This is a genomic window from Flavobacterium magnesitis, from assembly GCF_041729735.1.
Lineage (GTDB): Bacteria > Bacteroidota > Bacteroidia > Flavobacteriales > Flavobacteriaceae > Flavobacterium > Flavobacterium magnesitis.
The window spans coordinates 1-115343 of record NZ_JBCFQK010000002.1; the positions used below are offsets into that span (position 1 = coordinate 1).

Annotated in this window: 91 protein-coding genes (1 of these 91 running past the window's edge); 62 read left to right on the top strand and 29 right to left on the bottom strand. The window is 34.3% G+C overall.

Going from position 1 to position 115343, the window contains the following annotated elements:
• The first annotated feature begins 89 nt into the window (after positions 1-89).
• The 9 genes from AAGV33_RS01920 (at position 90) to AAGV33_RS01960 (ending at position 17904) form a co-directional block, all read left to right on the top strand.
• Complete coding sequence (locus tag AAGV33_RS01920; protein WP_373390222.1) at positions 90-2843, top strand: glycoside hydrolase family 78 protein; 2754 nt, start codon at positions 90-92, stop codon at positions 2841-2843.
• A 96-nt stretch (positions 2844-2939) separates the two neighbouring features.
• Positions 2940-4085 carry a sialidase family protein gene (locus AAGV33_RS01925; RefSeq protein WP_373390223.1) on the top strand — a complete coding sequence of 382 codons (1146 nt, stop codon included), beginning with the start codon at positions 2940-2942 and terminating at the stop codon, positions 4083-4085.
• A gap of 87 nt (positions 4086-4172) precedes the next feature.
• A complete protein-coding gene (locus AAGV33_RS01930) occupies positions 4173-5066 on the top strand; it encodes a sugar phosphate isomerase/epimerase family protein (RefSeq protein ID WP_373390224.1) in 894 nt (297 codons plus the stop codon).
• Positions 5067-5159: 93 nt separating this feature from the next.
• A complete protein-coding gene (locus AAGV33_RS01935; RefSeq protein WP_373390225.1) occupies positions 5160-7892 on the top strand; it encodes an alpha-d-galacturonidase in 2733 nt (910 codons plus the stop codon).
• Between the two features lie 65 nt (positions 7893-7957).
• The gene (locus AAGV33_RS01940; protein WP_373390226.1) at positions 7958-11476 is read left to right on the top strand and encodes a malectin domain-containing carbohydrate-binding protein; all 3519 of its coding nucleotides are present in this window, start codon (positions 7958-7960) and stop codon (positions 11474-11476) included.
• A gap of 39 nt (positions 11477-11515) precedes the next feature.
• Entirely contained in the window at positions 11516-13951 is a 2436-nt protein-coding gene (gene galB, locus AAGV33_RS01945) for a beta-galactosidase GalB (protein WP_373390227.1), read from the top strand.
• Between the two features lie 306 nt (positions 13952-14257).
• Complete coding sequence (locus AAGV33_RS01950; protein WP_373390229.1) at positions 14258-14722, top strand: DUF6932 family protein; 465 nt, start codon at positions 14258-14260, stop codon at positions 14720-14722.
• On the top strand, positions 14715-15647 hold the full coding sequence (locus AAGV33_RS01955) for a hypothetical protein (protein WP_373390230.1): 933 nt from the start codon (positions 14715-14717) through the stop codon (positions 15645-15647). The genes AAGV33_RS01950 and AAGV33_RS01955 overlap by 8 nt, the downstream gene beginning before the upstream one ends.
• Before the next feature lie 367 nt (positions 15648-16014).
• The gene (locus tag AAGV33_RS01960; RefSeq protein WP_373390231.1) at positions 16015-17904 is read left to right on the top strand and encodes a peptidase U32 family protein; all 1890 of its coding nucleotides are present in this window, start codon (positions 16015-16017) and stop codon (positions 17902-17904) included.
• Between the two features lie 54 nt (positions 17905-17958).
• Here the strand turns inward: AAGV33_RS01960 and AAGV33_RS01965 are convergent, their stop codons facing one another.
• The 4 genes from AAGV33_RS01965 to AAGV33_RS01980 form a co-directional block, all read right to left on the bottom strand.
• A complete protein-coding gene (locus tag AAGV33_RS01965; RefSeq protein ID WP_373390232.1) occupies positions 17959-18378 on the bottom strand; it encodes a hypothetical protein in 420 nt (139 codons plus the stop codon).
• A gap of 10 nt (positions 18379-18388) precedes the next feature.
• On the bottom strand, positions 18389-18688 hold the full coding sequence (locus tag AAGV33_RS01970; protein WP_373390233.1) for a hypothetical protein: 300 nt from the start codon (positions 18686-18688) through the stop codon (positions 18389-18391).
• Between the two features lie 222 nt (positions 18689-18910).
• Positions 18911-19243 (bottom strand): 2Fe-2S iron-sulfur cluster-binding protein, encoded by a 333-nt coding sequence (locus AAGV33_RS01975; RefSeq protein ID WP_373390234.1) that lies wholly within the window; start codon positions 19241-19243, stop codon positions 18911-18913.
• A gap of 283 nt (positions 19244-19526) precedes the next feature.
• Positions 19527-21488, bottom strand: a complete 1962-nt coding sequence (locus AAGV33_RS01980; protein ID WP_373390235.1) for a transglycosylase domain-containing protein — start codon at positions 21486-21488, stop codon at positions 19527-19529.
• A gap of 278 nt (positions 21489-21766) precedes the next feature.
• Between AAGV33_RS01980 and AAGV33_RS01985 the strand changes: the two genes are divergently transcribed.
• The 7 genes from AAGV33_RS01985 to feoB all read left to right on the top strand — a co-directional run bounded on the left by AAGV33_RS01985 (position 21767) and on the right by feoB (position 28076).
• The gene (locus AAGV33_RS01985) at positions 21767-22339 is read left to right on the top strand and encodes a porin family protein (RefSeq protein ID WP_373390236.1); all 573 of its coding nucleotides are present in this window, start codon (positions 21767-21769) and stop codon (positions 22337-22339) included.
• Positions 22340-22571: 232 nt separating this feature from the next.
• On the top strand, positions 22572-22940 hold the full coding sequence (locus AAGV33_RS01990; RefSeq protein ID WP_373390237.1) for a hypothetical protein: 369 nt from the start codon (positions 22572-22574) through the stop codon (positions 22938-22940).
• Between the two features lie 169 nt (positions 22941-23109).
• Complete coding sequence (locus tag AAGV33_RS01995) at positions 23110-23934, top strand: Rossmann-fold NAD(P)-binding domain-containing protein (RefSeq protein WP_373390238.1); 825 nt, start codon at positions 23110-23112, stop codon at positions 23932-23934.
• Positions 23934-24878 carry a DMT family transporter gene (locus AAGV33_RS02000; RefSeq protein WP_373390239.1) on the top strand — a complete coding sequence of 315 codons (945 nt, stop codon included), beginning with the start codon at positions 23934-23936 and terminating at the stop codon, positions 24876-24878. The genes AAGV33_RS01995 and AAGV33_RS02000 overlap by 1 nt, the downstream gene beginning before the upstream one ends.
• A gap of 48 nt (positions 24879-24926) precedes the next feature.
• Positions 24927-25595 (top strand): SCO family protein, encoded by a 669-nt coding sequence (locus AAGV33_RS02005; protein ID WP_373390240.1) that lies wholly within the window; start codon positions 24927-24929, stop codon positions 25593-25595.
• Positions 25596-25737: 142 nt separating this feature from the next.
• Positions 25738-25977: a FeoA family protein gene (locus AAGV33_RS02010; RefSeq protein WP_373390241.1), complete on the top strand. Its 240-nt coding sequence runs from the start codon at positions 25738-25740 to the stop codon at positions 25975-25977.
• Positions 25977-28076: a ferrous iron transport protein B gene (feoB, locus tag AAGV33_RS02015; RefSeq protein WP_373390242.1), complete on the top strand. Its 2100-nt coding sequence runs from the start codon at positions 25977-25979 to the stop codon at positions 28074-28076. The genes AAGV33_RS02010 and feoB overlap by 1 nt, the downstream gene beginning before the upstream one ends.
• Before the next feature lie 249 nt (positions 28077-28325).
• Here feoB and AAGV33_RS02020 read toward each other — a convergent pair whose 3' ends face one another.
• Together AAGV33_RS02020 and AAGV33_RS02025 are read right to left on the bottom strand one after the other, a co-directional pair.
• Positions 28326-28979, bottom strand: coding sequence for a metal-dependent transcriptional regulator (locus tag AAGV33_RS02020; RefSeq protein ID WP_373390243.1), 654 nt, complete (start codon positions 28977-28979; stop codon positions 28326-28328).
• A 93-nt stretch (positions 28980-29072) separates the two neighbouring features.
• Positions 29073-30944 (bottom strand): Nramp family divalent metal transporter, encoded by a 1872-nt coding sequence (locus tag AAGV33_RS02025; RefSeq protein ID WP_373390244.1) that lies wholly within the window; start codon positions 30942-30944, stop codon positions 29073-29075.
• A 213-nt stretch (positions 30945-31157) separates the two neighbouring features.
• On the opposite strand from AAGV33_RS02025, the gene AAGV33_RS02030 reads away from it, so the two are divergent.
• Positions 31158-32069: an NAD(P)/FAD-dependent oxidoreductase gene (locus AAGV33_RS02030; RefSeq protein WP_373390245.1), complete on the top strand. Its 912-nt coding sequence runs from the start codon at positions 31158-31160 to the stop codon at positions 32067-32069.
• Positions 32070-32073: 4 nt separating this feature from the next.
• Here AAGV33_RS02030 and AAGV33_RS02035 read toward each other — a convergent pair whose 3' ends face one another.
• Positions 32074-32457 carry a Fur family transcriptional regulator gene (locus AAGV33_RS02035; RefSeq protein WP_373390246.1) on the bottom strand — a complete coding sequence of 128 codons (384 nt, stop codon included), beginning with the start codon at positions 32455-32457 and terminating at the stop codon, positions 32074-32076.
• Between the two features lie 925 nt (positions 32458-33382).
• Between AAGV33_RS02035 and AAGV33_RS02040 the strand changes: the two genes are divergently transcribed.
• The 21 genes from AAGV33_RS02040 to AAGV33_RS02140 all read left to right on the top strand — a co-directional run bounded on the left by AAGV33_RS02040 (position 33383) and on the right by AAGV33_RS02140 (position 57553).
• A complete protein-coding gene (locus AAGV33_RS02040; RefSeq protein ID WP_373390247.1) occupies positions 33383-33856 on the top strand; it encodes a DUF4625 domain-containing protein in 474 nt (157 codons plus the stop codon).
• Between the two features lie 27 nt (positions 33857-33883).
• A complete protein-coding gene (locus AAGV33_RS02045; protein ID WP_373390248.1) occupies positions 33884-34882 on the top strand; it encodes a DUF4625 domain-containing protein in 999 nt (332 codons plus the stop codon).
• A 114-nt stretch (positions 34883-34996) separates the two neighbouring features.
• Positions 34997-37414 carry a TonB-dependent receptor gene (locus AAGV33_RS02050; RefSeq protein ID WP_373390249.1) on the top strand — a complete coding sequence of 806 codons (2418 nt, stop codon included), beginning with the start codon at positions 34997-34999 and terminating at the stop codon, positions 37412-37414.
• A gap of 15 nt (positions 37415-37429) precedes the next feature.
• Positions 37430-38386: a DUF4625 domain-containing protein gene (locus AAGV33_RS02055; RefSeq protein ID WP_373390250.1), complete on the top strand. Its 957-nt coding sequence runs from the start codon at positions 37430-37432 to the stop codon at positions 38384-38386.
• A gap of 149 nt (positions 38387-38535) precedes the next feature.
• On the top strand, positions 38536-39750 hold the full coding sequence (locus AAGV33_RS02060) for a hypothetical protein (protein WP_373390251.1): 1215 nt from the start codon (positions 38536-38538) through the stop codon (positions 39748-39750).
• Between the two features lie 169 nt (positions 39751-39919).
• Positions 39920-40873 carry a CobW family GTP-binding protein gene (locus AAGV33_RS02065; RefSeq protein ID WP_373390252.1) on the top strand — a complete coding sequence of 318 codons (954 nt, stop codon included), beginning with the start codon at positions 39920-39922 and terminating at the stop codon, positions 40871-40873.
• A gap of 2 nt (positions 40874-40875) precedes the next feature.
• On the top strand, positions 40876-41406 hold the full coding sequence (gene mog / locus AAGV33_RS02070; RefSeq protein WP_373390253.1) for a molybdopterin adenylyltransferase: 531 nt from the start codon (positions 40876-40878) through the stop codon (positions 41404-41406).
• Positions 41407-41408: 2 nt separating this feature from the next.
• The gene (thrS, locus tag AAGV33_RS02075) at positions 41409-43343 is read left to right on the top strand and encodes a threonine--tRNA ligase (protein ID WP_373390254.1); all 1935 of its coding nucleotides are present in this window, start codon (positions 41409-41411) and stop codon (positions 43341-43343) included.
• 171 nt (positions 43344-43514) lie between these two features.
• Complete coding sequence (gene dcd, locus AAGV33_RS02080; RefSeq protein ID WP_373390255.1) at positions 43515-44036, top strand: dCTP deaminase; 522 nt, start codon at positions 43515-43517, stop codon at positions 44034-44036.
• Positions 44033-44431: a phosphoribosyl-AMP cyclohydrolase gene (locus tag AAGV33_RS02085; protein WP_373390256.1), complete on the top strand. Its 399-nt coding sequence runs from the start codon at positions 44033-44035 to the stop codon at positions 44429-44431. Before dcd ends, AAGV33_RS02085 begins: the two co-directional genes overlap by 4 nt.
• Positions 44428-45084, top strand: a complete 657-nt coding sequence (gene folE / locus AAGV33_RS02090) for a GTP cyclohydrolase I FolE (protein ID WP_373390257.1) — start codon at positions 44428-44430, stop codon at positions 45082-45084. The genes AAGV33_RS02085 and folE overlap by 4 nt, the downstream gene beginning before the upstream one ends.
• On the top strand, positions 45085-45501 hold the full coding sequence (locus tag AAGV33_RS02095; RefSeq protein WP_373390258.1) for a Fur family transcriptional regulator: 417 nt from the start codon (positions 45085-45087) through the stop codon (positions 45499-45501).
• Positions 45498-45905 (top strand): 6-carboxytetrahydropterin synthase, encoded by a 408-nt coding sequence (locus AAGV33_RS02100; RefSeq protein ID WP_373390259.1) that lies wholly within the window; start codon positions 45498-45500, stop codon positions 45903-45905. The genes AAGV33_RS02095 and AAGV33_RS02100 overlap by 4 nt, the downstream gene beginning before the upstream one ends.
• Before the next feature lie 115 nt (positions 45906-46020).
• A complete protein-coding gene (locus AAGV33_RS02105; RefSeq protein WP_373390260.1) occupies positions 46021-46716 on the top strand; it encodes an ABC transporter ATP-binding protein in 696 nt (231 codons plus the stop codon).
• Between the two features lie 33 nt (positions 46717-46749).
• Complete coding sequence (locus AAGV33_RS02110; protein WP_373390261.1) at positions 46750-49203, top strand: TonB-dependent siderophore receptor; 2454 nt, start codon at positions 46750-46752, stop codon at positions 49201-49203.
• Between the two features lie 9 nt (positions 49204-49212).
• Complete coding sequence (locus tag AAGV33_RS02115) at positions 49213-50661, top strand: ABC transporter permease (RefSeq protein ID WP_373390263.1); 1449 nt, start codon at positions 49213-49215, stop codon at positions 50659-50661.
• A 1-nt stretch (position 50662) separates the two neighbouring features.
• Positions 50663-52018: a DUF3526 domain-containing protein gene (locus tag AAGV33_RS02120; RefSeq protein ID WP_373390264.1), complete on the top strand. Its 1356-nt coding sequence runs from the start codon at positions 50663-50665 to the stop codon at positions 52016-52018.
• 7 nt (positions 52019-52025) lie between these two features.
• Positions 52026-53264 carry a GTP-binding protein gene (locus AAGV33_RS02125; RefSeq protein WP_373390265.1) on the top strand — a complete coding sequence of 413 codons (1239 nt, stop codon included), beginning with the start codon at positions 52026-52028 and terminating at the stop codon, positions 53262-53264.
• 120 nt (positions 53265-53384) lie between these two features.
• Positions 53385-55688, top strand: coding sequence for a TonB-dependent receptor (locus AAGV33_RS02130; protein ID WP_373390266.1), 2304 nt, complete (start codon positions 53385-53387; stop codon positions 55686-55688).
• Between the two features lie 54 nt (positions 55689-55742).
• Positions 55743-56897 carry a lycopene cyclase family protein gene (locus tag AAGV33_RS02135; RefSeq protein WP_373390267.1) on the top strand — a complete coding sequence of 385 codons (1155 nt, stop codon included), beginning with the start codon at positions 55743-55745 and terminating at the stop codon, positions 56895-56897.
• Between the two features lie 245 nt (positions 56898-57142).
• Positions 57143-57553: a BrxA/BrxB family bacilliredoxin gene (locus AAGV33_RS02140; RefSeq protein WP_128193153.1), complete on the top strand. Its 411-nt coding sequence runs from the start codon at positions 57143-57145 to the stop codon at positions 57551-57553.
• A gap of 271 nt (positions 57554-57824) precedes the next feature.
• On the opposite strand, the gene AAGV33_RS02145 is transcribed toward AAGV33_RS02140, so the two are convergent.
• The 3 genes from AAGV33_RS02145 to AAGV33_RS02155 form a co-directional block, all read right to left on the bottom strand.
• Positions 57825-58862 carry an NADP(H)-dependent aldo-keto reductase gene (locus tag AAGV33_RS02145; RefSeq protein ID WP_373390268.1) on the bottom strand — a complete coding sequence of 346 codons (1038 nt, stop codon included), beginning with the start codon at positions 58860-58862 and terminating at the stop codon, positions 57825-57827.
• 115 nt (positions 58863-58977) lie between these two features.
• The gene (locus AAGV33_RS02150) at positions 58978-59919 is read right to left on the bottom strand and encodes an OmpA/MotB family protein (RefSeq protein WP_373390269.1); all 942 of its coding nucleotides are present in this window, start codon (positions 59917-59919) and stop codon (positions 58978-58980) included.
• A 62-nt stretch (positions 59920-59981) separates the two neighbouring features.
• On the bottom strand, positions 59982-60746 hold the full coding sequence (locus tag AAGV33_RS02155; protein WP_373390270.1) for an exodeoxyribonuclease III: 765 nt from the start codon (positions 60744-60746) through the stop codon (positions 59982-59984).
• 138 nt (positions 60747-60884) lie between these two features.
• Between AAGV33_RS02155 and AAGV33_RS02160 the strand changes: the two genes are divergently transcribed.
• A complete protein-coding gene (locus AAGV33_RS02160) occupies positions 60885-62696 on the top strand; it encodes a GNAT family N-acyltransferase (RefSeq protein ID WP_373390271.1) in 1812 nt (603 codons plus the stop codon).
• Positions 62697-62733: 37 nt separating this feature from the next.
• Here the strand turns inward: AAGV33_RS02160 and AAGV33_RS02165 are convergent, their stop codons facing one another.
• The gene (locus tag AAGV33_RS02165; protein ID WP_373390272.1) at positions 62734-63015 is read right to left on the bottom strand and encodes a TM2 domain-containing protein; all 282 of its coding nucleotides are present in this window, start codon (positions 63013-63015) and stop codon (positions 62734-62736) included.
• Between the two features lie 82 nt (positions 63016-63097).
• Positions 63098-64045 carry a 2-hydroxyacid dehydrogenase gene (locus AAGV33_RS02170; protein ID WP_373390273.1) on the bottom strand — a complete coding sequence of 316 codons (948 nt, stop codon included), beginning with the start codon at positions 64043-64045 and terminating at the stop codon, positions 63098-63100.
• A gap of 556 nt (positions 64046-64601) precedes the next feature.
• Here AAGV33_RS02170 and AAGV33_RS02175 point away from each other — a divergent pair.
• On the top strand, positions 64602-65639 hold the full coding sequence (locus AAGV33_RS02175; protein ID WP_373390274.1) for a glycoside hydrolase family 43 protein: 1038 nt from the start codon (positions 64602-64604) through the stop codon (positions 65637-65639).
• Between the two features lie 71 nt (positions 65640-65710).
• Here the strand turns inward: AAGV33_RS02175 and AAGV33_RS02180 are convergent, their stop codons facing one another.
• From AAGV33_RS02180 to AAGV33_RS02225, 10 genes are all read right to left on the bottom strand, one after another.
• Positions 65711-66307 (bottom strand): hypothetical protein, encoded by a 597-nt coding sequence (locus tag AAGV33_RS02180; RefSeq protein WP_373390275.1) that lies wholly within the window; start codon positions 66305-66307, stop codon positions 65711-65713.
• 183 nt (positions 66308-66490) lie between these two features.
• On the bottom strand, positions 66491-67270 hold the full coding sequence (proC, locus tag AAGV33_RS02185) for a pyrroline-5-carboxylate reductase (protein ID WP_373390276.1): 780 nt from the start codon (positions 67268-67270) through the stop codon (positions 66491-66493).
• Positions 67271-67297: 27 nt separating this feature from the next.
• The gene (gene mgtE, locus AAGV33_RS02190; protein ID WP_373390277.1) at positions 67298-68650 is read right to left on the bottom strand and encodes a magnesium transporter; all 1353 of its coding nucleotides are present in this window, start codon (positions 68648-68650) and stop codon (positions 67298-67300) included.
• A complete protein-coding gene (gene rsmA / locus AAGV33_RS02195; protein ID WP_373390278.1) occupies positions 68640-69419 on the bottom strand; it encodes a 16S rRNA (adenine(1518)-N(6)/adenine(1519)-N(6))-dimethyltransferase RsmA in 780 nt (259 codons plus the stop codon). Before rsmA ends, mgtE begins: the two co-directional genes overlap by 11 nt.
• 87 nt (positions 69420-69506) lie before the next feature.
• Positions 69507-69818: a DUF4286 family protein gene (locus AAGV33_RS02200; protein ID WP_373390279.1), complete on the bottom strand. Its 312-nt coding sequence runs from the start codon at positions 69816-69818 to the stop codon at positions 69507-69509.
• Between the two features lie 69 nt (positions 69819-69887).
• Positions 69888-71666, bottom strand: a complete 1779-nt coding sequence (locus AAGV33_RS02205; protein WP_373390280.1) for a tetratricopeptide repeat protein — start codon at positions 71664-71666, stop codon at positions 69888-69890.
• Between the two features lie 121 nt (positions 71667-71787).
• Positions 71788-73059, bottom strand: coding sequence for a serine--tRNA ligase (serS, locus tag AAGV33_RS02210; protein ID WP_373390281.1), 1272 nt, complete (start codon positions 73057-73059; stop codon positions 71788-71790).
• Between the two features lie 319 nt (positions 73060-73378).
• Positions 73379-73918 (bottom strand): DMP19 family protein, encoded by a 540-nt coding sequence (locus tag AAGV33_RS02215; protein WP_373390282.1) that lies wholly within the window; start codon positions 73916-73918, stop codon positions 73379-73381.
• A 62-nt stretch (positions 73919-73980) separates the two neighbouring features.
• Positions 73981-74151, bottom strand: a complete 171-nt coding sequence (locus AAGV33_RS02220) for a hypothetical protein (RefSeq protein ID WP_373390283.1) — start codon at positions 74149-74151, stop codon at positions 73981-73983.
• A 52-nt stretch (positions 74152-74203) separates the two neighbouring features.
• On the bottom strand, positions 74204-74710 hold the full coding sequence (locus AAGV33_RS02225) for a GNAT family N-acetyltransferase (RefSeq protein ID WP_373390284.1): 507 nt from the start codon (positions 74708-74710) through the stop codon (positions 74204-74206).
• 181 nt (positions 74711-74891) lie between these two features.
• Between AAGV33_RS02225 and metG the strand changes: the two genes are divergently transcribed.
• The 4 genes from metG to AAGV33_RS02245 all read left to right on the top strand — a co-directional run bounded on the left by metG (position 74892) and on the right by AAGV33_RS02245 (position 78614).
• Positions 74892-76952 carry a methionine--tRNA ligase gene (gene metG, locus AAGV33_RS02230; protein WP_373390286.1) on the top strand — a complete coding sequence of 687 codons (2061 nt, stop codon included), beginning with the start codon at positions 74892-74894 and terminating at the stop codon, positions 76950-76952.
• Positions 76953-77002: 50 nt separating this feature from the next.
• Positions 77003-77686, top strand: a complete 684-nt coding sequence (locus AAGV33_RS02235; RefSeq protein ID WP_373390287.1) for an HAD family hydrolase — start codon at positions 77003-77005, stop codon at positions 77684-77686.
• A gap of 143 nt (positions 77687-77829) precedes the next feature.
• On the top strand, positions 77830-78348 hold the full coding sequence (locus AAGV33_RS02240; RefSeq protein WP_373390288.1) for a ferritin: 519 nt from the start codon (positions 77830-77832) through the stop codon (positions 78346-78348).
• Positions 78349-78428: 80 nt separating this feature from the next.
• Complete coding sequence (locus AAGV33_RS02245; RefSeq protein ID WP_373390289.1) at positions 78429-78614, top strand: hypothetical protein; 186 nt, start codon at positions 78429-78431, stop codon at positions 78612-78614.
• Positions 78615-78683: 69 nt separating this feature from the next.
• On the opposite strand, the gene AAGV33_RS02250 is transcribed toward AAGV33_RS02245, so the two are convergent.
• On the bottom strand, positions 78684-79016 hold the full coding sequence (locus AAGV33_RS02250; protein WP_373390290.1) for a single-stranded DNA-binding protein: 333 nt from the start codon (positions 79014-79016) through the stop codon (positions 78684-78686).
• A gap of 204 nt (positions 79017-79220) precedes the next feature.
• Here AAGV33_RS02250 and AAGV33_RS02255 point away from each other — a divergent pair, with 204 nt between their 5' ends.
• The 3 genes from AAGV33_RS02255 to AAGV33_RS02265 all read left to right on the top strand — a co-directional run bounded on the left by AAGV33_RS02255 (position 79221) and on the right by AAGV33_RS02265 (position 83589).
• Positions 79221-80753: a carbon-nitrogen hydrolase family protein gene (locus AAGV33_RS02255; protein ID WP_373390291.1), complete on the top strand. Its 1533-nt coding sequence runs from the start codon at positions 79221-79223 to the stop codon at positions 80751-80753.
• 64 nt (positions 80754-80817) lie between these two features.
• Positions 80818-81165: a hypothetical protein gene (locus tag AAGV33_RS02260; RefSeq protein ID WP_373390292.1), complete on the top strand. Its 348-nt coding sequence runs from the start codon at positions 80818-80820 to the stop codon at positions 81163-81165.
• A 24-nt stretch (positions 81166-81189) separates the two neighbouring features.
• Positions 81190-83589, top strand: a complete 2400-nt coding sequence (locus AAGV33_RS02265) for a M20/M25/M40 family metallo-hydrolase (protein WP_373390293.1) — start codon at positions 81190-81192, stop codon at positions 83587-83589.
• Between the two features lie 70 nt (positions 83590-83659).
• Here AAGV33_RS02265 and radA read toward each other — a convergent pair whose 3' ends face one another.
• The 4 genes from radA to panC all read right to left on the bottom strand — a co-directional run bounded on the left by radA (position 83660) and on the right by panC (position 87543).
• Positions 83660-85021, bottom strand: a complete 1362-nt coding sequence (radA, locus tag AAGV33_RS02270; RefSeq protein WP_373390294.1) for a DNA repair protein RadA — start codon at positions 85019-85021, stop codon at positions 83660-83662.
• Between the two features lie 2 nt (positions 85022-85023).
• On the bottom strand, positions 85024-86163 hold the full coding sequence (locus AAGV33_RS02275; protein ID WP_373390295.1) for an alpha/beta hydrolase: 1140 nt from the start codon (positions 86161-86163) through the stop codon (positions 85024-85026).
• Between the two features lie 136 nt (positions 86164-86299).
• Entirely contained in the window at positions 86300-86650 is a 351-nt protein-coding gene (gene panD / locus AAGV33_RS02280) for an aspartate 1-decarboxylase (protein WP_073242882.1), read from the bottom strand.
• Between the two features lie 14 nt (positions 86651-86664).
• On the bottom strand, positions 86665-87543 hold the full coding sequence (panC, locus tag AAGV33_RS02285) for a pantoate--beta-alanine ligase (protein ID WP_373390296.1): 879 nt from the start codon (positions 87541-87543) through the stop codon (positions 86665-86667).
• Between the two features lie 79 nt (positions 87544-87622).
• On the opposite strand from panC, the gene AAGV33_RS02290 reads away from it, so the two are divergent.
• From AAGV33_RS02290 to AAGV33_RS02340, 11 genes are all read left to right on the top strand, one after another.
• Positions 87623-88426, top strand: coding sequence for a glycogen/starch synthase (locus AAGV33_RS02290; RefSeq protein ID WP_373390297.1), 804 nt, complete (start codon positions 87623-87625; stop codon positions 88424-88426).
• A gap of 18 nt (positions 88427-88444) precedes the next feature.
• Positions 88445-90097: a DUF4270 domain-containing protein gene (locus AAGV33_RS02295; RefSeq protein ID WP_373390298.1), complete on the top strand. Its 1653-nt coding sequence runs from the start codon at positions 88445-88447 to the stop codon at positions 90095-90097.
• Between the two features lie 11 nt (positions 90098-90108).
• Entirely contained in the window at positions 90109-91953 is a 1845-nt protein-coding gene (gene glmS, locus AAGV33_RS02300) for a glutamine--fructose-6-phosphate transaminase (isomerizing) (RefSeq protein ID WP_373390299.1), read from the top strand.
• 252 nt (positions 91954-92205) lie between these two features.
• Complete coding sequence (locus AAGV33_RS02305; protein WP_373390300.1) at positions 92206-95088, top strand: TonB-dependent receptor domain-containing protein; 2883 nt, start codon at positions 92206-92208, stop codon at positions 95086-95088.
• A 329-nt stretch (positions 95089-95417) separates the two neighbouring features.
• Complete coding sequence (gene atpD / locus AAGV33_RS02310; RefSeq protein WP_373390301.1) at positions 95418-96929, top strand: F0F1 ATP synthase subunit beta; 1512 nt, start codon at positions 95418-95420, stop codon at positions 96927-96929.
• Positions 96930-97021: 92 nt separating this feature from the next.
• Entirely contained in the window at positions 97022-97303 is a 282-nt protein-coding gene (locus AAGV33_RS02315) for a F0F1 ATP synthase subunit epsilon (protein ID WP_373390302.1), read from the top strand.
• 62 nt (positions 97304-97365) lie between these two features.
• Positions 97366-98535, top strand: a complete 1170-nt coding sequence (locus AAGV33_RS02320) for an aminotransferase class I/II-fold pyridoxal phosphate-dependent enzyme (protein WP_373390303.1) — start codon at positions 97366-97368, stop codon at positions 98533-98535.
• 5 nt (positions 98536-98540) lie between these two features.
• Positions 98541-98945 carry a putative signal transducing protein gene (locus AAGV33_RS02325; RefSeq protein ID WP_373390304.1) on the top strand — a complete coding sequence of 135 codons (405 nt, stop codon included), beginning with the start codon at positions 98541-98543 and terminating at the stop codon, positions 98943-98945.
• 66 nt (positions 98946-99011) lie between these two features.
• Complete coding sequence (gene bioD / locus AAGV33_RS02330; RefSeq protein ID WP_373390305.1) at positions 99012-99632, top strand: dethiobiotin synthase; 621 nt, start codon at positions 99012-99014, stop codon at positions 99630-99632.
• A 95-nt stretch (positions 99633-99727) separates the two neighbouring features.
• Positions 99728-100999: an adenosylmethionine--8-amino-7-oxononanoate transaminase gene (bioA, locus tag AAGV33_RS02335; protein ID WP_373390306.1), complete on the top strand. Its 1272-nt coding sequence runs from the start codon at positions 99728-99730 to the stop codon at positions 100997-100999.
• A gap of 126 nt (positions 101000-101125) precedes the next feature.
• Entirely contained in the window at positions 101126-102292 is a 1167-nt protein-coding gene (locus tag AAGV33_RS02340) for a beta-ketoacyl synthase N-terminal-like domain-containing protein (RefSeq protein ID WP_373390307.1), read from the top strand.
• Positions 102293-102464: 172 nt separating this feature from the next.
• On the opposite strand, the gene AAGV33_RS02345 is transcribed toward AAGV33_RS02340, so the two are convergent.
• Positions 102465-102956 carry a regulatory protein RecX gene (locus AAGV33_RS02345; protein WP_373390308.1) on the bottom strand — a complete coding sequence of 164 codons (492 nt, stop codon included), beginning with the start codon at positions 102954-102956 and terminating at the stop codon, positions 102465-102467.
• Positions 102957-103142: 186 nt separating this feature from the next.
• Between AAGV33_RS02345 and AAGV33_RS02350 the strand changes: the two genes are divergently transcribed.
• From AAGV33_RS02350 to AAGV33_RS02365, 4 genes are all read left to right on the top strand, one after another.
• Complete coding sequence (locus AAGV33_RS02350) at positions 103143-105719, top strand: hypothetical protein (RefSeq protein ID WP_373390309.1); 2577 nt, start codon at positions 103143-103145, stop codon at positions 105717-105719.
• A gap of 519 nt (positions 105720-106238) precedes the next feature.
• A complete protein-coding gene (locus tag AAGV33_RS02355; RefSeq protein ID WP_373390310.1) occupies positions 106239-109982 on the top strand; it encodes a hypothetical protein in 3744 nt (1247 codons plus the stop codon).
• A gap of 469 nt (positions 109983-110451) precedes the next feature.
• The gene (locus AAGV33_RS02360) at positions 110452-111942 is read left to right on the top strand and encodes a glycine-rich domain-containing protein (RefSeq protein ID WP_373390311.1); all 1491 of its coding nucleotides are present in this window, start codon (positions 110452-110454) and stop codon (positions 111940-111942) included.
• Positions 111896-114892 (top strand): hypothetical protein, encoded by a 2997-nt coding sequence (locus AAGV33_RS02365; RefSeq protein WP_373390312.1) that lies wholly within the window; start codon positions 111896-111898, stop codon positions 114890-114892. Before AAGV33_RS02360 ends, AAGV33_RS02365 begins: the two co-directional genes overlap by 47 nt.
• A 93-nt stretch (positions 114893-114985) precedes the next feature.
• Here AAGV33_RS02365 and bioB read toward each other — a convergent pair whose 3' ends face one another.
• Positions 114986-115343, bottom strand: partial view of a biotin synthase BioB gene (gene bioB / locus AAGV33_RS02370; protein ID WP_373390313.1) — the final stretch only. Its footprint extends 728 nt past the window's final position; 358 of the gene's 1086 nt are visible here — the last part of the coding sequence; its start codon lies off the right edge, out of view; its stop codon occupies positions 114986-114988.

Genomic DNA, 115343 nt, shown 5'->3' on the forward strand with positions numbered 1-115343 from the left:
AGAATGACAAAAATGAGAATAAAAAACTGCTCAATCTGCAACCCAAGCGGTAGCGAACAGGGGAAGCAAATCAGCTTAAAAAATATAAAATGAAAAAGTTTTTTTTACATACAACATTCATCATCATAACTTTGATTTCACTTTCGGCGCAAGCCCAAAACAAAATCAGCGTAACAAATCTGCAATGCGAAATGCTGAACAATCCGGAAGGGATTGATGTGGTTCAACCCCGTTTGAGCTGGCAAATAAAGTCGGATGTGAATGATGTAAAACAAACTGCGTATCAAATTATGGTTGCTTCGACTTTAGAAAATCTAAATGCGAACAAAGCCGATTTGTGGGATAGTGGAAAAGTAACCAGTGATGCTTCGGTTAATGTTTTTTACAATGGAAAAAAGTTGGGCGACCGACAAAATGCGTTTTGGAAAGTAATTGTGTTTACGAATAAAGGCGAAATAAAATCTACAGAGAAAGCTCATTTTAGTATTGGGATTTTAACTTATGCCGACTGGAAATCGACTCGCTGGATTGGCTATGAAAAATTATCGAAAGATGATAGCGTTTCTCAATATTCGAGATTGTCTGCGCGTTATTTGCGAAAAGAAATTGATGTAAAAAAACAAGTTAAATCTGCCAAGGTTTACATTATGGGGATGGGCTTGTATGAGCTGTACATCAACGGAAATAAAATTGGCGATCAGGTTTTGGCTCCCGTTCCTACGGACTATACCAAAAATGTAAAATACAATGTTTTTGATGTGACTTCACAATTGAAAGAAGGAAAAAATATGCTGGGAACAATTTTAGGAAACGGACGTTTTTTTGCGATGCGTCAGGATTACAAACCCTATAAAATTAAGTCATTTGGTTTCCCGAAAATTGCCTTGCAATTGTTTGTCGAATATACGGATGGAAGTAGTGAGGTAATCCGAACGGACGATAGCTGGAAACTAACTACTGACGGACCGATTTTGTCCAATAACGAATACGACGGCGAAGAATACGATGCCCGTAAGGAAATGAAAGGCTGGGCTACGACCAACTTTGATGATAAAAATTGGGTAAACGCCAGATACGTTCAGGAACCAGGCGGTTTTTATGAAGCGCAGATGACGCCGAATATGAAAATAATGGGCGAAGTAAAACCGATTTCGATAAAAGTTACTGCTAAAGGAACTTACATTTTGGATATGGGTCAGAATATGGTGGGCTGGTTACAGTTGAAAGTCAAAGGAAAAAGTGGCGACCAAATCACGATGAAATTTGCTGAATCTTTGCAGGCTGATGGTTCGCTGTACATTGCCAATTTGCGTGATGCCAAAACTACAGATGTTTATACACTCAAAGGCGAAGGCGAAGAAATCTGGGAACCACGTTTTATATTTCACGGTTTCCGATTTGTGGAGATTTCGGGTTTTCCGACCAAACCAACTTTGGATAATTTCGTTGGAAAAGTGGTGTATGACGACATTAAAACGACAGGAACTTTCGAATCTTCGGATGCGACGATGAATCAGATTTTCAAAAATGCCTGGTGGGGAATCAGCGGAAATTACAAAGGAATGCCAATCGACTGTCCACAACGAAACGAACGTCAGCCTTGGTTGGGAGACCGTACAACAGGAGCTTATGGCGAAAGTTTTTTATTCAACAACCAGACTTTGTATGCCAAATGGCTGGATGATATTAAATATTCCCAAACCCAAGACGGAGGATTACCAGATGTGGCACCGGCATTTTGGCGTTATTACGGCGATAACGTTACCTGGCCGGGGACGTATATCACGGTGGGCGATATGTTGTACCAACAATTTGGCGACAAAGAAGTGATCAAAAAACAATATCCGTCTATGAAAAAATGGATGGTGTATATGGAAGAAAATTATCTGAAAGGCGATTTAATGGATAAGGACAAATACGGTGATTGGTGCGTTCCGCCGGAATCATTAGAGTTGATTCGTTCCAAAGATCCTGCCCGTTTAACAGATGGACAATTATTATCGAGTGCGTTTTATTATCAGTTATTGAACATAATGAAAAAGTTTGCCAAAATCGCAAACGCCGATGCCGATATTGCCCATTATGATGATTTGACAACGAGAATCAAAAAAGCATTCAATGCAAAATACTTGAATACAACAACCAACAGCTACGCCAATAATACGGTAACGGCAAATGTCTTGCCTTTGGCTTTCGGGATGGTTCCTGAAAATCTAATAGACAAAGTTTTCCAAAATATGGTTCACGAAGTTGAGGTGACTAAAAACGGTCATATCAGCACAGGAGTTATTGGAACGCAATTTTTAATGCGAACGCTGACAAACTTTGGAAGAGGGGATTTGGCTTTCAAACTGGCTTCGAATAAAACCTACCCAAGCTGGGGCTATATGGTTGAAAACGGAGCGACAACCATTTGGGAATTATGGAATGGAAACACAGCCGACCCAACTATGAATTCGCAAAATCACGTAATGTTGTTGGGCGATTTATTGATTTGGTACTATGAAAATATGGCGGGAATTAAGAGCAATCCTGAAACTCCGGGTTTCAAACAAATCATTATGAAACCTGATTTTAAGGCGGGATTGACTTTTGTAAATGCTTCTTACGAATCGATTTATGGACTGATAAAAAGCGACTGGAAGAAAAGCAAAAATACTTTAGAATGGAAAATTATCATTCCAGCCAATTCATCGGCATTGGTGTATTTGCCAACAGCGAATGCTTCAGATGTGAAAGTCAATAAAGGAAAAGTATCGAAAAATTATAAAATAGAAAATAATAAATTGGTTCTTGAACTATCTTCAGGAACGTATCAACTGAATGTAAATAATATAAAATAATGATAATGAAATGAGCATACTCGATAATTGGTCACAAATGCCAATAATGATATGCGAATTACATATGACCTTAAAAAAAACAATAAATATTAACATATGAAAACCTTAAAGACAAGCCTTCTCGTTTTAACCGTATTACTTTTAGCAAGCTGTAAATCGGCTTTAGAGAAAAAAACATGGAAAGAAGGAATTTTAGTAGATGAATTTATATATGATAAAGCACCTTATCCTTCTTGTCATGCAGTAACCATTGTGGAAGCAACTAATGGTGATTTAGTATCGTCTTGGTTTGGAGGAACACATGAAAGACATCCTGATGTTTGTATTTATGTAAGTAGAAAACCAAAAGGAAGTGACAAATGGACTGAAGGAATTATGGTTGCTGATGGTGTAATGAAAGAAGGACCAAGATTGCCAACATGGAATCCGGTTTTGTACCAAATTCCGGGTGGCGATTTGATGTTATTTTACAAAATTGGACCAAAACCATCTGAATGGTGGGGAATGTTAAGAAGATCTTCTGATGGCGGAAAAACATGGTCTGAAGCAGAGAAAATGCCTGATGGATTTTTGGGACCAATCAAAAATAAACCAGTATTGTTAAGCAACGGAACTTTATTGCTTCCTTCAAGTATTGAAGGAGACGGATGGAGACTTAGAATGGAATCTACTCCAGATTTCGGAAAAACCTGGGTTATGGGAGATACTTTAGCAAGAGGAAAAAAACAAATTAATGCGATCCAACCAAGTATTTTATTTCACAAAGATGGAAGTATTCAGGCAATTGGAAGAACTAGAAACAGAGCTTTGTTTAGTACTTTTTCTAAAGATAACGGAAAAACTTGGTCGGATGTGGAATTGTTAGACATGCCAAATAACAACTCAGGAACAGATGCTGTAACGTTGAAAAACGGTAAACATTTATTGGTTTACAACCACGTTTTACCTCCAGGAACAGAAGCTAAAGGACCAAGAACACCTTTGAATGTTTCTATTTCTGATGATGGAATCAACTGGAAAGCAGCCTTGGTTTTAGAAGATTCAAAAATCAGTCAATATTCATATCCTTCGATGATTCAAAGTTCAGATGGAATGGTGCATATCGTTTACACCTGGAGAAGAGAAAAGTTGAAATACGTAAAAATTGATCCAAGCAAATTAGTGGCTCTTCCAATTAAAAACGGAGTTTGGCCAGGTGAAGAAGGAAAAGTAGTAACTGCAGTTAAGGCGGAAGAAGAATAAAAATCAAAAATTTAACCATTAAGATAATAAGTTTCATTGAGGAAAACCCTTAACTTTCTTATTGTCTTAATGGTAAAAGCTAATAATATGAAATTAACTTATTTAAAAAGAAATTCCCTTATTATAGTTCTTGCTGTTTTGAGTAGCTCATTTAATAGTGGTGCAGTCGCTCAGACCTCAAAAAAGCAACGCTACAAAGTAGCAGTTTGCGATTGGATGATTTTAAAAAGACAAAAGTTGGGGTCATTTGCTTTAGCGAGCGAAATTAAAGCAGATGGAATCGAATTGGACATGGGCGGTTTAGGAAATCGTGAAACGTTTGATAGTAAATTAGCTGATCCAGTTGAGGTGAAAAATTTTAAAGATAAGTCTCAGGAATTCAATGTTGGGATTTCATCTATTGCTATGTCTGGATTTTACGGACAATCTTTTGCAAAGCGAGAAACCGTAAAAAGAATGGTTCAGGATTGTATCGATGCAATGAAAACTATGAATGTAAAAGTGGCTTATTTACCATTAGGAACACAATGCGATTTGAAGAAATTCCCAGAATTGCGTCCGATTATTGTTGAACGTTTGCAATGGGCTGGCAAACAAGTAGCTAAAATAGGTGGAGTGATTGCTATCGAAACCTCACTAGATGCTACTGCCGAGAAAAAATTACTAAAAGATATTGGTTGTAAAAGCATCAAGAGTTCATTCAATTTTTCGAATGCTATCGAAAATAAAAAGGATATTTCGGCAGAACTTAAAATTTTAGGTAAAAAACATTTGGCTCAAATTCACGCTTCCAATACCGATGGTTTTTGGTTAGAAAATGACAAAGCGATTGATATGCCTAAAATCAAATCTACTTTAGATAAAATGAACTGGAAAGGTTGGTTAATCGTAGAACGTTCTCGTGATACTACGGATGTACACAATGTGAAAGCCAATTACGGAGCAAATGTTGCTTACCTGAAACGTATTTTTCAGAATTAAAAATAAATGCTACGAAGACACCAAGTCACAAAGAAACAATTAATCAAAACTTTGCGCCTTAGTGTCCTTGTGGCAAAACAAAAAACATTAGAAATGAAATATTTAAGTTTACTTTTTTTAGGATTATGGGTAACTTTTGCCTCAGCCCAGAATATTACAATCGTTCGGGATGCTAATGCAGCCCGTGCTAATTTTGGAGCCGAAAAAATTGCTGAAATTGCCACTCAAAAAGGTTATGCAGTTACTTTTTCGGAAAAAGTACCTAAAAATTCTAAAAACAGAGTTATCGTAATTGGTGAAAAAGGAAGCGATTTTTGGAAGCAAAATTCGAAAAAAGCGAACATTGATGATAGTCAATTAACCAAGAAAGAAGGTTTCCAGATCAGTACTCAAAAAGATATTATTTTTGTCGAAGGTTTTGATGCTTCGGGCGCTTTGTATGGTGCTTTAGAAATAGCGGATAAAATTAAGGAAAACGGAAAACTCCCAGCTCAAATTAATGAAAATGACAGCCCGGAAATGGTGTTGAGAGGAACTTGTATTGGAATGCAAAAAACCACCTATCTTGAAGGTCGTGGCGTTTATGAATATCCTTATACTCCGGAATCTTTTCCTTGGTTTTATGATAAAGATCTTTGGATAAAATACCTGGATATGATGGTCGAAAACCGTATGAATTCTTTGTATTTGTGGAACGGACATCCATTTGCTTCTTTAGTAAAACTAAAAGAGTATCCGTTTGCTGTTGAGGTTAGTGACGAAACTTTTAAGAAAAATGAAGAAGTTTTTAAATTCTTAACCGAAGAAGCTAATAAAAGAGGAATCTGGGTAATCCAGATGTTTTATAACATTATTCTTTCTAAACCTTTTGCAGATCATTATAATCTCAAAACTCAGGAAAGAGAACGTGTTATTACACCATTGATTGACGATTATACTCAGAAATCAATCACGGCATTTATCGAAAAATACCCAAATGTTGGTTTATTAGTGTGTTTAGGAGAAGCAATGAATACGGTTGAAGATGATGTGAATTGGTTCACCAATACGATTCTTCCAGGTGTTCAGGATGGTCTGAAAGCATTAGGAAAAACTGAAGAACCACCTATTATCCTGAGATCACACGATACAGATGCTCCAGCGGTAATGGCTAAAGCCTTGCCTTTATATAAAAATTTATACACCATGAGTAAGTATAATGGGGAATCCCTGACTACTTATACTCCAGGTGGACCTTGGGGAGAAACGCACAAACAGTTGAGTTCTTTAGGTTCAATTCATATTGAAAATGTGCATATTTTGGCAAACTTGGAACCTTTTAGATATGGATCTCCAGATTTTATCCAAAAAACGGTAAAGGCAATGCATAACATTCATGGAGCAAATGCACTGCATTTGTATCCTCAGGCATCGTATTGGGACTGGCCTTATACGGCTGATAAAACCAAAACAGGAGAACGATTAATGGAAATGGATCGTGACTGGATTTGGTACAAAGCCTGGGCAAGATACGCCTGGGACAGCAAGAGAGACCGTACTCAGGAAATTGGTTATTGGGATAATCAATTTGCTAAAAAATATGGAACAGACTCAGAATCAGGAAAAAATATCTTAGAAGCCTATGAACAAATAGGTGAAATTGCTCCTAAAACCTTAAGACGTTTTGGAATCACCGAAGGAAACCGTCAAACCTTATTGTTGGGAATGTTCGAAAGCCAATTAGTTAATCCAGCTAAATGGCGCGTGTATCCTGGATTTCATGAATCTTGTGGGCCTGTTGGCGAATTACTTCAGGAATATGCAAGAAAAGAATGGAATCATGAAGCGCATATTGGGGAAACACCTACGCAAATTATTAAAGAAATTGTACAACACGGAAAAATAGCTGTCGAAGCCATTGACAAAGCAACTCCTGCTGTTGCTAAAGAAAAAGAAGAATTCAATCGTTTAAAAAATGATGTGTATTGCTACAATGCTTTTGCAAATTGTTTTTCTGAAAAAGTAGAAGCGGCTTTATTGGTTTTAAGATATAGTTATTCAAATGATATTGCCGATTTAGACAAAGCGGTGCCACATCTTGAAAAAGCTTTGGAGTATTACGAAGAATTGGTAAAACTGACAAAAGACACCTATTTCTATGCTAATAGTATGCAAACGGCACAACGCCGAATTCCTATTGGTGGAGACGATGGATTCAATAAAACATGGACTGAATTGTTACCACATTATGAACGAGAATTAGTTAATTTCAAGAGAAATATTATTCTTTTAAAAGAAGCTAAAGATGGAAAAATCAAGCCAAAAGCAGTTACTCCATGGAAAACCGCTAACGTTACTATGTTAAGTCCAAAATCAAATTCTTATGCCGTTAAAGAAGGGACAAAAGTATATGGAACGCCAATTTCTGAACTGATAAAAGTAGCTCCGGAACTTAAAAATCTAAAAGGAATTTCATTCGTTGAAGATCAGCAAAATACCGAAGGAACAACTTTAAAATTCAAGAATGATGCTCCGGTAAAATTGGTAGTGGGTTATTTTAACTCTGATCAAAAAAGGTTTTTATTTCCTCCAAGTCTGGAAACAAATGCTGCCGGAAATGAAATGGGTGAAGCCGAAGTGATTTTAGCAAATGCTATGAATTTAAAAGAATTGCCAAGAATTAATATTCACACCTATAGTTTTAAAGTTGGTGAAAACCAACTGAATTTAGGAAAAGGAAGAGTCTTGATTTTAGGATTTATTGATGTGAATCAAAAAATCGAACCTCGCGATGTGGGTTATATTGATAAAGGAGAAAAAGAAGCAGTAGACTGGTTGTTTTACTAAGATTAGAATAGATTCCAACTCTGTCAGGGTTTAAAATCCTGACAGAGTTAAATTTAAAAGATAAAATGAAGAGATTAATTTATATACTATTTTTTATAACTACTTTTTCATGGGCGCAAACCCAAGAAAGAGCAACTTCATTTCGTAAAGAGATTTCATTGAATGCGGGTTGGAAAACCACTATGGTGGATTCTCATCCAGAAGCAAAACAGGATTTTGCGCAAAATTCAAATGCTGATGCCAACTGGAAAACAGTAAATGTACCTCACAATTGGGATCAATATGAAGGCTTTCGCCAAATGAAACATGGCAATTTGCACGGAACGGCTTGGTATTCGAAAAATTTGAAAATTGGCAAACCGCAAAAAGGGAAAAAACTGTTTCTGTTTTTTGAAGGAGTGAGCAGTTACGCAACGGTTTGGGTAAACGGAACTGAAGTAGGTGAACACAAAGGAGGTCGAACAACTTTTACATTGGATATTAGTGATGCTGTAAAATACAATTCGAATAATAAAATTGTGGTCAAAGCAGCTCATCCTGCTTTTATTGCCGATTTGCCTTGGGTTTGTGGTGGTTGTTCTGGCGAATGGGGATTTTCAGAAGGTTCACAACCGATGGGGGTTTTTAGACCAGTAACTTTAGTCATTACAAATGACGTTCGCATAGCGCCTTTTGGAATTCACATTTGGAATGACAAAACGGTTTCTAAAGAACAGGCTATTTTGCATACTACAACCGAAATACAAAATTACAGCAGTGCAAATCGAACGATTACTGTTGTGAATGTTCTTTTGGATAAAGATGGAAAAGAAGTAGCTTCGGCTAAGAGTTCTGTTTTGTTTTCGAAAGAGACTAAAGAAATTCAACAGACTTTACCTGAAATCAAAAATCCAAAATTATGGTCGCCAGAAAGTCCGTATTTGTACACGCTTTCGACTACTATTTTAGAAAAAAATAAAGTTTTAGATAAAATCACGACGCCTTATGGAATTCGTTGGGTTTCCTGGCCAGTGGATAGAGCGGGCGATGACAACCGATTTTTTATCAATGATGAACCCGTATTTATCAATGGAACTTGCGAATACGAACATCAATTAGGACAAAGTCATGCTTTTTCGGACACCCAAATAAAAGCCAGAATCGAACAGATAAAAGCGGCTGGATTCAACTCTTTTAGAGAAGCGCACCAACCACACAATTTGAAATATCAGGAATTGCTGGATGAAAGTGGTATTTTATTTTGGTCTCAGTTTTCGGCTCATATTTGGTATGATACGCCTGAATTTAAAGAAAATTTCAAAACTTTATTGCGCGAATGGATCAAAGAACGTCGTAATAATCCATCGGTAGTGTTGTGGGGATTACAAAATGAAAGTACTATTCCAAAAGAATTTGCTGAAGAATGTACTCAAATCATCCGCGAAATGGATCCAACGGCTTCTTCACAACGCAAAGTGACGACTTGTAATGGTGGTGAAGGAACTGACTGGAATGTGGTGCAAAACTGGTCAGGAACTTATGGCGGCGATCCGTATAATTATGATGTCGAAATGACTTCGCAATTATTGAATGGAGAATATGGTGCCTGGCGTTCACACGATTTGCATACGGAAGGGGAATTTGACCAAAAAGGAATTTTGAGCGAAAACCGTTTTTCGCAGTTAATGGAAATTAAAATCCGTGAAGCTGAATCGGTAAAAGATAAAATTGCAGGACAATACAACTGGTTATTTGCTTCGCATGAAAATCCGGGGCGTGAACAAAATGGCGAAGGATTCAGAGCTATCGATCAGGTTGGACCCGTTAATTACAAAGGATTGTTTAGTATTTGGGGCGAGCCTCTGGATGCGTATTATATGTACCGAGCCAATTATGCGTCGAATAAAACCAATCCGATGGTGTATATCGTTTCGCATACGTGGCCGAATCGTTGGGAAGCTCCTGGAGTTAAAAACGGAATTGATGTCTATTCCAATTGTGATGAAGTCGAATTGTTTAATGACGTCAACAATCAATCTTTAGGGAAATTGAAAAACCCGGGAAGAGGACAGCATTTTCAATGGAATAATGTCAATATTCAGTATAATGTCTTGTATGCTGTGGGTTATGTAAATGGAAAAAAAATAGCTCAGGATTATATTGTTTTGAACAATTTACCTAAAGCACCAAACTTAAAATCATTAAGTTCAAAAGAAGAAATTGTTTCGTCAAAAGCGAACTACAATTACATTTATCGTGTCAATTGTGGTGGACCTGATTTCAAAGATACAGATGGAAATCAATGGTTAGCTGACGTACATAAAACGGAAGTGAATACTTGGGGTTCTTTATCCTGGGCAGATGAATTTAAAAGTGTACCGGCTTATTTTGCGAGTCAGCGCGCTACTTTTGACCTTGTTGATGGAACTCAAAATGACGTCTTGTTTCAGAATTTCCGTTACGGAATGGACAAATTAAAATATGAATTTCCTGTTCCTGATGGCGAATATGTAGTCGATTTGTATTTTTCTGAACCTTGGTACGGAACTGGCGGCGGATTGGATTGTAAAGATTGGCGTGTCTTTGATGTGGCAATCAACGACCAAGTGGTTTTAAAAGATTTTGACATTTGGAGTGAAGTTGGTTTTTCAAAAGCAGTGAAAAAAACGTTCACGGTGAAAAGCAAAAACGGTCAGTTAGTAATTGATTTTCCAAAAGTAAGTTCGGGAGAAGGAATAATCTCTGCGATTGCCATTGCTACCAAAGACAAATCGGTGAAAGCAGCTGCATCTTCGCCAAAGAATATTTTGGATGTTGTAACTAATACACCATTTGAAATTGGTTCCTGGTTGCAACTGAATTCGAAACAATATTCAAATTCGGATGTGACATTTACGCAATTGCCAGCAAGTTTGTACGCTGCCGATTATATCCAATTTTCGAAAGAAAACACTAATTCAGGTTCTTTTGTTTCGAAAGAAGATGCTACGGCATATGTGTTGGTTGATTCGAATGTAAAAACGACTTTGCCTTGGCTTTCGACTTTCAAAAAATCTGAAGAAACGGCTAAAAACAGCAACGGAGTTATTTTTGCAGTTTTCGAAAAAGAAGTAAAAAAAGGAGAAAAAGTTACGTTCGAAAAAAACGCAAAAGAGGCAGCGATGTATTCGATTGTGGTTGTTCCAACATCAGACATGGGAAAAAACAAAGACGACCGACCTTCATTAAAACTAGAAGCCGAAGCCGCTAAAATTGCGGGTGACGGAATTATAAAAGGGAATTTCAAGAGTAGCGATTATGTTGAATTTACCAAAAGCACTAAAAACAGTATCGAATTTGAAGTCAATCCCGGCGTTGCCAATGTCTATTTGATGCGTTTTAGATACATGAATTTGAATATGGAACCGATAAAAGTCAAGTTGGTTATCGAAGATGCTTATGGTATTTTATTGCGAAATGATGAAATTGAATTCCCAGCACCAACAGAGAAATGGAAGATTTTAAATACCACTTCGGGAGGTTATATTAATGCCGGAAAATATAAAATCAGAATTGAATCGGATAATATGAAAGGATTGCGTTTGGAGTCTTTTGAGTTTCAGTAATAAGTAGAGAATAGAAAAAAGAATAAAGAAAATAGATTTATGAATTTACATAAAAGTGTTTTACGAAAAGGAGGAATAACAATTGCTTTGTTACTTTTGGTTGCTTGTGCATCAACAAAAAATGAAAGTAGAATTATAGCCGATTTTAATCCGGATTGGAATTTTAAATTAGGCGACTATCCTACGGCGATTCAAGTTGATTTTGAAGCGAATGATTGGCGAACATTAGATTTACCACATGATTGGAGTATTGAAGGAACTTTTAGTAAAGACCATCCAACAAAACCACGACAAGGCGCTTTGCCAGCAGGAATAGGTTGGTATCGCAAAAGTTTTACTTTGCCTGAATCGGCAAAAAATAAAAGCATTGCTATCGAATTTGATGGGGTATTTTGCAATAGCGAAGTCTGGATTAACGGTCATTATTTAGGAAAACGTCCGTTTGGATACATTTCATTTTCGTATGATTTGACCAAGTATTTGAACTTTGGAAACCAAAAAAATTACATTGCTGTAAAAGTGGATAACGACGCACAACCAAGTTCCAGATGGTACACCGGTTCTGGGATTTATAGAAATGTGCGTTTAGTAACTACTGATAAATTGCATGTAGCACATTGGGGAACTGTGGTGACTACGCCAGAAGTTTCAAAGGAAAAAGCTACGGTAGATTACAGTGTTAGCATTCAAAATGATTCTGATTTTTCAAAGGAATTTAAAGTGGTAACGAATATTTTGGATGCCAATAATCGTTCGGTAGCACGATTAGAATCTATTGAAAAAATTGATGCTAATGCTATTTTAGAAAAAGGACAAAAATTTGAAGTCAATAATCCTAAATTATGGGATACTGACAATCCGAATTTATATAAGGTAGTGACAAAAATCTACGAGAAATCGACTTTGATAGATGATTATGAAACGCCACTTGGATTCCGATATTTTGCTTTTGATGCTGAAAAAGGTTTTTCGCTAAATGGTGTTCCAACGAAAATTTATGGTGTTTGTTTGCATCACGATAATGGTGCTTTAGGTGCGGTTGCAAATTATCATGCCATCAAAAGAAAATTAACCATCATGAAAGAAATGGGTGTGAATGCTATTCGAATGGCTCATAATCCACCTTCATTAGAAATGTTGCAGTTGTGTGACGAAATGGGTTTTATCGTTCAGGATGAAGTTTTTGATGTTTGGAAAAAGAAAAAAGTAACTAATGATTACCATAAATATTGGGACGAATGGCACAAGCGTGACTTAGAAGATTTTATCAAACGCGACCGCAACCATCCATCGATTATGATGTGGAGTATTGGAAACGAAATCCGTGAACAATTTGATAGTACTGGAATTGCGATTACGAAAGAATTGGCTCAAATTGTAAAATCTTTAGACAAAACCAGACCCGTAACTTCGGCTTTGACGGAGAATGTACCGGAGAAGAATTTTATCTATCAGTCGGGTGCGTTAGATCTTCTAGGATTCAATTACAAACATGCTGATTATGCTACATTTCCAGAGCGTTTTAAAGGACAAAAAATCATTGCTTCCGAAAGTGTTTCGGCACTGGAAACTCGTGGTCATTATGATATGCCAACGGATTCTATTCGTTTTTGGCCCATAAAACACGATGCGCCTTTTGATGGAAACGCTGATTTAACGGTTACGGCTTATGATAATATTGCTTCTTACTGGGGAACTACGCATGAAGAAAACTGGAAAGCAGCAAAAAAGTATGATTTTATAGCTGGAACTTTTGTTTGGACGGGATTTGATTACATTGGCGAACCTGATCCGTATCCTTATCCGGCACGTAGTTCGTATTTCGGAATCGTAGATTTAGCAGGTTTCCCTAAAGATGTCTATTATATGTACCAAAGCGAATGGAGTAATAAGACAGTCTTGCATTTGCTGCCACATTGGAACTGGAAACAAGGACAATTAATTGATGTTTGGGCGTATTACAATAATGCGGATGAAGTAGAATTATTCCTAAACGGAAAATCATTAGGTTCGAAAGCGAAACAAGGAGACGAATTGCATATTGCCTGGAAAGTGCCTTTTGAAGCAGGAACATTGAAAGCGATTTCGAGAAAAGAGGGAAAAATGGTTAAGGAAACCGAAATTCATACCGCTGGCGAAGCGACTAAAATTGATTTGAAATCGGATAAAACGAGCATTAAAAACGACGGATATGATTTGGCTTACGTGACGGTTTCTTTGCAGGACAAAGACGGAAATTATGTTCCAACAGCCGATAATCTAATTAATTTTAAAGTTTCGGGAGGAGCTAAAATTGTTGGTGTTGACAATGGCTACCAAGCCAGTTTAGAGCCTTTTATAGCCGATTACCGCAAATTGTATAACGGAAAATGTGTAGTGATTTTACAATCGAATAAAAAAGCAGAAAACATCACGTTGGAAGCGACTACAGCAGGGAATATTAACTTAGGAACTCTAAGTATTAAAGTGGAATAAACATCTTAAAAAAATAATTGTATTTAAAACTCCATTAGAAATAATGGAGTTTTTTGTGAATAATTTTGTTTGCTATTAGGGCATAGCCAAAAGGGTCTGGCTGTCCATTATATCTTTTTTTTTCCTTATGCGGAAGCGATTTCAGCAGCTGATTTGGGGTAAATTCATACTCGTTTATAGTAAAAATATTATTTGTATCGATGGTGATAAAATACTTGTTCTAACTTATGCTATTTAAATTTGGGAGTACTTTGTGCTAAATTATAGTAAAAAAAGCTAAATTGCATAATAATTTATCAGTAAAAAATGTACAAAAGAGAATACGAACCTCTACTGGAAAATGGGTTTAAAGAAATTGCTTTGTGGCAGTTAGACACTGTTTTTTTAGAGCCTTTTGGAGAAAATGAGCAAAGAAAGCAATTGATTAATCGCTTAAATGCTTATTTAAGTGAGTTTTTATATTTGGGCTTGAATGCAGAGCTTTGGATAGATGGTTCATTTTCAACTCATAAACCAGAACCAGAAGACATAGATGTTGTGTTTTTATTAGACGTAAGTGAAATAAATAATTTAAAAGATAGAAAACTAAAGTTATTTGAAGAATTATTTCAAAATAGAGAAATTGTTAAGGCCAGATATTCAGTTGATGTTTATTATATAGATAGAAATGATGAAATTGAAAAACAAAAATGGATAACAACTTACGGTTTTGATTCAAGAAAAATAAATAGCAAAGGAATATATAAAATACAATTATCAAAAGATGTATAGTATAGAACGTATAGAGGAATTACTAGCAAATTCAGAAGATACTTTACTGAAATATGAGAATTTGCTTAAAGACAATCCAAATAGTTTGTTCAATAAGGGTATGGTAAAAAACACCTTAGAACAAATGGTAGAATTGCGTTCTAATCTTGCTTTCGAAAAACAGAAAAGAGAAAAAGAAATTATTGATATACGCTTAAAAGGCAAAGTTGCAAAAGTAGGAAAGTTGCCTTTAGATTTATTAGGAGAGTTTGCTAAAAGTTTGTCAGACTGTATTATAGAATCATCTAGAAAATATCAATATGGTAATAAAGGTGGCGCAAAAATATTAACCTCAATTAAAAACACTGTAGATTTACGCTTCGACAGATTAGTTCCTGGTTCAACACATATTTTAGTTACGGGTAACAATAGTCCTGATTTATTTGGTAATAGTATGATAGAAAATGCTCTAATCAATACTTTTGAGTTGTTAAATGTCCATAGCGATTCTGAATTAATGGATAAATCTGAAAAATATGGTGGAGCAGGAATTAAAAAATTAAATAAAATATTAAACCTGAGTATTAATAACCATTTAGAATTTGATTTAGAATGGTCTTCACCAAACTCAAAAGTTTTTAAATGGGAAGGGAACTTTGATAGAATAAAGCAACTTAATAATTCCATTTCAAAAATAGAAACTATTACTCCAGAAGAAATCGAAATTTCAGGCACATTGGTTATGCAAAGTCTAAAAGGACAGCTTGAAATCGAAGAAGATGGAGGTAAACTTTTTAAGGTTTCATTTCCAATGTCTTTTTTAGATAAAATAAAAAAATTTCAAATAGGAGAAAATTTTTCTGCGGTAATTATTAAAAATACTCTTAAAAATAGTATTACTAAAGAAGAGAAAGCATCATTCGAGTTGGCAAAAATTCTTGAATGAGGTTAAAGTTAGTTAGTGACTATCAGAAATGTTTATTAAAAAAGAACTTCTTTTAAAAAACGAGTTAAAAAGTGGAATAAAAACATAGAATATTTTTCAGATTTAAAAAGCACGGATTTTATTCGTGCTTTTTTACGTTTAAATAGTTTTGATGATTTTATAAACAACTGTTTTTCAATCTATTTAAATCTTAATCCCATTAAAACCCTGCTTTTTTGAGAAGTATTTTATACTTTTGCATTTTGATTCCAGAAAATTTGGAATTATAGCAATGATTATATGAAATGAGCATTGCGTTAATTGGTCGCTAAAGCGAAAATTAATATGCGAATTACATTTGACCTATAAAAAGAATAAAAATCTTCAAATGAAAAAGAAAGTAGAAATTCTTGCTCCAGCTAAAAATTTGGTTCAGGGAATTGCGGCTATCAATGCGGGTGCAGATGCTGTGTATATTGGTGCTCCGCTTTTTGGAGCGCGTACCAATGCAACCAATTCAGTTGAAGATATTGCCGAAATGGTAAAATATGCGCATTTGTTTAAGGCGCAGGTTTTTGTGGTGATTAATACCATTTTGTACGACAACGAATTAGATGCTTGTAAAAAATTAATCTATCAATTATACGATATTGGTGTCGATGCGCTAATTGTGCAAGACATGGCCATTATGGAAATGGATTTGCCGCCAATAGTGATTCACGCCAGTACTCAGGCTAATAATCGGGAACCCAAACACGTAAAATTCCTGAAAGATGTTGGGATGCAACGTGTGGTTCTAGCTAGAGAGTTAAATTTAGACCAGGTGAGAGACATTTCCGCAGCAACTGATGTGGAATTAGAATTCTTCGTTTCTGGTGCGCTTTGCGTGTCTTTTAGTGGAAACTGCTACATGAGTATCGCTGGTGGAGAACGTAGCGCTAATCGTGGTTCTTGTGCGCAAAACTGCCGTTTGCCATACAACTTGATTGATGGAAATGGAACGACTTTATTGACCGAAAGTCATTTGCTTTCGATTAAAGATTTGGATTTAAGTGACCAATTACCTAATTTGATTGAGGCGGGAATTACTTCCTTTAAAATTGAAGGTCGTTTAAAAGATATTGTTTACGTAAAAAATAACACTTCTTTTTTAAGAAAGAAACTCGATGCTTTTTTAGAAAATAATGAGAGTTTCCAAAAAGCTTCTTCGGGAAGAACTTTCTATAATTTCGAACCAGAAATGGACAGAAGTTTCAATAGAGGTTACACCGATTATTTTGTAAACCAACGTAAAGAAAAAATTGGAAACTGGGAAAGCCCAAAATCACAAGGACAGTACATTGGTAAAATAACCGAAATCAAAGCCAATGGTTATGTGATTGAAAATCATGATAAGCTGAATAACGGTGATGGTTTATTTTTTATCAATGAAGAAGGCATAGCCGATGGAGTCCAAATCAATATTATTGTGAATGATATTGTGGTGCCTAATACCTTTAAAAATATTGCTGTAGGAACTGTTATTTATCGAAATTCGGATGCAGAATTCAACCGAATTGTAGAAAAAGAAAACGCTGCGGTTCGAAAAATTGGCGTAAGTCTGCGTTTTTCTGAAACGGAGGAAGGTTTCCAATTAACAGCGGTGGATGAAGACGGACACCAAAGTGTATCAAATTTGGTTACTGAAAAAGAACTGGCAAAAAGCGAAGATTCGGTAATCCCGAATATCACAAAAAACTTAGCTAAAACAGGAAATACGCCTTTTGTAGTTGACGATATTGAAGTAGAATTTACTAAGAATTGGTTCTTGCCTATTTCGAAAGTGAATGAAGTTCGAAGAATTGCTTTGGAACAATTGATTGATATTCGAATCAACGAATACCACAGAGAAGAATTCCAAATTACAAAATCGGATATTCCTTATCCAACCGAAAAATTAGATTTTACTTTCAATGTTTCGAATAAATTAGCGAGAGCTTTTTATAAAAGACACGGTGTAACTGAGATTGAAAAAGCATTCGAATTGCAATGGGATCCGGGGAAAGCGCGTGTGATGACAACCAAATATTGCGTGAAATACGAGTTGGGTAAATGTGCCCGTTTCCAGCGTGATACTATGGGAGAAAAAGTAAAAGAACCGCTAACGTTAAAGCACGGTGAAACCGAATATAAGCTGAAATTCAACTGTAAACCTTGTGAGATGGAAATTTGGGAAAAAGATGCCGAATTTGAAATCATCGACCAGGACGAACAATTGGATTATGTGAAAAGAAGATAAGTTCAAATGGAACAAAATAGAGAAAGCTACAACTGATGTTGTGGCTTTTTTGGTTTATAGTAAATGTGTTTTTCGTTTAAACAGTTTCGATATTTCATTGGGGTTTTCTACAAAATAAAAAGCTAATGCACCTGTAAAATATAAAAGTACATCAATCCAGTCTGCAGTATATCTTGGATTTAGTTCAGGGAGATAATATTCAAAATAAAAAGAATAAAATGTAGCCATACAAAGGATTATCCTCATGGGAAGCATAAAGGAATTATCTTTTTTAAGACATCTAATCATAAAGGTAATTGCGCCCAAAACAAGAGGAAGGCACAACAAATCATTTACATAATTATTGATTAAAGGCGGCAGGGCTATATTTTGTTTTTGCATTACATATATAGACAACGCAATTACTGACATTACAAAATAAATAAGTCTTTTTAGACTTAAAAATGGATTGCGGTTTTGTTTTAAAGATTTCATTCCCGTTGATTTAGCCCGCTGCTGCAGCTATAATCGCAGCAATGATTCCGCCAAAAACCATAGCAAAGAACAACCAGATGGAATTAAATATCTGAAATAATATTCTTATAATACTGTTTGGGTGTGTTGTGCCTTTTCTTAAAAATTCAGAAATTTGGCTTGGTTTTTCCTCTTTCTGATGTTGCGCCTTTTTTTCTCTTTCCAGTTTTCGTTTAAGAACAACATCAAGTAGAGCACCGCAATTGCTACAATAATCATTGTCCAAATTGACAGTATTGCACTCTGAACATTTTATATAGGATTTACTCATAATTGCTTCAGTTTAATTTGACTCATTTCTATTAATTGAAAAAAGAAGAATGTCAAATGTTTTTGCTTGTCTTATTCTAAAATCAAGTAATAAAAAATCTCTCGGTTCAGAAAAATACAGCATCTTTTGTTCCAATTTACTAAATCTTAAATACAATTACAAATAATAGTCAGATGATTAGATGAAATTAAATTGATTAGAACTCTTAAATCTATAGAAAAATTAGATTTCCAAAATAGTAATTTCAGCATCATTCAAATCAGCGGTGATGTAGATTTGGCATGAAAGCCGTGTAGCTTGGTCAGTATAGCCTAATTGTTCTAAAGTGTTGGGCTCGTTTCGTTCTTTGATTAATGAAGCTCCTGTAACACTTTTTGTAGTTACAAGACAAGTAGCACATCGACCTGCACCGCCACATTCGCCAAAACTTTCCAACTGTAATTCTTCTTTAAGCAAATACATGAGATTGGGATAACTGCCATGACGTGTTACAACTGGAGTTTGAATTCCGTTTTCAATAACAGTGAAGCTGATGTTTTTGATTTCTTTTTCCAAGTGAAGTATTTTTAACCACAAAGGGTACTAAGTTTTTACACAAAGGTCGCAAGGTTTTTTTAATAAACAATTAAGGCATTAAGTTTAGTTAAGAGTTATTCTTATTTATCTTATTAGGTAAAACTTTGCGAACTTTTCGGTTAAATATTTAGATGCTAAATTTTCTTAATTGCTTAACGGTTTGAAATAATAAACCGCAAATTCACATTCAAAAATCTGTGAATCTGCGGCTTATTATTTTGTGTTCTTTGTGTAAAAACTTAGTACCCTTTGTGGTTCAATATTAAAATTCAAATTCTTCTTTTACTAACAAAGAATCAACTGCTGTGGTGTCTTTTACTTTTATACGAAGCAAGGATTTTGCTGGTCCAGTTAAAATTGTAGGCTGACTTTTGAAAATAGTATCGTCTGGAGTTAACAATCCTCTTCGAATCATCAAATTGGTTAAAAAAGAAACTTGTTGCGTTGCCGATTCTCTTAGATTTCCTTCATCGTTAAATTGATACATGAATTTTTTTGGACTAGGAATAATTCGAGCCAGATACAAACATTCGTTAAAAGTCAAATCGGCTGGAATTTTCTGGAAATAAAACTGACTGGCTTCTCCAATTCCGTAAACATTTGGTCCCCATTCAATCACATTAAAATACACTTCAAGCATGCGTTCTTTGCTTACAATTCGATTGTTTTCTAAAATGTAAACTAGTAGAATTTCTTCTAGTTTTCGAGATACCGTTTTTTCTCTAGTCAAAAAAACATTTTTGATTAGTTGCATACTAATGGTACTTGCGCCACGAGCAAATTTCTTGGTTTTGATGTTTTTTACAATAGATTGTTTAAAAGCTTCGTTGATAAAACCACGATGCGAAAAGAACGAAGGATCTTCGGTAGTCAAGACGCATTTTTGTAAATAAGGCGAAATTTGATCCAGCGGTGTATAATTTGGGTTAGTAGTTCCAACAAGAACTGGTCTTTGCAAAACATTATTTATAATGGCACGATAGACAAACTCGCCATTAAGTTTGTTCAAATTCGCCTCGCCATATTTGGTGATTTTTAAGTTTTCTTTCTTTAGATTGCTATCAAAAATCAAGTCTTTTGGTTTGTTTTTATTGTATTCAAAATTTAAATTATAATCGAAAGTTCCGTTGGCTTCCATGCCTTGAAAATTGGTAAACAAACCATCGGGAAGCGAGGAAATAAAATCCTGCGCTTTCATTTTTGGGATGTTGACTTTTAGTTTATAAATAGTGTCATCTTCGGTTTCGTAAGCCAAATAAGGATGGAATTTTACTCTGTTGAATTGCATGGTTGAACTGCTATCGACCGAAACAAAATCAGAACCTAAAAGCAAACGGTAATCGAAACGGGCATTTTTGATCAACACATCTTTTCGGGCAATTCTAGTATGATTAATTTTTAAATTGGCTATCGAAGTAAAGCCGTCAATATGTAATTCGTCACCACTTTTATCAATGTTTTCGATATTTAATCGAATGGAATCAAAGCTGGAAATAAGATTGTAACGTTCGTCAAAATAAGGCACTTTAATCGCACCTGTATCAATATTAAAGAATCGAATATCAGCTTTTTGATTTCGAGGATCGGCAAAACCTTTTATTTTCCAGCGTTGGGCAAACGTATTGGTTTTTACATGAATCGAAGTTTCGAGTTCTTTGTTTAATAATACTAGTTTTTTAATGTCGATAGTGGCTTGTTTTCCGTTGTCGTCAAGTTTGAATTTCAGGTTTTCGACATCCATATCCGTCGGAATTAAATTTAGTACTCGGGAAATAATTCGGTATGCAAAAGCGGCATAATCTCTTTTATTGGTTGTGTTTTCTTCGTCTTTATTTCTTTTTAAAAAAGCATCAAAATTCTTTATTTTTCCTTTTTTAGTTAGTTGCAGATAGCCATTTTTAATTTCCAAAGTTCCAAGTTGCACATCGCCCACTAACAACCGCCAGATATTAACACTCGTTCTTATTCTTTGAATATTGAAAAGGGTATCTGCATTTTTTGGAACCAGAGTAACATCAGTAAGATTAATGCCCGAAAGCCCTTCGAAACTGGCTTTTTTTACCACAAACCGAGAGTTATAGTCTTCTTCCATTTTGACCGTTGTTTTGGCTAAAATTTTTTGCAGAAGTGTTTCCCTAAAACCAAAAACACCAATGATAGCAATTGCTACAAAAGCAACAATTATTTTTAAAACTAAGCTTATTTTTTGTTTTACCGTTTTCATGGCTATTTTAAAATATTTAGGTAACGGGCTAAAATAATAACTTTTTTCTATGCTATTGATAATCTTAACTTAAAGTTTATTAAAATTATTTAAGTTAAAAAGCAACTTTAAGACACTAAAACTATTAGCTTACTCCATTATTTGGTTATTTATTTCTCATTAGCTGTAGTAAAACACTGCAAATCAGAAGGCTATACAAAAAGTTAAAAACCCTGTAATTACTGGGGTTTACGAATGTTTTGTATAATTTTGCGTAGTCAAAAAAAAAAAATCAAGTTATGAAAAAATTTATTTTATCGGCAGTGACCGTTTTTGTGTTTGGATTTACAAATGCTCAAGAAACTCAAACTGTAAAATTAGGAATTAAAGCAGGTGCTAATTACGATTGGTTATCAACTGGTGCTGCATCAGTATATGATTTACGTCCAGAAGTAGGTTACCACGCTGGTTTAATTGCAGAATTCAAAATGTGTGATGAATTTTCTTTCCAGGCTGAAGCTTTGTATTCATTCTCAAGTTTTAAATTTGATGGAAATGGAAATACAAGCGGTAGCGATTTAGAAATTAGTGAAATAGCTGTACCTGTTTTAGCTAAATTCTACTTAGTTAAAGGTTTGTCTATTGAAGTGGGACCTCAAGCAAGTGTAATTGTAGACTCTAAAGCAAATGGTTTATATGCTAACACTAATTTGAGAAAATATAATGTTGCCTCTGTTTCAGGATTGGCTTATGATTTTAACTCAGGAGCATTTATTCAAGCAAGATACATTTATAACTTCCTGGACTTAGCTTACGGGCCAGAAGGAAACAATCGTTTTGGAGTTCAAGCTTCTGTAGGATATAAATTCTAATATTTTTTCCGAAATGTTTATAGAGAACCACGCAAATTGCGTGGTTTTTTTATGTTTAAAATAGTGTTATTTCTTCTGAATTTTATTGTAAATTAAAGCGTCTCTTTAATTAATGAACATTCTTTCCATTGTTAAATTTATGTTTTTTGTAGTATATATAATTGATTTTTAAGTGTTTTTAATTCATATTTTTTGTAACTTGTACTTACTATAACCTTATAATTATAAAATTATGAAAAAATCTAAACTATTTATTTTTGGAGTTGTTTTAATGGCAGTATTAATGGTGTCCTGTAATAACAAGCGAAATAATTTGGTTAACTCATGGAAAATTACTGAAGTAGAAGCCAAAACACCTCATGTAGATTCTGTAAAAAATGACATCTTAACTAATGGAAAATTAACATTCACTAAAGATGGACATGTTACAGGACATATAGAAAACGATATAAATGATGGCACTTTTGCTTTGACAAAAAAAGGAAAAAGCCTTGTAATTAAAGATGATAATGGTACACCATTCCCTTTTGAAAGTACTATTACAGACGATCAAATAATATTGGACAGTGAGGAAATGAAACTCACACTAACAAAAAATTAAATATTACATCACTCATTACCATAACCACTCTAAAACTAAAGGAGTGGTTTTTTTTATGTTGCATACTGAATTCTCCTCTAACGCTGTATCTTAAAAAAAAGAACCTTCTGTTACCCTAAAATTCGAATAATTATGGGAAATTTGCACCTTGAAATAATTCATTACAAAAATGACACAAATTAGCATTCTAGGTTGCGGATGGTTAGGATTTCCTTTAGCAAAAGCACTATTAAAAGACCGTTTTTTGGTAAAAGGTTCTACCACATCAGTAGAAAAAATGACAATTTTAGAAAGCATTGGAATTCAAAGTTTTGTTTTGGCTTTAGAAACTAACGCTGCTCCAGATGCTATGAGTGATTTTTTGGATGGAAGTCAAACGCTTATTATTGCCATTCCGCCTAAACTGAGAGGAAAAAACAAGGATTACTCAGATGCTGCAAATAATTCGTTTGTCAAGAAAATAGAAAACATTTTGCCATTTATCCAAAAATCAACAGTAGAAAATGTACTGTTTATCAGTTCAACTGCCGTTTATGGTGAAGCCAATACTGTAGTGGACGAAAAAACAATTGCTGTTCCTGTAACAGAAAGTGGAAAGCAATTACTCGAAATCGAAAACTTATTATTAGCCAATACTGATTTTAAAACTACGATTTTACGTTTTGGTGGATTAATTGGAGAAGACCGAAATCCTGCCCGATTCTTAGCTGGAAAGGAAAATGTTCCCAATCCCGAAGCACCAATAAATTTAATCCATCTGGAAGATTGTATTGGAGTTATCCAAAAAATTATAGTTGCAAATTGTTGGAATACCACGTTGAATGCCGTGACACCTTTTCATCCGAATAGAAAAGAATATTATACCCAAAAAACAATTGTCGAAAATCTAGTTCCGCCGACATTCAACCACGAAATCCTTTCCATTGGAAAAACGATTTCGAGTGATTATTTGATCGAAAAATTAAACTATACTTTTACTAAAACCGATTTGTAGTGATTCAGAAATTCAAAACCGCTGCTTCGACTAGAATAAATGCTATTGGATTACCTGTTTTAGCACTTATTTGGGTTGGGTTTTTTTGGGGAACCACTTGGATCGCTTCCAAAGAGGGCGTGCGTTATATTCCGGGAATTCAAATGGCAGCTATTCGTCAATTTATTGCTGGATTGCTTTATATTATTTTTTTCCTGTTTACCAAAGCCGCTTGGCCTAAAGGGAAGCAATGGAATACGATTGTGATTCTTGCTATTCTCAATTTCACACTGAGTAACGGTTTGAGTACCGCTGGCGTAAAGTACATCAGCAGCGGACTTGGAGCTATTATTGCCGCTATTTTCCCTATTTGGATAGTTATTATTTCGTTTTTTAGAGGAGAACGAATTGCTCAACTAGCAGTAATTGGTGTTTTTGTTAGCTTCGGCGGAGTTTGTGTCATCTTTTACGAATACTTGTCTGATTTTCTGGTTCCCGATTTTAGACTCGGGATTTTTCTGTCGGTTTTAGCGACTATTACCTGGGCATTTGGTACTTTGTACACTAAGAAAAAAGCAGCATCTTACAACCCTTATTACAGCTTAGGATTCCAAATGTTTATTTCGAGTATTCTTTTATTTGCTTATAATGGTGCAACAGGAATTTCGGTTAGTTTGAGCGAAATCCCTTTAAATACTTGGCTTGCCATAGCCTATTTGGTTGTAGTGGGTTCACTGATTACTTTTACCATTTTCATCTATTCATTGCAACACCTTCCGCCCGAAGTCAGTAGTATTTATGCTTACATGAATCCTGTAGTTGCTGTGCTTTTAGGTTCAATTATTTTTGGCGAAGCCTTAAGTATTTCAATTGCAATAGGAGGAATTGTCACTTTATTTGGTTTGTATTTAGTCAATCGATCTTTGAGACAAAGCCGTAAAAAAACAAACATTTTAATTAAGTAAAGCTTCCTGATTTCCAATACAGTTTTTGTATTTTTGCAAAAAAAATTCATGAAATCTGTTTTATACAAATACCGAATCTTCATTGGTATCTTTCTTATTTTTTCGGCAATTACGCTTAGTCTTTTTTATAATGCTTTGAAACCTCAAAAAATGCTTCCTATTTATAATCCTGCCGATGTAAATCCGGAATTAGTAGATAGTACCATTCAATATGTGAGCAAATACCACACGATTGCTGATTTTTCGTTTACCAATCAAAACGGAAAAACCATCACTCAAAAAGACTACGAAGGGAAAATTTATGTAACTGATTTTTTCTTTACTACCTGCGGTACTATTTGCCCAAAAATGACAACGAATTTAGTTGAAGTTCAAAAAGCTATTATCAATAACCCTAAAGTAATGTTGCTTTCACATACTGTTTTTCCAGAAGTAGACAATGTAGAAGTATTGAAAGTTTATGCTGAAGAACATGGCGTTGTAGACAGTAAATGGAACTTAGTTACAGGAGATAAAAAAGAAATTTATGCTATGGCAAGAAAGTCCTATTTGGCTGTAAAAATGGGAAAACCAAGCGAATTATACGATATGGTTCACACTGAAAATTTTGTTTTAGTGGATGCAAAAAGAAGAGTTCGTGGTTTTTATGACGGAACTAAAAAAGAAGAAGTTCAAAAACTAATTGAAGATATTGAGTTTTTGAGCAACGAAAAATAAATTATTTAAAAAAATACATCAATCAAAAATAATCTGTTTTATACTTTAATTAACGCTGTTTAAAAGCATAAATCTGACAATTATAATTTAAATTAGCAATTTAATATGTATTTTTGCAATATTAATTCAATCTAAATAAGCCTTGCGTACCACTATAAATTCCTTAAAAAAAAACGAAAAAGCAATTATCAAAGATTTTGATATTGACATTATTCCGTTAAAGTTACTCGAAATGGGTTGCTTGCCTGGAAATATTGTTGAGTTACTTCAAATTGCTCCTTTTGGAGACCCATTGTACTTAGATGTGAATGGTTCTCATGTAGCCATTCGTGTAGAAACCGCTAAAGAAATTGAAGTAGAACTTATCAAAATTACGCTTTAATGATTCATCAAAATATTAACGTAGCTTTAATTGGAAATCCCAATGTAGGGAAAACATCGGTTTTTAACCAACTTACGGGTTTGAACCAGCAAGTGGGAAACTACCCTGGAATAACGGTGGAGAAAAAAATAGGTTTTTGCAAATTACCTCATAATATCAAAGCGAATATTCTGGATTTACCAGGAACGTATAGTTTAAATGCCAGTTCGATGGACGAAAGTGTAGTTATCGAATTGTTGCTAAACAAAAACGACAAATTATATCCAGACGTAGCTATTGTAGTTACGGATGTGGAGAATTTGAAACGAAATTTGCTGCTTTATACCCAAATAAAAGACCTTGAAATCCCAACAATTTTAGTCATCAATATGGCGGATCGTATGGAAACCAAAGGAATTACACTTGATATTCCGTTTCTTGAAGAGCAATTGAAAACTAAAATTGCTTTAGTAAGTTCCAGAAAAGGATTAGGAATTGAAGAATTAAAAGAATTAATTGTTTCTTATAAAACCATTCCGCACGAACCGTGTTTGAATGCTTCTGTAATTGACACGGAATATTTTCAAAGTTTGCAGGAAGCTTTTCCAAATCAGTTGTTGTACAAATTATGGTTGGTCATTACACAAGATGTCAATTTTTTGAATTTAGAGCGAAATGAAATCCGAAGTACGTTTACCAAATCACATTCGGAACTAAAACGTTTACAACAAAAAGAAACCATCAAAAGATATCAATTTATCAATGATGTTTTAAAAGCAGGTTTAAAAATTGACGCTTCAACCGCAACCGATTTTAGAGCCAAACTCGACAATGTTTTGACACACAAATTTTGGGGTTATTTTATTTTCTTAGCTATTCTATTTGTCATTTTCCAATCGATATTTAGTTGGTCGACCATTCCAATGGATTTTATTGACGGAACTTTTGCTGCTTTGAGCAGTTGGACTGCCGAGGAATTACCCAGCGGTATTTTAACCGATTTACTTTCTCAAGGAATTATTCCTGGGATTGGTGGAATCTTGATTTTTATTCCACAAATTGCCTTTTTATTTCTGTTTATTTCCATTTTGGAAGAAAGCGGTTATATGAGTCGCGTGGTATTTTTAATGGATAAAATTATGCGTCGTTTTGGACTTTCGGGAAAAAGTGTCGTGCCTTTAATTTCAGGAACTGCCTGTGCTATCCCGGCAATTATGGCTACCCGAAATATCGAAAACTGGAAAGAACGTCTCATTACAATTCTAGTAACACCTTTTACTACTTGTTCGGCGAGATTGCCTGTTTATGCTATTATAATTGCTTTGGTTATTCCTAACGAACGTGTTTTTGGGATTTTAAATATGCAGGGATTATCGTTAATGTTATTGTATCTTTTAGGATTTGGAACAGCCATTTTATCGGCTCATATTTTGAATAAAATATTAAAACTAGAGAGCAAAACCTATTTTGTGGTTGAAATGCCAAGTTATAAATTACCGCTTTTCAAAAACGTTGGAATCAATGTTGTCGAAAAAACAAAAGCGTTTGTTGTTGGCGCTGGTAAAATCATTTTGGCAATATCTATTATTTTATGGTTTTTAGCTTCTTACGGGCCTGGAAAAGATTTTAACGAAGCCGAAGCCATTATTACAGAAAGAACAATCGACAAACCTTTAAGTGAAACTGAATTTGAAAACGCTGTAGCTTCTCAAAAACTCGAGAATTCTTATATCGGGATTATGGGTAAAGCTATCGAACCAGCCATTTCACCCTTAGGATACGATTGGAAAATAGGAATTGCTATTATCAGTTCGTTTGCGGCAAGAGAAGTTTTTGTGGGTACTTTAGCCACGATTTACAGTGTAGGAAGCAGCGATAATGAAGATACCATAAAGAACAAAATGGCTGCCGAAGTGCATCCTGAAACGGGTGAAAAAGTATTCAATTTTGCTTCTGGAATTTCATTGATGCTTTTTTATGCTTTTGCCATGCAATGTGCCAGTACATTGGCGATCACTAAAAAAGAAACCAACAGCTGGAAATGGCCTACACTACAATTAGTTTTAATGAGTGCCTTTGCCTATATAACAGCATTAATAGCGTATCAAATTCTAAAATAAATAGAGATGTTTCAACAAATCATAGCCTTTCTGATTCTTGGTATTGCAGTTATTTATCTTTTTAAGAAATTCTTTTTAAAGAACAAGAAAAAAGATAAGAATTGCGGCGGCGGTGATTGCGGTTGTCATTAAAAAAGATTTTACTGGAATGTTCTATACATTTTTTAAACCATTAAGCGAATGAAGTTAATTAAGATTCTAGCTTTCTTAAATTTCTTCATTCGCTTAATGGTTCATTTTTTTTAAGTTCTAACTTAATTTTACAAAAAGATTGCTGGCTATTTTATTAGAAACATTCAAATGATTTTCATTTACTTTGATTCGAAGCGAAAGATCAAAACTTTCTTTTCCTAAAATTTCAATGGCAGAACCCAAAGCAATTCCTTGCTTGTCCAGGTATTTTAAAAACTCCGAAGAAGTATCTTTTACACCCACACATATTCCGTTTTGCCCTTCGGATAAGTCCGAAAGCAATTGTTTTTCAATTTTTGGAAGTTGGCCTTGCGCATTTGGAATAGGATCTCCGTGTGGATCTTCGGTAGGATTTCCTAAAAAATCATCAAGTTTATTAATGAGTTTTTCTGATTTTATATGTTCTAATTGTTCGGCAATATCATGTACCTCATCCCAGGAAAAATCCAATTTTTCGACCAAAAAAACTTCCCACAAACGATGTTTTCTCACAATCATTTTGGCAGCTAATTTTCCGTTTTCAGTCAAAGAAACGCCTTGGTATTTTTTATAATTGACTAAATCTTTTTCGGCTAATTTTTTAAGCATATCGGTTACCGAAGAGGCTTTCGTTTCCATCATTTCGGCAATAGCATTCGTACTTACTTCAGTATCTGATGAAGCTGTTAAATGATATATTGCTTTAAGATAATTTTCTTCTGAAAAAGTCATTTGATTTAGGATTGCAGATTAACGATTTTAGATTGCAGATTTTCACAGAATATTGTGAACTTTATGCCTTCTTTGTGAGCTTTGTGTTTAAACCTATTTTTTTACAATCAACAAAGGTATCGAAATTTTATGTCTTAATTTATCGACTGTGGTACCAAAAATCAAATCTTTAAAGCCCGTATGACCGTGAGTTCCCATTACTAGAACATCAAAATTACCCTTATTTACTACAGCAGGAATCACTTTATTAGGTTTACCAAAACCAAGTTCTATTTCTATTTTAAATCCTTTTTCCCAAAGCATTTGCTTGTACTCCTTCAATAATTTTTCGTCAATTAAGGTTTCATGATCATCAATATGCTCACCATACACCATGGCTCCAACCGTTTCTACCACGTGAATTAAAGTATATTTAGCGTCCATTCCTCCTAGTTCGAAAGCACTGTTGATTGCCACCTCATCGGCAGAAGAAAAATCTACTGAAATGGCAATATTCTTTTTATCATAGCTTCCTGATTTAGAAAATTGCAGTTTTAAGTTGTGTGGCGAATGGTTTTGAATGTCCTGTTTTGCTTTGGTAACAAAAGGTTTGAAAACAATATAAAGCAACAATCCCAGGAAAGCAAAGGCCAAAGGGACTACTGTTAACCACAAAACAATTGGGTTTTCTGAGGTTTCTAACCAACCATCAATTTCGTTGTAAACTAATTTTCCATTTAGCGAAACAATAATTGTAGCAATAATCCAGGCGGCTACCTGAGTCGTTTTCGAAACATGGAATCCTTTCATTTTCGATTTATCACTCACAAAATGAATCAGCGGAATAATAGCAAAACCAAGTTGTAAACTCAAAATTACCTGACTTAAAATCAATAATTTTCCAGTAACACTTTCGCCATAAATTAAAATTACTACAACTGCTGGCACAATGGCAATTAGTCGGGTAATGATTCTTCGCACCCAAGGCTGGATTCTTAAATTCAAATAGCCTTCCATTACAATTTGCCCTGCCAAAGTTCCCGTTATTGTGGAACTTTGTCCCGCAGCAATTAAGGCAACGGCAAATAAAATTGGCGCCCATCGGGTTCCTAAAAGCGGTTCTAAAAACCGGTACGCATCCTGAATTTCGGCAACTTCGTGCATTCCGTTTTTATAAAATGTGGCTGCTGCCAATATTAAAATAGCGGCATTTACCAGAAAAGCCAAATTCAGAGCAATAGTTGAATCAATGAAATTATATTTTAAAGCCTGTTTGATCCCACCTGCAGACCGATCGAATTTTCGAGTTTGGACCAATGAAGAATGAAGGTATAAATTGTGTGGCATGACCGTTGCACCAATAATTCCGATAGCAATGTACAAACCGGCTTCTGTAGGTATTGAAGGTATTAAACCATAAATTACTTTATCGAGTTCTGGTTCAGCAAAAATCATTTCGAAAACAAATGAAAAACCAATAATAGCTACTAGAACAATAATAAAAGCTTCCATTTTTCGGATTCCTTTATTGATTAAAAAGAGTAATAAAAAAGTATCTAAAACTGTGATTAAAACTCCTTCGATTAGCGGAATATCAAACAACAAATTAATCCCGATTGCCATTCCTAAAACCTCAGCAAGATCACAGGCAGCAATAGCAATTTCCGCTAAAAAGTAAAGTACGTAATTAATGGGTTTCGAATAGGTTTCTCTTGAAGCCTGAGCCAAATCGCGTTGGGTAACAATTCCGAGTCTTGCGCTTAAACTTTGCAACAGCAACGCCATTAAATTACTCATCAATAAAACCCAAAGTAAGGAATACCCAAACTGGCTTCCTCCCGCAATATCAGTCGCCCAGTTTCCAGGATCCATGTAACCCACACTTACCAAATAAGCAGGGCCAAAAAAAGCAAGTATCTTTCTAAAAACGGATTTTTTATTCTGTGTCGAAACCGACTGATGAACTTCTTCAAGTGATTTTCCCATTACAATTCTAATCTAATTGTCGCAAATATATATAAAAATTATATTAATCAAATCTTTTTTTTAGCCAAGTCTAAATTTAACATTAAGTCAAATAGCTGCTGAACACAAGTAACATAGGAATTTTTAATTAATCAAAAAACTAAATGCAACATTGTTGCGTTTGTGAATAAGATTTCTATATTTGTAACACAAATACATTAATGAGAAATAGTTATGATAGAACAAACCCATTTTGAAGTAATTATTATAGGCGGTAGTTACAGCGGACTTTCAGCAGCTATGAGTTTAGGGCGTTCTTTGCGACAGGTTTTGGTTATAGATAGTGGTTTGCCTTGTAATAAACAAACGCCGCATTCGCATAATTTCATCACTCAGGATGGTGAAACACCAGCTGCTATTTCGGCGAAAGCCAAAAAACAAGTGCAGGAGTATAAAACAATTCAATTTTATGATGGACTAGCCACAGAAATTGAGAAAACCAATAATGGATTTGAAATTACCACAGAATCAGCAAATATTTTTACTTCTAAAAAAGTATTATTTTCAACTGGAGTTAAAGATATACTTCCTGAAATTGATGGTTTTGCTAGTTGTTGGGGAATTTCTATCCTGCATTGCCCGTATTGTCATGGCTATGAAGTGAAGACTGAAAAAACAGCTGTTGTTGCAAATGGCGATATGGGTTTTGAATATGCAAAAATGATTAGCAACTGGACCAAAGATTTAAAATTGTGTACCAATGGAAAATCAGCTTTAACCCCAGAACAAACCAAAATTTTAAACAAACATAAGGTTGAAATTATTGAAAACGAAATTCAATCATTCGAACATGAAAATGGAAATATCCAACACATCGTTTTCAAAAATGGAGAAAAAACTGCTGTAAAAGCCATTTATCATAGACCCGCTTTTGAACAGCATTGTCCTTTACCAGAAAGTATAGGTTGCGAATTGAACGAACAAGGTTTATTAAAAACAGACGCCTTCCAGAGAACAACTGTTTCAGGAATTTATGCAAGTGGAGATAATCACAATCCAGTAAGATCAGTAGCCATGGCGGTATATACTGGTTCTTTTGCAGGTGCAATAATTAACCGGGAAATTATTGAAGAAGATTTTATTTAAAGAATTAAATACAATCCGGACACAAACCCGATAGCGTAAAATTGACTTCCTTAACCAAATAATTTTTAGGAATAGTATAAGAAGGTTCCACCGAATCCAAACAAGTTACCGAATGGCATTTTTCGCAACTAAAATGCACGTGATTGTGCGTGTGTTCATGATTATCGTGATTATGGTGACAGGCAGCGTATTTTATTGTTCCGTCGGGAGTGGCAATTTTATGAATCACATCTTCGGTAACCAAACGATCTAAAATTCTATAAATAGTTACTCTATCACACAATTCCTGATTCAGTTTTTGAATTTCAGCATGTGACAAAGCTACTTCCGAATTTTTTATTAATTCCAGAATAGCTGATTTGGCAGTAGTATTTCGAGTGTTTTTCATTTATTACAAAATAAAACGCAACGATGTTGCATTTAAAAATAAGATCTTTATATTTGCAACATAATTGCATTAAGCAAAGATACAAGAAAAGACAGTAATAAATGAATTGTCTTTTTTAAAGTCTACTAAAAAATTATCCGTTTTCAGGAATGAAAAAAAAATATATCATAATCAATGTTCTTCTGTCAATGGCAGTATTGTTTTCAATACTGTTCCAGTCAGTACATGCTTATGGTCATCATTCTGAACAAATTGCGGCAGAACATTCGCATCAGCATTCTAAAAATAAAGCTGATATTAGTAACGATCACAGCGTTTCTGAAAAATGTTTCACTTGTGATTTTAATTTTAGCTCGTTTACTACCATTGACTTTTATGTATTTCCTTTCTATAAAAATAACGTAGTAAGGACTTCCATTTCATTCTTTTCTCCACAATCTTCCTCTTTTTTTAAAGGCAGTCTTTTTGCTCTTAGAGCTCCCCCTATTTTTTTATCATAAGTGTGCAGTACTTGCTGAACTACTTTGACACGCATGTTAATTTAACATGTTGTAAATAAATTATTTGCCTGTAAGAAAATGCAATTGCATTCACAGTGCATAATTTAAATCAAAGTTACTCTCGTTCCATAGATATTATGATTTGCGATTATTCGTAAATCATAACATAAGAGAACATTTATGGCAACTTGCCGTAAAACTTTTTACTGCCCTCCCACAATGTTTTAATCAAAAAGAGATTAAAAATTTATGTTACAATCTAAGTATTGATTTGTCATTAAATTCAAATTAGAATTAGACTTTAAAGAAAGTTTAGTCGATTCTCTTTTTACTAAAAAATTCTGTAAAAATCAAAATTTCAACTTACTGATCAATCCCAATTTAGTGGAAGATCAAATTTTATATTCATCAAAATCAAATAAATCATGAGAAAAAAATTGTTGCTTTCAGCAGCTTTTGCCTTAACGCTATTCACTTTTTCCTGCAGTAGCGACAATGAAAACATCGATACCGAATATCCTGTAATTGATATTTCTGGAGCTGATGCTTTTCCTATTCAGTGCAGCGAAGTAACACGGGGCCAGAAACTCACTTTCAGAGCCCGCTTCACAGACAATGCTGCTTTAGGATCCTATAGTCTTGATATCCATCACAATTTTGATCATCACACGCATAGTACTGAAGTAAGCAACTGTAACACTGATGCTGATAAACAAGCGGTAAAACCTCTTTTGTATCTAAAATCTATTAGTATACCAGAGGGTGTAAAATCTTATGATGCGGTACAGGAAATTGATATCCCAGCTGATATTGATCCGGGAGATTATCACTTCATGATTAAATTAACGGACAAAGAAGGATGGCAAAGTCTTAAAGGTTTAAGCATTAAAATCAAATAAAAATTAATAATTAAATACCAATAACCTATGAATGCAAATTTTTTCAAAAAAGCACTTTTTATTCTTGGAGCTGCTTTATTTTTCACTGCCTGTTCAAATGATGATGATAACGCAATAAGCGGACCATCCATCCAGCTTTTAGAAGTGGGCTCAAACAATAGTTTACAAGCTTTTGCGGGTGCAGATTTACACTTAGAAGCTGATATTGAAGCTGCCGCTAATATTGATAAAATAGAAGTAGAAATTCACTCTGAAACTACCGGTGGATGGGAATTAAGTAAAGTTTTTACTGAAGGATACGCTGGAGCAAAAAACGCAACTTTTCACGAGCACATTGATATTCCTGCTAATGTAGCTCCAGGCGATTATCATTTGCATATTAAAGTAACCGATAAAAACGGAAACAGCAAAGAAGCCGAATCAAAATTAGCAATCGTGTTAAAAAATCCAGTGGCTGCTTTAGTTTTTACACCCGTAACCGGAACGGGAGTTGAAGGTCATGGCGACCACTTTCATGGTTTAGCAGCAGAAGTTCTTGGAACAGCTGTAACAGTTACGTTTGATGAAAATGGTAATGCTATTTCTGGTGGACATTTACATTTAAATCCTACTGCGATTTACAAAATTGCTCTAAAAACTTATGACAATAAAGGAGCTGAAACTCAGAACAAATTTATTGCTAATGCTACAGCTGCTACAAATTATAAAGCATTTTTAGTAGGTGGAAATTTTGTTTTAAATGCTGCTACAGCCAATGGAACTGGTGCTATTTTCCAACCTCGTGAAGCTACTTATGCTGACGGAACTACAGGGTCTACAACTGCAACTACTTCAACAGGAGTTATAACTTACCTTACGATAGGTACAGATAACAAAGGTGAAAAAGACGTAATTTTTGTAATGCGTAAAGTAAATGCAGGTGTTAAAGCAACTATTACCAGAGCCGATTGGAACCGTGCTGATTATGTAACTGCTTTTGCGGGTTCAAATGAATTAGAATTAAAATTTGAAATTCACGCAGAATAATTCAAAACTACAATTCATGCAAAAACAGATTCTTATACTAAAAATATAAGGATCTGTTTTTCCTATTTAAACTAATCGTTTAGCCTCAATTTTTGATTAAAACATAGTACAGGAATGCAACTTATTTATAAATTTCAACTTTCATTGTTCTTTTTATTTGGTTTTGTCACGTCAACTAATGCGCAAAACAGCACCATTTCAGGAAAAGTAACTACTTATGATGGCACTCCTTTAACAGCTGCGATAGTGACCATCACCAATTCAGGAAAAAGTGTACTAACCAATAGCAATGGTATGTATTTTTTTGATAATATCACTGAAATTAAAACTATCAAAGTGACTTTTAGTGGTTATGAATCAACAAAAATTACGGTTTCAAAAGTGCAAATCGGAACAGTTTTGCCTGACATCAAATTAGTTCCTGAAATAAAAGAATTAGAAGAAGTTGTAGTTTCTGGATCTTATAATGATAAACGAAAAAAAGAAGAATCACTAAATCTTGAAATTGTAAGCCAGAGTTATATTCAGCGTAATTTGGGCGGAAGTTTAATGCAATCGCTTCAAAGAATTCCAGGCGTAAAAACCATTTCTATAGGTTCCGGAAGTTCTAAACCTTTAATTCGAGGTTTGAGCTTTAACCAAGTAGTTGTAGTTGAAAATGGCTTGAAACACGAAGGCCAACAATGGGGTGCCGACCACGGACTCGAAATCGATCAATACAATGTGAGCCGGGTAGAAATTATAAAAGGACCTTCTTCCTTTATGTTTGGTTCTGATGCTATTGGCGGGGCTGTAAATATTCTGCCTGCACCCTTACCGAAACTGCATGCTTTTGGAGGAAATATCGATTTTACTGGAAAAAGCAATAATGCTCAAATTGGTGGTTCGTTTAATCTTTATGGTCGAAATCATAATTGGTTCTTCGATTCCCGCATCACTGCTATGGATTATGCCGATTATCGTGTACCGACCGATAAAGTTCAGGTGTACAATTTTACAGTGCCATTATATAAAAATCATTTGCGTAACACTGCCGGACAGGAATTAGATATTCATACCAGTACGGGCTATGTTTCGGCTAAATTCAAATCTATTTTTCACATCAGCAATGTCAATTCAAAAAGTGGTTTTTTTGCCAATGCCCATGGACTAGAACCTCGAAATGTTGATAACGAATTGCATGATAGCTCTAATCGGGATATTTTAATGCCTTACCAACAGGTGAATCATTTTAAAATAAGTAACACAACAAGTTTCAAAATTGAAACTCATGCTCTGCAAACTCAATTAGGTTTTCAGAAAAACTTTCGTCGTGAATGGAGCCAATATGTCAACCACGGATACATGCCTGCCGTTTATCCTAACGATATGTACGCGTCCGAAAATTTAGAAAGACAATATGATAAAAATACTTTTTTATTTAACCTTAAAGATGAATTTGAGTTAGGTCAACACAAAATTGCAATAGGAGCTAATGTTGAAACCCAAGAAAATCAAATTGGAGGTTGGGGATTTTTAATTCCGGCTTTTAATCAATTCAATACCGGTTTATTCGTTCATGACAAAGTGCAATTAAAAGACGATTGGATGGTAAATGGGGCTTTTCGTTTTGATTACGGGAAAATCAATGTCAAACAATATACTGATTGGTTTCCAAGTCAGGTAGAAATCGATGGTCAGATTACAGAACAATATTTGGATAGAGCCGAAAATTTCAGTCGTGCATTTTCAAGTTTCAACTGGTCTATAGGAACTAATTATAATCCTGGAAAATTAGCTTTGAAAGCCAATGTTGGAACAGGTTTCAGAATGCCAATTGCTAAAGAATTAGCTTCAAATGGTGTAAACTATCATTATTACCGTTATGAAAGAGGAAATCCTGATTTAGATCCCGAACGTTCTTATCAATTTGATTTTGGAATAGAGTGGAAAGAGCAAAAATGGTCAGTTGAATTGACTCCTTTTTATAATTATTTCCCAAATTATATTTACCTAAACCCAACAGCGGAACATGATGTATATTACGGTGCTGGAAATCAGGTTTTTAAATACGAACAAAGTGAAGTCAATCGTTATGGTACAGAATTGCAGTTGCGATATCAGTTTGCACATAATTTGACAGCCGAAGTTTTAGCTGAATATCTTTATACCGTTCAAATATCTGGAGCCAAAGAAGGTTATACTTTACCGTTTTCACCGCCTGCTTCCATACTTACGGGAATTACTTATAATCCAGAAATTAAAAAATTAAGAGATACTTATTTCACATTAGATTACCGTTACACAGCCGAGCAAAACCGTATTGTTCCTCCCGAAAAAATGACACCAGATAGTCATGTTTTTAACCTAGCCGCAGGCACAAAGCTTAAAGTAGGAAAACAAAATATTAACCTGAGTTTACAAGTGCAAAATCTTTTTAATACACGTTATTTAAACCACACCAGTTTTTATCGATTGATTGAATTACCAGAAGCAGGGCGAAATTTTATAGTGTCTGTAAAAATTCCATTTTTAATATCTAAATCTAATTAACAAATCCTATTTCTTATGAAAAACAATTATTTCAAACTTATTTGCTTATTTGCTTTATCCTCATTTGTGCTTTCCTGCAGCAATGATGACGAACAGCAAGCTCAAAAACTAACAATTGATAATATAGAACTTGGACTGGGTAATAATGCAATTGGCGTTATCGGTCAGGATTTTCATTTTAATGCTGAAATTACAGCTAGTGACAAAATAAAAAATGTAGAAATTAAAATAGACCAGATCAATACAGAAACATATTCTAAAGCATGGTCACATCAAATCATCTGGGAGCATTATGCCGGAGCAAAAAATACTGTTGTGCACAAGCATTTTGATATTCCAGCAGATGCTGCAGAAGGAAAATACAGCTTTTTAATTGTTGTAACCGACCAGAATGGGACTAAACTTGAAGACAGGAGAACCATCAATATATATGCTCCAGAAAATCTTCCGCTTGACCTTAAATTTGAATTTGGAATAGATGCTGTTGATTCAGATTTTAACCCAATCAGAGTAATGTATGCACAGCGTAATATTTATGCTAGTGAGTTTTATAAATCAGAAGAACCTATCAACGAAAATGAATTTCTTGCCCCAATTGTAAACATAGCTGCAATAAAGGGAGACGGCAGAATGTATTGTCTGATTATTAATAAAAAGCATAATCACAGACCTGAAACAATAGCATCCATAGATTTCTCGAAAGCTGTTGTAGCTGATTTTTGGGAGCATAAAAATATGACCAAGTCACAGTTTGGCACAAACATGTTTAATTTTGCTACAAATCCAATAACAATACTTTCTCCATCAATTAAAATTGGCGCTACATCTGACAAAAACTTCCCTTCGCCAAATCCCGTTTTAAATTTAAAAAAATGGGAATCAGGTCAATACTATGTCGGCTTAATTTACCACAACACCACCTACAACATGACGTTATTCCATTACGGAGAAATTACAGTGAAGATGAACTAGACTATCATTTAATAAATCACGCTTTATCATAATTCATTCTCCAGTGATTAACGTCGTAAAAACGGCAAACATAGTCTCTGCGACAGATGAAGATTCAACCCAAATACCTACTAGGTCTAATCATAACATTTAATTTTAAACCATTACTTATGAAAAACAAATTCAACAAACTATTATTTTTATTCGCTTTATCAGCTTTTGCTGTATCTTGTAGCAATGATGACGATCACGACCATGAGGATCATTCGGATGACACGGCACAAGAATACAAATACGTGAGAGTATTAGTATCCGATGAAAAAACAGCTGAACTTTCACTTGTTAACCCAGTAGATGCAACGGCAAGTTTTTTTGATGCTAAATTTCCAAAATCGGCACTTTATACTACTGAATCAGGAAGGTTTGCCGGAATCATCCACAGAGCCGATAATCTTGTGGAAACTTTTGACAGCGGATTTGAATTCCACGGCGATCATGTGGATACAAAAGGAACTGCAAAATTTGGTGCTTTAACGGGAGAATCACTTTCACCAACCCATTTCAAAAGTAAATTAGGAGAAATATTGACTTTTAATGATGGTGATGGTACCTTATCTGTAGCTAAGGAATCTGATGTACACACTCCAGGAGCTAAGTTTACCACTATTAATGCTGAGCTTAAAGCACATCACGGTGCTATGGCTAGTTTTACAAATGGTACTTATGCTATTACTGAAAAAGACAATTCTATTGCAGGAACGCTTCCTGAAAAAGTAAAAATTATTGACAATACCGGAAAAACACTTTTTGATGCAAAATTAGTAACTACAGGAATTCACGGAAATGCAACTGATGGAACGTATGCCGTTTTTGGTTCAGGAAGTGGTATTCTAGTAGTAGAAAGCAACGGAAATCAAAAATATATTGCACATCCTGAAGGTTTTGGAACAGCTTGGTTTGGTACAATTTTAGAAACGGCTTATGCAGGAAAATTTGTAGGTTACACCGCTGCAAAAGGGGCTTACTTAATTGATGTGGTTAACAATAGTGTAACTCCTATCATTGAAAACACAAAAATAATGCAATGTAAAGTAAGTTATAATCAAAAGAAACTGGGGGTGCTTTTGCATTCAGGGGAAATTAACATTTTTGATTTAAACAGTTTAAAATCTGATAAAAAAGCAAACATTATTGCTGCAACTGCTGAAAATTCAACCCAAAAACCGCAATTGGAATTAACTGAAAGATTTGCTTACATCACTTCGCCAACTACTGGAGAATTGCTTCAGGTTAATCTTTCGACTTTGGCTATCACGAAAATAAAAACATCTGCTACGCCTTACCGAATCACCATTTTTGGTCATGAAAATAGCGCTGGACACTAATTTTATAATCTAGGAATAATGAAAAGGCATGCAGTTTTGTGTGCCTTTTTTTGAACTAAATTTTAAAATAAATACCGTTAAAATGAAGAATCAACCGATATATTGGTAGTATATGAATAATAATAGGACATCTTTTGAACTATAAATCCCAATCGAAATAAACTTCCAAATGAAACTATCAAAAAAAATTAATGTTTATATCATTTCAGGATTTCTAGGTTCTGGAAAAACAACACTTTTAAACCATTTATTAAAACAATTTAATGAGGAAAAAAATGTAGTTATAGAAAATGAATTTGGTAAAATTAATATTGATGCCACATTAATAAACGGAGCTTTTGAAAATGTTTTTGAACTTACAAACGGTTGTATTTGTTGTTCCATAAACAACCAGTTACTGGAAACCTTAAGCCGAATAGTTTCTTTAGAAAATCAGCCCGATAATTTGTTTATAGAAACTACAGGTATTGCAGATGCAGGCGAAATAGCAGCCCATTTTACCTCTCTTTTTATTGCTAAAGCTTTTGATTTAAAGAAAATTATCACTGTTGTTGATGCTGAGAACTTACTTTTTTATAAAGATTCCAATGTTGAAGTAGAAAAGCAAATTGTTGCTGCTGATTGCGTTGTGATTAATAAATCAACATTAGTCAAAACAGAAATCATAGAAAATATAAAAGATTTTATACAATCCATAAATCCTTATACTACTATTGTTTTGTCTGAAAATGGTTTGCTGGATCGAATGGATTTAGCAACAGAAAATAGTCCCAAAACATTTATTTCTGATGCTATTTATAAATCTAAAAGTATTCATAAAATTAAGACTCTCATGTATGAAACAGAGGCTCTTTTTGATATTCAAAACTTAAAATACGAACTTTTTAGAAACCTCTATTTGTATTACCATCAGATTTATAGAATAAAAGGCTACGTTTTGAATTCAAAAAAGGAAGTTTTTCTAGTGCAGACTACAGGAAAAACAGTAGAAATTAATCCTGTCGAAAATCAAAAAATGACCAAAAGCCAATTGGTTTTTATTGGAAAAGAATTAGAATTAAAAAGCATAGAGCGCTTACTTAAAAGTTCAATTATTAAAAAGAAAAAGTTTCAATCAGTATAAAAATGGAGCAGCTAAAAATTGGAATTCTTACCGTTTCTGACCGGGCTAGTCAAGGAATTTATGAAGATTTATCAGGACAGGAAATTAGAAAAGTGGTAGACAATTACACGAATGACAGCTGTGATTTTGTCTATTGTGTAATCCCCGATGAAAAGGAATTAATATTTGAAAAATTAGTTTATTTATCAGATGTTGAAAAATGCAGTTTGATTTTTACCACTGGTGGAACTGGTCCAGCCTTGCGAGATGTAACCCCCGAAGCGACTGAAAAAGCCTGCCAGAAAATGCTTCCTGGTTTTGGAGAATTGATGCGAAAGGAAAGTCTTTCTTATGTTCCTACAGCCATATTATCAAGGCAAACAGCAGGGATTAGAAACCAAACATTAATAGTCAATCTTCCTGGGAAACCCAGTGCCATTGAACCATGCCTAAAAGTAATTTTTCCAGCAATACCTTATTGTATTGATTTACTAGAAGGCCCATTTATGGTTTGCAAACCAGAAACTATCCAGATTTTTAGACCCAAAAAATAAGTATGATTACAATATCCTTACCTTCAAATACAGAAAAAACATTCGATAAAGAATCAGTTACTTTAGTTGATGTAGCCGAATCTATAAGCCATTCTTTAGCCAAAGAAGTTCTTGTAGCAAATACAAACGGACAAATTATAGATGTAAATACTAGCATTGAAAATAATTCCAAAGTCAATTTGCTGACCTGGAAAGATGACGAAGGCAAAAATGCTTTTTGGCATACTTCGGCTCATTTACTTGGAGCGGCTTTACAAGAATTGTATCCAGGCATACAACTAGGAACAGGACCAGCGATAGAAAACGGATTTTATTATGATGTTGATTTTGGTGAATACAAATTTACCGATGCCGATTTTGGCAAAGTAGAAAATAAAATGCTGGAATTAGCTCAGAAAAAATCAGGCAACATTCGAATAAAAGTTTCAAAAACAGAAGCTGCTGCCTTCTTTACACAAAATTTCAATGCCTATAAATTAGAGCTAATCGAAGATTTGTCTGATGGAAATATTACATTTTATGAGACAGGAAATTTTACCGATTTATGTGTAGGACCTCATATCCCAAACACCTCTTTCATCAAATCAGTAAAACTTACCGCTATTTCTGGAGCTTATTGGCGTGCCAATGAAAAAAACAAAATGCTGACTCGTGTTTATGGTATTTCGTTTCCAAAAAAAATAGAATTGGATCAGTATCTTGATGCTTTAGAAAAAGCAAAACTACGAGATCACCGAAAATTAGGCAGGGAATTAGAACTTTTTTATTTTGACGAGCAAGTCGGAATGGGGTTACCATTATGGGCTCCAAAAGGAGAAGCGTTGCGACAAAACTTAATTGGTTTTCTCAAAAAAATTCAAATGCGAGCCGGTTATCAGCACGTGGCTAGTCCACATATTGGTAAAAAAGAATTGTATGTAACTTCTGGGCATTATGCTAAATACGGTCAGGATGCTTTTCAGCCTATAAAAACACCAGCCGAAAATGAGGAATTCTTTTTGAAACCAATGAACTGTCCGCATCATTGCAAAATATATGCGACTAAGCCCCGAAGCTATAAAGAAATGCCCATAAAGTATGCCGAGTTTGGAACAGTTTATCGTTATGAACAAAGTGGCGAACTGCACGGATTGACCCGCGTTCGAGGTTTTACGCAAGACGATGCTCATATTTATTGCCGACCAGACCAACTTAAAGACGAATTTTTGAAGGTAGTCGATTTAGTGAATCTAGTCTATGGAAAACTAGGTTTTACTGATTTTCAAACACAAATTTCGTTGCGGGATTCTGTAAATAAAGAAAAGTATTTGGGCACTGACGAAATGTGGGATTTAGCCGAAAGTGCTATTATAGAAGCCACACAGGAGCGGGGAATGAAAACAACAACCAAGGAAGGCGAAGCTGCATTTTATGGTCCAAAACTAGATTTTATGGTGCGTGATGCCATTGGCAGAAAATGGCAAATTGGCACCATTCAGGTAGATTATATGATGCCCGAAAATTTTGATTTGACTTACACGGGAACTGATAATACTTTGCACAGACCTGTAATGATCCATCGGGCATTATTTGGTTCTATGGAACGATTTATTGCTCTTCTAATCGAGCATACGGGCGGAAATTTTCCTGTTTGGCTCGCACCGATTAAAGTTATTGTGTTGCCAATTGCATCCAAATACATTTCATATTGTCAGGAAATTGCCAATCAAATTAATGAAGAATTCGATTTGCAGATTGAAGTTGATGAACGTGACGAAAAAATTGGACGCAAAATCAGGGACGCCGAAACCCAAAAAATTCCTTATATGCTCATCGTGGGTGAAAAAGAAAGTGAGGAAAACAAAGTTTCGATTCGAGTTCACGGCGAAGGCGATAAAGGAGCAGTTTTGATTTCAGAATTTATGGAAAACTTTAGAAAAGAACTTAAAATAATTTAAAATGATGAATTGACTCCAGCTTTAGCTGGAGGGATAAAATAAAAATTGTATGTAATGGCTTTAGCCAAAATTTAATCTTTTTGGCTAAAGCCAATTAAAAAACTATTCATTAACCTCCAGCTAAAGCTGGAGGCAATTCAAAAGATACAAATAATAAAAATTGCATTCTAAATGATTTTAAGCGGAAAAGAAATAGCAAAAAAGCTCGGAACAGATATTTCGATTGAGCCATTTGATGAAAGACAACTGAATCCTAATAGTTATAATTTGAGATTGCATGAAGATTTGCTGGTGTATAACAACAGCATTTTAGATATGAAAACGGAGAATAAAACAACTCCGCTTACGATTCCTGAATCTGGATTATTGTTAGAACCTAATAAACTGTATCTGGGCAGAACGGTAGAGTATACTAAAACGCATAATTATGTGCCAATGCTGGAAGGAAGAAGCAGTATTGGACGCTTGGGAATGTTTATCCACGTAACAGCAGGTTTTGGCGATGTGGGATTTGAGGGCTATTGGACACTGGAAATATTTGTCATTCAACCGTTAATTATTTATCCCAACGTTGAAATTTGCCAAATTTATTACCACGCAATCGATGGTGATTTTGAAAGGTACACTAGCGGAAAATATCAAAAAAATGATGGAATTCAGCCGAGTTATTTATTTAAAGATTTTGAAAAATGAGTACAATTAATTTGGAAGAAACGGAGATTTTAAACTTACAGTTTGATAAACGAGGCGGATTACTTCCAGTTGCAGTTCAGGAAACCCAAACAGGGCAATTGCTAATGTTAGCTTCAGTAAATCAGGAAGCATTTGAAGTGACTTTAAAAACCAAGAAAGCAACTTTCTGGAGTACCTCTAAAAACGAAATTTGGACTAAAGGGTTGACTTCGGGAAATACCTTATTGATAGACGAAATCCTTGTTGATTGTGACCAAGACGCTATTGTTTATAAAGTAACACTCGAAAAAGGTGGCGTTTGCCACACTTATAATACGCAAGGCAAAAACAGAAAAGCCTGTTTTTACCGAAAATTAGATTTAGAAAAGAATCAATTATATTTTTTAGAAAAATGAAAAATGAAAATCACCAAAAAGCCGATGCACTTGGCGACAACCATATTGGCACATCAGTAAAAACGCCTTTGCGTAGCGATGCTTTTGTTAAAACGGATGATCAAAAAATAGAAGCCATATCCTTTCATTATCAAAAAATAATGGAAGAATTAGGTTTGGATTTGACCGATGACAGCTTAAGTGGTACACCGTATCGAGTAGCAAAAATGTATGTAAAAGAGCTTTTCTCAGGATTAGACCCCAAAAACAAACCCAAAATTTCAGTTTTTGACAATAAATACGAATACAACAAAATGCTTGTTGAAAGCAATATTACTTTTAACTCTTCCTGTGAACATCATTTTTTACCCATTGTTGGCAAAGCCCACATTGGTTACATTTCATCAGGTAAAGTAATTGGACTGTCAAAAATGAATCGAATTGTACAATATTTTGGGAGAAGGCCTCAAGTGCAGGAACGAATGACAATGCAAATTTTTAACGAATTGAAAACGGCATTGCAAACTGATGATGTGATTGTGGTGGTTGAAGCGGAGCATTTGTGCGTTTCTACCCGTGGTGTAAACGACAAATCTAGTAAGACAACTACGCTGGAATATGGCGGACAATTTAGCGATACGCAAATTAGAAATGACTTTTTTAAAATGATCTAAATGACACAGAAAGCCACTACAATTCTAAAAGAAAACGGACTCAAAATCACCCAAAATAGATTGGATGTTTTGTCTGTTTTTCTAGGTTCTGAAAAGGCTTTTACGTTATTGGATTTAGAAAAAATATTTCATTGTCAGCACGACCGATCCAGCATTTTTAGAAACTTACAAACCTATTTCGAGAAAGGAATTATTCAAAAATTTTGCAATGCATCTGGCACTGCCGTGTATACCCTTAATTTGCATAAACCCAATTGCAATGGCAAATCTTATTTTAAATGTAACGATTGTGAAACGGTGGTTTCGTTACCTAATTTACCATCAGAATATCTAGAATTATTAGGCAAAAACAAAATAGAAACAATGAATCTCTTGATTGAAGGAACTTGCGAAAAATGTCAAAAAAGTAAACAATGAAAACTACTATTTGCAGGGAAGCCCATTTTAATGCTTGCCATAGAATGCATAATCCAAATTGGACAGATGAAAAAAACCGGAGCGTTTTTGGAATTTGCAACAACAAAAATTATCACGGACACAATTATAGATTGATTGTTAAAATTACTGGTGAGATTGATCCTGAAACTGGTTTTATTATGAATCTTTTAGAATTAGGAAAAATCATAAAAGAGGAAATTGAAGACCGTTTTGACCATAAAAATCTAAATCTTGATTGTCCAGAGTTTAAGAATAAAATGGCTTCTACTGAAAATTTTGCCTGGGTAATATTTGGAATTTTAAAACCATTGCTTCCGCAAGGAAATCAATTGGCAATTACACTTTATGAAACGGATAAAAATTTTGTTGAAATTGGGGAATAAAAAAACTATTAAAAATATTTTTTAAATTAAATTTAATGCAACTATGTTGCATTAAATAAAAATAAAAGTACATTTGTAAAACAATCCAAAAACACATCCATTTAATACCTAAAATATGTTACTAGCAGAAAATTTAACTAAAAAATACGGCGACCAAGTTGCGCTAAATTCCTTAAATATTAACATCAAAAAAGGAGAAATTTTTGCTCTTTTAGGTCAAAATGGAGCAGGAAAAACAACCACTATCAATTTGTTTTTAGGTTTTATTGAACCTACTGAAGGCGAATTGAAAATCAACGGAATTTCGGTTGCTAAAAATGCACAGGAAACTAAAAAATATGTTGCTTACATTCCAGAAACGGTAATGCTTTACCCAAATCTGAGTGGCATAGAAAATTTAAATTATTTTTCCTCATTAGCCGGATTTAAATATTCTAATAATGAATTAGCTTATTTTTTGAATAAAGCAGGATTACAAACTCAATCACATCATTTAGATTTAGGCGGTTACTCTAAAGGAATGCGACAAAAAGTGGGTATCGCCATTGCTATTGCAAAACATGCAACAGTATTACTCTTAGATGAACCTACAAGCGGTTTAGACCCAAAAGCTTCCAATGAATTTTCTAAAATTCTCAAAGAATTATCAGCAGAAGGGACAGCTATTTTAATGGCAACACACGATATTTTTAGAGCTAAAGAAGTTGCCACACATATTGGAATTATGAAACAAGGAAATTTAGTATCGGTTATTGATGCCAAAGACATTTCGGCTAATGAACTTGAAGAACTGTATTTACAAACGGTATAAAAGGAAAGAAACCATTTCCATAAGACAAAACAAATGAAACAATTTTTTATTTTTTTATTTCTATTTACCGCTACATATACTGTACAATCCCAACAAATTACAGGAAAAATAACTGATAGTAATTCTAACAAAGCTATTGTAGGAGCTACAGTCAAATTACTCAAAACAGATCAAGAAACCACTACAGATCAAGAGGGAAATTTTACACTTGAAGGCAAAGGGATGCTGGAAATTTCGTTTACGTCTTATAAAACTTTGCGAGTAAAATCTACTTCTGAATTTCTTACTATTGCAATGGAATCCAATTCGAATGAATTGCAAACCGTAGAGATTATTGGTCTTTCTACCAGAAAATACAACAGTGATTATTCTTTTTCTGCAACAAAAACCGCTGCACTTAATAAAGATATTCCCCAATCTATTGCAACAATAACTAAAGAATTGATTGTAGACAAAGGGGCATTTTATCTTGCTGATGCTGTAAAAATGGCTAGTGGCGTAATTCCGGCAAGTTATTACAATCAATATACCATTCGAGGAATAAGCCAAAATGAAGAAGGTCAAATTATTAACGGCATGCGAACCCGCCAAAATTACTTTTTACAACCATTAACCAATAATATAGAACGAGTTGAAGTGATAAAAGGACCTTCAAGCGCGACTTTTTCATCAGTTGATCCAGGAGGAAGTATCAATATGGTTACCAAAAAACCATTGGCAATTGACCGAAAAGAAGTGAGTTTAAGTGCGGGTAGTTTTAGCACTTTTAGAGGAAGTATTGATTTTACAGGACCATTAAACGAGTCCAAAACATTCTTATACAGATTAAATGGAGCGTATCAGGAGGGAAAATCTTTTCGAGATTTAGTGGGTAATAAATCGTTTTTAATTTCTCCATCTTTCAGTTATATCCCAAATGAAAAAACTGCAATCAATACCGAATTGATTTTAAGTAATATGAATGGTAATTTAGATCGAGGACAACCTATATTTGGTGCTATTGCTGGTGTTACTCGTTTAGACAGTAGTCCTATAAGTCTTAATTTGGTAGCACCCAATGATTTTTTCAAATCGAAAGATTTGGTGTTTATGACGAGTCTGGCACATAAATTTACTTCTAAAATAGGTTTCAATGCTTCGTATATGAAACAATCATGGACAGAAGATCTTCAGGAACATAGAACCACAAATGCCTTTGCGGTTGATATGAATAATATGCCTGTAAGCAGTTTAGCAATGATGCAATTTGTACAACGTCAGCAATACTGGAATATTGATAATTTAAGCAGCTATTTTAATTTTGATCTAAAAACAGGGCCATTCAGCCATAAATTACTTTTGGGATATGATTTAAGCAGTTGGAACAAAACCAAAGGCGGTGGACAAAATGCTGCAAGAGGTTATTTATTAAAAGATGGAACGGTGGCCAGCTCCTATGTGGTAGCAAATGCAGAAAATTATCAAACCATAACTGTAGACGGAGTGGTTATGCCAAAACCCAATGTGAACTATTTTAGTCTAAATAATCCATCTTATACTATTAGAAATGCAGAAGATTATACGTTGAATGTTAGAACTGCACTACCATCAGCACTAACCACTACCAATGCTATTTACATTCAGGATCAAATTCAGTGGGAAAAATTTACTTTTTTATTGGGACTAAGAAAAGAATGGTTTGAAGACATTACCAATTATGAATCCAACAATGAACTTACTGTTAAAAAGGAAGCTTTATTGCCTCGAATAGGAATTACTTATGCCATTAACGATGCTGTAAATATTTACACCACTTATCTTGAAGGCTATCAGCCACAATCCAACACCGTAAGTTTGATGCCGCAAACGGGTTCATTACCAGCTGGAAGTTTGTTTGCTCCATTAGAAAGTAACTTAAAGGAATTAGGACTAAAAACTACTTTTTTGAATCATACAATGAGTTTTAACGCTGCGGTTTATGAAATCAACCAGCTTAACATTCTAATGAACGCCAATGATCCTATCCAGCCCGATTTATTAGTAACCCGAGGTTCAGAACGCAGTCGTGGTTTTGAGTGTGATTTAGCAGGCTACATCACTTCAAACTGGCAAATTAATGCTTCTTACAGCTATATTGATGCTAAAATTACTAATGATAATAATGTTGCTTTAATAGGAGCAAGAAAACAAAATACTCCAAAAAACAGTGCTAACCTTTGGACTCGTTACAATTTTGATAGCGCAACGGCTTTAAAAGATTTAGGAGTTGGTTTTGGAATCCAATATCAAAGCAGCAAAATCCCTTGGTTTACCAGAGATTTTGTACTTCCTGATTTTACGGTTTTTGATGCAGCGATTTATTACAAACCCAATAAAAGCAATATGCAAGTTGCTATTAATGCAGGAAACTTGTTCAATAGAACCTACTGGTTGGGAGCTCAAAATTATTTGCGTCTATTTCCAGGAATGCCTCGAAACGTAAATCTTACCATAACTTATAAATTTTAATCTGTAACTATGCCACTACAACAAGTATTTTTAGTAGCTAAATATTTTAGAAAAACAGTTTTCAAAAACACCGCAATTGTTATACTTGCTGGATTTATTGCCATTTTGCTTGCCTATGCTATTTTTTTAGGTTGGAACAATTATGTCAATCAAAACGAAACCAGCCAAAAATACCAGCAACAATCTTATCAAGACTGGCTCAGCAATCCGGATAAAAATCCACATCGTATGGCGCATTATGGTAATTTTGCTTTTCGCGAAAGCAGCCCTTTAAGTGTGTTTGAATTCGGAATGGAATCTTTTTTTGGAAATGCTATATTTTTAGAAGCGCACAAGCAAAATACAGCTAATTTTTCTGAAGCAAGTTTCTCGAATAGTATGCTGCGTTTTGGAGAAATAAGTACTGCAATGGTTTTTCAAATTTTACTTCCGCTGCTTATTTTCTTTCTTGGTTTTAACACAATTGCCGCCGAAAGAGAAAACGGAACTTTAAAACTACATCTGAGTCAGGGAATCAACTGGAAACAGCTTTTATTAGGGAAAATGCTTGGTATTGCCAGTATTTTGATGATGCTTTTTGTGCCTGCTCTATTGCTAATTATTTTGATTTGGTTTCTTTTACAAAATTTCACTATCACATTAGATGAAACTTTGAAGATGATCCTATTTATGGGATTTCATTTTATTTATTTGTTGTTTTTTTGTGTTATTGCTGTTCTGGTTTCTGCTGCAAGCAAGACTTCTAAAAAAGCTCTGATTTCATTAATAGGGATATGGTTGTTGTTTACCATTATTTTGCCAAGAGGTACTCAGGCTCTTGGTGCTTATTTTTATGAAGCTCCTTCAAAAGTACAGTTCAACAGTCAGATAGAAAACGATATTATTAAAGCAGGAGACAGTCATAATCCAGATGATTTACACTTTAAAACTATTAAAGATTCGTTGTTGAGATTGTATAAAGTAGACTCAGTTAAAAAATTACCGTTTAACTACAGTGGTTTTATTATGACCGAAGGCGAAAAAATTAGCTCTAAAATTTACAACAAACATTTAGATACTTTATTACAGGTTTATGCCAAACAAAATCGTTTTTCAAAAGCTGTTTCTTTTTTGAATCCATACATCGCCATCAAAAATTTATCGATGGGATTGTCTAATACTGATTATGATTCTTATATCAATTTCCAAAAACAAGCCGAAGCCTATCGTTATGGAATGGCGCAAAAAATGAATGGGCTACAAATGAAATACATCAGTAATGAAAAACAAAAACCTACTGATAAACCCTATATCATTGATAAAGATCATTGGGCTGAGGTATCTGAGTTTCACTACAAACCCACTGGTATTTTACAGGTATTGAAAAATGAGATTATTTCGATTATTTCCATCTTTTTTTGGATCATTCTGCTGTATATAATACTCAAAACAGCTTCTAAAAACCTAAAAGCAATCTAATATGTTCGCATTACTATTTAAAAATTTCTTTCGCTCAAAAGGCACTAAAATAGGATTACTATTTTTATTTCTCTTAGGTATTATCAGCCTTTTAATTGGACAACAATACCAAGAAAAACAGCAAAAAAACAGTACTGATGTTATTCATTATCAAAAAGAGCATATTGCCAGAAACGCAAAATTTCATCAGGACGAAATGGGGCTTTTGCTTTATTATCTTAAATTTTCATTAGTCAATACCAATATTCCCATCAATAGTTTAGCCATTGGGCAGCGTGATGTAAATCCTTCTATACAGTCTGTTACAATTCGTGGTTTAGAAGCTCAGAAATACGATTCCGAACTGAATAATCCTAACAACCTTTTGTTAGGAAATATTGATTTTAGTTTTGTCTTAATCTATCTTTTCCCACTGATGATTATCGCTTTTACGTACAACATCATCTCAGAAGAGAAAGAAAGCGGTACCTGGAAAATTGTGGTTGTCCAAAGCAAAAACACATTTCTACATATTGTCAAATTATTTTACATCAGAATTCTGACCATTCTTGCTCTTCTTTCTGTTGTGCTTCTCATTGCTGTTTTTTATTTAAATATTCCTTTAGATAGCGCCTTTTTTGCTTTTTATGGATTAAGTGTTTTGTACATTCTTTTTTGGTTTGCAAGTTGTTTTTACATTGTGTCTTTACAAAAAAGTTCCAATTTCAATGCGGTTATTCTCCTTACCATTTGGCTCATTTTAATTGTGGTTTTACCCGCCAGCATCAACACTTATTTAGTGAATAAATATCCTGTTCCAGAAGCTTTAGAGCTGACCTTAAAACAGCGTAATGCTTATCATGAAAAATGGGATATGGATAAAAAACCCACTGTAGACAAGTTTATGAGTCATTACCCACAATTTAAAAATTATTCATTACCAAATACTGAATTCAATTGGCTTTGGTATTATGCTATGCAGCAAATGAGTGATGATGAATCTCGTGTCCAATCCAGTGAATTAGTCGCAAAACTAATACAAAGAAATAGCGCCAGTCAAACCATTGCACAATACATTCCTACTTTGCATGCTCAAATTCAACTAAACGAAATTGCCAAAGCCGATTTAGGAAACCAACTTTTATTTTTGAAAGCAACGGAAGATTTCCACGAAAAATTACGCTTGTATTTTTATCCTAAAATCTTTGACAATGCAGCTGTAAACAAAGAGAATTGGGATAAATTTAAAGTAGAACGTTTTAATGACACTTCTATAATTAATTTTACAAAAACACTCTTGCCTTTATTGATTTTTAATGTGGTTTTAATCCTTTTAGGTTGGTTTAATTTTAAACAAAAAAAAGAACAATCCTTTTAATTATCTTATGAAAAAATTACCCGTAACTGTATTGTCTGGATTTTTGGGTGCAGGAAAAACAACCTTGCTCAATCATATTTTGCACAACAAAGAAGGCTTAAAAGTAGCCGTGATTGTTAACGATATGAGTGAAGTTAACGTTGATGCCCGTTTGGTTAAAGACGAAATGACATTGTCCCGCACCGAAGAGAAATTAGTCGAAATGAGCAATGGCTGTATTTGTTGCACGCTTCGAGAAGATTTGATGGTCGAAGTTGAAAAATTAGCCAAAGAAAACCGTTTTGATTATTTACTCATTGAAAGTACAGGTATTAGCGAACCCATTTCAGTAGCGCAAACCTTTACTTTTGTAAATGAAGATGAAAACATCGATTTGTCTCGTTTTAGTTATATTGATACAATGGTAACAGTGGTGGACGCTTTTAATTTTTTTAAAGATTTTGGCTCGGCTAAAACGCTAGAAGATATCAAAGCGACCAATATTGAAAATGACAATCGAACCATTGTAAATTTATTAGTGGATCAGGTAGAATTTGCTAATGTAATTGTCCTTAATAAGACCGATTTAGTTACCCCAAAAGAATTAGAAATTCTAAAAGCTTCAGTTCATAAATTAAATCCTTCGGCAAAAATAATTGATGCTGTTATGGGGAAAGTTGCGCCAAAAGAGATTTTAAATACTGGTTTATTCAATTTTGAAGAAGCAGAAACTTCCGCTGGCTGGATACAAGAACTAGAAGGAATTCATACACCCGAAACTGAAGAATACGGCATAAACTCTTTTGTTTTTAGAAATGAAAAACCTTTTCATCCTTATCGTTTTTGGAATTTTATCACACAAGATTTTCCGCAAACCATCATCCGTAGCAAAGGATTATTTTGGATTGCTTCCAGACCTGATCAAGCCATCAATTGGAGCCAGGCGGGTGGTTCTATGAAAGCCGAAAGCGCTGGCGTTTGGTGGGCAAGCATGCCATTAAGCGAACGTATGAACTTCAATAATTTTGTTGAAAATCAAGAAATCATCGAAGAACGCTGGACTTTAGATTATGGTGATCGTCTTAACGAACTGGTTTTTATTGGCATTGCATTAAGCGAAAAAGAAGTGCGAAAACAACTCGAAAAATGCCTTTGTACTGCCGATGAAATTATGGATTTACAAGATGGATTTTTTTCGAACAAAGATCCTTTCCCTATCCCGAGAGCTACTGCCCAAAAAGGTGAAACAGCTTTTCTAAACGATTAATTTTTTATTTGGTTTTACTCGCTAAAAACGATTCATTAAAAAAAATGAATCGTTTTTTTATAAAAATACATTGTTAATCAAATATTATTTTTAGATTTGTCTAAATTTAATTTAATAGTTGTGAAAAAATATATTTTCTTAGTTCTAATTCTGCTTTCTTTTACTGCTTTCAGCCAAAACAAAGGCACAATTTCAGGTGTTATTTCCATTGATTCTGATAAGATTGCCGCATTAAAAATAACCTTAAATAACGATCAGTTGACAACTTATAGTGATGCCAACGGATTTTATGAATTTAAGGATGTGCCTTTTGGAACACATAAAATCACGGTTTCGGGTATGGCAATTCAAACCACAAAAAAATCAGTTACTGTTAAAAATGAAGAATCCTATTCCGTCGATTTTGATTTGACTAATTTTCAAAATAATTTGAATGAAGTAGTGGTAACGGGTACAAAAACTTTTAAACGAAAAACTGAAAGTCCTGTAATTGTAAATATACTCAACAGTAAAATGCTGGATAATCTGCAAGTTTGTAATTTATCCGAAGGATTGAAATTCCAACCTGGTTTACGTGTAGAAACCGATTGCCAAACCTGTAATTACACCCAGTTACGAATGAATGGATTAGCGGGTGGATATTCGCAAATTTTGATTAATGGAAGACCTATTTTCAGTCCATTAATGGGGTTGTACGGTATGGAACAACTGCCTGTAAATATGATTGAACGGATTGAAGTGGTGCGAGGCGGAGGTTCTTCTCTATACGGTTCTAGCGCTATTGGCGGAACGGTAAATGTGATTACAAAGATTCCTAAAAGAGATGCTTTCGAAATCAATTCTACCTATTACAACATCAACGGAAAAAGCAATGATTACAACCTGAATGGGAATGCCACATTAGTAAATGAAAATAAAAATGCTGGTGTTTCCTTGTTTATGAGTCATCGTGAACGAGAGCATTATGATGCCAATGGCGATAATTTTTCTGAAATTCCTTTAATCGAAAACAACTCTGTGGGAGCGAATTTCTTTTTCTTACCAACAGAAAATCAGAAAATAGAAATGAGTATTAGCAACCTCAACGAATACCGTTTTGGAGGGGAAATCACCGACAAACCGGCTTATTTAACACAACAATCTGAGGAACGAAAACACAAAATCTGGTTAGGAAGTTTGGATTACCAAATCAATTTTAACGATGACAAAAGTTCGTTGATTGCTTATGGTGCCTGGCAAAATACCGATAGAAAACATTACACTGGTATTTTTCCTGATGAACCTGCTGAAATTGAAAATCATTTAATAAATCCTCCTTATGGTATTTCTACCACTCAAACATTACAAGGTGGATTACAATTCAATCATAAATTAAATGATTTTTTAAAAGGAACTAACGTACTTACTTTTGGAACCGAATATATTTCGGATAAGGTTTTTGACGAAATTACGGCTTACAATTATTTGGTAGACCAACATACCAAAGATTTTGGAACATTCATACAAAGTGATTGGGCTATTTTACCTAGTTTGGATTTGCTTTCGGGCGCACGCTTAGACAAACATAATTTAGTGGATAAAGTTATTGTCAGTCCAAGATTAGCTTTGCTTTACAAATACAAATCGGAAACGCAATTTCGTTTGAGCTACGGAACTGGTTTTAGAGCGCCACAAGCTTTTGATACTGATTTGCACATTGCCTTTTCTGGTGGCGGAATTTCAAGAGTGATTTATGATCCTAATTTAAAAGAAGAGCGTTCTAAAAGTTTTAGCGGTTCGATAAATTATGACAAAGCAACCGAAAACTTCATTGCTGGTTTTACGCTCGAAGGTTTTTACACACGTTTAAAAGATGCTTTTGTTCTGGAAAATATTGGCGAAGATGAATTTGGTGAAGTTTTCGAAAAGCAAAATGGATCGGATGCTATAGTAAAAGGAATTACGTTGGAATTACGTGCTAATTTCAATCGAAAATTACAACTGGAAGCAGGTTATACCGTACAAACCAGCCAATATGCCGAAGCCGTAACTTACATTGATGGCGTTGCTCCTACAAAGGATTTTTTAAGAACACCCAATCAATACGGTTTTGCAATGGCAACTTTTACGCCAACCAAGCAATGGAATATGAACCTGAATTATGTGTACACAGGAAAGATGAAAATTGCTCATTTTGCTGGTGCTCCTAATCAAACTGTAGACGAAATGGTGACTACAAGAGCTTTTTCGGAACTGAATTCTAAAGTGGGGTATACCATTAAAAGTAAAAAACTAGGTTTTGATTGCGAAATTTATGGTGGTCTGAAAAATATTTTTAATGCTTATCAATCTGATTTTGATTTGGGAAAAAATCGTGATAGTAACTATGTTTACGGTCCTGCGCAACCCAGAACAGCTTTTATTGGATTAAAATTATTCAATTAAACCCTAAAACAACTCTAGAATTTATATTTTTGAGAAGAATTCGCTTCCAATCCTATGAAACACTTCCATTATATTTTTACTGGTTCTGGTTTAGCCGCTTTAATGACGGTCTATAAAATGGTACAATCCGAAAAATATAAGGATAAAAGCATTTTATTATTGGATGACAATTCAAAAAAAACAAATGACAGAACCTGGTGTTTTTGGGAAAAAGAAGATTCAATTTGGGAATCTATCGTTTCAAAAAAATGGAATTATGCCTTGTTTGCCAATGAAAATTTTAATCGAAATTTAGACTTACAACCGTATCAATACTATAAAATTCAAGGATTGGATTTTTATAATTTTGTTTTCGAATTGCTTTCGAAACAAGAAAATATCACTTTTTTAAACGAAAAAGTAACGGATATTAACGAACTGGAAAACCACGTTTTTGTTGCTAGCGAAAACAATTCGTTTACCTGCGATCAGGTTTTTAATAGTATTTACAATAAAGCAGCCGTTGTCCAACAAACGAAATTTCCAGTATTGCAACAGCATTTTATTGGTTGGAGTATAAAATCAACCGAAGCCGTTTTCAATCCGGAACAAGCCACTTTTATGGATTTTTCGGTTCCCCAAAAAGGTAATACGCGATTTATGTATGTTTTACCAGTTTCTAAAAACGAAGCGCTGATAGAATACACGCTTTTCTCTGCTGAACTTTTAAAACAAGAAGAATACGAATCGGAAATTGAAAATTACATTCAGAAACTAGGCATTCAAAATTTCGAAATAACCGAAAAAGAACAAGGCAGCATCCCAATGACCTGCTATCCTTTTTGGGAAAAAAACAGCAAACGCGTACTCAACATTGGTACAGCAGGCGGATGGACCAAAGCCAGTACGGGTTATACTTTTAAAAATTCGGATAAAAAATCGTCGCAATTAATTGCCTTCCTTCAACAAGAAACGGATCTTAGAAAATTCCACCGTAAAAATAAATTTTGGTTTTACGACTTACTTTTGTTGGATATTCTGGACCGACAAAACGAATTGGGTTCTCGTATTTTTTCTTCGATGTTTAAAAACGGAAATCCCGCTTTGATTTTCAAATTTCTGGACGAAGAAACATCATTCATCGAAGACATCAAAGTCATTTTAAAATGTCCTAAAATGCTTTTTATAAAAGCATTATTCAAATCGGGACGCTATTTTAGATCTGTTTAAAATTCATCAAAATTAATTTCCCCAAACTCTACAGGGTGTAATTTTGATGAATTTTTAAGAAATTTTTCACCCTTTAGGGAAGGGGAAAAAGAAAATTTCTTTTTTAAAATAAATTTAAACAAGCTTTTATAGTTTTCGAAAATGACTATTAAACTATAACAAAACTTTATAATCCGAGCCATTTAGTTCGGTAGATTCTTCGTAACTTTGCCTATTCAAAAATTACAAATTAAAATACAAAAGATATGTATCCACAAGAAATGGTAACTCCAATGCAAGCTGAATTAACTACAGCTGGTTTTCAAGATTTACATAGTGCTCAAGATGTTGAAAACGCTATCAAAGCCGAAGGAACAACATTAGTTGTTGTAAACTCTGTTTGTGGTTGTGCTGCAAGAAACGCACGTCCGGGAGCAAAATTGAGTTTAGAAGGTGCTAAAAAACCAGATCATTTAATCACTGTTTTTGCAGGAGTTGATAAAGAAGCAGTAGATGCTGCAAGACAACATATGTTTCCTTTTCCTCCATCATCACCATCTATGGCTTTGTTCAAAAACGGAGAATTGGTTCACATGTTAGAGCGTCACCACATTGAAGGTCGTCCAGCTGAAATGATTGCTGAGAACTTGCAAGATGCTTACAACGAATATTGCTAATATTTAACCACAAAAAGCACTAAATTTTACGCAAAGTTCGCAAAGATTTTAACCGCAGATTCACAGATTTTTTAATGTGAATTTGCGGTTTGTTTTTTTAACCATTTAGAATTTGACATTTAACCGCTAAGCTCGCAAAGTTTTACGCAAAGGATACAAAGATAAAAAAACATACAATAACACTAAACTTAATTGCCTTAATGGTTTATTTTAAAAAAAAACCTTGCGACCTTTGCGTAAAACTTTGAGAATTTTGTGGTTAGAAAAAAAATTAAGGAGCAGGATTAGGAATTGCTGCATGAACCGCATTAATTTCCTTGACAATTTCTTCTGAAAGCACAATATCAATTGAAGCAATATTTTCTTTTAATTGTTCCAAAGTTGTTGCTCCTATAATATTACTGGTTACAAAAGCTTGTTGGTTTACAAAAGCCAAAGCCATTTGGGCTGGTGACAAATTCTGTTTTTTAGCAATTGCAACGTATTGCGTTGTTGCTTCTGTACTTTGTTCGCTGCTGTATCTGGAAAATTGTGGAAACAACTTAATTCTGGCATTTGGATGACTTTCGCCTGTTAGAAATTTACCCGAAAGCACACCAAAAGCCATTGGTGAATAAGCAAATAATCCGACATTTTCTCGTGTACAAATTTCGGCAGAACCCACTTCAAATTGACGATTTAGTAAAGAATATGGATTTTGAACCGTTTTTATTTTTGGTAAATTATTGTACTTGCTTTCTTCCAGAAAACGCATAATTCCCCAGGGTGTTTCATTTGAAAGTCCGATGTGTTTTATTTTTCCTTCTTTGATAAAACCCTCTAAGGTTTCTAAAACCAATTGGATATTATCTTCCCAGATATCTTCTTGAACCACAAATCCCCTTTGTCCAAAGAAATTGGTTTTTCGCTCTGGCCAATGCAATTGGTACAAATCAATATAATCCGTTTGTAAACGCTGCAAACTTTTATCCAAAGCATATTTTAAACTCGCAGGCGAAAAATCAATTTTGTCGCGCATGTAGCCAAAATTAGGATTGGGTCCAGCAATTTTGGAAGCCAAAACAATTTCTTCTCTTTTGCCTGATTTTTTAAACCAGGTTCCTAGAATTTTTTCGGTACTTCCATAAGTTTCTTCACGTGCTGGTATTGAATACATTTCGGCAGTATCAAAAAAATTAATACCATTAGCTACAGCATAATCCATTTGAGCATGTCCATCCGCTTCGGTGTTTTGTTGCCCAAAAGTCATTGTCCCAAGGCATATTTTACTCACTTTTATATCCGTATCGGGCAAAGTAGTGTATTTCATTTTATCTATTCAAAAGGTTAAAAAAGTAAAGTTACAAAGGTTTGTAAGAATTATTTAAATCAGAAAGGTCCGAAGCAGTACTTCGAACCTTTTTTAACTTTTATTTAATGTCTGTTTAGTTAATTTCGTTTAACATATCAGCAATTTCGTCTAATCTTGGTGTTAATATAATTTCGATTCTACGGTTTTTTGCTTTTCCTTCGGCAGTTTCATTAGTAGCTAAAGGCGAAAATTCTCCTCTTCCCGCAGCAGTCAAACTCTTTTTGTTAATCGCTTTGTTTTCACTCAAAATGGCAACAATGGCTGTTGCTCTTTTAGTTGATAAATCCCAGTTATCAGCAATTGGACCTGAACCTCCATAAGGATCATTATCGGTATGCCCTTCAATAAGTACTGAAATATCTGGATTATCGCCTAAAACTTTTCCTAATTCCACCACAGCCTTTTTACCTTCAGAACCTACTGACCAGCTTCCAGAATTGAAAAGCAATTTGTTTTCCATAGAAACGTAAACTTTTCCGTTTTTTTGTTCTACAGTCAGTCCTTTTCCTTCAAATCCATTTAAGGCTTTTGATAAAGTTTCTTTCAGTTTTAGCATTGTCGCTTCTTTAGCAGCAATCATATCTTCCAGTTCTTTCAAACGTTGTGAGTTTTTGTTTAAACGTTCTTGTTCGATTGACAATGCTTTTTGTTTTGCTTCTAGTTCAGCTAATAAATCGCGATTTTTTTTCAGGTTGGCTTGTAAAGATTCGTTGCTGTTTTTTTCCAGCGCTTTGTATGAATCTTCCAAAAGAGCCATTTTTTCATTCAACGCTTTTTGGTCAGCCGTCAATTTATCACGTTCTGATTTTAGTTTGCTTAAATCTTTTTCTAAAGCATCCTGTTTTAATTCTAATTTGTTTTTATCTTTTAAAAGATCAGCATTTTCATCAGATAAGCGTCTATTTTCTTTTTTTAAATCAGTGTATTTGTTTTCTATATCAGTGTATATTTTTTTCGAAACACAAGAAGTAGAAAGTGCTATGACTAACAAACCTAAGGAGATTTTCTTTATCATTTTTATTTAATTTTATTTGAATCTAATTGTTTTTTGACATTGACATTGCCATTGACATTAATCTATTCTATATCTACAAGAACGGGACAATGGTCAGAATGTTTTGCTTCGGGCAAAATAAGTGCTCTTTTGATTCTGTCTTTCATAGGTTCGCTCACTAAACAATAATCAATTCGCCAACCTTTGTTGTCTGCTCTTGCTGTTTTAACGCGAACCGTCCACCAGGTATAATGATGAGGTTCTTTGTTTAAATGACGAAAACTATCAATAAATCCATTTTTCAAAAAGAGGTCTAACCAAGAACGCTCTTCGGGAAGAAAACCTGAAACTTTAGCGTTTCTAATAGGATCATGAATGTCGATAGCTTCGTGACAAATATTGTAATCTCCACAAATAACAAGATTCGGAATTTCCTGTTTCAAATTAGTAATATAGCTTTGGAAATCATCCATAAACATAAATTTATGACTCAATCTTTCAATATTAGTTCCAGAAGGCAAATAAAGACTCATTACTGAAAAATCATCAAAATCTACACGTAGCGTTCGTCCTTCAAAGTCCATGTGCTCAATTCCTGTGCCATAAACTACATTATTTGGTTTAATTTTGGATAAAATAGCAACGCCACTATAACCTTTTTTTGTAGCTGGAAACCAGTAATGATATGGGTAACCTGCTAACTCAAAGTCCATCAACGGAAGTTGTTCTGGCGTAGCTTTAATTTCCTGAAGACAAACCACATCGGGTTTTGCTTGTTCTAACCAATTAATAAATCCTTTTGAAATTGCAGCTCGAATTCCATTAACATTATAGGATACAATTCTCATTTGTTTCTTTTTTTTGATTTTCAAAAATACTAAAAAATAAAACGGATAAGCTATAAAAAGCGAAAATCAAATAAGGCTCATAGCGGGATAATCGAGTTTTTTTCTATCTTTGTTTTTCGCTCAAAAAATAAAAAATAGATGGGTTTAGTTACCGCCAAAGAAGTTGCAAAAGCAATTAATGTTGAGAAGTACGGGGTCTTAGGGACTTTTTCCGGTTGGTTATTAATGAAGGTACTCAAGATCTCTACCCTAAATAAAGTTTACAATCGCAATAAAAATTTAAAAGAAATTGATTTTTTAAACGGAATAGTCAATGACTTACAAATAAAATTTGAAATTCCAGAAGAAGATTACAAACGCTTGCCTAAAGATGGAGCTTATATTACTATTTCAAATCATCCGCTTGGAGGAATTGATGGTATTTTGTTGTTGAAATTAATGTTGGAAAGAGAGCCTAATTTCAAGATTATTGCTAACTTTCTTTTGCATCGAATAGCCCCGTTAAAGCAATATATTATGCCAGTGAATCCTTTTGAAAATCATAAGGATAAAAAATCGAGTGTTTTAGGAATAAAAGAAACTTTACGCCATTTAAGTGATGGAAAACCACTTGGGATGTTTCCAGCAGGAGAAGTGTCGAGTTATAAAGACGGTCAACTTATTGTAGATAAACCATGGGAAGAAGGAGCAATCAAAGTTATTAGAAAAGCTCAGGTACCTGTTGTTCCTATTTATTTTCATGCTAAAAACAGTCGTTTGTTTTATATGCTTTCTAAAATCAGTGGAACTTTACGCACGGCAAAATTGCCATCGGAACTTTTTAGTCAAAAAAACCGTGTGATTAGAGTGAGAATTGGAAAACCAATCTCGGTAGCTGAGCAAAATGAGTATGAAACGATAGAAGCTTATTCTGAATTCTTGAGAAAGAAAACATATATGCTGGCTAATCCTTTTGAAAAAGAAAGTAAATTACTAACACCATCAAATCTAAAAATTACAAGAAATCCTAAGGAAATTGCAACTCCAGCTAATGTAGAAAAAATTATTTCGGAAGTCAATGCCTTAAGGAATACCGATTGCCGACTTTTGCAAAGCAAGAATTACGAAGTTTTTTTTGCTGAAGCAGATAAAATTCCGAGTGTCTTACATGAAATAGGTCGTTTGCGTGAAATTACCTTTAGAGAAGTAGGTGAGGGAACTAATGAGTCTATCGATTTAGACAAATTTGACAAATATTACCACCATCTTTTTTTATGGGATGATGAAGCCAAAAAAATTGCAGGCGCCTATCGAATGGGATTGGGTTCAGAAATTTATCCAAAACACGGTATTGAAGGTTTTTATCTTAATGAACTATTTCGTTTTGAGCCAGAATTGTATGAAATGATGCATCAATCCATTGAAATGGGACGTGCATTTATCATCAAAGAATACCAACAAAAACCAATGCCGTTGTTCCTTCTTTGGAAAGGAATTATCCATACCACATTGCGTTTTCCAGAGCATAAGTATCTTTTAGGTGGGGTAAGTATTAGTAATCAGTTCTCTGATTTTTCAAAATCTTTAATGATTGAATTCATGAAATCCAATTATTACGATCCTTATATTGCACAATACATTCATCCAAAAAAAGCCTATAAAGTAAAGCTAAAAGATGCCGACAAAGATTTTATATTCAATGAAACGGAAGCCGATTTGAATAAGTTTGATAAGATTATTGACGAATTAGAACCAGGTATTTTACGTTTGCCAGTATTGATAAAAAAATACATCAAACAAAACGCAAAAGTGGTCGCTTTTAACGTGGATCCTTTGTTCAACAATGCTGTAGATGGTTTAATGTACATTAGAATTGCTGATATTCCAGAAAGCACCATGAAACCAGTAATGGAAGAATTTCAGGCTGAACTGGAACGGAAATTTAACGAAAAAGGAGAATACCCTATATAACAACAAAAAAGTCTCTAATTACAGAGACTTTTTTTATTTAAAACCAAGGTTTTCGACCTAGTTGATAGGTTCTATAAAATTCTTCATCGGACTTAGTCAAATAAATAATTCCTTCTATAAGTCCTAATAATCCAGTAAGAGTTCCAAATGTAATCAGACTTAGAAAAAGCCAAATAATACCTTGTTTGGTATAGCCTAACAGAAATTTATGAATTCCAAAAGGACCTAAAATTATGGCTAATAATCCAGCCGCTAATTTTTTATTGTCTTCTGGGTACGGTTGCGGATTGTTCCAATGTTCGTATTTTGAATTTTCCATAATCACATATTTAACGTATTGTCAGACACTAAATTTATAAAAATAAATCCAAATATTGAAACACAACAAAGCATCTTTTATTCTAATTAAAATAAAGAGCTTTAATCTTATCCACAATTACCTGGGCTAATCGTTCGTGACTTTCAAATGTCCATCCCGCTACGTGAGGGGACAATAGTACATTATCAGCATCTAATAAATACTGAAAAGCTTCTGGCGTATTTTTATCCTGAAATAAGGTTTCGAAAGAAAGCTTCTCATATTCTAAAACGTCTAATCCAGCACCTAATATTTTTCCTGATTGTAAAGCAGTAACCAAATCAGCAGTTACAATATTTTTCCCTCTTGAAGTATTAAAAATCCAAAACGGTTTAGCAAAAGCATTGATATATGCCGAATTGACCATTTTGTCCGTTTCTGGAGTCCACGGAAGATGTAAGCTCAAAACATCCGTTTTTTGCTGTAATTCAGCTAATGAAACTTGTTTTGCATTGGCATCGCCTACATTTTCTTTGATATCATAACAAAGTACCTCAAGATCAAAGCCTCTTAGTTTTTTGGCAAACCATTTTCCCATATTGCCGTAACCAATAATACCTACGGTTTTTCCATCTAATTCATGCCCACGATTGCTTTCTCTGTTCCAATGTCCAGAACGAATTTCTCTATCGGCACGATTTAGATTATTAAAAAGTGACAAAATCATGCCTAAAGTATGTTCAGCTACCGCATTTCGGTTTCCTTCCGGAGCAGCAATCAATTGGATGTTTTTAGACGAAGCATAATCGCAATCAATACTTTCTAATCCAGCACCCACACGAGCTATAAATTGAAGGTTTGTTGCTTTGTCCAAGAAAGTTTTATCAATTTTAAATCGACTGCGGATTACAATTCCGTGATAATCCTGAATTTTTGATTCTATAATTTCTTTTGACGAAGTAAAATCTTCATGATTTTCAAAACCTAATTCCTGCAATTGTTGCATCAAAATGGGATTATTACTGTCTATGTGAAGAATTTTAATATTCATATTTGTTATTGAATTGAGACCTCAAAAATAACAAAAAACCATTTCTAAATTTAGATAAACTTAGAAATGGTTTTGGGTGAATTAATCAAACCTAAAGTAGTTTTTTACATACGCTTTTTACGAATAAATTGTTAGTTAATATCTAATCACCCTTTCGTCTCCGAATAAAAATCGAGAAATCTTGTCGTAAAACATGTTGAATAACTTTTTCATAATAATGCTTATTTAATGTTAGTTACTAATTAAATCATTAACAAGAAAAGTTAGGTGTAGACGGGGATTCATTGTTTTAAATTTACGGCTATTTTTTAGTTTTATAAAAACAACTTATAAAATATTCGATATAATACAATTTTAATAGATAAACTACATGATAATCAGATAATTGAATTATTTTATTTACAAATAAATCAGCTTGCAAATGACAAATTTCAGTTGTTCTTTAAAAATTTAAAAAAAGAAAACATGAAATAAACTATATTTACATTCTTGTTTACAAATGTGTAATTTACATTTATATAAAACCTTCTATATTATATTCAAAATGAAGATAACCATGAATTTTTTACGTCTTAGTATTCTATTAAGTTTTATTATTAGTTCCATAACGGTTCATTCACAGAAATTAAAAAAGAATCAATTTGATAATCCTCTGGCATTACAACGAGCAGATCCGTTTGTAACAAAAACTCCAGATGGAATCTATTATTTTATTGCTACTGCTCCAGAATACGACCGAATTGAAATACGCAGTTCAAAAACGATTAATGGGATTAAAGAAGCAAAGCCAGTTGTGGTGTGGCGTAAACACGATAAAGGCGCTATGGGAAATCATATTTGGGCTCCGGAGTTGCATCGAATTGATGGGAAATGGTACATTTATTTTGCAGCAGGATCGGCTGAAGAGAAATGGAAAATACGCATGTATGCGTTGTCAAATCCTTCCGAAGATCCAACAAAAGGGGAGTGGAATGAAGAAGGTCAAATTGTAACTAAAAAAGATGTGTTTGCTTTAGACGCAACTACTTTTGAGCATAATGGACAACGTTACCTTATTTGGGTAGATAGAGGCCCAGAAAATGTAGTAAACACTAGTTTGTACATTGCAAAAATGACTAGCCCAACTACAGTTGATGACAAACAAGTGGTAATTAGTCAGCCCGATTACGATTGGGAAATGCACACTTACAAAGTAAATGAAGGACCGGCTGTATTGATTAGAAACGGAAAGGTGTTTTTAACCTTCTCTGCAAGTGCTACTGATGCGACTTATTGTTTGGGTTTACTTTGGGCAAAAGAAGGTACCGATTTGCTTGACCCAGCTTCCTGGAATAAATTAGACAAACCAGTTTTCTTTACTAACGAAAAATTCAAACGCTACGGTCCTGGACACAACAGTTTTACCGTTGCCGAAGATGGAAAAACAGATGTAATGATTTACCACGCTCGTGATTACGAAAAAATCATTGGTGATGCCTTATCAGATCCAAACCGTCACACTCATGCCAGAGTTTTAAAATGGACTAAAGATGGAATGCCTGATTTTGGACAAGACATTGATGATAATGATATGGCTTTGAAAAAGAAAAAATAATTTGCTTTTTAGTTATGTTGAAAAAAGGGCTTCTCAAATTACTGGGAAGTCTTTTTTTCTTATGATTTTCCTTAAAAGGTATATCCAAATCCTAAACGCAAATAGGGAGTGTATTGATTCCTTTTTTGGGCATCATCCACATTTTGAACATTAGCTGTAGTATAATTATCTTTTAAATAGACTACTCTATAACCAAATCCTAAAGCAGTTTCATAAGTAAAATGATTTCCTATTTGACGTTTAATACCCCAAGTTGGAATAATGGACAGATCTGCTGTTTTGGTAATATTATCCTCTAAATTAATGACAAACCAGTCGGGATGATAGTTTGTTCTAACAGAAAGATAATTGCCACTATTGTTAGCCGTATTTTTTCCTTTGGAGTTTCTTTTTGCTAAATTGTAATAATATCTAGGCTCTATAGTCAAAACGGGTTGAAGTATAAAACCTGTATTGCTATAATGATCACCAACAGTAAAATCATTTTCTAAGCCTATCTCACTTCTTAAAACAATGCTATTAGTTAATTTGCTTTCATTGGTTATCCATATTCCAATTCCTGATCCAATACCAGTTTGAATACTAAAAAAAGATTTTTCAACACTGGTTTCTTGAGCACTTGCTTTTAAATTAAATCCTAAAATAAGTAGTATTATGATTTTTTTCATTTTTCAAATTCGGTATTGATTTTTTTAAAATTAAAAATCAAATATAAAAAATATATTACAAATCATTTGTTTGGGCTAAACTTATTTTTAAATTTTATCCGACAACTAAATTTATGGTTATTTATAAAAAAAAAGACTTCTCGAAATTCGAGAAGCCCTTTTTGTGTTTTTAAAGACAGGAATTTAAATTCCTTTAATTTTTTTAACCGCCGCTTTAATTCCGCGAATTAATGACGAACTAAATCCGTGAGATTCCATTTCGCTCAGTCCTGCAATTGTACAACCTTGAGGCGTAGTTACTCTGTCGATTAATTGTTCTGGGTGAATTTGTTCTTCCATAACCATTTCAGCAGCTCCTTTTACCGTTTGGGCAGAGATAGCTAATGCCGTTTTCCAGTCAAATCCTATTTCAATTCCAGCTTGCATAGAGGCTCTAATATAACGCAAAGCAAAAGCAGTTCCGCTTGCTGCTAAAACTGTAGCAGCATCCATTAATTTTTCATCAATTACTGGAGCTGTTCCTAAATCTTTAAAAAGAGTTACTAATTTTTGCCCTTGCTCTGTATGTTTTTCACTGAAAGAAATACAAGTTGCCGAAGCTCCGTATTGTGCCGCAATGTTAGGCATAATTCGAATGGCTTGGTGGTCTTCGCCAATTTTACTCTGAAGCGCTTCAATTGATAATCCGCTTACTCCGGAAGCAATTATTTTATTTGAAATAACAGGAAGAATTTCAGCCAAAACAGTATCTACCTGATACGGTTTAATCGTTAAAATAATAATATCAGCCTGTTGTATGTTGTGTTTATTGTCTGAAGAAACGCTAACACCTAATTTTTCTAAATATAAAATGCTTGATGTGTTTCTTCTTGTTACTGTAACTTGGTGTTCAGTTGAAAATTTAGCCATTCCTAATGCAATAGCAGCTCCTAAATTTCCTCCTCCAATGATATGTATATTCATATTCTTTTATTTATTATCTTCTAATTATTAAAAACCTAATATCATTTTGGCAATCGAAAAATAAATTAAGATTCCGCAAATGTCATTACTTGTAGTGATAAATGGTCCGGTTGCCAGTGCGGGGTCAATTCCAAATTTATCTAATAATAACGGAATAAATGTTCCAATTAATGATGCGATTACAATTACTGATATAAGTGCAACAGTAACAATAAGACCAATGACAACCTCAACATTGAGTAAAAAATGACTTCCAATAAATAAAATAGTGGCTAGAATAACCCCATTTAATAAACTCAACGAAACTTCTTTTATCAATCGGTTGAATAAGGATCCACTCAAAGTATCATTCGCCAAACCCTGTACAATAATTGCCGAAGATTGTACGCCAACATTTCCTGCCATCGCAGCAATTAGTGGTGTGAAAAAGAAAAGATTGCCATGTTCTAACATCGCGCCTTCAAACAATCCCAACACTCTTACTGTTATAAAACCACCTAATAACGCTAAAACTAACCAAGGCAAACGTGCTTTAGTCAATTCCATAATGCTGTCATCGGCCTCAACATCTTGAGAGATACCCGCAGCCAACTGGTAATCCTGATCGGCTTCGTCCTTGATTACGTCTACGATGTCGTCAATAGTAATTCTTCCCACTAAGCGCCCCAGCTCATCTACTACAGGAATAGCCTCTAAATCGTATTTTTGCATGATACGAGCTACTTCAACATCTTCGGCATCAACATTTACATAATTCAGTTTTCGAATGTAAACATCACTAATAGCCGTTTTTGTAGAAGTCGTCAATAGATCTTTTAATGACAAACGTCCTTTTAACCGGTCTTCATCATCGACCACATAAATGGAATGTACTCGAGAGATATTCTCGGCTTGAATACGCATTTCTTTCACACAGGTTAGTACGTTCCAATTTTCATTGACTTTTACTAATTCCTTGTGCATGATTCCACCTGCCGTATCTTCTTTATAACGAAGCAAGTCGACAATATCCTTGGCGTGCTCAACGTCTTGTAGTTCCGAGATTACTTCTGCTTTAATCTCTTGTGAAAGCTCGGCAATAATATCGGCAGCATCATTAGTTTCAAGTTCATCTAATTCCTCTGCGATTTCTTTTGGCGAAAGCCTACTCAATATATTTTCACGCAAATCATCTTCTAATTCCAGAAGAATTTCTGCTGTTTTATCACTGTCTAAAACTTTAAAGATATAGGTTGCATCGTCAAAATCAAGTTCGTCCAGAATTTCGGCAATATCAGCATGGTGGATGTCATTCAGAATCACTTCCAGTTTATGGTCGTTTTTTTCCTGAATAAGTTTCTTTACTTCATGTATAAATTCCTTGCTGATTTTAAACTCCATCGGCTTCTATTTTTTGAGTAAGTTCAATAAATTGTGTTACATCCAGTTGCTCTGGACGAAGGTCAAAGATAGTATCTTCTCTTAACTTATCGGATAAATTCAATGTTTTTAAACTGTTACGTAAAGTTTTGCGTCGTTGCTGAAAAGCCGTTTTTACTACCGTAAAGAATAGTTTTACACTACAAGGCAAACTATAATCTTCTTTTCTTCGCATGCGCATTACGCCTGATTTCACCTTTGGTGGCGGATTAAAAACATGCTCATCTACGGTAAACAAATATTCGGTATCGTAGAATGCCTGAGCCAGAACAGATAGAATTCCGTAAGCCTTACTTCCTTTTTTCTCGCAAATACGCTCGGCTACTTCTTTTTGAAACATACCAGAGAATTCCGGAATTTGATCTCTCAATTCTAATACTCTAAAAACAATTTGGGTCGAAATATTGTATGGAAAATTCCCAATTATAGCAAATTGCTTGTTTTCAAAAACTTCATTGATATTGTATTTCAAAAAATCCTGAGAAATAATTTTACCATGCAATTTTGGATAATTGGCTTCCAAATAAGTCACCGATTCGGTATCGATTTCAATTACATAAGTGGTGGTAGGTTTGTCCAACATATACTTGGTCAAAACCCCCATTCCTGGTCCTATTTCTAATATATCCTCATATCCTTCTAAGCTTAAGGTATCGGCAATGGCTTTAGCAATACTTTCGTCTTTTAAGAAATGCTGTCCGAGGTGTTTTTTGGCTTTTACTTTATCCATGTTGTTGTTGCGAGGCACGAAGCAATCTCGTATGTTTTTAAGTTTATTTTGCCACGAAGGCAGGAATACACAAAGTTTTAAAAAAAACTAGTGTTCCGAAATCACTTGTAGTTCCGTTTTAAAAGTGAGCATTTTTTCGCCAAAAAGCTTTTGTCCTTCTGCTTGTAATGCTGGTGCATCTTCACGATAGTATTTTTCTAAAGTAGCTTTACTATCGGTAGTGTATTGTGTGGAGTAAGTTACGCCTCCCATTTCTTCTTCTACCAAAACACGAACTAACCGAGCCGAAATAAATTTCCCTGTAGCAATCATTTCAGGAATGTGTTTGTGTTGCATCCAGATTATCCATTGGTCGTGAACGCTTTCGTGTATGTTAGTGGTAACGTTGTATATTATCATTCTTATTTTGTTTAATCGGTTAACGGTTTAATCGGTTAAACGAATCAACGGTTAACCGATTAAACTTTTTTATAAATTTTTATCTCCCCTTAACTCCCTAAATTTCTTGCGGGCTTCGACAAAATAAATACTGTCTTGATGCTTGAAAATAATCTTCTCATACAGCGGCTTGGCTTTTTCAGCTTCGTTTAATTTTTTGCTGTAGATTTCTGCCGAAAAAAACAGCGCTTCATCAATGTAAATTCCATCGCTGTGTTGTTCCATTATTGATTGGTATTGGCTTAAAGCCAAATTGTATTCGCCAATTTTTTCATAGGTTTTCCCCAGTCGCAATTGCGTTACAGCTTCAATTTCCTGTCCTTTAAATGTTTCTAAAACCAGTTGAAATTGGGTAATGGCTTCCTGATCTCTATTTTGATACAATAAATAATCTCCTTTTGCAAAAGCCTTCAAAGCGGTTTGTGTCGAATCGGCTACGGTATTGTCATTAATCAATAAAAAATATTCTAAGGCATCGTTAGCAATCAACTGCGTGTTTGCCGATTTCATCTCCTTAAATTGTTTTAATGCCCAAGGAAAATCGCCTTTAAAATAACTCGTTTTGGCTGCTTTCAAACTCGCTTCATGAGCCACGACATCATTTTTTAGATCCATTTCAATTTGCGAATAATACAACAACGCCTGATTGAATTTTTCTTCGAAAAGTAAAATATCTGCCAGTTCCATTTTGGCTTGAGCCACTTCGTAATTATTCAGTCGCAAGTCCAAAGCTTTTTTTACAATTGCCTTGCCTTGTTCTGGTTTTTTCAGATTAAAAGCCACAAAATGTGCCTGAATCAGCTGCAAAGATAAGGTAAAAGGACTGATTTCATATTCTTTCAGTAAAGTCTCAATTTCGGAATTGATGGTTGCGAAATCTTTTTCGGTAGCTTTTTTGATTTTTAGTTCTATCAAATAGGAATGTGCCTGAACTAATAATCCTAAATCTTTGGTGTTTTCAATTACAAAAGCCAGAATTTCCGTTGCTACTTCCTGATCGTCTTCTTCAATGGCTAAGTTTGCCAAATTTAAAATGGTAGAAAGCGATTCGGGATTGCGTTTGTAAATGGCTTTTTCCTGAATAAAGGCTTTCGAAAATTCTTTTTGTTGGACATAAAACCAACTCAAATACTGATTCCAAAACAAATCTTGATTTTTTTGAACTTTTAGAATTAAAGCTTTTCGCAAAGCATTGCTGAAACTCACATCCGCTTCATCAGTCATAAAACGTGACAATTGATTCTGAATCATAACCGAACTTTGAGGGCTATCAAAAGCTTCGTCCAGGAAAGTATTAATCATCATTTCATAATTACCCAATTGTCCGTAAAGCAAACCTTGTTGGTAATTAAAATTATAATTGGGCTGGATTTCGGTAGCGGTTTGATAGGCTTTTAAGGCATATTCTAATTGTACTTTTCGTTCAAAAGAACTAGAAATTCCATAGACTTCATTTGGATTTTTACGAATGCGTTCTATAGCTTGGTCATAATAACTTTTAGCTTTTGCATCGTTTTTTTGCAATTGATAATTATAACCTAATTCGACTAAAAGATTTCCCTGATTGTATTTTGTTAACCGATTTAGGATGGCTTTTTCGGCAACATCAAACTGCTGTAATTGCTGACAACAATCTATGGTTCGAAGAAAATATTGCATGTTTTGAGGAACGTTTTCTAACAATTCCTCATAACTGATTTTGGCTTTTTCAAAATCGCCTTTGTCGTAATAATACTGTGCTAATTGTTCGTTTTGAGAGAAACAAATTAATGAAAAAAACAAGGCGATATGTAGAAATAGTTTTTTCATTATTCATTTTTTTGCTAAACACAATTAGTTCAAAATTATTTAACCGCAAATTCGCAAATTTTATTTTATTAAACTTATAAAAATAATTTGCGAATTTGTGGTAAATGAAAACAAACGAAAGTTAGTTTATAATATCAAATCCGCAGTACGGACGTAAAACTTCAGGAATTACAATTCCTTCCGGAGTTTGGTAATTCTCAAGAATTCCAGCTAAAACTCTAGGCAAAGCCAATGAACTTCCGTTTAAGGTGTGTGCCAATTGGTTTTTACCGTCTTTGTCTTTGTAACGTAATTTTAAACGATTTGCCTGAAAAGTTTCAAAATTAGAAACAGAAGAGATTTCTAACCAACGTTCTTGTGCCGTAGAATAAACTTCAAAATCATAAGTCAAAGCGGAAGCAAAACCCATATCGCCACCACAAAGACGTAAAATTCGGTATGGTAATTTCAATTCGTTTAGAATTTCTTTTACGTGTTCTACCATTCCGTCCAGAGCTTCGTATGATTTTTCAGGATGTTCGATGCGTACAATTTCCACTTTGTCAAATTGGTGCAAACGGTTTAATCCACGAACATGTGCTCCATAAGAACCTGCCTCACGACGGAAACATGGTGTGTAAGCAGTTGTTAGAATTGGAAATTCGTTTTCTGTCAATAATACATCTCTAAACAAGTTGGTTACCGGAACCTCAGCCGTTGGAATCAAATATAAATTATCCGTAGCATCGTGGTACATTTGACCTTCTTTGTCTGGCAATTGTCCTGTTCCGTAAGCCGAAGCTTCGTTTACAAAATGAGGTACCTGAACTTCATTGTAACCAGCAGCGGTATTTTTGTCTAAGAAATAATTGATTAAAGCACGTTGTAAACGCGCTCCTTTTCCTTTGTAAACTGGAAATCCAGCTCCTGTAATTTTATTTCCTAATTCGAAATCAATGATGTCGTATTTTTTTACCAATTCCCAGTGTGGTTGTGCTCCTTCGTGCAAAACGGGAACTTCGCCAGCTTCAAAAACGTTTAAATTTTCCTCTGGTGTCTTTCCTTCTGGAACAATATCGGCAGGAAGATTAGGTAAAGTGTATAGTTTTTCAGTAAGTTCGGCAGCAATTGCATCGGCAGTTTCGGCTAGTTTCTTACTTTTTTCTTTGTTGCTAACTGTTTTTTCTTTTAAAATGGCTGCTTTGGCTTTTTCGCCTGCTTTCATCATTTCGCCAATGTCTTTGGACAATTTATTAGATTCGGCTAAGATGTTGTCTAATTCTACCTGCGTAGCACGACGACGCTCATCAAGTTGTACCACTTCTTCCACAACACTTTTGGCATCCATATTTCTTTTTGCCAAAGCTTTGATCACTTTTTCCTGATTCTCTCTAATAAATGCAATTTGTAACATAGTTTGATTTTTATAACTATAAAATTTCTAATAACGGTAGCAAATTTAAGGAAATGTTTGAGACTTATGAGACAAAGTTTTGAGGAAATGTTTTGTGAAAAGTTATTTCACAAAGTCACGCAAAGTTTTCGCTGAGACTAGCAAAGTTTAATTTAAAAATTCTCTGTGAGCCTTTGTTGTTTTTTCTTTGAGAATCTCTACGGAATTAAAAAAACTATTTCGCAAAGTCACGCAAAGTTTTCGCTGAGACTCGCAAAGTTTTATTTAAATATTCTTTGTGAGCCTTTGTGTTTTTTCTTTGAGAATCTCTGCGTTATAACTAAGTTCTCTTAATCTCATGACCCACAAACTCCTCTAAAGCAGCAAACATTTCGTCTACAGAAAGTACTTCGGTGTCAGGATGGGATTTTAAGAAAGTGGCATTAAGTTGAACCAAATTTTCTTCCAGTTCAAAAAAAGTATCATTGTTCAATAAATCTCTGGTTGGATTAACGCCTTCTAATTTTCCTTGCAAAAATTTGTTGAGCTTAACACTACTCATTAAACGAACTTTTTTAGCTTGTTGCTGGAATAATTCTAAGTGTTTTTCGGCGCCAATTAACTGCAAACCTTCTTCAATTAATTCATTCAACTCTTTGTTCCAACCGGATTTGTAAACAAATTGAGCAAAATTACCTTCAGTATGTTGCGCCACATAATAATCTAAATAATAACTCATCAAGGCATCTTCGTGAATCAAATCGTCGTCAATTTTTTCCTCACGCATTAAATTGATTACCGAAATATTCGAATTGATAATGTCTTGTGGGTTTTCGCTTTTGGCTGCGTTTTCTGAGATAATGATTTTACCGAATTCCATTTTGAATTTTTTAAGGAGTAGTTTGCAAATTTCGGGCAAAATAAGTTAGCATGGAAATGTTTTTAATCTCCATTAGTTTCGTTGCTGTTTTTTTGCTGATTCATTTTGGCAACCAAAGCTTTCAAACGCAAGGCTTTTGCTGCTTTCTCTTCTTGCAGTTTTGCTTTTTTTCGATTCAACAATTTGGTATGTAAAGCCTTGTTTTTGGTGTTTTTTTCAGGTCCTTTTGCCATGATTTATTTTCTTTAAATCTGTTTGCAAAGATAGGGAAAAGAGATTTCAGGTTTATTTAAGCACTTTTTCGTAAGCTTTTCTTGGCGCTCCTCTAAGAAGTACTTCGCCACATAAGGTATAGTTCAGGTTTTTAAAAATTTTCATCATCGCAAAATTGTCAAAATTAGTGTCGGCTTTTATGCTGTAAATGTTGTTTTGAAGCGCAAAATCTTCCACATAATTCATGATTTTTTTGGCTAGACCTTTGCCCAAATAATTTTCATCAATTGCTACTCGGTGTATAACAACAAAATCATCATTTGTCAGCCATTTTCCATCAATTGTTTCATAGGCAGGTTCGTTATTAATCATCACAGCAACATATCCTATGATTTTTTCTCCTTCAACTAAAATAAAACCATATCCTTTTTCAATGTCATTTTTTACCACAGTTAGATTTGGATAGCCATCTTGCCATTGATTACTTCCGTCATTTTTTCTTCTAATAATGGCTTGTTGTAACAGTTTCCAAATTGAATCTGCTTCGGATATTTCGGCTTTTCTAAAGGTATAATGCATCTTTAATTTCTTTGTTTCAAATATAAAAATTAATCTTATTAGCATTGGAGTTTTTGATTGGGAAATCCTTTTACTTTTTTCGTTAAAAATAGAAAGATTGCAATGTCTCGAAGTTTCGGGAGCGGTAAATAGCTCCAAATAAAATTGGATTCCTTATTTTTGCGCTCTATAAAATTGAATTATGCTACAGAATCCAGAAAGATATACCATTACGGCGGCTTTGCCTTATACTAACGGACCAATTCACATTGGGCATTTGGCGGGTGTTTACGTGCCTTCGGACATCTATTCCAGATATTTAAGATTACAAGGAAGAGACGTTTTGTTTGTTTGCGGAAGCGATGAACACGGAGTTGCTATTTCGATGAAAGCTAAAAAAGAGGGCATTACACCTCAGGAAGTTATTGATAAATACGATGGAATTATCCGTAAATCGTTCTCTGATTTTGGAATTGCATTTGATAATTATTCTCGAACTTCGGCTCAAATTCACCACGAAACGGCTTCGGAATTCTTTAAAAAATTATACGATAAAGGTGATTTTATCGAAGAAGTTACCGAACAATTGTATGATGCTAAAGCAGATCAATTTTTGGCGGATCGTTTCGTAATTGGAACTTGTCCAAAATGTGGTAACGAAGAAGCGTATGGCGACCAATGCGAAAAATGTGGTTCGACATTGAATGCTACTGATTTGATTAATCCAAAATCGACTATTACGGGAGAAACTCCTATTTTGAAATCGACAAAACACTGGTTTTTGCCATTGGATAGATACGATGCATTTTTGAGAGAATGGATTCTGGAAGGACATAAAAACGACTGGAAACCTAATGTTTACGGACAAGTAAAGTCCTGGATTGATGGCGGATTAGAGCCTCGTGCGGTAACTCGCGATTTAGATTGGGGAATTGATGTTCCTGTGGAAGGTGCCGAAGGAAAGAAATTATACGTTTGGTTTGATGCACCAATTGGTTACATCTCATCTACCAAAGAATGGGCTGCCAGAGAAGGAAAAGATTGGGAACCGTATTGGAAAGATGAAAAAACCAAATTGGTTCATTTTATTGGGAAAGACAATATTGTTTTCCATTGCGTGATTTTTCCAGCGATGTTAAAAGCTGAAGGAAGTTATATTTTACCTGATAATGTTCCTGCTAATGAGTTCCTGAACTTGGAAGGAAATAAATTATCGACTTCTAAAAACTGGGCAGTTTGGTTGCACGAATATTTGGAAGAATTTCCAAACCAGCAGGATGTTTTGCGATATGCTTTGACTTCGAATGCTCCGGAAACTAAAGACAACGATTTTACCTGGAAAGATTTTCAGGCTAGAAATAATAATGAATTAGTAGCGATTTTTGGAAATTTCATTAATCGTGTGGTGGTTTTGACCAATAAATATTATGAAGGTATTGTTCCTGCTCCAAATGAATTTTCAGAAGTAGACGAAGCAACTTTAACAGAATTAAAAGCTTATCCAGCAGTGATTTCGAGTTCTGTTGAACGTTATAGATTCCGTGAAGCTTTAGGCGAAATGATGAATGTGGCTCGTTTAGGAAATAAATATTTGGCTGACGAAGAACCTTGGAAAATGGTTAAAACCGATTCAGAACGTGTAAAAACCCAAATGTATGTTGCTTTGCAAATTGCTGCTGCTTTGAGCGTTTTGTGTGAACCGTTTTTACCTTTTACGGCTGCTAAATTAACTCGTATCTTAAAAATCGAGGATAAATTAAACTGGAATGCAATTGCTGAAACTTCAGATTTGCTTCCTGCAAATCACCAAATCGGGCAAGCTGAATTGCTTTTTTCTAAAATTGAAGATGAAGAAATTCAGAAACAAATAGACAAACTAGAAGCGACTAAAACTGCCAATAGTGCTGAAAACAAAAAAGCCGAACCACAAAAAGATTTGATTCAGTTTGAGGATTTTGCCAAAATGGATTTGCGCGTTGGAACAATTTTAGAAGCCGAAAAAATGCCAAAAGCAAACAAACTTTTAATTTTAAAAGTAGATACGGGAATTGATGTTCGTACGATTGTTTCCGGAATTGCTGAAAGCTTTAAACCAGTAGATATCATCGGGAAACGCGTGACTGTTTTAGTGAATTTGGCTCCAAGAAACCTTCGTGGTGTAGAAAGTCAGGGAATGATTTTGATGACTAATAACGCCGAAGGGAAATTGGTTTTCGTAAATCCAGATGCCGATGGTGTTGGAAATGGAGAGACTATAAATTAAAAATTAGCCACGAATTTTAAATTTTAAATTCGTGGCAAAATAAATATAAAATGAACCTAAAAGTAATTGCTTTCGACGCTGATGATACGCTGTTTGTAAATGAAACGTATTTTCTGGAAACTGAAGAAAAGTTCTGTGAATTAATGAGTGATTATCTTTCTCATGATGAAATTGCTCAGGAGCTTTTTAGAATCGAAATCTACAATTTGAAAATTTACGGTTACGGTATTAAAGCTTATATTTTGTCGATGATTGAAGCTGCAATGACTATTTCAAACAAGACCATTCCAATTGAGGTTGTTGATAAAATTATCCAATATGGTAAAGAATTGTTAGACAAACCTATTGTTCTTTTGGATGGAGTGGAAGAAACTTTGGAATCTTTACATGGAAAATACAAATTGGTTGTGGCTACTAAAGGTGATTTGTTAGATCAAAGACGCAAACTACACAATTCGGGTTTAGGAAGGTATTTTCATCATATCGAAGTAATGTCAGATAAGAAAGAACAGGATTATCTGGATTTGATTAAACGTTTAGAAATTCAACCTTCGGAATTTTTTATGGTTGGTAATTCCCTAAAATCAGATGTTTTGCCGGTTTTAGCTATTGGTGGACACGCTGCACATGTGCCATTTCACACTACTTGGGCACATGAAAATATTGATTATGAAGTAGAACATGAAAACTTCAGTTCACTAGAAAAAATTACCGAAGTCATTCCTTTGTTGTAATTAGAAAGTATCGATTCCTTTTAAGTTTTGAAGAGATATAATAGATTAAAACTATTATTGAATAGAAATCAAATTCAGTTTGTGAAAGATTTTTACACGCTTTTTAGTAACTTTACCTCACGTTTAATAAAAAACTCACGAATATGTTATCAAAAAATATAGAAACTGCATTGAATAAGCAGATTCGCATCGAAGCAGAATCTTCTCAAACTTATTTGTCTATGGCTTGTTGGGCTGAAGTAAATGGATTGGAAGGAATCTCACAATTTATGTACACACAATCTGATGAAGAGCGTGCGCATATGCTTAAATTAGTTAAGTATGTAAACGAGCGTGGTGGTCATGCACAAATTACCGATTTAAAAGCACCTAAAACAAGCTATACTACTTTTAAAGAAATGTTTGAAGCTTTGTATGAGCACGAAATTTTTGTTTCGGATTCTATTAACGAATTGGTTCATATTACTTTTGAAGAAAAAGATTATGCTACACATAATTTCTTGCAATGGTATGTTGCTGAACAAATTGAAGAAGAAGCTACAGCAAAAACAATTTTGGATAAAATTAACCTGATTGGTGACGATAAGGGTGGATTGTATTTGTTTGATCGCGATATTCAGCAACTAACAGTTACAAGTTCTGTTGCTATAAATCCAAAATAAAAAAGTTAAATTTTATTTAGAATATATAAAAATAATATTTTTTCTTTTATATTTGTCTCGGTTTTAAACTGATAGAAAAGGTGAGCAAGAAAGAAAAGGAAAAAGACAAGAAAAAGAAGAAGAAAGACAAAAAGAAAAAAGAAGCTCTTAATGTCATTAAAAAAGCGGAAAACTGTAAATCTTCTTGTTGTGAAAAATTCAAAAAGTCAGAAAACAAACGTTGCAAACGTTGTCCAATGTATGATTTGATTAAAAAAGTAGCTTAAACTTATATATAAAACCCCATCTCGTTCTAAAAAACGAGATGGGTTTTCTGTTTAAATTCAAGTTTTAAACTATTTTCCTAAAAGCAACACCTCATTCACGACTACTTCTGTAACGTAGCGCTTTTCACCGTTTTTATCATCATAACTGCGGTGGGTCAATTTGCCTTCTATGGCAATTTCTTTTCCTTTTGTTGCGTATTTTTCGATAATTTCGGCGGTTTTTCCCCAAGCTACTAATCGATGCCATTGGGTTTCTTCTATTTTTTCTCCTTTATCGTTTTTGTAACTTTCATTAGTTGCTAATGTAAAATTGGCTAACTTTTTACCTCCGTCAAAATTTTTGATTTCTGGATCATTTCCTAAATGTCCAATCAACTGTACTTTGTTTCTTAATGCATTCATGGCGTGTAAAATTTAATTGTTAATAAATTTAATTGATTTCAAAATTGTTATTGTCATTGCTGTTGTTGCTTTTCGACGGTACAAAGTTGCAACCAACGCAATGCTTTATTCGGTTGATAGTTACTTACTTTCGGTTGTAAATACTTGTAAGCGTTTGTAAGCGGATAATGTTTTTTTGTATCTTGCAGAAAATCAAAATGTTTTATGCAAGCAGAAATTAATAAAGTTGAATTACGAAATCTAAAAATAGAAGACTACAAAGAATTAAAAAATTCGATGATCGAATCCTATCCAGAAATGGTAGATGATTATTGGAAAGAAGCCGATATTAAAAAATTACTCAAAATATTTCCCGAAGGACAGCTGGTAATTCTGGTAGATGATATGGTTGTGGGATCAGCATTGTCCTTAATTGTTCCCGAAGATTTAGTAGATAAAAACCATGATTATGCTAAAATTACCGGGAATTATACTTTTTCTACACATACACCTACGGGTGAAGTTTTATACGGAATAGATGTTTTTGTGGTGCCAAAATACCGTGGCTTGCGTTTAGGCCGTCGTTTGTATGATGCGCGAAAAGAAATTTGCGAACAATTGAATCTAAAATCCATTGTATTTGCAGGACGAATTCCAAATTACAGTCAGTATGCTCAGGAACTTACGCCTAAAGGTTATATTGATAAAGTAAAAAGAAAAGAAATTCATGATCCAGTATTGTCATTTCAATTGAGTAATGAGTTTCACGTGATGCGAATCATGAAAAACTATCTCGAAGGAGATAAAAGGTCAAAAGAATTTGCAGTTTTATTAGAATGGAACAATATTTATTATGATGAAAGTCCGCAAATTATCAATATTACAAAGAGCGTTATCCGACTGGGATTGATTCAGTGGCAAATGCGACCTTTAGGGAATTTAGAAGCCTTATTTGAACAATCTGAATTTTTTATTGATGCGGTTTCGGGTTATGGTAGCGACTTTGCGGTTTTCCCAGAATTGTTTATTGCGCCTTTAATGGCTGATTACAATCATTTATCTGAAGCAGATGCCATTCGAGAATTAGCTAAATATGCCGAACCGATTAGGAAACGTTTTCAAGAATTAGCTATTTCTTATAATATCAACATTATAACTGGAAGTATGCCTCATTTAATTGATGGAACCTTATACAATTCAGGTTTTTTATGCAAAAGAGATGGTACTTATGAAACGTATACAAAAATACACATTACGCCAAATGAAGTTTTTCATTGGGGGATTACAGGAGGAAATGCCATTCAAACTTTTGATACCGATTGTGGAAAAATAGGAATTATCATTTGTTATGATGTAGAATTTCCTGAATTATCGCGATTAATGGCCGATGAAGGTATGAATATTTTGTTTGTTCCTTTCTTGACCGATACACAAAATGCTTATACCAGAGTCAAACATTGTGCGCAAGCCAGAGCTATTGAAAACGAATGTTATGTTGCTATTGCGGGCTGTGTGGGGAATTTACCAAGAGTGAATAATATGGATATCCAATATGCGCAATCGGCTGTATTTACACCATCTGATTTTGCTTTTCCAAGTAACGGAATTAAAGCAGAAACCACTCCAAATACCGAAATGACCTTGATTGTTGATGTCGACTTGGATTTACTGAAGGAATTGCACGAGCACGGAAGCGTCAAAATCCTAAAAGATCGTCGTCATGATTTGTATCGAATTAAAAAGGAAAAAGCTAAATAGAAAATCGTCAAAAATTAAAAAAGCGATAACGTATTTAGACTGCTAAAATATAAATTTCACAAATATGAAAAACTGTTTAGAATGTGGTGAAAAAATTATAGGTCGGGAAGACAAGAAATTTTGCAGTGATGGTTGTCGCAATGCCTATAACAATAAAATAAACAAGGACAGCAATAATATTATGCGCAATATTAATAACAAATTGCGTAAAAATTACCGCATCCTTACAGAGCTCAATACTGATGGAAAATCGAAAACGACAAGAACCAAATTATTAGGCAAAGGATTTGACTTTGATTTTTTTACTAATATTCTAAAAACCAAAACAGGAAACACCTACTACTTTCTGTATGATCAAGGTTATATGTTATTAGAGAATGATTTGTATATCCTTGTAAAAAAAGACAATTAGCAATCTCTCCCAAATTTACCTAAAATGAAAAAAGATTTTTCCTCCATTTTTTCAGTCCTGTTTTTTATAGCTGTTTTAACTTTTGTTTATTTCAGCATGATGCCGCGATGGGCTGTTGATGATGACAAACCACTTGCAGAATTTTCGACCAAAAGAGCTTTGACTCACATTAAAACAATCAGTCAAAAACCACATTATGTTGGTTCAGAAAATCACAACCAAGTTGCTAATTATTTAAGATATGAATTAACAAAACTCGGATTGGAAACCCGTTTTCAAGATGGATATACCTTAACCGATTGGGGAAATTTGGTCAAGTCTAAAAATATTTTGGCTCGAATAAAAGGAAGCCAAAACGGAAAAGCTTTATTGTTACTTTCGCATTATGACAGTGCGCCACATTCGGCTTCTCCTGGAGCCAGCGATGATGCTGCAGGAATTGCTACCATATTAGAAGGTGTTCGCGCTTTTTTGCATAATAAAACGCCGCATAAAAACGATATCATTATTTTATTTACTGATGCCGAAGAACTCGGACTCAATGGAGCGGTACTTTTTGTAACCCAACATCAATGGGCAAAAGAAATAGGTTTAGCACTTAATTTTGAAGCACGAGGAACATTGGGACCAAGTTATATGTTGATGGAAACCAATAATGGAAATGCAGGAATGGTTAAAAATTTTGCTGCTGCAAATCCCACTTTTACAGTTTCTAATTCGTTAATGTACAGCATTTACAAAATGTTGCCTAACGATACCGATTTGACTGTTTTTAGAGAACAAGGCAGTATTCAAGGTTTTAATTTTGCTTTTATTGACGGACATTATAACTACCACACCGCTCAAGACGATATTGATCATTTAGATGTTAACTCTTTAGCACATCAAGGTTCTTATTTGATGCCTTTGCTGAATCATTTTTCGAATGCCGATTTGAATACCACAGCTGCAATGGAAGATGATGTTTATTTTTCGATTCCTTTTAGTTTCATAAGCTATCCTTTTAGTTGGGTAGTTCCCATGTTAATTATTGCTTTTTCGTTGTTCTTTTTCTTTATCTTTTTAGGAATTGCCAAAAAAATAGTAACTGTTCCTAGAATGTTGCAGGGTTTTATTCCCTTTTTAGGATCACTATTTTCGGCAGGATTAATTACTTTTTTAGGTTGGAAAATTGTATTAGCAATCTATCCGCAATACAATGATTTACTAAATGGGTTTACTTATAATGGGCATGCTTACATTGCTGCTTTTGTATTGTTGAGTTTGGCTATTTGTTTTGCTTTTTATCGCTTTTTTACGCCTGATAGAATTAGTGCTAATCATTTTGTGGCTCCATTGTTCATTTGGCTGTTGCTCAATACTGGAATAGCTTTTGGTTTGCAAGGTGCTGGGTTTTTAATTATTCCGGTGTATTTCGGAATTTTTATGTTTGGATTTTATATTCTTACGCAAAAATACAGTCCCATTTTAAATTTGATTTTAGGTATTCCTGCTTTATTAATTATCGCTCCATTTATTCAAATGTTTCCAATAGGTCTTGGGTTAAAAATATTGTTTGGAAGTGCTATTCTTACTGCTTTGTGTTTTGGATTACTGTTGCCCACATTGGGGAATTTTGTCCAAAAAGGAAGTTGGTCAATCCTTTTTTTATTAGCTTCGATTGGCTTTTTTACCAAAGCACATTTGGAATCCAATTACGAGAAAGGAAAAGCAAAATCAAACAGTTTGGTTTATCTTTTGGATGCCGATACAAACGCTGCACAATGGTTGACGTATGATAAAAATCTGGATTTCTGGACTAAAAGTTATTTAGGCGAAAATCCAAATTCGCCAAAAGGTCTTGAAGAAGTGCCGCTTTTTAGCAAATACGATTCCGAATTTACTTTTGCTGCTAAAGCCCCGATAAAAAATATTCCACAGCCTACAATTGATTTTTTAACCGATAGTGTTTCGGACAATCAAAGATATTTGAAGATTCGCATTTCGCCTAATCGAAAAGTCAATCGCTACGATATTTTTGCCAATGATAAAATGCAGTTGTATAATATTAAAACCAATGGTGTGACTCATTTAGAACAAAAAGGAAAAATATTTAAGAGAGACGGCAAAAAACTACTGAGTTATTATGTAGTTGATAATGACCCGCTGGTTTTAGAATTTAACATCAATGCAGCCACAGTATTTGATATGAAATTATTAGAAAGTTCGTTTGACTTAATGCAAAATCCATTGTTTAAAATGAATCAACGAGCCGACTGGATGATGCCAACCCCTTTTGTGTTGAATGATGCGGTAGCAATCAAAAAAGCAATCAAACCCAGTCCTAGAGTTATTCCAGATCCTAAAATTGATGTTGTAAAACAAATACCAATTGTTAAACGCCGATTTTCAGCAATCAAAACAGTTTCGGATAGTATCAATTAATTGTTTTTTGCCACAGATTCACAGATTAAAATGATTTTTGAGAATCTGTAAATCTGTGGCTATTGTTTTTCTACCCAAAAAGCATACTCGCTACATCTTCGATTTTAGCAACTAATTCGATTTTAATTCCAGTGTTTTTCAAGGCTATTTTATTGTATTTGGATACAAAAATGGTTGAAAATCCTAGTTTTTCGGCTTCCTGAATGCGTTGGTCGACACGGTTTACAGGACGAATTTCACCTGAAAGTCCGACTTCGCCAGCAAAACAAAAATCTTTGTTTACGGGAATATCTTCATTCGATGATAAAATGGCAGCAACAACTGCCAGATCAATTGCTGGATCATCAACTGAAATTCCTCCGGTTACGTTAAGGAAAACGTCTTTGGCGCCAAGTCTGAAACCGGCTCTTTTTTCTAAAACCGCTAAAATCATATTCAGTCTTTTAGCATTGTATCCGGTGGTGCTGCGTTGTGGTGTTCCATAAACCGCAGTGCTGACTAAGGATTGAATTTCAATCATCAACGGGCGCATGCCTTCAAGTGTGCTGGCAATGGCAGTTCCTGATAATTCTTCGTCTTTGTGTGAAATCAATATCTCTGATGGATTAGAAACTTCTCTTAATCCGCTGCCAAGCATTTCATAAATCCCAATTTCTGCAGTAGAACCAAAACGGTTTTTTAGTGAGCGTAAAATACGATACACGTGATTTCGATCGCCTTCAAACTGCAGCACGGTATCAACCATGTGTTCCAGAATTTTGGGTCCTGCAATATTTCCGTCTTTGGTAATATGACCAATTAAAATGACTGGAATATTAGTTTCTTTGGCAAACTTAATGAGTTCAGCTGTAGTTTCTCTAATTTGAGAAATGCTTCCGGCTGTTGATTCGATATAATCGGTATGAAGGGTTTGTATCGAATCGATAATCACGATTTCGGGCTCAATAGCTTCAATTTGTTTGAAGATGTTTTGCGTTTTAGTTTCCGTTAAGATGTAGCAATTGTCGCTACTGGGTGTGATTCTTTCGGCACGCATTTTTATTTGTTTCTGACTTTCCTCGCCTGAAACATATAAAGTTTTGTAGGGTAGTTTTAATGAAATTTGGAGTAAAAGCGTGCTTTTTCCAATTCCCGGTTCACCGCCCAAAAGAATGAGAGATCCTGGAACGATTCCGCCACCCAAAACGCGATTCAATTCGTTGTCAGTAGTGTCCATTCGGATTTCCTGAGTCGAGTCGATTTCGTTTATCTTTAAAGGTTTTGGTGCTCTGCTGCTTGGTGTAGGTTCGCTTTTCCAAGCAACTTTATCTTGTTTTTGAATGATTTCTTCGGCAATGGTGTTCCATTCTTTGCAGGCATTGCATTGACCTTGCCATTTGGCGTAAGAAGTTCCGCAATTCTGGCAGAAAAAAGAGGTTTTAACTTTCGACATTATTATTTTACAGTTAAGCTTTTCATATCATCGTACTTATTGTACATCATTTCTTTAGTCAAATCGCCAATTTCTTCTAATTGCGAAGCGCGTTGGTATTTGCTGGCTGCTTTTTTGGCATCGCCTGTTTTCTCATACATTAATCCCAATTCGTAATCGGCAAGCATGGATTTTGGGTAATTTTTACTGGCAATTTGGGCAAGTTTTTCAAGTTCATCGTAGGCTTTGTTTTTTAAGATAGCCGCTTCGATGGCTTTGAAATCATTGATTCGAACAGGAATATTTAAACCTAGTTTTTCAGTTGTAGTTTGGTATTTCTTAGTCAAATAATCTACATAACCAGATGGTAAAACGACAATTTTTTCGGTAAATTCAGTAGAAGAAATAGGTTTGTAGCTGTCGAAAATTTGGTACAAAGCATTTGGAATTGAATATAAAACTAAGGAATAATGTGATGCGTTACTGAATTTATTGTATTGGTAATTCACTAACGGATTTGTTATTAATTTTAGATTACTGTCTAATTCTTCTACAGGTTCACGCAGTTGTTTGATATCGCCATCTGCTGAAGATTGATAGTAGAATAGGTTTTTTTTAGTATTGGTTAAACTCGTTGCAATTTGGCTTTCCATACCTGGAGCGAGTTCAGGACTCAATGAAATATAAGCGTTGAAAAAAGGATTTTCTTTGTAAAGGAAGAAATTCAAAAACCCAGCTGTGGTGTCATGTCCGGCAATAATTCGAAAAGGAGCCACACGGTATTTTTTTTCGATAAAAGGCATCAGCTCTTCGCCGATGAAGTTGTAAAAAGCTGCAGATCTTTTTGTCGGCGTGCCTTCGGTTTCATCAAAACCACAATCGTCCATTCGGCTGCTTTTTTGATTGATTCCTATAATAATAGTTTCTGGTAAATCATCCCAATATTCTCCATATTTTAAAGCGCCCAGAAAAGGTTCGAATAAATAATCGCCGTCTAATAATAATAGAATGGGATATCTTTTAATTGGATTGCTTTCGTAAGAAGACGGAAGGTTAACGATGATTTCTCGTGTTTCTTCCAGTTTGTTGGATTTGATTAATTCGGTGGTTTTTTGAGCAAATAATGAAAAGGAAAAAAAGAAAAAGAGTAAAGCTTGTTTCATAATTTGAAGATTTAAAATGGGGATTCTAAATAGAATAGCAAGATACTAATTTTTAATGAAAGTAAAATTAAGACTATAAAAACGAAAAGCGTTTCTTTGAGGAAACGCTTCAATTATTTGATACTTTAATCTAATTTTAAGTCAATGAATTGTCATTTTCATTTGGGAAAATAATCCAAGGCTGGAAGGTTTTGGCCTCTTCGAAATCAATAGTTGCGTAAGAAATGATAATGATAATATCGTCTCTTTGTACTTTTCTGGCAGCCGGACCATTCAGCGTAATTTCGCCTGAATTTCTTTTTCCTTTTATGGCGTAAGTGTCAAAACGTTCTCCGTTGTTGATGTTAACAATAGATACTTTTTCTCCTTCAATAATATTTGAGGCTTCTAATAAGGTTTCATCGATTGTAATGCTGCCAATGTAATTTAAATCGGCTCCAGTTACTTTTACCCGATGAATTTTTGATTTTAAAACTTGAATTTGCATGGCACAAAAGTAAATTATTTTAGTGAAATGGTATCAATCAATCGGATATTATTAACAAATACGGCTATAAATGCACGATAATTTTTATCTTTTGATTGTTCTGTGCAAGTGGTAAGGGTTTCTTCATCGGCGATTTCAAAGTATTCTAAATCAAAAATTGTATTGGAATTGAACACTTCTGTTACCCAGTCTTTTACTTCATTGCAACTATGAGTTTTAAATTTTTCTTTCGCTTCAACTAAGGTCTGATATATGATGGAAGCTTGTTCTCTTTCGGGAACTGATAAGCGTTCATTTCTGGAGCTCATTGCTAAACCATTGGATTCTCTGAAAATTTCGCAACCAATAATGTTTACATCCAAATGATTCTTGCGAACCATTTTTTTTACAATTTGCAATTGTTGGAAATCTTTTTTTCCAAAATAAGCATTGGTAGGAGAGACAATTTCGAACAGACGTTTTACAATTGTTCCTACTCCATTAAAATGTCCTGGTCTGAATTTGCCTTCCATTTGATTTTCTAATCCGTCAAAATCAAAATCTTCTGATGCGACTTTTCCTTCGTAAATATCATCTACTGAAGGTGCATAGATGATTATATTGGTATCTAAACTGAAAATTTTTTGAGTATCTTTTTCTAAAGTTCTTGGGTATTTTTTTAAATCTTCAGGATTGTTAAATTGAGTAGGATTTACAAAAATACTGACTACAGTATTGTTGTTTTCTGCTAGTGATTGTTGCATTAGCGAGAGGTGTCCCTGGTGTAATGCACCCATTGTTGGAACAAAGCCAATAGTGGAATTAGAGGTTTTAACGGAATTTAAAAATTCGATCAAAGCTGCTTTTCCATGGAAAATAGGCATGATTATTTTATTAAAATTAAATGCAAACATAATATATTAGTTAATAACTGCATAAAATTTCGTAATTTTGCGTGGTTTTTATTACCAACTAAACTAAGCAAATTATAATATGAAAGATAAGAGGATATTATACGTATCATCTGAAGTGGTGCCCTATTTGGCTGAAAATGAAGTTTCTTTAATGTCTTACGATGTTCCTAAGATGATAAATGATCAGGGAGGACAGATTAGAATTTTTATGCCAAGATATGGAAATATCAATGAAAGAAGACACCAATTGCATGAAGTAATTCGACTATCTGGAATGAATTTGGTAGTAAATGATTTAGATATGCCTTTGATAATTAAGGTAGCATCCATCCCAAAAGAAAGAATTCAGGTCTATTTTATTGATAATGATGAATATTTTAAGCGAAAAGCCACTTTTGCTGATGAAGATGGGGTAATGTATCCTGATAATGACGAGCGAGCAATATTTTTTGCAAAAGGAGTGGTGGAAACGGTTAAAAAATTAAATTGGGTTCCTGATATTATACACGTTCATGGATGGATGGCAGCAATGTTGCCAGTCTATATGAAACATTTTTATAAAAATGAAGCTTTGTTTTCTGAAACTAAGATAGTTACTTCTGTATATGGACAATCTTTTGACGGAACTTTAGATGTCGAAATGATTAATAAAGTAAAGCTTGATGGAGTTCCTCAAGAAGCTGTTGAAATGCTTTCAACTCCTGATTATGAGAATATTATTAAGGCAACTGTAATGCATTCGGATGCTGTAATTGTTGCTTCTCCAAATGTTAGTTCAAGTTTAACAAAATTTATTGAAACTTCAGGCAAACCTTTTTTACCTTTCGTCCCTAAAGATGCTTTCGCAGAAGCGTATAGCAATTTTTATAGAGAAATGCTTTAACCTTACTTTATTATTAATATGCATAATAATTCTTTTTTTAAGATCATTCTAATAGCCATAACTGTCATTTTTTTTACATCCTGTGATAAGGATTTTAATTCCATTGGGGGTGATTTAATTGGAGATGAACATTTTGGTTTAGAACGTGAAACTTATGACGTACTTGCTTACAATCAAAAAATAGGTCCAGTCCAATCTAATAATTTGCCTGTAAATGCTTTAGGTATTTACGAAGATCCTGTTTTTGGTACAACTGAAGCAAGTTTTGTTACTCAGATTGTTTTGGCTTCACCTAATCCAGTTATTGGCGCTAATCCCGAAATTGTAAACGTAACTTTATATGTTCCTTATCTTCTAAAATCAACAACTACTGATCCGGTTACTGGAGATAACACTTATGTATTGGACTCAATTTATGGTCCTGAAACTGGGAAGATAAAATTGAGTGTTTATGAGAACGGTTATTTTATGAGGGATTTGGATCCTTTGACAGGTTTTTTAGAAAGACAAAAGTTTTATACTAATCAGGCTAGTGAATTTGAAACTTTAAAAAAACCTACTTTATTAAATAATGATCCAGCCGCGTCTCAAAATAGTGAGTTTTTCTTTGATAAAAAGGGGTTTAAAGTAACAACTCCTTCTGAAACAACAGGTGGAGAGCCTACCGTAACATGGACTGCTCCAGGAATGCAATTGTTTTTGAATAAAGATTATTTTAAAACAGCAATTATTGATGCTATTACTTCAGGTTCTGGAAAATTAACAACTAATGATGTTTTTAAAGATTATTTTAGAGGTTTGTATTTTAAAGTAGAAAAATCGGGTACTAATCCAGGTAGTATGGCTTTAATGGATTTTTCTAAGGGGACTATAACAATTAAGTATAAGGAAGATCTTGTAACAACTACAACAGTAAATGGAGTTGCTACAACTACTACAACACGAGTTGATAAGTCAATAGTGCTTAATTTAACTGGTAATACGGTAAATTTATTATCAAATACAAATAACCCAGCTTATGATGCAGCTGTGAATAATCCGAATACTACTGCAGGAGATGAAAAATTATACTTAAAAGGTGGCGAAGGTGCTATGGCCATTTTAGATCTCTTTGATAAGACTGACGTAAAAGGTTATGATGCAAATGGGAATCTGGTTATAGGTGCTAATAATATTCCAGACGAATTAGATGATTTAAGGAATCCTACTGATAAAAAAAGAGTGTTGATTAATGAGGCTAATCTTGTTTTTCATGTTGATGGGGATGTAATGGGAGCAAATAAGTTGCCAGTTAGAATGTATTTATATGATTTTAATAATCGTAGACCAATACTGGATTATGTAGCTGATGGTACAACTGGTTTACCTGTTTATGGAGGTATTTTGAATGCTACTAAAGTTGGTGATAAAACGTATAAGTTTAGAATTACAAATCACATTAGAAACTTAATCAATAATAAGGATTCTACGAATGTTAAGCTTGGTGTTGTTGTTACTAATGATATTATCAATAGTACAATGAATAATTTGAGGTCACCTTTACCTAACTTATCTCAAGTTCCTCAGGTTTCGTTGATGAACCCTCGAGGGGTTATATTTCATGGAGGTAAAAGTACTGTTCCGGATGATAAAAGATTGAAATTAGAAATATATTACACAAAACCGAATTAATATAAAATTGTATGTGTGGAATAGTTGGTTATATAGGTCATAGAGAGGCTTATCCTATTGTTATTAAAGGATTAAAAAGGCTAGAGTATCGAGGATATGATAGTGCTGGTGTAATGATTTATGACGGTGCAATTAAAGTTTGTAAAACCAAAGGTAAGGTGGTTGGTCTTGAGGAGCTCGCTCTGAAAGAGATTGCAACAAACGGTGCTATTGGAATTGGTCATACAAGATGGGCAACTCACGGTGTTCCGAATGATGTAAATTCGCATCCACATCTTTCAAATTCTGGTGAGATAGCAATAGTTCACAATGGTATTATAGAAAATTACGCTCCATTAAAAGAAGAGTTAATCAAGCGTGGTTATGTTTTTCATTCTGATACTGATACTGAAGTATTGGTAAATTTGATTGAAGAAGTTCAGAAAAAAGAAAAATTAAAAATAGGGAAGGCAGTTCAGTTGGCATTGAATCAAGTGGTTGGTGCTTATGCTATTGCTGTTTTCGATAAAAAAAATCCTGACGAAATTGTAGCAGCTCGTTTAGGGAGTCCTTTAGCAATTGGTGTTGGAGAAGGAGAATATTTTATTGCTTCTGATGCTTCGCCTTTTATAGAGTACACTTCTAATGCAGTTTATTTGGAAGATGGAGAGATGGCTAATATCAGCTTGAACAAGTCTATTAAAATCAGAAAAATTAAAGACGATAGTTTAGTTGATCCTTATATTCAAGAACTTCAAATGAATTTGGAGCAAATTGAAAAAGGTGGTTTTGATCACTTTATGCTCAAAGAAATCTTTGAACAACCGAGTGTTATAAAGGATACTTATAGAGGAAGATTACATGCTGATAAAGGGATTATTCAAATGTCTGGTGTTGAAGATCATTTAGAAAAATTCTTAAATGCTGATAGAATAATCATTGTTGCTTGCGGTACTTCATGGCATGCAGGCTTAGTGGCAGAATATATTATTGAGGAGTTTGCTCGTATTTCGGTAGAGGTAGAGTATGCTTCTGAGTTTAGATATAGAAACCCGATTATCAATAAAAATGATGTGGTTATTGCTATTTCACAATCAGGTGAAACTGCTGATACTATGGCGGCTATTAAGTTGGCTAAAGAACAAGGTGCTTTTGTTTTTGGAGTTTGTAATGTGGTTGGTTCTTCTATTTCAAGAGAATCTCACGCAGGTGCTTACACGCATGCTGGTCCAGAAATTGGGGTAGCTTCGACTAAGGCATTTACAACTCAAATTACAGTTCTAACAATGTTAGCTTTGCGTTTAGCAAAAGCAAAAGGAACATTATCTCATTCTGATTTCCACAGGTATTTGTTGGAATTAGAATTGATTCCAGAAAAAGTAAAAGAAGCTTTAGGAACTATTGATAGTGCAAAAGAAATTGCAGCTGCTTTTAAAGATGCTCCTAATTGTTTGTATTTAGGTCGTGGCTATAATTTCCCAGTAGCTTTAGAAGGAGCTTTGAAATTAAAAGAGATATCCTATATTCATGCAGAAGGTTATCCAGCTGCCGAAATGAAACACGGGCCAATTGCTTTGATTGACGAACAAATGCCTGTTGTGGTAATTGCTCCAAAACAAGGTCATTATGATAAAATAGTAAGTAATATTCAGGAAATTAAGTCAAGAAGCGGTAAAATTATTGCTGTAGTGACTAAAGGAGACACTCAAGTTAGAGAATTAGCTGATTATGTTATCGAAATTCCAGAAACATCAGATGCTTTATCGCCTTTGATTACTACTATTCCGTTGCAGTTGTTATCGTATTATATTGCAGTTTACAGAGATTGTAATGTAGATCAACCTCGTAACTTGGCTAAATCAGTAACAGTAGAATAAATTTTTTTTATTTCAGTTTATATAAAAAAGCAAGGCAAATCGCCTTGCTTTTTTTATGGAAATTTTTTAAAATTCAATGAATTTATTGAAAATTGAATTTTCTGACATCTTTTTTGTTAAATAGTTATTTTTTTTGCTTAAATTTAATTAATCAAAAAAAGAACCCTTTTTTTGATTATGCTATTAATGAAAAGGTTGATGTAAAAGTTGATGGCTTTTTTTGTGATGTGTAAATTAATAAAACTAAATCATATGAAAGCGTATTTATTTTTTTTATCATTGTTTTTCTGTAGTGTACTTTATGCGCAGAATTCTATTAAAGGTGTGGTTACTGATATAAATAATCTGCCAATTATTGGAGCTAATGTTAAGGTAATTGGTGAGTCGGTGACGACGGTAACTGATAGTGACGGAAAATTTCTTTTTAATACATCTCTTAATCTTCCGTATGAAATCGAAATTACTAGTGTTGGTTTTGAATCAAAAACGATATTAATCAATTCGAAAACACAATTAATTAATGTTGTTCTTAAAGAAGAGCAAAATTTACTGGATGAAATTGTTGTTTCGGCATCCAGAACACCTGAAAGAGTTTTTGAATCGCCAGTTACGATTGAGAGAATGGGAATTGCAGATGTTAAAAAAACTGCTTCTCCTACTTTTTATGACGGTTTAGAAAATATGAAAGAAGTACAAATGAATACCAGTAGTTTGTCTTTCAAATCCATCAATACACGTGGTTTTGCAACAGTAGCCAATTCTCGTTTTTTACAATTAGTTGACGGAATGGATAATGCATCTCCATTGCTAAACTTTGTTTTGGGGAATATGATTGGTATTTCTGAAATTGATGTTCAAAGTGTAGAGCTGTTGCCAGGAGCTTCTTCTGCATTATATGGTGCAAATGCTTTTAATGGAATTTTGTTTATGAATAGCAAGAGTCCGTTTATGTACCAAGGAATCACCGCTTATGCGAAATATGGGCAAACGAGCCAGAAAGCTGCTGGTACTAATGATTTTGTGGATTATGGAATTAGAATGGCTCATGCTTTTAGTAAGCATTTTGCCGCTAAGGCAAATTTTACTTACATGAGAGGTACAGACTGGTTTGCGACTAATTATGATGATAAAACCAATGTGGGGAGAGATCGTTCGCATCAAAATTATGATGGTATAAATGTATATGGAGATGAGGTTTCGACCAATATTTATACTGTAGGACAAACAATGGTGGCAAACAATTTATTACCAGCTAATCTGGCGGCATTATTGCCTAATGAGAATGTTTCCAGAACGGGTTACAATGAAATTGACTTGACAGATAATAAAGCGAGTAATACAAAAATTGATTTTTCTTTGCATTTTAGACCTCTTGGAGATGAGAAATTAGAAGTGATTTGGCAAAGTAAATTTGGTTTTGGAAATGCGGTATATCAAGGAGCTAACCGATATTATTTGAATAATTTTTTTATGCAACAGCATAAAATAGAATTCAAAGGAAAGAACTTTTTCCTGAGGGGATATACTACATCTGAAAATGGAGGTGACTCTTATGATATGCAATTCACTGGAATTAATATTAATAGAATGTGGAAATCAGATAATGATTGGTTTGGGCAATATGCGGGTGCTTATTCTCAGGCTTTTGCAGGTTTGTTTGGTCCTTCTTATGCGGGTAATGCAGGCGCTTCGCATGCTTTTGCCCGTGCAGCTGCCGAAACAGGCAGACTAGTTCCGGGTACAGCGACTTTTAATTCTGCGTTTAATCAGGTAATTTCAAATCCAGATGTATTGTCAGGATCAAAATTGGTAGATAATTCTAAAATATACCATTCTGATGTGAATTATAATTTTAAAGATTTGATTTCGTTTGCCGAAATTCAAGTGGGTGGTTCGTATCGTAAATATCAATTGAATTCATTCGGAAGAATTTATACTGATGCCAATGGCCCAATTAATTATGACGAATATGGTTTTTATAGCCAAGTGCAAAAGAAATTTTTAGAAGAACGATTGAAGTTTACAGGTTCATTGCGTTATGATAAATCTCAAAATTTTGATGGAAATTATTCGCCAAGGGTTTCCTTAGTTTATGCTGCGGGTGAGTCAAGAACGCATAATTTTAGAGCCTCTTTCCAAACGGGTTTTAGAAATCCAACAACTCAGGATCAGTACATCGGCTTTAATGTAGGGAATGCGGTTTTGATTGGTTCGGCACCAGATAATTTATTACGATACTCAGAGACGAGACCTGTCGCAAATGGTTCTCCTGCTGTGGGGCAATTGTATGCAGGTGGTTCTTCGGTAACTATGACAGGTGAAAATGCCTATAATAATTCATATACAGCATCTTCAGTGATGGCTTTTGCGGCTTTTGCAGCAGCTAATCCAGGAAATACGCCAGGTGCAGCTGCCTTGTTGCGAAAAACAAATGTAAATTATGTAAAACCTGAAGAGGTAAAAGCGTTTGAGTTAGGCTATCGTTCCAGAATTAATGATGTCAATATCGATATTAATACCTATTATAATATTTATAATAATTTTATAGGAGCAGCTAATGCAGTTGCGCCATTATATGGTACAGCATCTAATACTTTTGATTTTACAGCAGGAGCGCCTACTTATATGACAAACCCAGAAGTTCAGTCCTTACACGCTTTAGCTAATGGGAATTTCAGGGCTTATCAATTGTATACTAATACGAGTATAGAAATCAAATCATTTGGGTTTGGGTTAGGACTTTCCAGAAAAGTATATAAAGATTTTGAATTTGGTGTAAACTATAATTTTGCCGAGTTTAATTTTGATCAAGCTAAAGATCCGAGTTTTGAAGCGGGTTTTAATACACCAAAACACAGAGTGAAAGCATCATTTGGAAATGAAAAATTATTTAAAAACTTTGGGTTTAATGTTAGTGGAAGATGGAATAGTGAGTATTTATGGCAATCGTTTATGGTAGATGGTATGGTTGATTCGGCTACGGTTGTTGATGCGCAAATTAATTATAATATTCCAAGTCTTAAATCAACATTAAAAGTAGGTGGTTCTAATATTGGTGGAAGAGAATATATGCAGGTTTTAGGTGCTGGTTTAATTGGTCAACAATATTTTGTTTCCTGGACAGTAAATCCATAATGGATGGTCTATTAGAATATAAGATAGGAAATCTATTGTTTTTGATTTAATATTTTGTTGTATGATACATTTGTAAAAGAGTCTGTTTGGCTAAAAATTATTTGTTTTTCTGATGCAGTTGTTTTTACTTTTTTAAGTAATTCTGTTTTTTAAGGGTAGTTTTAAAGCTGTTTTAGACTCTTGTTTTATTTTTTTATGTTTTTTAAATAAAATTGTTGATTTTTTATTTTAAAAAATTATCTTTGCGCTCTGAAAAAACACCTAAATCATTGAATTTTGATGTGGTAAGTTTTGTAAACCTAAATAGCTGTTTAATAAATACATAAGTAATGTCTAAAGTAATAGGAAAAGTTGCCCAAATCATTGGCCCAGTAGTTGACGTTGTTTTCAACGGTAAGGATGTTGAACTTCCAAAAATTTATGATTCATTAGAAATCACTAAAAAAGATGGTACTAAATTAATCCTTGAGGTTCAATCTCACATTGGAGAAAATACAGTTCGTACCATTTCGATGGATTCAACCGATGGTTTGAGTAGAGGTTATGAAGTAGTAGGAACAGGAAATCCTATTCAAATGCCGATTGGAGCAGATGTTTACGGACGTTTATTTAACGTTGTTGGAGATGCTATTGATGGTTTGCCAGAATTGCCTAAAACAGGTGAAAACGGAATGTCAATTCACCGTCAGGCTCCAAGATTTGAAGATTTATCAACTTCTTCTGAAGTTTTATTTACAGGTATTAAAGTAATCGATTTGATTGAGCCTTATGCAAAAGGAGGTAAAATTGGATTGTTTGGTGGTGCTGGAGTAGGTAAAACAGTATTGATTCAGGAATTGATTAACAATATTGCAAAAGGTCACGGTGGACTTTCAGTATTCGCAGGAGTAGGAGAAAGAACACGTGAAGGAAATGACTTGCTTCGTGAGATGTTAGAGTCAGGAATTATAAAATACGGTGAGGAATTCATGCACTCTATGGAAAATGGAGGATGGGATTTGTCTAAAGTAGATTTACCAGGAATGAGAGAGTCTAAAGCTACTTTCGTTTTCGGACAAATGAATGAGCCACCAGGAGCTCGTGCACGTGTGGCACTTTCTGGATTATCTATTGCTGAGTATTTCCGTGATGGAGCTGGATCTGATCAAGGTAAAGACGTATTGTTCTTCGTTGATAATATCTTCCGTTTTACACAAGCAGGTTCTGAGGTATCGGCACTTTTAGGTCGTATGCCATCTGCGGTAGGTTATCAACCAACATTGGCAACTGAGATGGGAGCAATGCAAGAGCGTATTACTTCTACAAACAAAGGATCTATTACATCTGTACAAGCGGTTTACGTTCCTGCGGATGATTTAACTGACCCGGCACCAGCAACAACGTTTGCTCACTTAGATGCAACAACTGTATTGTCTCGTAAAATTGCTGAGTTAGGTATTTATCCTGCGGTAGATCCATTGGATTCTACTTCTCGTATCTTGACTCCACATATTTTAGGAAATGAGCACTACGACTGTGCACAAAGAGTAAAAGAGATTCTTCAAAAATACAAACAACTTCAAGATATCATCGCGATCTTAGGTATGGAAGAGTTATCTGAAGAAGATAAATTATCTGTATCTAGAGCACGTCGTGTACAACGTTTCTTGTCTCAACCGTTCCACGTTGCTGAGCAATTTACAGGTATTCCAGGTGTATTAGTTGATATTAAAGATACTATCAAAGGATTTAATATGATTATTGATGGTGAATTAGATCACTTGCCAGAATCAGCTTTCAACCTTAAAGGAACTATCGAAGAAGCTATCGAAGCTGGAGAGAAAATGTTAGCTGAAGCATAAATCAAGCGAAGCTTGATAAACTTCAAAAATAAAATCACAAATCCCAATTTGGAATTTGGAATTTTAAAATTTGGAATTTTAAATTAAAAAAAATGATTTTAGAAATAGTATCACCAGAAGCGTCTTTGTTTAAAGGAGAAATAACATCAATCACTTTACCGGGTGTTGATGGAAGCTTTCAAATTTTAAATAACCATGCTCCAATAGTATCCTTACTTCAAAAAGGAACTGTAAAAATTACAGCGCCAAGTTTTACTTTTAGTAAAGAAGCAGCAAAATTGTTTTCGAAAGTAAATGATCAAAACTACACTTTAGCTATTTCTTCAGGAACTATTGAAATGAAAGACAATAAAGTAATTGTTTTAGCCGACTAAGATAATTTAGATTTATACAAAAACGTCAAGCTTTGCTTGGCGTTTTTTTTTACTTTTGATTTATGAGAAATCTACCTAATATTCTTAAAGCAAAATTAGAATCCAGAATTCAAAATAATGCATTACGTCAATTGCCTACTGGGACTAATTTAATCGATTTTGCATCCAATGATTATCTTGGTTTTTCAAAATCAGAGCAGATTTTTAATCAAACTCATCAGTATTTATTAGATCATGCTTTTGTTCAAAATGGAGCAACAGGTTCCCGATTGCTTTCCGGAAATCATAATTTGTATACTATAACAGAAAATTTTATTAGCACATTTCATCAAGCTGAAAGTGCGTTGATTTTTAATTCAGGTTATGATGCCAATGTTGGGTTTTTTAGCTCCGTTCCTCAAAAAGGCGATTTGATTTTATATGATGAATTGTGTCATGCTTCCATCAGAGACGGAATTCAATTGTCTTATGCGAAAGCTTATAAATTCAATCATAATGATTTTGAAGATTTAGAAAGAAAGATTATCAATTTCAATGGCAATTCCAATAACAATTCCAATCAAATAGCTTCAACCATTTACATTGTGACTGAAAGTGTGTTTTCGATGGATGGAGATACTCCAAATTTAGAAGAACTTGTTCATTTGTCCGAAAAACACAGTTGTTATTTAGTTCTTGACGAAGCGCATGCTTTAGGAGTTTTTGGAGATAAAGGACAAGGATTGGTTCAGGAATTTGGTATTCAAGACAAAGTTTTTGCTCGAATCATGACTTTCGGAAAAGGTTTGGGATGTCATGGAGCAGCTATTTTGGGGAGTCAGGAATTGAAACAATATTTGGTAAACTTTGCCCGAAGTTTTATTTATACAACGGGACTTTCTCCGCATTCGGTAGCTACAATTTTGATTTCGTATCAGTATTTAGAAAAAGAAAATACAGATATTAAATTGCTGCGTGAGAATATTATTCATTTCAATCAGCAAAAGAATTTATTGGGTTTAAAACCCATTTTCGTTCGAAGTAAATCATCTATTCAATCGGTTATTATTCCTGGAAATGAAAAGGTAAAATACATTGCAAAACAACTTCAGGAAAAAGGTTTTGATGTTAAAGCTATTCTTTCTCCAACGGTTCCTGAAGGACAGGAAAGATTACGATTTTGTTTGCATGCTTTTAATACCAAGGATGAAATTTCGGAAGTGTTGCAGTTGTTGAGTAATTTACTTTTTTAAAATTTATGGAAGATATATTTGAAATTGTTGGTGTATATCAATATTCATCAGAGGCAATAATTTTCAAAGGGAAATTAGAATCTGAAGGAATTGAAGTTTATATGAAAGACAATTATACAATTGAAGCTAATCCTTTGTATAGTAATGCCGTTGGTGGGGTAAAACTTTTAGTGTCTAAAATGGATTATGCTAAAGCAATGGAAATAATTTCTCAAGTTTCTAAGTATTCACTAGATGATGAAAGTCAGTTGATGAAATGTCCAAATTGTAAAGCAGAACAAATAGCTATGTTTACTTCAATAAGAGATTTAAAATCGCTAATCTCATTCATATTTTCAACACTTCTTTTAGGAATTCCGTTTCGTACGAAACATAAGTATAAATGTAGAAAGTGTAGTTTTGAATTTTAAGTAGATGTTTAAATAACTTTGTGAACTTTGCGTTTTCTTTGCGTACTTTGTGGTTAAATAAAATCTATGAAATTATTTATAACAGGAATTGGTACCGATGTAGGTAAAACTATTGCATCAGCCATTATAACCGAAGCCTTAGAAGCAGATTATTGGAAACCCATTCAAGCGGGTGATCTAAACACCTCAGACAGTCATAAAATAAAGTCTTTTATCTCGAATGGTAAAACTGAGATTCATCCAAATAGCTATGCTTTAAATACACCAGCGAGTCCGCATTTGGCGGCTGAATTGGATAGCATTGTTATTGATTTAGAAAAAATTGTAGAACCAGTTACTGACAATCATTTAGTGGTTGAAGGTGCTGGAGGACTTTTTGTTCCATTGAATAATCAAGATTGTGTGATTGATTTGATCAAGCCAGATTATAAAGTAATTGTGGTTTCACGTCATTATTTGGGCAGTATCAACCATACTTTATTAACTATTGAAGCTTTGCAAAGCAGAAATATTACCATTGCAGGAATTCTGTTTAATGGTAAAGAAAATCAATCTACAGAATCTATTATTTTGAATAAAACAGGCATAAAATGTATTGGAAGAATTGATGAAGAACCTTATTTTGACCAAAATGTAATTAGAGAATATGCCGATTTGTTTCGAGAGAGTCTTTTAAACTTGCAATGACAATGACAATAACAATCGCAATGGTTAAATCTGACCCGAGCGATAGCGAACAGGCGAAGCAAATCAAAAATCGTTAATCTTCAATCAGAAATCTAATGACTTTAACAGAAAAAGACAGCCAATACCTTTGGCATCCTTATACCCAACATAAAACGGCTCAAACGCCTATTGCTATTACAAAAGGCGAAGGTGCTTTGCTTTGGGACGAAAACAATACAGCATACATCGATGCTATTGCTTCTTGGTGGGTGAATCCTTTTGGACATAGTAACAAATTTATAGCTGATGCGATTTATAAACAACTAACGACTTTAGAACACGTGCTGTTTGGCGGTTTCACTCATGAGCCAGCGGTAGTTTTAGCAGAAAAATTGATTCAAATCTTACCCAACAATCAGCAGAAAATTTTTTTTTCAGATAATGGTTCGACTTCGGTTGAAGTAGCAATCAAAGTAGCTTTACAATATTTTTTCAACAAAGGTGAAAAACGAACAACTATTATTGCTTTCGAAAATGCTTTTCACGGTGATACTTTTGCGGCTATGGCAGCAAGCGGAATTTCGTTTTACACTCGAGCTTTTCAAGGAATGTTTATTGATGTGGTCCGTATTCCAGTTCCAGTAAAAGGAGAAGAACAGCAGGGTTTTGATGCTTTGAAAAAGGTAATTAAAGAGTATAATTGTGCTGGGTTTATCTTCGAACCTTTGGTACAAGGAGCCGCTGGAATGGTCATGTATGAACCAGAAGCTTTGGGTGAGTTAATCGAAATTTGTTCAGCAAATAATGTGCTTACTATTGCTGATGAAGTCATGACTGGTTTTGGTAAAACTGGAAAAACTTTTGCTATGGATTATGTCAATCAAAAACCAGATATGATGTGCTTGTCTAAAGCATTGACTGGCGGAACCATTCCGATGGCAATTACTACTTTTACCCAAGAGATATTTGAAACCTTTTACGATGATGATATTAATAAAGCCTTATTTCATGGACATACTTTTACAGCCAATCCTACAGGTTGCGCAGCGGCTTTGGCAAGTTTGGAATTATTACAAACTCCCGAAATGCAAGCCAATTTGGCTCGGGTCAACGCCAGTCATTTGGTTTTCCAAGAACATATTAAGAATCATCCAAAAGTGACTACTACTCGAGTATTAGGGACTATTTTTGCATTGGAAATAAAGAAAGAAAGTGAAGAAAGTTATTACGGAAACATGCGTACTAAGTTGTATAATTTCTTTATCGAAAATGGAATTATTCTGCGTCCAGTAGGAAATATTGTTTACATTTTACCGCCTTATATTATTACGGATGCCCAATTACAAAAAGTATATGAAGTGGTCGAAAGTGCTTTAGAAATAGTTTAAATTTGCTAAAAAATTTTTCACAAAGATTCACAAAGAAAACACAAAGCTTCGCTAAGTTATTTTATAAAATTTTGTGTATCTCTGCGAAAATTATTTGCGAATCTTCGTGTAATAAAATATAAAGCCTTGTCTCAAATCATCTCCATAACTGCTCTGTCATCGATTTCTTCATTAGGGAATGACCCTAAAACTATTTGGGAAAATTATCTTTCTGAAAATCATTGTTTCTCTAAAAAATATTTAGACAATCAGGAAACCTGGGTTGCTTCGTTAGATGAAAAATCACAGCAAATTGTGGCTGAATTGCAGCATTCGGATGTCAAGTATAAATCATTAGACAAATCGGTTTTGTATGCTATGGCTGCTTCGCGTCAAGCGGTTGAAAAAGCAGGATGGGATACCGATTCAGTTTTTGGAATCAATATTGGTTCTTCGCGTGGTGCAACAGATTTATTCGAAAAACACTTTCAGGAATATTTAGAAACAGGGAAAGCACAAACTTTGGCTTCGCCCACAACTACTTTGGGAAATATTGCTTCTTGGGTTGGACATGATTTGCAAAGTACAGGACCTGAAATTTCGCATTCTATTACTTGTTCTACAGCTTTACACGCCCTTTTAAACGGTGTCGCTTGGTTACGTGCCGGTATGGTTGATAAATTTCTTATTGGCGGAAGTGAAGCTCCTCTAACCGATTTCACCATTGCTCAAATGCGAGCATTGAAAATATATTCTCATAGTGAAGAAGCATACCCAAATCAGGCGCTGAATTTAGACAAAAAACTAAATTCCATGATTCTGGGTGAAGGAGCAGCGGTTTGTTGTCTCGAAATGGGGAAGAAAGACAATGCTTTGGCTTTTATTGAAGGCATTGGTTATGCTACTGAAATCTTAGAACACAATATTTCTATTTCGGCTGAGGCGACTTGTTTCCAGAAATCGATGAAAATGGCTTTGCAAAATACCAATTTAGAGGATGTTGATGTAATTGTGATGCATGCACCTGGAACTAAAGCAGGAGATTTAACTGAGTATAAGGCAATTCAGAAAATCTTTGGAGAAAGTCTTCCGCTGTTAACTACAAATAAGTGGAAAATTGGACACACTTTTGGTGCTTCGGGAATGTTGAGTGTGGAATTAGCCGTTTTGATGTTGCAACACAATCAGTTTATTGGAGTTCCTTTTCTAAACAACCCTTTTAGGGTTCAAAACCCTGAAAGGGTAATAAAAAAAGTACTGGTCAATGCAGTAGGTTTTGGTGGAAATGCGGTGAGTGTGTTGTTATCTGTCTAATCTAAGTTGTAACACAAAGTTTCGCTAAGCTTACACAGAGTTACGCCAAGTAATATATTTTTATTTGTATAGAGTTCTTTCTTTGTGGATCATTGCTTAAAAAATCTTTGCTTTCTTTGTGATTGAAATGATATGTTGATTGTGGGTTTTTAACTGAACACTCAAAAACTGATTACTGATTACTTGAAAACGGATCACTGCTTTCTAAATCCCGAACTTTTTCATAAACGAGATTGCTTTCAAAACCGCGTCTTAGCATAAAGTCGCAAAATTTCTTTCTTTTCTTTAAAACATTTTTTTCCTGAATAGATTCCCAGTTTCTATTTGCCAAAGTCTCAAATGTGGTATAATATTCTTCAGGACTAATTTCTTTCAAGGCAGTATTAATAAGTGTTTGATTGATGCCTCTGAATTTTAATTCATTGGTAATTCGGATTTTTCCCCAATGTTTAATTCGGTGTTTTCCTCTGGCAAAACTACAGGCAAAACGCTCTTCGTTTAGAAAATTATCCTGAATTAAATGAGCTATTATTTGGTTTATTTCTTCCGAATCCATTTTCATGCTTCGCAATTTCTGCTCTACCTCTTCATGACAGCGTTCCTGATAAGCACAATAATGCTCGATTTTGTGAATGGCTTCTTTTATTGTATAAATGTCTTTCATCGTGAAATCAAAAATACCATTTTAAAGTCGATTTTTTATGAGATTCTAGCTTTAATGATTTTAAGCTAATACTTTGGTTTAAAGTGTTTTAAAAATCACTAAATCTGGGTATTGTAAGAATTGTTTTCTGTGTGTATTTTTAAGAAATTTAATAAAGAGGGATTTTCAACTTATAATTCGAAACTTATGAGGCTAATTTTACTTCAACTCGTGGTTTTATTTTTTATTACTACAAATGGGAATGCACATTATAGTATTCCTGAATCTGAGGATTCAGATCCAGTTATAACAACACAACCTTTGAATCAATTGGAATGTGAAGGTAATTTGGTGAAATTTAAAGTAATTGCTTCTGGCTCAGGATTGACTTATACGTGGAAACGTAAAAGGCCAATTGATGTTGACTTTGTAACAATTGTAGACGAACCAAATAATTCAGAAGACTCATCAACAAATGAAATCAGAATTTTGAGTACGGGTAGTGCTAAGTATCCCAATGGAACTCAATTTCAAGTGATTGTTTCTAATGGAAGTTCCAGTGTAACTTCTGATATTGCTACACTTACTGTAAATGAAATTACAGATTTAACTGGAGGGACTAACGTCACTCAGTGTTTTGGAACTAATTATTCGTATACTGTTACTACTTCATATCCTGCCAATGTGGTTTCTTATCGATGGAAAAAATCGATTACATCTGGTGTTTGGGACGAAATTAGTGATGGATCAATTTACTCAGGAACTACTACGGCAACATTAAATATTACAGGTGGAACTCCGGAAGAAAGCGGTAGATATCGTGTTTACATTACTTTTAATTCTTCGGGTGCTGATTGTAATGTAACCAGTACAAGCAGAACACGTCAAATTACTTTTCTACCACAGCTGACAACACCCGAAACAACAATTTTGCAACCAACCTGTGTGGTAAATACAGGAACAATTACAGTAGCAGTCCAAAGTGAAACTGATGTCTATAGCTTTGATGGTGGCTTGAACTTTCAAAATAGTAATGAAAAATCAGGATTAGTAGTAGGTCCTTACAACGTGATTATAAAAAATGCAGCAGGTTGTATTTCTCCTACAATGATTTGTCCAATAGTTGAAGTGGGGCAAGCTTCCGTTTGGGATGGGATGACTTGGCAAAATGGAGATCCTGACAGTAGTAGAAGTGTTGTTTTTGAACAAAATTTTAGTTCAATAGTCGATATAGAAGCTTGTTATTGCGAAGTTACTAATGGGGCGAATGTAGTTATCAATGGAGCACATACTTTGAAGGTGACTAATGCGGTTAATGTTGTTGATGGGAAGTTGACTTTTGAAAATAATGCTAGTCTAGTCCAAGTGAATGATGATGTAGTAAATTCAGGAAATATTAATTACAAACGTTATACCACTCCAGTAAGGCGATATGATTATACCTATTGGTCTTCTCCAGTTGATGGGCAAACTTTGAGAAATTTATCGCCAAATACATTTTATGATAAATATTTTAGTTATAGTAATGGCTGGGCTCCTCATAATTATGGTGATCTTATAATGAACGCTGGCGAAGGTTATAGTATTAGAGCGCCACAAACGTTCAGTATTACTACCGCTGCAATTGATGATAAACCAGAATTTATTGGAGTGCCTAATAATGGTGAAGTAAAAAAGACTTTAACAGGAGATCAAGTTTATCTTTTAGGAAATCCTTATCCATCGGCTATTGATGCGGATGTGTTTTTGGATTTAAATTCAACAGTATTAGAAGGAACGCTATATTTCTGGACTCACAATTCGCCACCAAGTTCTGCTATTGATGGAGATAAAAAATATAATTATACTACAAATGATTATGCTATTTATAATAGAACCGGAGGAGTAACAACTCAAAAGAAAGCTCTTTCGGGTGGTTATGAGCCATTAGGCAAAATTGCAGCAGGACAAGGTTTTTTTGCTCCTGCAAGTGCCATCGGTGGCGAATTACTATTTAATAATAGTATGCGTATTTCAGGGGGTGTTTCTGGAATAAACAACGCTCAGTTTTTTAAAATCAATACCACTGCTAAAGAAGGAATAACTCCCGAAAGAGAAAAAAACCGTATTTGGCTCAATTTAACCAATACTGAAGGTGTTTTCAAACAAACATTAATTGGTTACATTACCGGAGCAACAAATAATTATGATGCTGGTTTTGATGGGGTGACCTATGATGGTAATCCATTTGTTGATTTTTACAGTGTCAATCAAGGTTTGAATTTAACGATTCAAGGACGTGCGTTGCCTTTTAAAAAGCAAGATTCCGTAGTCTTAGGTTGTAAATCAACGATTCAAGGCGAATTCCAGATTAGTATCGATCATACAGATGGAATTTTGGATTTTGAAAGTGTTTTTCTGGAAGATAAGGACTTGCAATTACTCCATGATTTAAAAAAAGAACCGTATTTGTTTACCACTGAAAAAGGTGTTTTTAACAATCGTTTTGTGTTGCGTTATGTTGATAAGAATGAGGAAGAAGTAGTTGAGCAAGAGCTGGTAGAAGAAGTAATAAATCCAGCGGTTATAGTTTCAGTTGAAGGTAGAAAAATTAAAATAAATTCCGCTGCAACAACATTAGAAAAAGTAGCTGTATATAGTATCTCAGGAAGAAAAATGTTTCAAAAGAATCAAGTGAATGAAAATGTATTTGTTATTCCTCAATTGATTTCGGGTAATCAAGTAGTAGTGGTTGACATGTTATTATCAAATGGTAAAAAAATCTGTCGAAAAATCATTTATTAGTACTGTAAAATCTAAAAAAAATAAATTTAAAATGTCCCGATTGCTTTAAGTAGTCGGGATTTTTTTTTTTGCTAGTTATTACAGGTTTTTTTGTTATACCACAAAGCTTCGCAAAGTTTTTTTTAGACTCCAATGCACAAATTAATCTGTTTTAATCTTTTAAATCAGTGGCAAAAATAGATGAATTTCTTTGTGAGCCTTTGCGGTAAAACCACCCAAAGATTTTGAAAATAATAATTCGTGCATTCGTGGCTAAAAAACACACTACAAATCTTTCTTTTCTTATCCCGTTTTTTAAAACCAAACTTCCCATAAAATCGTAACTAGTGCAAAAGCTAATCAATTGCTTTTCAGTGTGCTGTGATTTGTTACTTCAATTAGCTTAAATACTTTAACAAAACAGCTTCTTAACGGGTATAAATGCCGATAAACGACTTTGTTTTAACATACTATTTTGATTGATTTATTTTGAATCATAATTTAAAAGTTAGCCCCTTTTCAATTTTAAAATATACTACTATGAAGAAAATTTTACTTATATTATTCTTATTACCTTTTTTAGGGTTAGCACAAGTTGATTTAGTACAATGGAATGGATCAACAGATTTAGTGCCAACTATTTTAAATAATAATATTGTTGCCAGTAATGTGACTGGAGCAGGAATAACTGGCCCTACTCCTGGTTATGATGGAATCACAGGCACTGGATGGCCAACAGGAAATGCTATAGATACAGGTAAATATTTTCAAATAACTTTAAATCCTATTTTGGATGGTGCTGTAGTATTAAATGAAATTAGATTTACTTATAAGGGAACTTATAATTCTTTTCAAGTTCGTTATTCTAAAGCTGCCGATTTTTCAAGCCCAACTACTCTTACAACGGTTACTAATGCTGCCTCAAATAATAGTCCAACTGTTGTAAGTTTGACTAATCCTATAACTGTCAATGCTGGTGAGAAAATCTATATACGTTTTTATGCTTACAATGGTGGTGGAAGTTGGAAATTGATGGACGGTAACTTATTAAAGTTGAGAGGGACAGTAACAACTCCTTCAAGAATGATCGGAGACTACGTAATTGGCAACGCTTCTGGAGCAAGTTTTCCAACAATATCTTCAGCGCTTAAAGCATTAATGGATGTTGGTGCTCGCGGAGATGTGAGGTTTTTATTAGACAATATCCTTTACAATACTTCCACTAATGAAACTTTTCCAATAGTAATCAGTCCATACGTAGGTAATGATTTGTATAAAGTAACTTTTAAGCCTAATACTGGTAAAACCGTGACTATTGCTGCGTCTAATAATACTATAAATAATAATAATAATACTGTTACATCCGTATTTAAATTAAACGGAGTTGATAGGGTTGTTTTTGATGGTAGTAATAGTGAAAATGGAACATCGAAAGATTTAACACTTGATAACACCAATTCTTCAAATAATAGCCGAACAGTGATTTGGATTGCTAGTGAAAATAGCACCAATGGTTCAAACAATAATGAAATTAAAAATGTAATTATAAGGCAACATACAAAATATAATGGAAGTCAAGATCGATCTATGGGAATATTTGCAGGTGGAACTAGTGACGTAATTTCTCAAGCCGAAGCGGCAAATTCCAATATAACTGTTTCTAATGTTGAATTTAAAAAAGTTGGTTTAGCTATTTATGTTAATGGAAATAATGATAATAGTAAACTTTCATCAAATTGGGTGGTTAAGAATAATATAATTGGTAATGATAGTTCAGATAATAGCTTGAAACCATATTGTGGTGTGGATTTTTCAAATGTTAAAGATTATGAGGTTTCCAATAATGATATTAAGGGTATTGTAAACGATATAAATCAATCATTTTCAGGTAGACATGCCGCTATTTGGATTACAGGAAATAGTAATGGAAGTATATTTAATAATAAAATTGCTAATCTTTCAAATAGTTTAGGAAACGGAACACCACAGAGTAGAGGGATTTATATTAACTCTTCTAATAACCTTATTTATAATAATTTCATAAGTAATGTTTATTCCAGTGTGGGTCCGGGAGGAAATGGAGTATATATTAATTCTGGGAGTGCTAATAAAATTTATTATAATACTATTGTAATGAACAATAATAGTAATCCATCAGGTTCTTCTTGTTTGTACATCAATGGAGGGAGTGTTTTAGAGATTAAAAATAATATTTTTTATAATACTCAAACTATAGGTAGTCAATATGCAGTATATTCAAGAGTTGCTAATTCAGCTTTCACTGCTATCGATTATAATGATTATTATGCTGCTACTATTGGTTATTTGGGTAGTGCTAGAACAACATTAGCCAATTGGAGAACAGCTACAGGTAAGGATGTTCAATCAATTGATATTCTTCCTGTTTTCGTTTCTTCAACAGATTTACATTTAAGTAACGGTGAAAACTCTAAGTTAAAAGCTGCAACACCCATTTCAGGAATTACAACTGATATTGATGGAGATACTCGTGATATTACTACACCATACATAGGAGCTGACGAAATAAAGTGTACTTTTCTTACTAAATGGAATGGTGAGAGCTGGTTTCCAGGTGCTCCTTCTATTGATAGCAAAGTTGTTTTTGTAGAAAACTATAATGAAAACGAAGATGAAACAAAATTAGATGAAAATAGAGAACTTATTGAGGCTTGTTCTTGTGAGGTAACAGCTAGTTTTAAAGTTGTAATTAAAAAAGGGCGTACTTTAAAAGTAGTAAATGAAGTTAAGGTGGCAACAGGTGCAGAATTAATTTTCGAAAACAATGCAAGCTTGGTTCAAGTTAATGAAGATCCTAACATTAATTCAGGAAATATTATTTATAAACGTGAGACAGGAATATTAAATCGTTATGATTTTACCTATTGGTCTTCGCCAGTGGCAGGTATGACTTTAGGGATATTATCACCAACAACATTCTTTGATAAATATTTTAGCTATATGAACGTTAATGCCTGGGCATTAGAAAGTCGTGCAACTGATATGAAAGAAGGAGTGGGATATAGTGTTAGAGCACCACAGTCATATAAAACTACTGGAAGTATAGAAATATATAAAGCAACTTTTACAGGAGTACCGCATAATGGTTTGGTTACTTTAACATCATTAGCAGGAAGTCAAGCCCACTTATTAGGAAATCCTTATCCATCAGCAATTGATGCAGATGTGTTTTTAAATTTGAATTCTGATTTAAATGTACCTGAAGAGCAGAGAGTATTAGAAGGGACTCTTTATTTCTGGACACATAATTCTCCACCAAGTGATGCTATTCCTGGAGATAAAAAGTATAATTATACAACTGCTGATTATGCTACTTACAATAGGACTGGTGGAGTTGGAAATGGTCCAAAAGCTCTAGCTGCTAGTACAGGAGGAACTCCACCAACTGGAAATATTGCTGCAGGTCAGGGATTTTTTGCACCAACAAAAGCAGGAGGAAATGTAGTGTTTAAAAATACTATGCGAATTTCTGGAGGAGCTTCAGGAACAGATAATGCACAGTTTTTTAAATTGAGTACTAATTCTAAAACAACTACTACTGTTGCTAAAACAGAGAAAAACCGTATTTGGTTGAATTTAACAAATAATGAAGGAGCTTTCAAGCAAACTTTGATTGGTTACATTACAGGGGCAACTAATAATTATGATGGTGGATTTGATGGAATGACTTATGATGGCAATCAATATGTTGATTTTTATAGTGTAAATAACGAGGTGAATTTAGCTATTCAGGGACGTGCTTTACCTTTTGTAAAAAAGGACAGTGTAGCCTTAGGGTATAAATCAACAATTAAAGGGGAGTTCCAAATTAGTATTGATCAAACCGATGGTGTTTTGACTACTCAGAATGTGTTTTTAGAAGACAAAGATTTAAAAGTAGTCCATGACCTTAAAAAAGAAGCGTATACTTTTAGTACTGAGAAAGGAGCTTTCAATAATCGTTTTGTATTGCGTTATGCCGATAAAAATGCAGTAGATGAAGTGATTGTTCCCGAAACGCCTGGTCAAGAATCAAACGCAGCAGTTATTGTTTCGGTTAAGGATGGCGAAATCAAGATAAATGCTACTACAACAAAATTAGATAAAGTAGTTGTGTATGATATGGCAGGAAGAAAGCTGTTTCAAAAGAATAAGGTAGATGCCAATGTGTTTTTTATCTCACGTTTGGTTTGGAATCATCAGGCATTAGTAGTTGATATTGTATTGACAGATGGTACAAAGCACAGTAGAAAGATTATTAATTAGTTCAAAAATTGATTTTTAAAAGTCCCGATTGCGTTATGTAATCGGGATTTTTTTTGCTAGCTAGAGCGCATTTTTAGCCATGAATGCACGAATTTTTTTTTAAATTTATGGCGAAAAATAAATGAATTTCTTTGTGAATCTTTGCGGATTTTCCTTTGCGATTCTTTGCGGTAAACAGCCCCCTGATTACTATGATTTTATCTCATTTTTTTTTAAATAATTTGCGAATTTGCAGTTTATTTTCTTGGAATTAATCCCTTGTAAATTAGGGTGTTTACAAGATTAAGTAATTTTCTTGCTGTAGCTTTTGACTTTATTTTATTGTTAAAACGTGTATTTTAACGACAGAAAACTTCCTTTAAACGATTTTTTTAGTAATTTTATCTCAGATTTTTAGACCCCCTAAAAAATTGCGTCTACTAGATATAATTTATCTAGTGGTTTGTTTATTTTTTTAAATAAAGGGGTCATGAATAAAAATTACTTTACTTCTATTACACCAATAAAAACGATTAAAACCTGCTGTTTTTTATTGGTAATTTTTTTTTCAATTTCTTCTTATGGGCAAGATGTTAAGAATCATCTGGGTACTTCTTCGCCAGGATCAGGAACACTAGAGATACCTGCAGGGGTAGGAATGTCTGGAAACTCCATAAAGGTTCAAACCTGGGGAGCTGGTGGTGGTGGTGGTCCGGCGGCACTATTAGGTCTTCTTAATGTTCTTAATGTAGGCGGCGGCGGCGGTGGTGGAGCATTCCATGAGGGAATTCTAAATAATGTTGGAGAAGACCCAGACAATGTAAAAATTGGTTATACTATTGGAGCAGGAGGAGCAGGAGGAACACCTACTACTATTGATGGCAGGAATGGAGGAAATTCATTTTTTTCTACTGTCTCAGCTAATGGAGGTAAAGGAGGAGCAGCTGGAATACTTTTAGGAGGAATATTAAATTTGTATGCTTCAAATGGAATAGGTGGTCAAGGAGGTCAGGGTGGAAGTTTTTCAGGAGGAGATGGTTTTACTGCTGGTCTACTCGGACAAGGTTTGGGTTTAGTAAGTGGTGGTGGTGGTGGCGCAGGTTCCGGTGGAGATGGCAAAGGTAGTAATGTGGATATCCTTACTCAAACTGGCGGAGCTGGCGGAATAGCTAATGGTAGTGATGGCGGAACAGGGGGTAAAGGTGGAGATGGTCTTACTATTTCAAATTTGACTCATGGTAATGGATTAGCTGGTGGCTTTCCCGCAGGAGGAGGAGGAGGAAGTTATACTACGTTAGATTTAGTAGGACTTTTTGGTCGTCCTAAAGGAGGTGATGGAGCTAATGGTCAAATAAAAGTAACCTATACTTGTCCTGTTTATACGGTTTCCAATGTTACAGCTGATGATGTATGCGTTCCAATAGGAACTACTGTTGTTACTTTGAACGGATTTTTACCTGTAGGGAAATATACTGTAACCTATGATGTTAGTTCTCCTTCACAACCCGGACTTCAGGCTGTTGACGTGAAGGTTACAACAGCAGGAACGCTTAAGTTTACAGTATCAGGATTAACAGTTGTAGGGACAAGTCGAATAACTATCAAAAATATAACATCAGTAGATTGTTCAACCAATATTGATGAATACGTTGATGTAACTGTAAGTCCTAATTTAGTTGCAAGTGTTGCTATTACGGCTTCTCCATCTGGAGCTATTTGTTATGGTACACCAGTAACATTTACAGCTACGCCAACTAATGGAGGGACAGCACCAGTATATCAATGGAGAGTAAATGGAGTAAATGTTGTGGGTGCTAATGGTATAACTTATACGAATTCGGAATTAATAAATGGTGCTGTTGTTAGTTGTGTGATGACATCAAATGCTACTCCTTGCCTTACAGGAAATCCAGCAACATCTAACCCTAATTACAATGGCAATATCAGGACCAGCGGCAAATTCAGTTACTGTTTGTATTGAAGGTTCAGGAAGTTTAACTGCGTCAGCTGTTTGTATTGCTGGGGTTGATATTGTCAAAAATGCTGGTACTGGAGCAAATGTTGCAAAAGCAGAATCTATTTTAGATTGGACTATTCCTACTAATCCTATCGGAGGTATTACAGCTGATGATGGAATAGTGGCTTCATCTACACTAACTATTGGAGGCTTGCTAGCAGGAGGTGGAACTTTTGCAACTAATTATCTTCAAGCAAGAAACTTCGATTTTTCTGGTATCCCATCAAATGCTATAATTAAAGGGATACAAGTTTCTGTAGATAGATATAGCGATCAAAGCGAATCTGGAAGATATGTTAGAGATAATACTGTAAGCTTAATAAAAAATAATTTTATAGTAGGCGCTAACAAAGCGGTAATTGGTAGCAATTGGCCAAAGATTAGTGCTGCTATTGATTATGGAGGGGTATCGGATTTATGGGGTACAACATGGACTATAAATGATATTAAAAATCCGAATTTTGGAGTTGCTATAGCCGTAAATATTCGTGCTCCGGGTGTAGTTTTAGGGTCTACAACAACAACCGCTAATGTAGATTATATAAGTGTTATCATTACATATGATATTCCAGTAGATTGGTACAAAGATCCATCTGGAGGAACACCAATAGGTTCAGGTTCTTCTTTTAACCCAGTTGGAGTTGCTAACTCAGGATTAGCTAATACTAATACTGCAGGAATACATACTTATTATGCAGCCTGTTCTACCGCACCAGAATGTAGAACACCTGTTGATTTTGTTATTAATGGAGTGCCTACTATAGAAACTATTGTTTCTCCGGCTGCATTGTGTCCAGATGGTGCATTGAATCCAGTAGTTCCAGCATTTGATGCTAAAAGTCCTGTAATTACTGCGGATGGCTGGCAATTAGAAACAACAGTGGGAGGAGGTAATTATGCGAATATAATAGTTCCTTATACTGTTTCTTTAGCTGATAATAATAAACGTATAAGGTATTATGTTAGTAACAGTTGTACAACGACATATAGTAATGTTGTAGCAGTAACAGTAAATAGTGTTCTTGTACCTGTGATAGGTATTCCTACTCAGCCTATTTGTACAGAACCTACAGCAAGTGTAGTTGTAAATGGTTTGTCAGGAACCTGGACTGTAAGCGCTATACCTAATATAGGATTGACTGGTTTAACAGGTACTGGATCAACTACTACAATTTCAGGCTTAACTCCGGGAACAACGTATAGCTTTACATTTTCTAATGGAAGTTGTATCTCTGAAGTTTTTTCGGTTGAAGTGGAGAATTTGCCTGTAAAAACATGGAAGGATGATGCCTGGGATGGTGATGGTACTGATCCAACAATTGATGCAAAAGTAATATTTGAATCAGATTATAATATAGAAAAGAGTGTTACAGCCTGTTCTTGCGAAGTAAAGTCAGGCGCTGTTGTAGTTTTTAATTCAGGGTATTATTTAAAGCTAAGGAATGAATTAATTGTGGATCCTGATGGTTTGCTTACTTTTGAAAATAATGCTAGTTTAGTGCAAATAAATAACGTGGTAAACTCAGGAGTTATTAGTTATAAGCGTATTACTACACCCGTAAATCGTTATGATTTTACCTATTGGTCTTCGCCAGTTATAGATATGACTTTAAAACAATTATCCCCTGGAACATTTTTCGATAAGTACTTTAAGTATGATAATGCCTGGGTATCTATAGTTCGCGAAACAGGTATGCATATAGGAGAAGGATATAGTGTTAGAGCACCACAAATAATTGCAATTAACGGAAATCCAGCAAGATATCCAGCAGTTTTTAAAGGAGTACCTTATAATGATGAAGTAAAAAAGAATTTAGTTGGAAATCGAGTCTATCTTTTAGGAAATCCGTATCCATCGGCTATCAGTGCTGAAGCATTTTTAATAGCAAATGAAACAAAATTAAACGGAACACTTTATTTCTGGACTCATAATTCACCACCAAGTGAGTTTATTGGTGGAGATAAAAAATATAATTATACTACTAATGATTATGCTACTTATAATCGTACAGGAGGTACAGCTACCCGGGCTGCTATAGTAGATACTGATTTTAATTATCCGGATATTAATTCCAGTATTCCTAATGGTAATATTGCTGCTGCTCAAGGCTTTTTTGCACAAGCAAGTGCAATGGGAGGAGAAATTGTTTTTAATAATAGTATGCGACTTACTGAAAATGCTGTAATGGATAACTCTCAATTTTTTAAATTGGGAACTACTTCAAAAGCTACGAGTAGAGTTGAGAAAAACCGTGTGTGGTTGAATTTGTCTAATGAAGAAGGTGCTTTTAAGCAAACATTGATTGGTTACATCACTGGAGCAACAAATAATTATGAAGGAAATTTTGATGGGGTGAGTTATGACGGAAATCAATACGTTGATTTTTATAGCATCAATCAGGAATTGAATTTGTCTATTCAGGGTCGTGCATTACCTTTTCAACAAAAAGATAGTGTTGCATTAGGGTATAAGACAGCTATTGCTGGCAATTTTAAAATTAATATTGACCATGTAGATGGTTTGATGACATCACAAAAAGTATTTTTAGAAGATAAAACTACACAAGTGCTACATGATTTAAAAGAACCGTATTCTTTTACTACCGAAAAAGGAATTTTCAATGATCGATTTGTGTTGCTATATGAAGATAAAAATGCTGTTGAAGAAATTGTTGATGTAAACGTTGAAGGAGTGGTAATTTCGACGAAAGACAAAATCATAGCTATTGATAGTGCCAGTGAGATAATTAAGACTATTTCTGTTTATGATTTTTCAGGGAAATATGTGTATTATGATGCCGCCGTAAATGTAGCAGCTACAACTATTAGTAATTTATCGAATGCTCATCATGCTTTAATCGTACAGGTAGTATTGGAAAATGGTAAAAAAGCAGTGAAGAAAATAATCTATTAATTTAGGAATACAATTTATGACCATAAACCTTTTAAATAAAAAATCCATTAGAATTTAGTTTCTAATGGATTTTTTTATATTTCAAAAAAGTCTTTATTTTCTTTTAACCGATGCTTCAACATTACGCTCAATAGTATGTCCTGGACGAGACCATTTTGGTTTTTCGCCTAAAGATTGAAATTGAGAATCTTCGGCTTCAACCGTTTTGGGTTGTACTACTTTTGTAAATGCTTTTTGTGGATTCAAACCTAGCATCTCAAACATTTTCATGTCTTCGTTAACATCAGGATTTGGAGTGGTTAACAATTTGTCACCAGCAAAAATAGAATTGGCACCAGCAAAAAAGCACATGGCTTGTCCTTCGCGGCTCATATTCGTTCTTCCTGCGGATAGACGCACCTGAGTTTCTGGCATAACAATACGAGTAGTGGCTACCATTCGAATCATTTCC

What these genes read in the sequence shown, in the direction of transcription:
- AAGV33_RS01920 (WP_373390222.1), top strand. Translation starts at nt 90, where the DNA reads ATGAAAAAGTTTTTTTTACATACAACATTCATCATCATAACTTTGATT.
- AAGV33_RS01925 (WP_373390223.1), top strand. Translation starts at nt 2,940, where the DNA reads ATGAAAACCTTAAAGACAAGCCTTCTCGTTTTAACCGTATTACTTTTA.
- AAGV33_RS01930 (WP_373390224.1), top strand. Translation starts at nt 4,173, where the DNA reads ATGAAATTAACTTATTTAAAAAGAAATTCCCTTATTATAGTTCTTGCT.
- AAGV33_RS01935 (WP_373390225.1), top strand. Translation starts at nt 5,160, where the DNA reads ATGAAATATTTAAGTTTACTTTTTTTAGGATTATGGGTAACTTTTGCC.
- AAGV33_RS01940 (WP_373390226.1), top strand. Translation starts at nt 7,958, where the DNA reads ATGAAGAGATTAATTTATATACTATTTTTTATAACTACTTTTTCATGG.
- galB (WP_373390227.1), top strand. Translation starts at nt 11,516, where the DNA reads ATGAATTTACATAAAAGTGTTTTACGAAAAGGAGGAATAACAATTGCT.
- AAGV33_RS01950 (WP_373390229.1), top strand. Translation starts at nt 14,258, where the DNA reads ATGTACAAAAGAGAATACGAACCTCTACTGGAAAATGGGTTTAAAGAA.
- AAGV33_RS01955 (WP_373390230.1), top strand. Translation starts at nt 14,715, where the DNA reads ATGTATAGTATAGAACGTATAGAGGAATTACTAGCAAATTCAGAAGAT.
- AAGV33_RS01960 (WP_373390231.1), top strand. Translation starts at nt 16,015, where the DNA reads ATGAAAAAGAAAGTAGAAATTCTTGCTCCAGCTAAAAATTTGGTTCAG.
- AAGV33_RS01965 (WP_373390232.1), bottom strand. Translation starts at nt 18,378, where the DNA reads ATGAAATCTTTAAAACAAAACCGCAATCCATTTTTAAGTCTAAAAAGA.
- AAGV33_RS01970 (WP_373390233.1), bottom strand. Translation starts at nt 18,688, where the DNA reads ATGAGTAAATCCTATATAAAATGTTCAGAGTGCAATACTGTCAATTTG.
- AAGV33_RS01980 (WP_373390235.1), bottom strand. Translation starts at nt 21,488, where the DNA reads ATGAAAACGGTAAAACAAAAAATAAGCTTAGTTTTAAAAATAATTGTT.
- AAGV33_RS01985 (WP_373390236.1), top strand. Translation starts at nt 21,767, where the DNA reads ATGAAAAAATTTATTTTATCGGCAGTGACCGTTTTTGTGTTTGGATTT.
- AAGV33_RS01990 (WP_373390237.1), top strand. Translation starts at nt 22,572, where the DNA reads ATGAAAAAATCTAAACTATTTATTTTTGGAGTTGTTTTAATGGCAGTA.
- AAGV33_RS01995 (WP_373390238.1), top strand. Translation starts at nt 23,110, where the DNA reads ATGACACAAATTAGCATTCTAGGTTGCGGATGGTTAGGATTTCCTTTA.
- AAGV33_RS02005 (WP_373390240.1), top strand. Translation starts at nt 24,927, where the DNA reads ATGAAATCTGTTTTATACAAATACCGAATCTTCATTGGTATCTTTCTT.
- feoB (WP_373390242.1), top strand. Translation starts at nt 25,977, where the DNA reads ATGATTCATCAAAATATTAACGTAGCTTTAATTGGAAATCCCAATGTA.
- AAGV33_RS02020 (WP_373390243.1), bottom strand. Translation starts at nt 28,979, where the DNA reads ATGACTTTTTCAGAAGAAAATTATCTTAAAGCAATATATCATTTAACA.
- AAGV33_RS02025 (WP_373390244.1), bottom strand. Translation starts at nt 30,944, where the DNA reads ATGGGAAAATCACTTGAAGAAGTTCATCAGTCGGTTTCGACACAGAAT.
- AAGV33_RS02030 (WP_373390245.1), top strand. Translation starts at nt 31,158, where the DNA reads ATGATAGAACAAACCCATTTTGAAGTAATTATTATAGGCGGTAGTTAC.
- AAGV33_RS02035 (WP_373390246.1), bottom strand. Translation starts at nt 32,457, where the DNA reads ATGAAAAACACTCGAAATACTACTGCCAAATCAGCTATTCTGGAATTA.
- AAGV33_RS02040 (WP_373390247.1), top strand. Translation starts at nt 33,383, where the DNA reads ATGAGAAAAAAATTGTTGCTTTCAGCAGCTTTTGCCTTAACGCTATTC.
- AAGV33_RS02045 (WP_373390248.1), top strand. Translation starts at nt 33,884, where the DNA reads ATGAATGCAAATTTTTTCAAAAAAGCACTTTTTATTCTTGGAGCTGCT.
- AAGV33_RS02050 (WP_373390249.1), top strand. Translation starts at nt 34,997, where the DNA reads ATGCAACTTATTTATAAATTTCAACTTTCATTGTTCTTTTTATTTGGT.
- AAGV33_RS02055 (WP_373390250.1), top strand. Translation starts at nt 37,430, where the DNA reads ATGAAAAACAATTATTTCAAACTTATTTGCTTATTTGCTTTATCCTCA.
- AAGV33_RS02060 (WP_373390251.1), top strand. Translation starts at nt 38,536, where the DNA reads ATGAAAAACAAATTCAACAAACTATTATTTTTATTCGCTTTATCAGCT.
- AAGV33_RS02065 (WP_373390252.1), top strand. Translation starts at nt 39,920, where the DNA reads ATGAAACTATCAAAAAAAATTAATGTTTATATCATTTCAGGATTTCTA.
- mog (WP_373390253.1), top strand. Translation starts at nt 40,876, where the DNA reads ATGGAGCAGCTAAAAATTGGAATTCTTACCGTTTCTGACCGGGCTAGT.
- thrS (WP_373390254.1), top strand. Translation starts at nt 41,409, where the DNA reads ATGATTACAATATCCTTACCTTCAAATACAGAAAAAACATTCGATAAA.
- dcd (WP_373390255.1), top strand. Translation starts at nt 43,515, where the DNA reads ATGATTTTAAGCGGAAAAGAAATAGCAAAAAAGCTCGGAACAGATATT.
- AAGV33_RS02085 (WP_373390256.1), top strand. Translation starts at nt 44,033, where the DNA reads ATGAGTACAATTAATTTGGAAGAAACGGAGATTTTAAACTTACAGTTT.
- folE (WP_373390257.1), top strand. Translation starts at nt 44,428, where the DNA reads ATGAAAAATGAAAATCACCAAAAAGCCGATGCACTTGGCGACAACCAT.
- AAGV33_RS02095 (WP_373390258.1), top strand. Translation starts at nt 45,085, where the DNA reads ATGACACAGAAAGCCACTACAATTCTAAAAGAAAACGGACTCAAAATC.
- AAGV33_RS02100 (WP_373390259.1), top strand. Translation starts at nt 45,498, where the DNA reads ATGAAAACTACTATTTGCAGGGAAGCCCATTTTAATGCTTGCCATAGA.
- AAGV33_RS02105 (WP_373390260.1), top strand. Translation starts at nt 46,021, where the DNA reads ATGTTACTAGCAGAAAATTTAACTAAAAAATACGGCGACCAAGTTGCG.
- AAGV33_RS02110 (WP_373390261.1), top strand. Translation starts at nt 46,750, where the DNA reads ATGAAACAATTTTTTATTTTTTTATTTCTATTTACCGCTACATATACT.
- AAGV33_RS02115 (WP_373390263.1), top strand. Translation starts at nt 49,213, where the DNA reads ATGCCACTACAACAAGTATTTTTAGTAGCTAAATATTTTAGAAAAACA.
- AAGV33_RS02120 (WP_373390264.1), top strand. Translation starts at nt 50,663, where the DNA reads ATGTTCGCATTACTATTTAAAAATTTCTTTCGCTCAAAAGGCACTAAA.
- AAGV33_RS02125 (WP_373390265.1), top strand. Translation starts at nt 52,026, where the DNA reads ATGAAAAAATTACCCGTAACTGTATTGTCTGGATTTTTGGGTGCAGGA.
- AAGV33_RS02135 (WP_373390267.1), top strand. Translation starts at nt 55,743, where the DNA reads ATGAAACACTTCCATTATATTTTTACTGGTTCTGGTTTAGCCGCTTTA.
- AAGV33_RS02140 (WP_128193153.1), top strand. Translation starts at nt 57,143, where the DNA reads ATGTATCCACAAGAAATGGTAACTCCAATGCAAGCTGAATTAACTACA.
- AAGV33_RS02145 (WP_373390268.1), bottom strand. Translation starts at nt 58,862, where the DNA reads ATGAAATACACTACTTTGCCCGATACGGATATAAAAGTGAGTAAAATA.
- AAGV33_RS02150 (WP_373390269.1), bottom strand. Translation starts at nt 59,919, where the DNA reads ATGATAAAGAAAATCTCCTTAGGTTTGTTAGTCATAGCACTTTCTACT.
- AAGV33_RS02155 (WP_373390270.1), bottom strand. Translation starts at nt 60,746, where the DNA reads ATGAGAATTGTATCCTATAATGTTAATGGAATTCGAGCTGCAATTTCA.
- AAGV33_RS02160 (WP_373390271.1), top strand. Translation starts at nt 60,885, where the DNA reads ATGGGTTTAGTTACCGCCAAAGAAGTTGCAAAAGCAATTAATGTTGAG.
- AAGV33_RS02165 (WP_373390272.1), bottom strand. Translation starts at nt 63,015, where the DNA reads ATGGAAAATTCAAAATACGAACATTGGAACAATCCGCAACCGTACCCA.
- AAGV33_RS02170 (WP_373390273.1), bottom strand. Translation starts at nt 64,045, where the DNA reads ATGAATATTAAAATTCTTCACATAGACAGTAATAATCCCATTTTGATG.
- AAGV33_RS02175 (WP_373390274.1), top strand. Translation starts at nt 64,602, where the DNA reads ATGAATTTTTTACGTCTTAGTATTCTATTAAGTTTTATTATTAGTTCC.
- AAGV33_RS02180 (WP_373390275.1), bottom strand. Translation starts at nt 66,307, where the DNA reads ATGAAAAAAATCATAATACTACTTATTTTAGGATTTAATTTAAAAGCA.
- proC (WP_373390276.1), bottom strand. Translation starts at nt 67,270, where the DNA reads ATGAATATACATATCATTGGAGGAGGAAATTTAGGAGCTGCTATTGCA.
- mgtE (WP_373390277.1), bottom strand. Translation starts at nt 68,650, where the DNA reads ATGGAGTTTAAAATCAGCAAGGAATTTATACATGAAGTAAAGAAACTT.
- rsmA (WP_373390278.1), bottom strand. Translation starts at nt 69,419, where the DNA reads ATGGATAAAGTAAAAGCCAAAAAACACCTCGGACAGCATTTCTTAAAA.
- AAGV33_RS02200 (WP_373390279.1), bottom strand. Translation starts at nt 69,818, where the DNA reads ATGATAATATACAACGTTACCACTAACATACACGAAAGCGTTCACGAC.
- AAGV33_RS02205 (WP_373390280.1), bottom strand. Translation starts at nt 71,666, where the DNA reads ATGAAAAAACTATTTCTACATATCGCCTTGTTTTTTTCATTAATTTGT.
- serS (WP_373390281.1), bottom strand. Translation starts at nt 73,059, where the DNA reads ATGTTACAAATTGCATTTATTAGAGAGAATCAGGAAAAAGTGATCAAA.
- AAGV33_RS02215 (WP_373390282.1), bottom strand. Translation starts at nt 73,918, where the DNA reads ATGGAATTCGGTAAAATCATTATCTCAGAAAACGCAGCCAAAAGCGAA.
- AAGV33_RS02220 (WP_373390283.1), bottom strand. Translation starts at nt 74,151, where the DNA reads ATGGCAAAAGGACCTGAAAAAAACACCAAAAACAAGGCTTTACATACC.
- AAGV33_RS02225 (WP_373390284.1), bottom strand. Translation starts at nt 74,710, where the DNA reads ATGCATTATACCTTTAGAAAAGCCGAAATATCCGAAGCAGATTCAATT.
- metG (WP_373390286.1), top strand. Translation starts at nt 74,892, where the DNA reads ATGCTACAGAATCCAGAAAGATATACCATTACGGCGGCTTTGCCTTAT.
- AAGV33_RS02235 (WP_373390287.1), top strand. Translation starts at nt 77,003, where the DNA reads ATGAACCTAAAAGTAATTGCTTTCGACGCTGATGATACGCTGTTTGTA.
- AAGV33_RS02240 (WP_373390288.1), top strand. Translation starts at nt 77,830, where the DNA reads ATGTTATCAAAAAATATAGAAACTGCATTGAATAAGCAGATTCGCATC.
- AAGV33_RS02250 (WP_373390290.1), bottom strand. Translation starts at nt 79,016, where the DNA reads ATGAATGCATTAAGAAACAAAGTACAGTTGATTGGACATTTAGGAAAT.
- AAGV33_RS02255 (WP_373390291.1), top strand. Translation starts at nt 79,221, where the DNA reads ATGCAAGCAGAAATTAATAAAGTTGAATTACGAAATCTAAAAATAGAA.
- AAGV33_RS02260 (WP_373390292.1), top strand. Translation starts at nt 80,818, where the DNA reads ATGAAAAACTGTTTAGAATGTGGTGAAAAAATTATAGGTCGGGAAGAC.
- AAGV33_RS02265 (WP_373390293.1), top strand. Translation starts at nt 81,190, where the DNA reads ATGAAAAAAGATTTTTCCTCCATTTTTTCAGTCCTGTTTTTTATAGCT.
- radA (WP_373390294.1), bottom strand. Translation starts at nt 85,021, where the DNA reads ATGTCGAAAGTTAAAACCTCTTTTTTCTGCCAGAATTGCGGAACTTCT.
- AAGV33_RS02275 (WP_373390295.1), bottom strand. Translation starts at nt 86,163, where the DNA reads ATGAAACAAGCTTTACTCTTTTTCTTTTTTTCCTTTTCATTATTTGCT.
- panD (WP_073242882.1), bottom strand. Translation starts at nt 86,650, where the DNA reads ATGCAAATTCAAGTTTTAAAATCAAAAATTCATCGGGTAAAAGTAACT.
- panC (WP_373390296.1), bottom strand. Translation starts at nt 87,543, where the DNA reads ATGTTTGCATTTAATTTTAATAAAATAATCATGCCTATTTTCCATGGA.
- AAGV33_RS02290 (WP_373390297.1), top strand. Translation starts at nt 87,623, where the DNA reads ATGAAAGATAAGAGGATATTATACGTATCATCTGAAGTGGTGCCCTAT.
- AAGV33_RS02295 (WP_373390298.1), top strand. Translation starts at nt 88,445, where the DNA reads ATGCATAATAATTCTTTTTTTAAGATCATTCTAATAGCCATAACTGTC.
- glmS (WP_373390299.1), top strand. Translation starts at nt 90,109, where the DNA reads ATGTGTGGAATAGTTGGTTATATAGGTCATAGAGAGGCTTATCCTATT.
- AAGV33_RS02305 (WP_373390300.1), top strand. Translation starts at nt 92,206, where the DNA reads ATGAAAGCGTATTTATTTTTTTTATCATTGTTTTTCTGTAGTGTACTT.
- atpD (WP_373390301.1), top strand. Translation starts at nt 95,418, where the DNA reads ATGTCTAAAGTAATAGGAAAAGTTGCCCAAATCATTGGCCCAGTAGTT.
- AAGV33_RS02315 (WP_373390302.1), top strand. Translation starts at nt 97,022, where the DNA reads ATGATTTTAGAAATAGTATCACCAGAAGCGTCTTTGTTTAAAGGAGAA.
- AAGV33_RS02320 (WP_373390303.1), top strand. Translation starts at nt 97,366, where the DNA reads ATGAGAAATCTACCTAATATTCTTAAAGCAAAATTAGAATCCAGAATT.
- AAGV33_RS02325 (WP_373390304.1), top strand. Translation starts at nt 98,541, where the DNA reads ATGGAAGATATATTTGAAATTGTTGGTGTATATCAATATTCATCAGAG.
- bioD (WP_373390305.1), top strand. Translation starts at nt 99,012, where the DNA reads ATGAAATTATTTATAACAGGAATTGGTACCGATGTAGGTAAAACTATT.
- bioA (WP_373390306.1), top strand. Translation starts at nt 99,728, where the DNA reads ATGACTTTAACAGAAAAAGACAGCCAATACCTTTGGCATCCTTATACC.
- AAGV33_RS02345 (WP_373390308.1), bottom strand. Translation starts at nt 102,956, where the DNA reads ATGAAAGACATTTATACAATAAAAGAAGCCATTCACAAAATCGAGCAT.
- AAGV33_RS02350 (WP_373390309.1), top strand. Translation starts at nt 103,143, where the DNA reads ATGAGGCTAATTTTACTTCAACTCGTGGTTTTATTTTTTATTACTACA.
- AAGV33_RS02355 (WP_373390310.1), top strand. Translation starts at nt 106,239, where the DNA reads ATGAAGAAAATTTTACTTATATTATTCTTATTACCTTTTTTAGGGTTA.
- AAGV33_RS02360 (WP_373390311.1), top strand. Translation starts at nt 110,452, where the DNA reads ATGAATAAAAATTACTTTACTTCTATTACACCAATAAAAACGATTAAA.
- AAGV33_RS02365 (WP_373390312.1), top strand. Translation starts at nt 111,896, where the DNA reads ATGGCAATATCAGGACCAGCGGCAAATTCAGTTACTGTTTGTATTGAA.